Origin of the sequence: Dorea sp. AF24-7LB (assembly GCF_003478575.1) — a bacterium.
GTDB lineage: Bacteria > Bacillota > Clostridia > Lachnospirales > Lachnospiraceae > Dorea_D > Dorea_D hominis.
Window position 1 is genome coordinate 184,006 of sequence record NZ_QUFR01000002.1, and the last position, 115,343, is coordinate 299,348.

108 protein-coding genes, 7 tRNA genes, 4 pseudogenes, 1 riboswitch and 1 other annotated feature (1 of these 121 running past the window's edge) are annotated in these 115,343 nt (G+C 42.3%); of the genes and pseudogenes, 26 read left to right on the forward strand and 93 right to left on the reverse strand.

What is annotated here, in order from left to right:
• From DWY31_RS03315 to DWY31_RS03350, 8 genes and pseudogenes are all read right to left on the reverse strand, one after another.
• A protein-coding gene (locus DWY31_RS03315) for a glycosyltransferase family 4 protein (protein WP_118519527.1) crosses the window boundary here: on the reverse strand, positions 1 to 4 show its 5' end (the start). The gene continues 1,142 nt to the left of window position 1, outside the view; the window shows 4 of its 1,146 coding nt (coding positions 1-4); it begins with the start codon at positions 2 to 4; its stop codon lies beyond the left edge, outside the window.
• 79 nt (positions 5 to 83) lie between these two features.
• The gene (locus DWY31_RS03320) at positions 84 to 1,535 is read right to left on the reverse strand and encodes a sugar transferase (RefSeq protein WP_118519528.1); all 1,452 of its coding nucleotides are present in this window, start codon (positions 1,533 to 1,535) and stop codon (positions 84 to 86) included.
• A 422-nt stretch (positions 1,536 to 1,957) separates the two neighbouring features.
• Positions 1,958 to 3,115: an FprA family A-type flavoprotein gene (locus DWY31_RS03325; protein ID WP_118519529.1), complete on the reverse strand. Its 1,158-nt coding sequence runs from the start codon at positions 3,113 to 3,115 to the stop codon at positions 1,958 to 1,960.
• A 113-nt stretch (positions 3,116 to 3,228) separates the two neighbouring features.
• Positions 3,229 to 3,402 (reverse strand): annotated as a pseudogene (locus tag DWY31_RS14430) (TRAP transporter substrate-binding protein); the annotation flags it as partial.
• Positions 3,396 to 3,545: pseudogene (locus DWY31_RS14435) on the reverse strand (TRAP transporter large permease subunit); the annotation flags it as partial. The pseudogenes DWY31_RS14435 and DWY31_RS14430, both read right to left, overlap by 7 nt.
• Positions 3,542 to 3,673, reverse strand: a pseudogene (locus DWY31_RS14440) (TRAP transporter small permease); the annotation flags it as partial. The pseudogenes DWY31_RS14435 and DWY31_RS14440, both read right to left, overlap by 4 nt.
• A gap of 69 nt (positions 3,674 to 3,742) precedes the next feature.
• Positions 3,743 to 4,504: a type I 3-dehydroquinate dehydratase gene (aroD, locus tag DWY31_RS03345; protein WP_117536855.1), complete on the reverse strand. Its 762-nt coding sequence runs from the start codon at positions 4,502 to 4,504 to the stop codon at positions 3,743 to 3,745.
• Positions 4,505 to 4,564: 60 nt separating this feature from the next.
• Positions 4,565 to 4,849 (reverse strand): hypothetical protein, encoded by a 285-nt coding sequence (locus tag DWY31_RS03350; protein WP_330422599.1) that lies wholly within the window; start codon positions 4,847 to 4,849, stop codon positions 4,565 to 4,567.
• A gap of 64 nt (positions 4,850 to 4,913) precedes the next feature.
• Here DWY31_RS03350 and DWY31_RS03355 point away from each other — a divergent pair, with 64 nt between their 5' ends.
• From DWY31_RS03355 to DWY31_RS03370, 4 genes are all read left to right on the forward strand, one after another.
• Entirely contained in the window at positions 4,914 to 5,366 is a 453-nt protein-coding gene (locus tag DWY31_RS03355; protein ID WP_118519531.1) for a MarR family winged helix-turn-helix transcriptional regulator, read from the forward strand.
• A 78-nt stretch (positions 5,367 to 5,444) separates the two neighbouring features.
• Positions 5,445 to 6,653, forward strand: coding sequence for an iron-containing alcohol dehydrogenase (locus DWY31_RS03360; protein ID WP_021860362.1), 1,209 nt, complete (start codon positions 5,445 to 5,447; stop codon positions 6,651 to 6,653).
• A 4-nt stretch (positions 6,654 to 6,657) separates the two neighbouring features.
• Complete coding sequence (locus tag DWY31_RS03365; RefSeq protein WP_118519532.1) at positions 6,658 to 8,037, forward strand: aldehyde dehydrogenase; 1,380 nt, start codon at positions 6,658 to 6,660, stop codon at positions 8,035 to 8,037.
• 102 nt (positions 8,038 to 8,139) lie between these two features.
• Positions 8,140 to 9,237: a polysaccharide deacetylase family protein gene (locus DWY31_RS03370; RefSeq protein WP_118519533.1), complete on the forward strand. Its 1,098-nt coding sequence runs from the start codon at positions 8,140 to 8,142 to the stop codon at positions 9,235 to 9,237.
• On the opposite strand, the gene DWY31_RS03375 is transcribed toward DWY31_RS03370, so the two are convergent.
• The 11 genes from DWY31_RS03375 to DWY31_RS03420 form a co-directional block, all read right to left on the reverse strand.
• On the reverse strand, positions 9,201 to 11,033 hold the full coding sequence (locus DWY31_RS03375) for a hypothetical protein (RefSeq protein WP_158575481.1): 1,833 nt from the start codon (positions 11,031 to 11,033) through the stop codon (positions 9,201 to 9,203). The genes DWY31_RS03370 and DWY31_RS03375 overlap by 37 nt on opposite strands.
• A complete protein-coding gene (locus tag DWY31_RS03380; RefSeq protein ID WP_118519535.1) occupies positions 11,018 to 12,580 on the reverse strand; it encodes a hypothetical protein in 1,563 nt (520 codons plus the stop codon). Before DWY31_RS03380 ends, DWY31_RS03375 begins: the two co-directional genes overlap by 16 nt.
• 400 nt (positions 12,581 to 12,980) lie before the next feature.
• On the reverse strand, positions 12,981 to 14,228 hold the full coding sequence (locus DWY31_RS03385) for a 6-phosphofructokinase (protein WP_021860357.1): 1,248 nt from the start codon (positions 14,226 to 14,228) through the stop codon (positions 12,981 to 12,983).
• Positions 14,229 to 14,231: 3 nt separating this feature from the next.
• Positions 14,232 to 14,399 (reverse strand): hypothetical protein, encoded by a 168-nt coding sequence (locus DWY31_RS13880; RefSeq protein WP_021860356.1) that lies wholly within the window; start codon positions 14,397 to 14,399, stop codon positions 14,232 to 14,234.
• Between the two features lie 11 nt (positions 14,400 to 14,410).
• Complete coding sequence (gene glpK, locus DWY31_RS03390) at positions 14,411 to 15,919, reverse strand: glycerol kinase GlpK (RefSeq protein WP_118287933.1); 1,509 nt, start codon at positions 15,917 to 15,919, stop codon at positions 14,411 to 14,413.
• Positions 15,920 to 16,386: 467 nt separating this feature from the next.
• A tRNA-Arg gene (locus DWY31_RS03395) sits at positions 16,387 to 16,460 on the reverse strand.
• 176 nt (positions 16,461 to 16,636) lie between these two features.
• Positions 16,637 to 17,452 carry a protein-ADP-ribose hydrolase gene (locus DWY31_RS03400; RefSeq protein ID WP_118287934.1) on the reverse strand — a complete coding sequence of 272 codons (816 nt, stop codon included), beginning with the start codon at positions 17,450 to 17,452 and terminating at the stop codon, positions 16,637 to 16,639.
• Positions 17,403 to 17,969, reverse strand: a complete 567-nt coding sequence (locus DWY31_RS03405) for a DNA-deoxyinosine glycosylase (protein ID WP_118287935.1) — start codon at positions 17,967 to 17,969, stop codon at positions 17,403 to 17,405. Before DWY31_RS03405 ends, DWY31_RS03400 begins: the two co-directional genes overlap by 50 nt.
• Positions 17,970 to 18,034: 65 nt before the next feature.
• Positions 18,035 to 18,562: a hypothetical protein gene (locus tag DWY31_RS03410; RefSeq protein WP_118287936.1), complete on the reverse strand. Its 528-nt coding sequence runs from the start codon at positions 18,560 to 18,562 to the stop codon at positions 18,035 to 18,037.
• Positions 18,553 to 19,218 carry a J domain-containing protein gene (locus DWY31_RS03415; RefSeq protein ID WP_118287937.1) on the reverse strand — a complete coding sequence of 222 codons (666 nt, stop codon included), beginning with the start codon at positions 19,216 to 19,218 and terminating at the stop codon, positions 18,553 to 18,555. Before DWY31_RS03415 ends, DWY31_RS03410 begins: the two co-directional genes overlap by 10 nt.
• Positions 19,219 to 19,229: 11 nt before the next feature.
• Complete coding sequence (locus DWY31_RS03420) at positions 19,230 to 20,087, reverse strand: DUF5685 family protein (RefSeq protein WP_118287938.1); 858 nt, start codon at positions 20,085 to 20,087, stop codon at positions 19,230 to 19,232.
• Between the two features lie 254 nt (positions 20,088 to 20,341).
• Between DWY31_RS03420 and hydE the strand changes: the two genes are divergently transcribed.
• The 3 genes from hydE (at position 20,342) to hydF (ending at position 24,223) form a co-directional block, all read left to right on the forward strand.
• Positions 20,342 to 21,391 (forward strand): [FeFe] hydrogenase H-cluster radical SAM maturase HydE, encoded by a 1,050-nt coding sequence (gene hydE, locus DWY31_RS03425; RefSeq protein WP_118287939.1) that lies wholly within the window; start codon positions 20,342 to 20,344, stop codon positions 21,389 to 21,391.
• Positions 21,392 to 21,417: 26 nt separating this feature from the next.
• Entirely contained in the window at positions 21,418 to 22,839 is a 1,422-nt protein-coding gene (gene hydG, locus DWY31_RS03430; RefSeq protein WP_118287940.1) for a [FeFe] hydrogenase H-cluster radical SAM maturase HydG, read from the forward strand.
• A 103-nt stretch (positions 22,840 to 22,942) separates the two neighbouring features.
• Positions 22,943 to 24,223, forward strand: a complete 1,281-nt coding sequence (gene hydF, locus DWY31_RS03435; RefSeq protein ID WP_118287941.1) for a [FeFe] hydrogenase H-cluster maturation GTPase HydF — start codon at positions 22,943 to 22,945, stop codon at positions 24,221 to 24,223.
• 349 nt (positions 24,224 to 24,572) lie between these two features.
• Here the strand turns inward: hydF and DWY31_RS03440 are convergent, their stop codons facing one another.
• The 7 genes and pseudogenes from DWY31_RS03440 to DWY31_RS03470 form a co-directional block, all read right to left on the reverse strand.
• On the reverse strand, positions 24,573 to 26,462 hold the full coding sequence (locus tag DWY31_RS03440) for an extracellular solute-binding protein (RefSeq protein WP_118287942.1): 1,890 nt from the start codon (positions 26,460 to 26,462) through the stop codon (positions 24,573 to 24,575).
• Between the two features lie 3 nt (positions 26,463 to 26,465).
• Positions 26,466 to 27,302: an ABC transporter permease gene (locus tag DWY31_RS03445; protein ID WP_118287943.1), complete on the reverse strand. Its 837-nt coding sequence runs from the start codon at positions 27,300 to 27,302 to the stop codon at positions 26,466 to 26,468.
• Between the two features lie 498 nt (positions 27,303 to 27,800).
• A pseudogene (locus DWY31_RS14310) lies at positions 27,801 to 28,880 on the reverse strand (ABC transporter ATP-binding protein); the annotation flags it as partial.
• A 63-nt stretch (positions 28,881 to 28,943) separates the two neighbouring features.
• Positions 28,944 to 29,477: a helix-turn-helix domain-containing protein gene (locus tag DWY31_RS03455; protein WP_021860344.1), complete on the reverse strand. Its 534-nt coding sequence runs from the start codon at positions 29,475 to 29,477 to the stop codon at positions 28,944 to 28,946.
• A gap of 290 nt (positions 29,478 to 29,767) precedes the next feature.
• Complete coding sequence (locus DWY31_RS03460) at positions 29,768 to 30,403, reverse strand: ECF transporter S component (RefSeq protein ID WP_021860774.1); 636 nt, start codon at positions 30,401 to 30,403, stop codon at positions 29,768 to 29,770.
• Between the two features lie 165 nt (positions 30,404 to 30,568).
• Positions 30,569 to 30,693, reverse strand: a riboswitch (FMN riboswitch).
• Between the two features lie 103 nt (positions 30,694 to 30,796).
• Positions 30,797 to 31,705 (reverse strand): YitT family protein, encoded by a 909-nt coding sequence (locus DWY31_RS03465; RefSeq protein WP_118519536.1) that lies wholly within the window; start codon positions 31,703 to 31,705, stop codon positions 30,797 to 30,799.
• 56 nt (positions 31,706 to 31,761) lie between these two features.
• Positions 31,762 to 33,918, reverse strand: a complete 2,157-nt coding sequence (locus DWY31_RS03470; protein WP_118519537.1) for a Tex family protein — start codon at positions 33,916 to 33,918, stop codon at positions 31,762 to 31,764.
• A gap of 181 nt (positions 33,919 to 34,099) precedes the next feature.
• Between DWY31_RS03470 and DWY31_RS03475 the strand changes: the two genes are divergently transcribed.
• The 4 genes from DWY31_RS03475 to DWY31_RS03490 all read left to right on the forward strand — a co-directional run bounded on the left by DWY31_RS03475 (position 34,100) and on the right by DWY31_RS03490 (position 37,265).
• Positions 34,100 to 34,708 (forward strand): TetR/AcrR family transcriptional regulator, encoded by a 609-nt coding sequence (locus DWY31_RS03475; protein WP_021860771.1) that lies wholly within the window; start codon positions 34,100 to 34,102, stop codon positions 34,706 to 34,708.
• Positions 34,709 to 34,711: 3 nt separating this feature from the next.
• Positions 34,712 to 35,656, forward strand: coding sequence for a diacylglycerol/lipid kinase family protein (locus DWY31_RS03480; protein WP_118519538.1), 945 nt, complete (start codon positions 34,712 to 34,714; stop codon positions 35,654 to 35,656).
• A 13-nt stretch (positions 35,657 to 35,669) separates the two neighbouring features.
• Positions 35,670 to 36,494, forward strand: a complete 825-nt coding sequence (locus DWY31_RS03485) for a glycerophosphodiester phosphodiesterase (protein ID WP_021860769.1) — start codon at positions 35,670 to 35,672, stop codon at positions 36,492 to 36,494.
• Between the two features lie 102 nt (positions 36,495 to 36,596).
• A complete protein-coding gene (locus tag DWY31_RS03490) occupies positions 36,597 to 37,265 on the forward strand; it encodes a phosphatase PAP2 family protein (protein WP_021860768.1) in 669 nt (222 codons plus the stop codon).
• A 168-nt stretch (positions 37,266 to 37,433) separates the two neighbouring features.
• Here DWY31_RS03490 and mutY read toward each other — a convergent pair whose 3' ends face one another.
• From mutY to DWY31_RS03510, 4 genes are all read right to left on the reverse strand, one after another.
• On the reverse strand, positions 37,434 to 39,164 hold the full coding sequence (gene mutY / locus DWY31_RS03495) for an A/G-specific adenine glycosylase (RefSeq protein WP_118519539.1): 1,731 nt from the start codon (positions 39,162 to 39,164) through the stop codon (positions 37,434 to 37,436).
• A complete protein-coding gene (locus DWY31_RS03500; RefSeq protein WP_021860766.1) occupies positions 39,151 to 39,825 on the reverse strand; it encodes a GTP pyrophosphokinase in 675 nt (224 codons plus the stop codon). The genes mutY and DWY31_RS03500 overlap by 14 nt, the downstream gene beginning before the upstream one ends.
• Before the next feature lie 100 nt (positions 39,826 to 39,925).
• Positions 39,926 to 40,459: a cob(I)yrinic acid a,c-diamide adenosyltransferase gene (locus DWY31_RS03505; protein ID WP_226976675.1), complete on the reverse strand. Its 534-nt coding sequence runs from the start codon at positions 40,457 to 40,459 to the stop codon at positions 39,926 to 39,928.
• Between the two features lie 68 nt (positions 40,460 to 40,527).
• A complete protein-coding gene (locus DWY31_RS03510; protein ID WP_118519540.1) occupies positions 40,528 to 41,592 on the reverse strand; it encodes a PTS transporter subunit IIC in 1,065 nt (354 codons plus the stop codon).
• Between the two features lie 185 nt (positions 41,593 to 41,777).
• Here DWY31_RS03510 and DWY31_RS03515 point away from each other — a divergent pair, with 185 nt between their 5' ends.
• Both DWY31_RS03515 and DWY31_RS03520 read left to right on the forward strand, forming a co-directional pair.
• Complete coding sequence (locus tag DWY31_RS03515) at positions 41,778 to 42,041, forward strand: hypothetical protein (protein ID WP_021860763.1); 264 nt, start codon at positions 41,778 to 41,780, stop codon at positions 42,039 to 42,041.
• 14 nt (positions 42,042 to 42,055) lie between these two features.
• The gene (locus DWY31_RS03520; protein ID WP_118519541.1) at positions 42,056 to 42,307 is read left to right on the forward strand and encodes a GNAT family acetyltransferase; all 252 of its coding nucleotides are present in this window, start codon (positions 42,056 to 42,058) and stop codon (positions 42,305 to 42,307) included.
• A 154-nt stretch (positions 42,308 to 42,461) separates the two neighbouring features.
• Here DWY31_RS03520 and DWY31_RS03525 read toward each other — a convergent pair whose 3' ends face one another.
• From DWY31_RS03525 to DWY31_RS03620, 21 genes are all read right to left on the reverse strand, one after another.
• Positions 42,462 to 44,096, reverse strand: a complete 1,635-nt coding sequence (locus DWY31_RS03525; RefSeq protein WP_118519542.1) for a Na/Pi cotransporter family protein — start codon at positions 44,094 to 44,096, stop codon at positions 42,462 to 42,464.
• Positions 44,097 to 44,262: 166 nt separating this feature from the next.
• Positions 44,263 to 44,619: a stage V sporulation protein AE gene (gene spoVAE / locus DWY31_RS03530; protein WP_118519593.1), complete on the reverse strand. Its 357-nt coding sequence runs from the start codon at positions 44,617 to 44,619 to the stop codon at positions 44,263 to 44,265.
• A 78-nt stretch (positions 44,620 to 44,697) separates the two neighbouring features.
• Entirely contained in the window at positions 44,698 to 45,714 is a 1,017-nt protein-coding gene (locus tag DWY31_RS03535) for a stage V sporulation protein AD (protein ID WP_186856003.1), read from the reverse strand.
• Positions 45,715 to 45,716: 2 nt separating this feature from the next.
• Complete coding sequence (locus DWY31_RS03540) at positions 45,717 to 46,196, reverse strand: SpoVA/SpoVAEb family sporulation membrane protein (protein WP_118519543.1); 480 nt, start codon at positions 46,194 to 46,196, stop codon at positions 45,717 to 45,719.
• A gap of 4 nt (positions 46,197 to 46,200) precedes the next feature.
• Positions 46,201 to 46,620, reverse strand: a complete 420-nt coding sequence (locus DWY31_RS03545; RefSeq protein ID WP_118519544.1) for a stage V sporulation protein AB — start codon at positions 46,618 to 46,620, stop codon at positions 46,201 to 46,203.
• Positions 46,580 to 47,236 carry a stage V sporulation protein AA gene (locus DWY31_RS03550; protein ID WP_118519545.1) on the reverse strand — a complete coding sequence of 219 codons (657 nt, stop codon included), beginning with the start codon at positions 47,234 to 47,236 and terminating at the stop codon, positions 46,580 to 46,582. Before DWY31_RS03550 ends, DWY31_RS03545 begins: the two co-directional genes overlap by 41 nt.
• The gene (locus tag DWY31_RS13995; RefSeq protein WP_021860756.1) at positions 47,220 to 47,387 is read right to left on the reverse strand and encodes a hypothetical protein; all 168 of its coding nucleotides are present in this window, start codon (positions 47,385 to 47,387) and stop codon (positions 47,220 to 47,222) included. Before DWY31_RS13995 ends, DWY31_RS03550 begins: the two co-directional genes overlap by 17 nt.
• A gap of 64 nt (positions 47,388 to 47,451) precedes the next feature.
• Positions 47,452 to 48,165 (reverse strand): SigF/SigG family RNA polymerase sporulation sigma factor, encoded by a 714-nt coding sequence (locus DWY31_RS03555; protein WP_118519546.1) that lies wholly within the window; start codon positions 48,163 to 48,165, stop codon positions 47,452 to 47,454.
• Entirely contained in the window at positions 48,144 to 48,599 is a 456-nt protein-coding gene (gene spoIIAB, locus DWY31_RS03560) for an anti-sigma F factor (RefSeq protein ID WP_118519547.1), read from the reverse strand. Before spoIIAB ends, DWY31_RS03555 begins: the two co-directional genes overlap by 22 nt.
• Positions 48,600 to 48,911 (reverse strand): anti-sigma F factor antagonist, encoded by a 312-nt coding sequence (gene spoIIAA, locus DWY31_RS03565; protein WP_021860753.1) that lies wholly within the window; start codon positions 48,909 to 48,911, stop codon positions 48,600 to 48,602. It lies immediately after the preceding gene.
• A gap of 84 nt (positions 48,912 to 48,995) precedes the next feature.
• A complete protein-coding gene (locus DWY31_RS03570) occupies positions 48,996 to 50,321 on the reverse strand; it encodes a tetratricopeptide repeat protein (protein ID WP_117536901.1) in 1,326 nt (441 codons plus the stop codon).
• Between the two features lie 10 nt (positions 50,322 to 50,331).
• Positions 50,332 to 50,466, reverse strand: coding sequence for a hypothetical protein (locus DWY31_RS14240; protein ID WP_021860751.1), 135 nt, complete (start codon positions 50,464 to 50,466; stop codon positions 50,332 to 50,334).
• A complete protein-coding gene (locus tag DWY31_RS03575; protein WP_118519548.1) occupies positions 50,450 to 51,793 on the reverse strand; it encodes a bifunctional folylpolyglutamate synthase/dihydrofolate synthase in 1,344 nt (447 codons plus the stop codon). The genes DWY31_RS14240 and DWY31_RS03575 overlap by 17 nt, the downstream gene beginning before the upstream one ends.
• Entirely contained in the window at positions 51,793 to 54,003 is a 2,211-nt protein-coding gene (locus tag DWY31_RS03580) for an LTA synthase family protein (RefSeq protein WP_118519549.1), read from the reverse strand. The genes DWY31_RS03575 and DWY31_RS03580 overlap by 1 nt, the downstream gene beginning before the upstream one ends.
• 25 nt (positions 54,004 to 54,028) lie before the next feature.
• Complete coding sequence (locus tag DWY31_RS03585; protein ID WP_118519550.1) at positions 54,029 to 56,692, reverse strand: valine--tRNA ligase; 2,664 nt, start codon at positions 56,690 to 56,692, stop codon at positions 54,029 to 54,031.
• A gap of 81 nt (positions 56,693 to 56,773) precedes the next feature.
• Positions 56,774 to 57,044 (reverse strand) — a binding site (T-box leader).
• A 265-nt stretch (positions 57,045 to 57,309) separates the two neighbouring features.
• Complete coding sequence (locus DWY31_RS03595; RefSeq protein ID WP_118519552.1) at positions 57,310 to 58,254, reverse strand: AEC family transporter; 945 nt, start codon at positions 58,252 to 58,254, stop codon at positions 57,310 to 57,312.
• A 186-nt stretch (positions 58,255 to 58,440) separates the two neighbouring features.
• Complete coding sequence (locus DWY31_RS03600) at positions 58,441 to 59,979, reverse strand: L-serine ammonia-lyase, iron-sulfur-dependent, subunit alpha (RefSeq protein ID WP_158575482.1); 1,539 nt, start codon at positions 59,977 to 59,979, stop codon at positions 58,441 to 58,443.
• An 18-nt stretch (positions 59,980 to 59,997) separates the two neighbouring features.
• Positions 59,998 to 61,308, reverse strand: coding sequence for a TRAP transporter large permease (locus tag DWY31_RS03605; RefSeq protein WP_118287955.1), 1,311 nt, complete (start codon positions 61,306 to 61,308; stop codon positions 59,998 to 60,000).
• On the reverse strand, positions 61,305 to 61,829 hold the full coding sequence (locus DWY31_RS03610) for a TRAP transporter small permease (protein ID WP_118287956.1): 525 nt from the start codon (positions 61,827 to 61,829) through the stop codon (positions 61,305 to 61,307). Before DWY31_RS03610 ends, DWY31_RS03605 begins: the two co-directional genes overlap by 4 nt.
• A 12-nt stretch (positions 61,830 to 61,841) precedes the next feature.
• The gene (gene dctP, locus DWY31_RS03615; protein ID WP_117536908.1) at positions 61,842 to 62,876 is read right to left on the reverse strand and encodes a TRAP transporter substrate-binding protein DctP; all 1,035 of its coding nucleotides are present in this window, start codon (positions 62,874 to 62,876) and stop codon (positions 61,842 to 61,844) included.
• 153 nt (positions 62,877 to 63,029) lie between these two features.
• On the reverse strand, positions 63,030 to 63,719 hold the full coding sequence (locus DWY31_RS03620; protein ID WP_158549875.1) for a FadR/GntR family transcriptional regulator: 690 nt from the start codon (positions 63,717 to 63,719) through the stop codon (positions 63,030 to 63,032).
• A gap of 195 nt (positions 63,720 to 63,914) precedes the next feature.
• Here DWY31_RS03620 and DWY31_RS03625 point away from each other — a divergent pair, with 195 nt between their 5' ends.
• The 3 genes from DWY31_RS03625 to DWY31_RS03635 all read left to right on the forward strand — a co-directional run bounded on the left by DWY31_RS03625 (position 63,915) and on the right by DWY31_RS03635 (position 65,984).
• Complete coding sequence (locus DWY31_RS03625; RefSeq protein ID WP_118287958.1) at positions 63,915 to 64,784, forward strand: pyridoxamine kinase; 870 nt, start codon at positions 63,915 to 63,917, stop codon at positions 64,782 to 64,784.
• 2 nt (positions 64,785 to 64,786) lie between these two features.
• Entirely contained in the window at positions 64,787 to 65,314 is a 528-nt protein-coding gene (locus DWY31_RS03630) for a TIGR04002 family protein (protein WP_021860743.1), read from the forward strand.
• A gap of 73 nt (positions 65,315 to 65,387) precedes the next feature.
• Positions 65,388 to 65,984 (forward strand): TIGR04100 family radical SAM protein, encoded by a 597-nt coding sequence (locus DWY31_RS03635; RefSeq protein ID WP_021860742.1) that lies wholly within the window; start codon positions 65,388 to 65,390, stop codon positions 65,982 to 65,984.
• A 9-nt stretch (positions 65,985 to 65,993) separates the two neighbouring features.
• Here the strand turns inward: DWY31_RS03635 and DWY31_RS03640 are convergent, their stop codons facing one another.
• Positions 65,994 to 66,866: a helix-turn-helix transcriptional regulator gene (locus tag DWY31_RS03640; RefSeq protein ID WP_118287959.1), complete on the reverse strand. Its 873-nt coding sequence runs from the start codon at positions 66,864 to 66,866 to the stop codon at positions 65,994 to 65,996.
• Between the two features lie 134 nt (positions 66,867 to 67,000).
• On the opposite strand from DWY31_RS03640, the gene DWY31_RS03645 reads away from it, so the two are divergent.
• Together DWY31_RS03645 and galT are read left to right on the forward strand one after the other, a co-directional pair.
• On the forward strand, positions 67,001 to 68,170 hold the full coding sequence (locus tag DWY31_RS03645; protein WP_021860740.1) for a galactokinase: 1,170 nt from the start codon (positions 67,001 to 67,003) through the stop codon (positions 68,168 to 68,170).
• Positions 68,171 to 68,181: 11 nt separating this feature from the next.
• On the forward strand, positions 68,182 to 69,675 hold the full coding sequence (gene galT / locus DWY31_RS03650; RefSeq protein WP_117536913.1) for a UDP-glucose--hexose-1-phosphate uridylyltransferase: 1,494 nt from the start codon (positions 68,182 to 68,184) through the stop codon (positions 69,673 to 69,675).
• A gap of 277 nt (positions 69,676 to 69,952) precedes the next feature.
• Here galT and DWY31_RS03655 read toward each other — a convergent pair whose 3' ends face one another.
• From DWY31_RS03655 to DWY31_RS03725, 15 genes are all read right to left on the reverse strand, one after another.
• Positions 69,953 to 70,534 carry a xanthine phosphoribosyltransferase gene (locus DWY31_RS03655; protein WP_021860738.1) on the reverse strand — a complete coding sequence of 194 codons (582 nt, stop codon included), beginning with the start codon at positions 70,532 to 70,534 and terminating at the stop codon, positions 69,953 to 69,955.
• A gap of 118 nt (positions 70,535 to 70,652) precedes the next feature.
• Entirely contained in the window at positions 70,653 to 71,777 is a 1,125-nt protein-coding gene (locus DWY31_RS03660; RefSeq protein WP_118519554.1) for a MerR family transcriptional regulator, read from the reverse strand.
• 80 nt (positions 71,778 to 71,857) lie between these two features.
• Positions 71,858 to 73,216, reverse strand: a complete 1,359-nt coding sequence (locus DWY31_RS03665; RefSeq protein WP_118519555.1) for an MATE family efflux transporter — start codon at positions 73,214 to 73,216, stop codon at positions 71,858 to 71,860.
• A gap of 264 nt (positions 73,217 to 73,480) precedes the next feature.
• On the reverse strand, positions 73,481 to 74,308 hold the full coding sequence (locus tag DWY31_RS03670) for a permease prefix domain 1-containing protein (RefSeq protein WP_118519556.1): 828 nt from the start codon (positions 74,306 to 74,308) through the stop codon (positions 73,481 to 73,483).
• A gap of 38 nt (positions 74,309 to 74,346) precedes the next feature.
• Positions 74,347 to 74,676 (reverse strand): PadR family transcriptional regulator, encoded by a 330-nt coding sequence (locus tag DWY31_RS03675; protein ID WP_021860734.1) that lies wholly within the window; start codon positions 74,674 to 74,676, stop codon positions 74,347 to 74,349.
• Between the two features lie 255 nt (positions 74,677 to 74,931).
• Positions 74,932 to 75,462 (reverse strand): nitroreductase family protein, encoded by a 531-nt coding sequence (locus tag DWY31_RS03680; RefSeq protein ID WP_021860733.1) that lies wholly within the window; start codon positions 75,460 to 75,462, stop codon positions 74,932 to 74,934.
• Between the two features lie 125 nt (positions 75,463 to 75,587).
• Positions 75,588 to 75,674: transfer RNA gene (locus DWY31_RS03685), tRNA-Leu, on the reverse strand.
• A gap of 112 nt (positions 75,675 to 75,786) precedes the next feature.
• A tRNA-Val gene (locus DWY31_RS03690) sits at positions 75,787 to 75,859 on the reverse strand.
• 42 nt (positions 75,860 to 75,901) lie between these two features.
• A tRNA-Asp gene (locus DWY31_RS03695) sits at positions 75,902 to 75,975 on the reverse strand.
• A gap of 3 nt (positions 75,976 to 75,978) precedes the next feature.
• Positions 75,979 to 76,052 (reverse strand) — tRNA-Ile (locus DWY31_RS03700).
• A gap of 27 nt (positions 76,053 to 76,079) precedes the next feature.
• Positions 76,080 to 76,152 (reverse strand) — tRNA-Thr (locus DWY31_RS03705).
• 22 nt (positions 76,153 to 76,174) lie between these two features.
• A tRNA-Glu gene (locus tag DWY31_RS03710) sits at positions 76,175 to 76,246 on the reverse strand.
• A gap of 166 nt (positions 76,247 to 76,412) precedes the next feature.
• Complete coding sequence (locus tag DWY31_RS03715; RefSeq protein WP_118287960.1) at positions 76,413 to 76,997, reverse strand: TetR/AcrR family transcriptional regulator; 585 nt, start codon at positions 76,995 to 76,997, stop codon at positions 76,413 to 76,415.
• A 57-nt stretch (positions 76,998 to 77,054) separates the two neighbouring features.
• Complete coding sequence (locus tag DWY31_RS03720; protein WP_021861187.1) at positions 77,055 to 77,324, reverse strand: acylphosphatase; 270 nt, start codon at positions 77,322 to 77,324, stop codon at positions 77,055 to 77,057.
• A gap of 164 nt (positions 77,325 to 77,488) precedes the next feature.
• Positions 77,489 to 78,025: an HD domain-containing protein gene (locus DWY31_RS03725; protein ID WP_118519557.1), complete on the reverse strand. Its 537-nt coding sequence runs from the start codon at positions 78,023 to 78,025 to the stop codon at positions 77,489 to 77,491.
• 102 nt (positions 78,026 to 78,127) lie between these two features.
• Here DWY31_RS03725 and ymfI point away from each other — a divergent pair, with 102 nt between their 5' ends.
• Entirely contained in the window at positions 78,128 to 78,859 is a 732-nt protein-coding gene (gene ymfI / locus DWY31_RS03730) for an elongation factor P 5-aminopentanone reductase (RefSeq protein WP_118287962.1), read from the forward strand.
• Between the two features lie 142 nt (positions 78,860 to 79,001).
• On the opposite strand, the gene DWY31_RS03735 is transcribed toward ymfI, so the two are convergent.
• From DWY31_RS03735 to DWY31_RS03805, 15 genes are all read right to left on the reverse strand, one after another.
• Positions 79,002 to 80,234, reverse strand: coding sequence for an MFS transporter (locus tag DWY31_RS03735; protein WP_118519594.1), 1,233 nt, complete (start codon positions 80,232 to 80,234; stop codon positions 79,002 to 79,004).
• Positions 80,235 to 80,296: 62 nt separating this feature from the next.
• A complete protein-coding gene (locus tag DWY31_RS03740) occupies positions 80,297 to 81,088 on the reverse strand; it encodes a zinc dependent phospholipase C family protein (RefSeq protein ID WP_118519558.1) in 792 nt (263 codons plus the stop codon).
• A gap of 86 nt (positions 81,089 to 81,174) precedes the next feature.
• A complete protein-coding gene (locus DWY31_RS03745; RefSeq protein ID WP_118519559.1) occupies positions 81,175 to 81,912 on the reverse strand; it encodes a peptidylprolyl isomerase in 738 nt (245 codons plus the stop codon).
• A gap of 44 nt (positions 81,913 to 81,956) precedes the next feature.
• Positions 81,957 to 84,701 (reverse strand): YfhO family protein, encoded by a 2,745-nt coding sequence (locus tag DWY31_RS03750; RefSeq protein ID WP_118519560.1) that lies wholly within the window; start codon positions 84,699 to 84,701, stop codon positions 81,957 to 81,959.
• Positions 84,688 to 85,647: a glycosyltransferase family 2 protein gene (locus tag DWY31_RS03755; RefSeq protein WP_118519561.1), complete on the reverse strand. Its 960-nt coding sequence runs from the start codon at positions 85,645 to 85,647 to the stop codon at positions 84,688 to 84,690. Before DWY31_RS03755 ends, DWY31_RS03750 begins: the two co-directional genes overlap by 14 nt.
• Positions 85,648 to 85,773: 126 nt before the next feature.
• On the reverse strand, positions 85,774 to 87,114 hold the full coding sequence (locus DWY31_RS03760) for an ATP-binding protein (RefSeq protein ID WP_118519562.1): 1,341 nt from the start codon (positions 87,112 to 87,114) through the stop codon (positions 85,774 to 85,776).
• A 14-nt stretch (positions 87,115 to 87,128) separates the two neighbouring features.
• Positions 87,129 to 87,803 carry a response regulator transcription factor gene (locus DWY31_RS03765; protein ID WP_118519563.1) on the reverse strand — a complete coding sequence of 225 codons (675 nt, stop codon included), beginning with the start codon at positions 87,801 to 87,803 and terminating at the stop codon, positions 87,129 to 87,131.
• A gap of 25 nt (positions 87,804 to 87,828) precedes the next feature.
• Complete coding sequence (gene phoU, locus DWY31_RS03770) at positions 87,829 to 88,482, reverse strand: phosphate signaling complex protein PhoU (protein ID WP_118519564.1); 654 nt, start codon at positions 88,480 to 88,482, stop codon at positions 87,829 to 87,831.
• A 3-nt stretch (positions 88,483 to 88,485) separates the two neighbouring features.
• Positions 88,486 to 89,235 (reverse strand): phosphate ABC transporter ATP-binding protein PstB, encoded by a 750-nt coding sequence (gene pstB / locus DWY31_RS03775; protein WP_117536925.1) that lies wholly within the window; start codon positions 89,233 to 89,235, stop codon positions 88,486 to 88,488.
• Between the two features lie 37 nt (positions 89,236 to 89,272).
• Positions 89,273 to 90,136, reverse strand: a complete 864-nt coding sequence (pstA, locus tag DWY31_RS03780; protein WP_118519565.1) for a phosphate ABC transporter permease PstA — start codon at positions 90,134 to 90,136, stop codon at positions 89,273 to 89,275.
• Complete coding sequence (gene pstC / locus DWY31_RS03785) at positions 90,129 to 91,004, reverse strand: phosphate ABC transporter permease subunit PstC (protein ID WP_118519566.1); 876 nt, start codon at positions 91,002 to 91,004, stop codon at positions 90,129 to 90,131. Before pstC ends, pstA begins: the two co-directional genes overlap by 8 nt.
• 1 nt (position 91,005) lies before the next feature.
• Positions 91,006 to 91,914, reverse strand: a complete 909-nt coding sequence (locus DWY31_RS03790; protein WP_118519567.1) for a substrate-binding domain-containing protein — start codon at positions 91,912 to 91,914, stop codon at positions 91,006 to 91,008.
• A gap of 192 nt (positions 91,915 to 92,106) precedes the next feature.
• A complete protein-coding gene (locus DWY31_RS03795) occupies positions 92,107 to 93,210 on the reverse strand; it encodes a YARHG domain-containing protein (protein WP_118519568.1) in 1,104 nt (367 codons plus the stop codon).
• A gap of 39 nt (positions 93,211 to 93,249) precedes the next feature.
• Positions 93,250 to 93,939 (reverse strand): double zinc ribbon domain-containing protein, encoded by a 690-nt coding sequence (locus tag DWY31_RS03800; RefSeq protein ID WP_118519569.1) that lies wholly within the window; start codon positions 93,937 to 93,939, stop codon positions 93,250 to 93,252.
• A gap of 73 nt (positions 93,940 to 94,012) precedes the next feature.
• The gene (locus DWY31_RS03805; protein ID WP_118519570.1) at positions 94,013 to 94,612 is read right to left on the reverse strand and encodes a DUF4234 domain-containing protein; all 600 of its coding nucleotides are present in this window, start codon (positions 94,610 to 94,612) and stop codon (positions 94,013 to 94,015) included.
• Positions 94,613 to 94,851: 239 nt separating this feature from the next.
• Here DWY31_RS03805 and DWY31_RS03810 point away from each other — a divergent pair, with 239 nt between their 5' ends.
• Positions 94,852 to 95,571 carry a zinc-ribbon domain-containing protein gene (locus tag DWY31_RS03810; protein ID WP_118519571.1) on the forward strand — a complete coding sequence of 240 codons (720 nt, stop codon included), beginning with the start codon at positions 94,852 to 94,854 and terminating at the stop codon, positions 95,569 to 95,571.
• Between the two features lie 256 nt (positions 95,572 to 95,827).
• Here the strand turns inward: DWY31_RS03810 and DWY31_RS03815 are convergent, their stop codons facing one another.
• The 6 genes from DWY31_RS03815 to DWY31_RS03840 all read right to left on the reverse strand — a co-directional run bounded on the left by DWY31_RS03815 (position 95,828) and on the right by DWY31_RS03840 (position 100,327).
• Complete coding sequence (locus DWY31_RS03815) at positions 95,828 to 96,766, reverse strand: sulfurtransferase (protein ID WP_021861206.1); 939 nt, start codon at positions 96,764 to 96,766, stop codon at positions 95,828 to 95,830.
• A gap of 13 nt (positions 96,767 to 96,779) precedes the next feature.
• The gene (locus DWY31_RS03820) at positions 96,780 to 97,226 is read right to left on the reverse strand and encodes a C-GCAxxG-C-C family protein (protein ID WP_243060378.1); all 447 of its coding nucleotides are present in this window, start codon (positions 97,224 to 97,226) and stop codon (positions 96,780 to 96,782) included.
• Between the two features lie 60 nt (positions 97,227 to 97,286).
• Positions 97,287 to 97,481 carry a DUF3641 domain-containing protein gene (locus DWY31_RS03825; protein WP_118519572.1) on the reverse strand — a complete coding sequence of 65 codons (195 nt, stop codon included), beginning with the start codon at positions 97,479 to 97,481 and terminating at the stop codon, positions 97,287 to 97,289.
• Complete coding sequence (locus DWY31_RS03830; protein ID WP_118519573.1) at positions 97,453 to 98,160, reverse strand: TVP38/TMEM64 family protein; 708 nt, start codon at positions 98,158 to 98,160, stop codon at positions 97,453 to 97,455. The genes DWY31_RS03825 and DWY31_RS03830 overlap by 29 nt, the downstream gene beginning before the upstream one ends.
• Positions 98,161 to 98,205: 45 nt before the next feature.
• Entirely contained in the window at positions 98,206 to 99,186 is a 981-nt protein-coding gene (locus DWY31_RS03835) for a (Fe-S)-binding protein (protein ID WP_118519574.1), read from the reverse strand.
• A gap of 208 nt (positions 99,187 to 99,394) precedes the next feature.
• Positions 99,395 to 100,327, reverse strand: a complete 933-nt coding sequence (locus DWY31_RS03840; RefSeq protein ID WP_118519575.1) for an AEC family transporter — start codon at positions 100,325 to 100,327, stop codon at positions 99,395 to 99,397.
• A 547-nt stretch (positions 100,328 to 100,874) separates the two neighbouring features.
• Here DWY31_RS03840 and DWY31_RS03845 point away from each other — a divergent pair.
• The 3 genes from DWY31_RS03845 (at position 100,875) to DWY31_RS03855 (ending at position 106,131) form a co-directional block, all read left to right on the forward strand.
• Complete coding sequence (locus tag DWY31_RS03845; protein ID WP_118519576.1) at positions 100,875 to 101,744, forward strand: YitT family protein; 870 nt, start codon at positions 100,875 to 100,877, stop codon at positions 101,742 to 101,744.
• 186 nt (positions 101,745 to 101,930) lie between these two features.
• A complete protein-coding gene (carB, locus tag DWY31_RS03850; protein ID WP_118519577.1) occupies positions 101,931 to 105,158 on the forward strand; it encodes a carbamoyl-phosphate synthase large subunit in 3,228 nt (1,075 codons plus the stop codon).
• 64 nt (positions 105,159 to 105,222) lie between these two features.
• Positions 105,223 to 106,131 (forward strand): DUF4234 domain-containing protein, encoded by a 909-nt coding sequence (locus DWY31_RS03855; protein ID WP_243060380.1) that lies wholly within the window; start codon positions 105,223 to 105,225, stop codon positions 106,129 to 106,131.
• Here the strand turns inward: DWY31_RS03855 and DWY31_RS03860 are convergent.
• The 3 genes from DWY31_RS03860 to DWY31_RS03870 form a co-directional block, all read right to left on the reverse strand.
• Positions 106,083 to 106,367, reverse strand: coding sequence for an Ig-like domain-containing protein (locus tag DWY31_RS03860; protein ID WP_243060381.1), 285 nt, complete (start codon positions 106,365 to 106,367; stop codon positions 106,083 to 106,085). The genes DWY31_RS03855 and DWY31_RS03860 overlap by 49 nt on opposite strands.
• A 161-nt stretch (positions 106,368 to 106,528) precedes the next feature.
• Positions 106,529 to 109,288: a translation factor GTPase family protein gene (locus tag DWY31_RS03865; protein ID WP_118519579.1), complete on the reverse strand. Its 2,760-nt coding sequence runs from the start codon at positions 109,286 to 109,288 to the stop codon at positions 106,529 to 106,531.
• Positions 109,289 to 109,319: 31 nt separating this feature from the next.
• Positions 109,320 to 109,994, reverse strand: coding sequence for a YkgJ family cysteine cluster protein (locus tag DWY31_RS03870; RefSeq protein ID WP_118519580.1), 675 nt, complete (start codon positions 109,992 to 109,994; stop codon positions 109,320 to 109,322).
• Between the two features lie 384 nt (positions 109,995 to 110,378).
• Here DWY31_RS03870 and DWY31_RS03875 point away from each other — a divergent pair, with 384 nt between their 5' ends.
• The 3 genes from DWY31_RS03875 (at position 110,379) to DWY31_RS03885 (ending at position 114,257) form a co-directional block, all read left to right on the forward strand.
• The gene (locus DWY31_RS03875; RefSeq protein WP_021861216.1) at positions 110,379 to 110,804 is read left to right on the forward strand and encodes an Hsp20/alpha crystallin family protein; all 426 of its coding nucleotides are present in this window, start codon (positions 110,379 to 110,381) and stop codon (positions 110,802 to 110,804) included.
• 97 nt (positions 110,805 to 110,901) lie between these two features.
• Entirely contained in the window at positions 110,902 to 111,363 is a 462-nt protein-coding gene (locus DWY31_RS03880; protein WP_199671914.1) for an Hsp20/alpha crystallin family protein, read from the forward strand.
• A gap of 230 nt (positions 111,364 to 111,593) precedes the next feature.
• Positions 111,594 to 114,257: a rhodanese-like domain-containing protein gene (locus tag DWY31_RS03885; protein ID WP_118519581.1), complete on the forward strand. Its 2,664-nt coding sequence runs from the start codon at positions 111,594 to 111,596 to the stop codon at positions 114,255 to 114,257.
• A 99-nt stretch (positions 114,258 to 114,356) separates the two neighbouring features.
• Here DWY31_RS03885 and DWY31_RS03890 read toward each other — a convergent pair whose 3' ends face one another.
• Positions 114,357 to 114,767: a peptide deformylase gene (locus DWY31_RS03890; protein ID WP_118519582.1), complete on the reverse strand. Its 411-nt coding sequence runs from the start codon at positions 114,765 to 114,767 to the stop codon at positions 114,357 to 114,359.
• 93 nt (positions 114,768 to 114,860) lie between these two features.
• Positions 114,861 to 115,193 (reverse strand): divalent cation tolerance protein CutA, encoded by a 333-nt coding sequence (cutA, locus tag DWY31_RS03895; protein WP_021861221.1) that lies wholly within the window; start codon positions 115,191 to 115,193, stop codon positions 114,861 to 114,863.
• Between the last annotated feature and the right edge of the window lie 150 nt (positions 115,194 to 115,343).

Consider the following 115,343-nt stretch of genomic DNA (forward strand, 5'->3'; position numbering starts at 1 on the left):
TCATAACTTCCTCTTTTAAATGCAATCTTTATATTTATCCTTTCGCAGCCTATTCCCTCTATAAAATAAGCTACTTGTAGGATTTACATTGAGCCATCTTTCTTAAAGACTACCAATATCGTTTTAAACAATATTTTTATATCGAGCCCAATGTTCCAGTTTGTGATATACTCTTTGTCAAGACGAACCACTTCTTCAAAATCAGTAATGTCGCTACGTCCGCTGACCTGCCACATACCGGTTATTCCCGGCTTAATTGCCAATCTTGCACGATGGTGCAGCTCATACAAATTTGTTTCAGAAATAAGGGGTGGGCGAGTACCTATAATCGACATATCGCCTCTCAGCACATTGTAGAATTGCGGAAATTCATCCAGACTTGTCCTGCGGATAAAATCACCTACACCTGTCTTATGGCTTCCATCAGGCAATACTTTATTTCCAATAACGCGAGGATCAAAGTCCAGTTTAAACATCTTTCCATCGCCCAGTTTATTATCTTTCATCAGCTCTGCTTTCCGCTCTTCTGCATCCATATACATACTACGGAATTTGTACATCTTAAACTTCTTACCATTTTTCCCTACTCGTTCCTGTGAGAAGAAAATTGGTCCCGGTGACTGCATATAAATTATCGGGGCTACAAACAAGAAAATAACACCTGTCAGTATACACCCTGCTAATCCCCCCGCAATATCCATACAGCGTTTTGCGCAAAGCTGTTTTGCAGATGAATAATTTAAGCTTGTCGTAAGTACTGTATAATCTCCAATTTTCTCGATAAATTGTCTTTTACCAGGTTCATTGGTGATTTTAGCAAGGTTCAGATGAATTGTTACTCCTGTCTCTCCCAGTTCTTCCATCAGCTCTTTAGGGTAACCATAATTTGGCGACAGAACAACGAATACTTCGTCAATCCATTCTTTACATACATATTCTGGTGCTGTACTCCTATTTGCTACCACAGTAACACCACCAAAAGAGTTCCCAACCATATTCTCATCTATAATCGCTAATCCTGCAATGTGAAATCTTGCATAATTATGTTCTTCCATGTTCGAAACAACTTTTTCCGCAGCTTCTTTTGTTGTAATAATCAGCAGTGAACGATTATCGCTGTCTTTCATTTTTTTATACAATGCATATTTACGGATTTCTCTGACTATGTATGTCAGGAAAAAATAAAGGATCATATTAAGAATCAGTGCAAGTCGTGAATACTTCTGCCCTTGTTGCAATAAAAATAGATACGATATCGCTACTGCACCTAACATAATTGTATTCTGGAACGTTGCCAGAAACTCTCTGTAATGTCCTCTTTTCAATACACTTTTTAGAGTTCCGCACGCAAAAAGCACAACTATATCTGCAAACTCAATAAATATTGCCATGTTTCGATAAATCAAAAGATTATATGGGAAGAATCCATACCCACTTATTCCATACGCCAACACAAATGCAACTTGCAGGCAAAGCATGTCCAACACTAAAAAGTCAAAATGCTTCAGCCAACCCTCACTATCTTTCCTGTACATAACTCATTCCTCTTACTTATTTCTTTATTTCTTTTTCCTTAATTATAAATAACTCTATTTCCCTAAAGAGTCCATCCGCGTATATGTAGTTTTGGTCTTGCCTATATCATTTCTTTGATGTATGGAGTAAACTAGTATTTCTTACGATGTAGCTTAAGACTTGTGTTAATATAACTCATACCGACATTGTCGTTTAGATTGTACTCTGTTTTCTTCAAAAGAGCAACTAATACATAAAGGTCCCTCCCCGCATTTTTCTGGCACCTTAGCGAGGAGGGCTTATATTTCAGTCTACTTTTCGATACCTTCGTTATGCATTAGCCTTACAGTTTATGTATGATAGCACTTTACTGTATGATAGTCAACTGTCGTATTCTTTTTCATTCATTGATTTAATCTATATATCATATAGATTTTATATATTATTTGCACAGTTCTTCTGCCATTGCTTCAATCTGTGCTTCGTTCTCTTCGCTCATGGAAGACATGATGCTGACAGTTGTGTCAACCCATGTTAAGTCCTTGCTCTTCTCGAAAAGTCCGCGGATTACTTTACCTGCTGTAATCGCCCAGGAACCATTTTCAATAATACCCATCGTACGGTTCTGGTAACCGCGCTCAGTCAGGGCTTCGATAAATGTTCTCATGAACGGGAAGATATCTCCATTGTATGTTGTAGTTGCAAGCACTAATTTACCATGACGGAATGCGTCTTCGACTGCCTCTGCCATGTCTTCTCTTGCCAGATCGCAGAGTACGACTTTCGGGCAGCCTTTGGCTTCCAGTGCAGACGCGAGTGTCTCGGCTGCTTTCTTTGTGTTTCCATATACGGATGTGTATGCGATCATGACACCTTCGGTCTCTACACCGTAAGAAGACCATGTCTTGTACTGTCCGATGTAATGCTCCAGATTCTCTTTAAGGATCGGACCGTGCAGTGCACAGATTGTCTGAATATCCAGACCTTCGGCTGCTTTTAAGAGATTCTCTGCCTGCTTGCCGTATTTACCAACGATTCCGAAATAATAGCGGCGAGCTTCACAGTCCCAATCTTCTTCTACGTCCAGGGCGCCGAATTTACCAAATGCGTCTGCGGAAAAGAGGACTTTATCTGTACTGTCATATGTGACCATAACTTCCGGCCAGTGTACCATCGGTGCGAAGACAAATGTCAGCTCATGTTTACCGAGTGACAGTGTCTCCTGATTCTTGACTTCAACTTTCTTGTCTCCAAGGTCCATTCCGCGGAAGAAGTTGCTCATCATCTGGAATGCTTTAGCATTTGCTACGACTTTGGCTTCTGGATATTTCTCAGTGAATTTTGCGATATTCGCGGAGTGATCCGGCTCCATGTGCTGCACGATCAGGTAATCCGGTGCCGCGCCGCCCAGTGCTGTGTCGATGTTGCCAAGCCATTCTTCTGCAAAGTTAGCGTCTACGGTGTCCATGACAGCTGTTTTCTCGTCTTTGATCACGTATGAGTTGTATGCCATGCCGTTTGGCACGATGTATTGACCCTCGAACAGGTCGATGTCGTGGTCGTTCACTCCCACGTAGATAATGTCGTCTGTGATTTTCATTGCTAAGATCTCCCTTCTGGTGATTTGCTTTGTTTGCTCTTTTTTACTCTGTTGGTAGTATAACGCATTCGGAGTGGAGTGGCAATAGGGAAGTGAGATGTATAAAGAGCAGATTTCTCACTGACGATCAACGAGATCAGATGCGGCAGATGGTTTGTTTCTATTACGTAGTCCTGTTGCTCATACAGCCGGTTGGATACGATGACTTCGCATGGATTTTCCTGTGCATCGATTGTTTTCTGCTGTAATCCAATATACACTTCGCTAAAATTCATCGGTGTCGGATTCCTTCTACCAGAATCCCCCAAAGGTCTTTGATCTGAATACTTTTATATAGGAAGAGACTGATAAATAATGCATAAAATACGGAGATGACTGCTGACTCTGTAGGGGATGCCACACCGGTATAAATACATCCGCGGATAACAAGATAAGTTCCACGGTATGATTGACAACTTTAAACATTGCTTTTTCTCTTCGCGGGAATGCTGCAACGAATTGTTCGATTTTTATCGAAATACATCGTTTTGTACAGTAACTGACGCTCAAGAAACCTGCTAATTACTCTAATCATTTACTTTTTTCAGCTGACACCCTGCTGTAATTACATACCTTCTGTCAGTTCTATTACAGACTCTTGTGCAGTAACTCCAGTACAGTCTTCAGGTCTTCTACTCCCATCTGTCCCGGTGCAGATGCTTTTCCTGCTGCACCGAATGTCAGTGCTGAACCGAACACTTCACCGCAGAGACGGCTGATTACGCCAGTTCCTGCCATAGACATGGTGATGATCGGACGATCTGCATGCTCTTCTGACATTTCTCTTGTTGCTGATAACAGTGTCAGTACATCTTTTTTATTCTGCGGCATCACTGCAATCTTCGGAATATCTGCCCCCAGTTCCTGCATTTTGCAGAGACGGGATACAATCTCTTCCTGCGCCGGTGTCTTGTGGAAGTCATGATTGGATGCAACTACTTTCACACCTGTGGCATGCGCAGTTTCGATGATCTGTTTTACAGCCGTCTCTCCGGTAAATGCTTCTACATCTACAAGATCTACCTGTCCGCTCTTTGCTGCTCTTTCATTTAACGCCACGTAAACATCTGTCTCAATTGCTTTTTCTCCACCTTCTTTTGCGGTACGGAAGGTAAATAACAGTGCAGTCTCTCCGATTACATTTCTCAATTCTTTTGCAGTCTCTTCTACCTGGTCGAAATCGAAGACATTTTCATACCAGTCTACACGCCACTCGATGACGTCTGCTCCGATTGTGCAAATATTTTTTCCTGCTTCCAGGATCTCTTCTTTTGTTACTCCGACGATCGGAACACAGATCTTCGGTGTTCCTTCGCCAATGGTTATATTTCTTACTTTTACTGGATTCATGTATTTTGTTCCTCCTGTTCTCCGATAACTGCTGCTTCTTTTGTGTACACATTACCTGTTTTATTTTTCAGTACGTGCTAATAGTTTACCATATCTCAGATTGACAAACAAAGCCAAAACCACACCGATCACAGTGATTACAACATTCATTAAAATAACGGCTGTCGCGCTCATTTTCGCAGCGGCACTTAAGATCGTGTAGTTACAGAGGCTGGATGCGATCATGACAAGGCTGGTGATCGTTCCTTTAATAGGAAGGAAGCCGTCTGCACAATCTCTCGAGACTGCAGGCAGCTTTCCTGCTTTTGCATTTTGTTCTGATTGATTGGTCTTTTTTTCACACATCTCTTTACCTTCCTTTCTATTCGTGTTATATTCAATGTTGATTAATCAACATTGAGGTGTTTTTATGGATGATCGTTTTGAAAAATTAACAACAAATGTTGCGCAGATTCATAAGAGTATTCAGAAAATCAAGAAGATCTATATGCAGTCACAGGGACTTAAGAGTACTCATGTCATGTGTCTTTACTATCTGTCTGATCATCCGGACGGCTTAACTGCTGCCGGATTATGTGAACTATGCAAAGAGGATAAAGCCGGTATTTCCCGCATCTTAAGTGATCTGGAGAACCGGAACTTCATTGCTTATGAAGCGACCGGAGCAACGCACCGATACCGTTCCCGTGCCCATCTGACAGATGCCGGAATGGCATGTGCCAGAGAAATGCGCTCCTTTATTTCCCATGCGTTAGAAGAAGCAAGCAAAGATATTGCCGAACCGCAGCGGAAGATTTTTTATAAGACATTATTTACCATAGCTGATAACCTGGAGCATTTAAGCAAGGAACTCTGTAAATAAGAATCATTTTTATTAAGCAAAAGCTTTCCAGAAAGCAAACTGCAGCTGGAATACTATTTTTTAAGAAAGGATACACTCATGCATACTTTAAGAAAAATTTACTGCCGTACATTTCAGACGGTATTTAAGATTGCACTTCCCTTTCTCCCGTACCGCACGCCGGAGATTGTCCCAAGTGTGAAGAAACTCCCGGAGATCATCCGGGCAAATGGCTCTTCCCGCGTCCTCATTATTACGGATGCCGGGATCCGCTCTCTCGGATTGACGAAAAGATTGGAAAATGCCTTAACAGCGGCAGATATTCCATACACAATCTACGACAAAACAGTTGCCAATCCAACAACAACCAACGTACAGGAAGCACTGGCTCTCTACAAAAAGAATAACTGTGATGCCCTGATCGGATTTGGCGGTGGCTCCAGTATGGACTGCGCCAAAGCTGTCGGTGCCCGCATTGCAAAGCCGAAGCAGTCACTTGCGAAGATGAAAGGAATCCTGAAAGTACATAAGAAACTTCCACTCTTGATTGCTGTTCCAACAACAGCCGGAACCGGAAGTGAGACAACGCTTGCCGCTGTCATTGTAGATGCACAGACTCGTTACAAATATGCGATCAACGATTTTCCTCTGATTCCTCGCTATGCGGTTCTTGATCCGAAAGTCACCTTGAGTCTTCCGCCATTTATCACTGCAACAACCGGTATGGATGCGCTGACACACGCGGTTGAAGCATTTATCGGGAACTCAACTACTTACGCAACACGGAAAGATGCGCTTATGGCTGTACAGCTTATTTTTGAAAATCTGGATACAGCTTACCACGATGGTAAGAATGTAAATGCAAGAAGAAATATGCTTCACGCCTCTTACTATGCCGGCTGTGCATTTACCAAATCCTACGTCGGTTACGTTCATGCAGTCGCTCACTCGCTGGGAGGTCAGTATAATGTGCCGCATGGACTTGCCAATGCGATCCTGCTTCCTCATGTTCTGGAAGAATACGGAGAATCCATTCACAAAAAACTGAAAAAACTTGCCATTGCAGCCGGTATTGCAACAAAAGAGACTCCTGCCCCACAGGCTGCCGCTGCATTTATTGATGCGATCAAAGAAATGAAACGGACTTTTGGAATCGGCAATACAGTTGCCGAAATTCAGGAAACAGATATTCCAAAACTTGCCCACTATGCGGACAAAGAGGCGAATCCGCTCTATCCCGTTCCGGTCCTGATGAATGCAAAAGAACTGGAAAAATTCTATTATATGCTCATGCCAGAGGAGGACTGAAATTATGACTGAAACACAGATTCATGAAATTGTTACTGCGCAGCGGGAGTATTTTTACACCGGCGCAACTTTAGATATTGATTTTCGCATCAACGCACTGAAGAAATTAAAAGCTTATGTGCAGTCTCACGAATCTGAGATTGCAAAAGCGATCGCACTTGATCTTGGGAAAAGTTCTTTTGAAAGTTATATGTGCGAAACCGGTATGGTTTTAAGCGAGCTTACACACATGTTGAAACACACACGCTCTTACGCGAAAGAAAAGCGTGTTCTGACTCCACTCGCACAGTTCCATTCCAGAAGCTACAAGAAGCCATCCCCTTACGGTGTGACTCTCATCATGAGCCCATGGAACTACCCATTCATGCTCACGATCGAGCCTCTGATAGACGCTATTGCAGCTGGTAATACTGCCGTTTTAAAACCAAGTGCTTACTCACCGCATACGAGCGAACTCATTAAAAAAATGGTTGCTGACTGCTTTGATCCGCAGTTTGTGACTGTCGTAACCGGTGGCCGTGCGGAAAACACCTGTCTTCTTGGCGAACATTTTGACTATATTTTCTTCACCGGAAGTCAGGCTGTCGGCAAAGAAGTTATGCGCCAGGCATCTGCAAACCTGACTCCGGTCACACTGGAGCTCGGCGGCAAAAGTCCATGTATTGTTGAAAAAAGTGCAAACCTGAAACTTGCTGCAAAGCGAATTGTCTTCGGAAAGTTCTTAAATTGCGGACAGACCTGTGTTGCTCCGGATTATATTTACTGTGACCGCTCCATCAAGATCGACTTGATCCACGAGATCAAAAAACAAATGCAAAAACAATACAAATCAGATCCGCTTTCCAATAAAAATTATGGAAAGATTATTAATGAGAAACATTTTGACCGTATTCTTGGGCTGATTGAACAGAATAAAGTCGTATATGGCGGACAGAGCGACCGCAGTCGTTTAAAGATTGCACCAACACTTATGGATAATGTTACTTTCGATGATGCAGTCATGTCAGAAGAAATCTTCGGACCGGTACTGCCGATCCTGACTTACGACAACCTTGATATGGTTATCGAAAAAATAAATTCCATGCCTCACCCGCTGGCTCTTTATCTGTTTACATCTGATAAAGCCATCGCAAAAAAAGTGACTTCCCACTGCGGTTTCGGCGGCGGCTGTATCAACGACACGATCATCCACCTTGCCACAAGCAATATGGGATTTGGCGGCTTCGGTGAGAGCGGCATGGGTTCCTATCATGGATTAGATGGATTCCGCACTTTCTCGCATTACAAGAGTATTGTTGATAAGAAAACCTGGTTGGATCTTCCAATGCGCTACCAGCCTTACCGCAAGATTCACGACAAGCTGATCCATATGTTCCTGCGGTAAGTGTTTCCTCCATTTGCAAAACTGATATCTGCATTGTATAATGTGGACACACTCCCAGGCTGAGTTTTTCCGGTTAAACAGGGAGACAGAGGGGACAAATTTATGAAACACAAACACCAGAGAAATAAAATTCAAAGCAATAAAACGCAAAGCACCCACAAACAACACAATCAAAATTATTCACTCAGCAGCTCAGGGCACAGGCGCCATAATAACAGATCAGCTGTCTCTACACAGGTGCGTCGCCAGAAGCGTCTGCGTTGTGTGCTGACTGTCATTCTTCTGATCCTGCTTGCAGTTCTTGGTGCTGTTATCTTCTATAAACAGAAAGTACAGAAACAGGAACGTGCTCAAATTACAGCCACAAAGCAAGCCAAAGAAAAAAAAGCAGAGGAAGAAAAGGCTAAGGCTGCAGAACAAAAAGCGAAAGCGCAGGAAGCTGCTAAAAAGAAAGCAGAAGAAGCGAAAAACTCACGTCTTAATAAGGATGTGCAGACTGCTGAAAATACAGCGACCGAACAGGATCATAAGACAAACGGTCTGTCGATCTGCATGTATCACTACGTTTATGATAAGAATAATCCACCGAAAGAGCAGTTGAACAACAACTTCATCGAAGTTCATGATCTCGAAGCGGAACTGAAATACCTGACAGAAAATAACTACTACTTTCCTACCTGGGAAGAAGTCCGAAAATATGTCAAAGGCGAACTGCTTCTTCCAAAGAAGAGCGTTGTACTCACTTTTGATGATGGTGCGTACAGTTTCTTAAATCTGGGTGTACCGCTCTTCAACAAATATAAGGTTCCGGTAACTTCTTTCCTGATCGGTAATCTGGAAGGCAAGAAGAAGGTGAAGAAATATGCCAGCGAATATATGACATTCCAGTCCCATTCTTACAACATGCACCGGGGTGGCGGTAATATCGGACACGGCGGAATCTTCCCTGTCATGAACCACAATGATGCCGTTGCTGATCTTCAGAAATCGATCCGCATCGGTGGCAATTCCGATGCTTTTGCCTATCCGTACGGTGATTACAATGACAGTTGTATCCAGGCTGTAAAAGATGCCGGTTTCAAATGTGCGGTTACAACCGAATACGGTCGTGCCAAAGTCGGAGATGATCCACTTGTACTTCCTCGTATACGTATGTTAAGAGGTCAGTCTTTAGACAGCTTCAAAAAACTGGTTGAGTAGATTACTCCACCAATAAGCAGAATACCAAGCACTGTTCCTGCGACTTTTCGAAGGAGCAGTGTTTTTGCTTGCTCTCTTTCTTTTTTCTTCTGCTCTTTCTTTATCTGCCTGGAACTGATATCGTCATTATCATCTTTTATAAATGGACGGATCAATGGCTCAACCAGCTTCTCCAGCACAGATTTTTTCTTTTGTACTGTAAAATGAATCGTTTTCACTGCCACATTTCCGGTCTGATCTTTTGCCTCTGCGATCACCTCATAATCACCTGCTTTCTTAATCGAAAATCTGGTCCTTGCTTTCCCTTGAACATGCTGTTGTTCTTTTCCATTAATCTGCACCTTTCGGAGTATATCTTCTGCATCTTTAACTCCAATTTTAAATGTAAGATGTCCTTCATACTTTTCTCCTTCCTTTACGCCTTCAAACACAATCTCCGGTGCTGTATGATCAATTGTAAATACTGCTTTTGCGTGTGAGGTATTCCCGGCACGGTCTGTCGCATGTACTTCCAGTATGTGCTGTCCTTCTCTTGTCACTCGTTCTCCCATCGAATATAATCTTCCATCCAACCTTACTTCATAATCGTAACCGGTAAAATCCTGTATGAGTTCTTCTTTTCTGTAATTCCATTCAAAGCTTTTTAGTTTTGCCTGATCCAGCGTATCCACATACCGGATCACCGGATTCTCCTGATCTACAATCACCTGAGCTGTCTGCTTTACTTCGTATCCTGCAGCGTCTTTTGCATAGATATGCAGCCGGTAAATTCCATCTTCACGCAGTCTGTGAACACTTCTCTTCATCTCTCCATGATCTTCCCACACCAGTAATTCCTGTGACTGCTTCCTGCCCTTTGTATTTTCATATTTTACTTCTGCATGAAATTCATCCAACACATTCTCTTCCTGTACCCTGTACACAGCAGTCAACGGTCTGCTTGTGATCATATATGGCGTCACACCTCTGATTTCAGCTTTTGGGGACTGATTATCAATATAAAGATTTCTTTCCTGTCTGTTCTGATTACCAGCATGATCTCGCGTCTCAAAAAGAACCCGCACCGGTTTGCCATTTCTTGAAGACTGCCGGATCACAAAATTTCCACCTGCCTTTCCTATCTCTGCCTGCTTCTCTCCATTTACATAGCATGATATGTTTTTTATGCCGCTGTATTCGTCTTTTGCATTTACATGTACTGTCGTTTCATTCCTGTTCCAGCTTTCAAATCCTCCATCTGCCGATACTTGAAATTCCGGAGCAGACAGATCGATTCTGAATGTTTTCTCCCACTGGAAATCCTCTTGTTTTTCACCGTTTTCATCTTCCATCCACACGTCCAGTTCCTGTTCTCCCTGCCGGAACCAGTCTTTCGGAATGGTATATTTCTTATTTTCTTCCGTGAGTTTTCCTTTTCCCAGTACTTTATCCCCCTGTGTCAGCCGGAAGACTGTCTCCCCCCGTTTACTGACATGATGAAGAGTCACTTTCGGAATAGTCACATAATAACCATTTTCACCATCCGGCTCTGAACATTCTTTTTCAAATTTGATAATCGGCTCCGGTGGTGTCGGCTCTGGTTCCGGCGTTGGTTCTGGCGACGGCTCTGGCGACGGCTCTGGTTCCGGCGTTGGTTCTGGCGACGGCTCCGATTCTGAACCTATTGCCTCTCCTTCTCTTCTGATCGTGATTTTTCCTACAGCCTTGTCTCCTGCATAAGACAGCATTGCCTGTTGTGCATAGATCATCGTGAGTACAAGTATCAGACATCCGATTGTTTTTATTCTTTTTCGCATACTTTTTCTCCTTTCATCTGAAATCCCTGTTCCTGTAAAAGTTTCCGGAAATCTTCATTTTTCTGTATATCCGTTCGATTTTTCACAGCTCTTTCTAATGCCTTCCTGCATGCTCTGCGGTTTTTTTCTTTCTCTTTGCATGTCACGCGCAATTTTAATACCTGTAATTCCAAGGAATCCGGATACTCTGTCACTCCTTCCCGGATTCTGCGCATAGCATCATCATTTTTCTTATCTGCCAGAAAAAGCTCTGTCACTTTGCGGTACAATTCTTCTCTCTCTGCTCTTTTCCCTTCCACTGCAAGCAGTTCTTCATACATTTTTGCAGCGTCACTCTTTTTTCCATTCTGTTCATATGCCATTGCCATCCACTGCGTGACCTCTTCCTGCCCTTCTTTCTCTCCAAGTGCCCGATATTGTATCCCAAGCCTCAATAATTCTTCCCGCTGTTCTTTCGCATCCAGACAGGTATATCCTTTGAGTACACACCGGTAGTAAATGGCATCTTCTTTCTCTTCCAGCAGAAGTGCCGTCTGTTCAAGAGCCTGTTTTAGTTCTTCCTCCGGAAGAGTCTTCTCTGCAAGGCAGGCAGACACAGCTGCCATCCCTGCGGCGATCCCACTCTCTTTATCTGTCTTCTTTGTTCCGGCACACGCCGCCTCGAAATGCTGTCTGCTCTTCTCATAATCTTCCAGTTTCAGAAAATACAGGCTGCCAAGCTCCATTTCTGTAGTCTGCATCTGTTCTGCGGTTTCTTTTTTACCGGCTGTGTATGCTGCAGCCTCTTTTTCATCTAACCCTGTTTTGGTTTCTGCTGCTTTTACATCGTTCCCGGAATTTATAGCATGGGATTTTTCCGAATATGAATTTGTAGAATGGGAATTTCCGGCAAAGATACTTCGCCCAAGTAAAATTACAACTACTGCTGCAGCTATATAGAGCCATTTACGAAAATATTTTCCTTTTGATCGTTCTTTTTCTTCTTCGTTTTTGTATGATGGAATCATGCGCTTAATTTCCTGCGCAGACTGACAGGCTTTCTTTGACTGCCGGTTCAGACATCTGGAAATAATCTTTTCCAGTTTCAGAATTTCCTTTTTGTTAAGATCTGGCAAAACTTCTGTCTCTGCCAGTAAATATTGATACGTGCGTGCCAGTCCGTACAAGTCTAATGTAACACTCGCACGCTGATAGTAGGCTTCTTCCTCCGGCAGGAAATGCTCTCTTATAGTCCGCTTCTGCATACGGATCAGCATCTCCTGGTTGGATGCCGCCTTCAGATCAAGGAAATACAATTCCTCATCTTCTGCTATGATCATGCTGTATGGATTCACATACTGATAACAAGGTGCACCCCTGCACTTGTGCACACACGCAAGCGTTCCTGCCATCTTACGCATCCATGCAAATAACTGTTCTTTCTCTATCTCTTTTTCTTCCCGTATATAACGGATGAGCGTTCTTCCTCTTACATACTCCGAACTGACATAACAACTCTCGCTGTGTTCGATCAGACGGAGTACATCGTATCCTTGTTCATATGCCATGTTGTTCTCCTTTTTATGAAATTTTATGTTGAGTTTTGTATTGGATTTTAATCTGATTGATTCTTTTAATCTGATTGATTCTTTTAATCTGATTGATTCTTTTGATCTGACTAAATTATTATTTAGAATTTCCTTTGACTCTCTAAGACTTATTGAGTGATTCTTATCATACTGGATTTATTTCTAAAATGCAAGCATTTTTTCTTCCGCAACCATAAATCTACCGACAGCTTCCTCCGGATGCTATAGTAACGAAAAGCGCCTTCTCACAAATGCCGGGGAAGACATCTGGAGAAGGTGCTATTGTCAATCACATTATAGTTATATTATAGCATTTTCATACAATTTAATAAAATAAGTTATTTTTATATATTCAATTACTTATAGAATACATCTATGCCTAGCGTTGACTCAGTTCTTTTGGCGTATACAAATGACGTGGAATACCATCTACCATGACCGGTGACACATCTCCCTGGATCAACGGTCTTACATAAGAAATAAATTCGCCGGTGACATATGTTCCGTCTTCAGTAACCCACTCTCTCGGAACTAATTTCTCGTCATTGGCAATCTTGTGAACATCTTTGACTTCGGTTCCACACTGATAAGGATCATCGGAAAGTCGCTGTAGAACAACCATTTTACCGGAATCTCCTTCATCTGCTGCTTTCACTGCTGCACCGCCTACCTGATAAGCTTCCAGAATATCTACTCTGGATGAACAGTGGGACGCAGATCTCTGCAAAGTGCTTAACTCAATGGCACGTGTCTTGCATCCGATCTCGCCCGCAATATAGCTTGCAAGATAAGAAGCTGTACCGGATAACTGTTTGTGACCGAATGCATCAACAAAATCAACGCTGTTTCCAAGTTCACATACATATTTGCCATCTGCTGTTCGTATTCCTTCCGATACAGCAACAACTACGGATGGCTTCTTCTCGAGCAGTTCACGCACACGTCTGCCAAATTCAGCAATGTCAAATGGCAGCTCCGGCAGATAGATCATATCCGGTCCTTCGCAGTCTTCGCCTGCCGCAAGTGCACAAGCACCGGTAAGCCAGCCTGCGTTTCTTCCCATGATCTCTACAATGGATACCAGCCCTTTGCTGTATTCCAGGCAGAAACTGTCACGGATGATCTCTTTCATAGACGTTCCGATATATTTTGCCGCACTTCCAAATCCCGGTGTATGATCCGTCAGCGCCAAGTCATTATCGATAGTTTTCGGGCAGCCTACGAAACGTGTCGGATGTCCGGTAATGATCGCATAATCAGATAATTTTTTGATCGTATCCATGGAATCATTTCCACCGATATAGATAAATGCTTCTATGTCAAGCTTATCCAGGATTGCAAAAATCTTCTCATAGACGCTCTGATCTTCGTGTATTGCAGGCAGTTTATAACGGCAGGATCCTAAAAACGCTGCCGGTGTACGTTTTAACAGCTCCGCATCAAGCTCTGTCTTGATATGATCCGACAGATCAATGTATTTTTCCTGCATTAATCCCTGAATTCCGTGCAGCATTCCATACACTTTCTTTGCTCCACGATCTTTTGCCGTGCGGTAAACACCCGCCAGACTTGAGTTGATTGCCGCTGTCGGTCCTCCCGACTGTCCTACAATTACATTTCCTTTCATAATTTATCTCTCCTTTCCTTCAGGCAGATGAGACTGTGCATAGGCTAATCCGCGCAGACAACCGTTCCCCGTTACATTAAATACCTGTCCGCCCTCGGCCTCTACAGTCAGACTGCAATGATTTTTACAAACCTCACAATTAAAATGAAATACTTCTACTTTTTTCTCCATATCTTTTCGTTCTACTCCTCATCTCTCGCCCAGTCAAAAGCGTAGCGGACTGCTTTATTCCAGCCTTTTAATCTCTTCTTCCGTTCTTCTTCTGTAATCGCCGGTGTAAATGTATGATCCACTGCCCGATTTTTCCGGACATCTTCTTTGTCTTTCCAGTATCCGACCGCAATTCCTGCCAGATATGCTGCTCCCATTGCAGTTGTCTCCACACATTCCGGCCGTTCTACCGGTGCTCCTGTCAGATCTGCCTCTGCCTGCATAAGGAAATTATTAGCACTTGCGCCTCCGTCTACTTTTAATTTGCTTAGATGAATACCAGAATCTGCCTCCATCGCTTTTAATACGTCATTGACCTGATATGCTATAGATTCCAGTGTGGCACGGATCACATGATATTTGTTCACACCACGTGTCAGTCCTACGATCGTTCCTCTTGCATATTGATCCCAGTGCGGCGCTCCAAGTCCGGTAAATGCCGGTACAACATAGCATCCGCCTGTGTCCGGAACTTTCTGTGCCATATATTCGGAATCTTCGGACGCATCGATAAGACGCATCTCATCGCGTAACCACTGGATTGCCGCACCACCGATAAAAATAGAACCTTCCAATGCGTAATTCACTTTGCCATCCAGTCCCCATGCAATTGTTGTAACAAGCCCATTCTGGGAAAATACGGGTTTCTCTCCTGTATTCATCAGAAGGAAACATCCAGTTCCATATGTATTCTTCGCTTCTCCCGGCTGATAGCAAGTCTGTCCAAAAAGTGCTGACTGCTGGTCACCTGCCGCTCCTGCGATCGGAATCTTCCCACCAAGGAACTGTGAATCCGCATAACCGTAAACACAGCTTGAAGGCTTCACTTCCGGAAGCATAGATGCCGGGATATCAAGTATTTGTAATATTTCCTCATCCCACGACAATGTATTGATGTTAAATAACATCGTCCGGGATGCGTTGGAATAATCGGTTACATGGACTTTTCCTTTTGTCAGTTTCCAGATCAGCCATGTCTCGATCGTACCGAACAGCAATTCCCCATTCTCCGCTTTTTCTCTTGCTCCTTCTACATTTTCTAAGATCCAGCGAATCTTCGTTCCGGAAAAATAGGCATCAATGATCAGTCCTGTCTTCTCTCTGATCTTATCTGTCAGCCCCTGTTCTTTCAATCCGTCACAATATTCGGCAGTTCTTCGGCACTGCCATACGATTGCCGGACAGATCGGTTCTCCGGTTGTCCGGTCCCATACGACAACCGTCTCTCTCTGATTCGTAATTCCAATTGCTGCAATATCTTCCGCTTCGGCACTGATCTTGCTCATTGCCTCTACCGCAACTCCAAGCTGTGTGGACCATATCTCGTTCGCATCGTGCTCCACCCAGCCCGGTTTTGGAAAATACTGTGTAAATTCCTTCTGTGCAAGACTCTTGATCTCGCCCTTTTCATTAAATAAAATGCACCGGTTACTTGTTGTCCCCGCATCCAGTGCCATGACATATTTCTTTCCGTTACTCATCTTCTCTGCCTCTCGTTATTTTCCGCTCCTGCTGTTAACAGAATTCTCCAATATTAATACAACTACAATACCAGTTCTAATTCCATAAAGACTTTGTACCTTAGATGTATGTACTTTAAATATATGCTATGGTGATATTATACCATAGCACAAAGCCTTTATACAATTATCAATGTGCGTTTCCATTGTATCTGTTCATTTATTACTCTTATGAAATACCGGCGAAGAATCCACCTGTGATGTTTCTGATGAAATAGAACAAAGAATGTGCCTTGGCACATTCTAGCGCCTGCGGCGTTGCTGAGCGCCTGTGACGCTCGTTTAGCAACGACCGAAGTGGAACGTAGACCGCTTGCGACATCATCATTGTACGCCGCAGTGCGCATCCTGCCAGAGGCTTTTTATATAATAGGAAATTGCATTTCCTATTATATAAAAAAAGCACTTCTCTCTGAAGTGCTTTTAAACGTGGGCGAGAGGATTCGAACCCCCGACCTTTTGGTCCGTAGCCAAACGCTCTATCCAACTGAGCTACGCCCACATTTGCTGTTTTGTAACTGTGTTACTGTCTCACAGCAAAATTTATTATATTGCATATGCTTTCATATGTCAATACTTTTTTGATATTTTTTCAAATTTTCTTTTTGATTTTTTCAAAGCTTCTCATTCTGGCTTTTTATAAACTATTATAAGCCCTTTTAAGACAGCTTTTATATGCTATAATAATGCCTTCTTGAACAGTTTTTTGTAAATATTGTAATCTTCTTCTTTGAATACATTAAATACAACCCGCTCCAGCTTCGAACCGGTCAGGAAACGGTCTGCTGTATCGACTGCGATCTCTGCTGCCAGTTTATTCGGAAAATGGAATTCTCCGGTTGATATACAGCAAAATACAATATTTTTCAGTCCTTCTTTTTCTGCCAGTTTCAGACAGCTTACATAGCAGGATTTTAATTCTTCTTTTTGTTTTTCTGTTACCTTGAGTCCGACGATCGGTCCTACTGTATGGATGACATGCGCCGCCGGGAGATTATAGCCCGGTGTGATCTTTGCTTTGCCGGTCGGCTCTTCGTGTCCCTGTTCTTCCATCAGCTCTGCACAGGCATTACGGAGCTGGATTCCTGCTGCCGAATGGATCGCATTATCTATGCAACCATGACATGGAACAAAACATCCGAGAAGCTGACTGTTTGCTGCATTAACGATTGCATCTGCCTGAAGTCTCGTAATATCACCGCGCCACAGGCTCATCCGATCTGCATTACGCACCTGCCCGATTCCGAATTCTTCTGCCGCCGTCGGCAGTTCTTCGACCTTTACAAGGCCTTTTTCCTGTGCTTCTTCTGTAAGCAGTTCATCCTGTAATTCCATATAACCATTTAAAGCCGGTCCTGGGAAACGGACATTCATCAGACTTCTTAAGAGTCTGCGTTTTCCCACAGAATCCACCGGTTCTGCAAGGGTATCGTAGCTTCTGTTTTCATTTTTTAAATATTGAATTAAACGGCTGACTTTTTCTTCTTTTGTCATGAATATCACTCCGTAAATATAGTCGTATCCCGGCGTATGCTTCATACAGCTGTTCATAGCTCGTCCTACAGTTTGCCGGGCTGGTGGACGGAAGCTGTATGATTTCCATTCCTGTCTGCGCTTCACAGTAGCGTCTGTATAACTGCGCTGCCTTTGTTCCGGTTGCATAAATCTGTTCGATTGGTGCATAATCCAGTATCCGGTGCATATCGTTTGGTGTCGGATTTTTTATAGAGGCATCATCCGCGCCGTGGATCTCGCATCCTGCCAGCACATCCCATATGGCAATTCCGTGCTTCAACGCAAGTGCTTTCTTCTCTTCGATCGTCTCCGGTATCGGCTCTTTACATACATCCGCAATGACTTTCCAGAATCGATTGCGCGGATGTCCGTAATAAAATCCATTTTCCCGCGATTTTGGAGACGGCATCGTCCCAAGCATTAATATTTTTGAATGGCTGTCAAATACCGGTTCAAACGCATGTGTAATGTATTCCGTTTCTTTTTTTGCTGCCATGATTGCTTCCCCTTTCGTACATTTACCACGGGGTCTTATCTTTTTTCTGCTAAAGCCCGGCTCTATTACCACCGATTTCTTATCTTATTCCACAAGCTGCCCTGTACATATTCATAAGCTCTGTCATACAGGAAAAACGTAATCTGTCCTGCTGCCACAACACCCGCAAACATCCATACCGGAAGCGTTCTTGCAAATAATAATTTCTGAAAAAACCAGATACCCGGAAGATACATAACATTAAATACCAGATACTTGACAATCCAGAAAGCCACTGACTGTCTGCGTATATTTTCTTTTTTGCGGATTTTGAAATATGCCCACTCGTTAAATAAAATATACAATCCCATTGCCGCGTAAGTAAGGATGTAAAATTTATTCGGTGTCACAAAAAAGCCAAGAATGAGTGCGCCCACATAAAATGCCAAACTCATCTTCGCTCCTGCCTCCCGATATACAATTCCAACAAAATACGATGCCCCGGCAAGAAGGAACAGCGTATTGCTTTCTATGATATTGCCCAGATACAGGCACACAATGGTCACTGCAAGCATCAGGCCTGCAAATGCCAGTTTTCGCGTTCTTACATGCATGTGCAAAGATCGCCTCCCATACATTCACACATAGTATCCGCAAGCCAGAGATCACAGCAAAAATTTCCGGTACTGCAAGTTCCCGCAGAGCCATAACCGCCACCGTACGGATTTGACTGATACTGTCTGCCGGCATAGCTTAACTGGTTCATAAGCTGACGATACTGTAAATTATTTGGTTCCATATTTACTGCTTTTGCTGCATGCTCCTGCGCAAGGACATTGTTTCCCATACCCGCATTCGCTGCCGCACTCAAATAATACCATTCTGCATTTCGATCTTCCATACGGTTCAGCAGGTTCAGTGCCTCCTGATAACGACGATTATTGATAAAATTATAAACTGCCTGACGCTCTACACTAGTCGTACCGCCCGCACCGCCATAGCCACTATTTCCATAGCTACCGCTTCCTGTAGTATAACTTCCGGCATTCCCATATCCGTAATGATAACCGCCACCATTTTCACGTTCTTTTACAATCGTGTCATACGCTTCCTGCACTTCTTTGAATTTCTCTTCTGCAAGATCCTTGAGCGGATTGTCTACATTCGCATCTGGATGGTACTTTCTTGAAAGTTCTCTGTATGCTTTTTTTATTTCGTCATCCGTGGCTTCCGGTGATACACCGAGTACGTCATATGGATTTTTGTTCATTTTCTAACCTCTTATTCTTTCCTGTCTTGTTGGTCTTCTGTTGTCTTCTTTTCTTTTTGCTTCTGAAGCTTTCTGTAACGCTTCCACACTCCATCATATAATATATTTCGTAAAATGTCTATGTCTACGAGCAGCGGGAGCTGTTCAAATGCCGCACTTGCTTCACCGAGCATCATGCAAAGCATATTCCGGCAGCGTTCTTCATAATCCGGCTCCCTACAGATATTTTTCAGTGGATTATAGCTGCCTTCTTTCAAATCATTATCCAAATCGTCATAAGCATCCATAATATAAATATATTTACCAAGGTAAAATCCCATGCATCTTAATTTTTCTGCCCAGTGATCTTCTCTATAGATAAAGATTTCTGCCATAAGCCTGCCAAAACATCCGGCCGGCTCATCAATCATCGTCGATCCGTTCTTCTCATAAATGCTTAAGTTCTGCAGTTCTTCTCTGATCACCCGGCACTGCCTTGGATATTTTTGAATTGCCTTTTGCACACGGCGTTTTAATGCCTTGCTCCCGATCAACGCAGAAGCTTTGTGCTCGTCCTCCCAGTCATCAACCAGGTGATAATATGCCAGGATCAGATTCATATCTGCTGCATATTCAGTAAATTCATTATTTAAAAATAATTGCTTTTTAAATGGATGAACCTTGCATCTGCCTCTGGTTACATCCGGCTCTTTCTCATACAAAGAAGTCAGTATAATGATCAAAAATGTCATATCGTAGGTCAGCGTAAGCTGTCCGAGATGCCCATAATCTCTCTTCAATTGCTGACAGAGTCCGCAGTAATACCCTTTATATTTATGAAATTCTTTTACTTTCAGCTCTGGTTCGTAAGCCGTTACATATCCAAACATTTCTTTTCTCCTGCTTATGCTGACTGGTATTATAACAGATTTTGTGGAAAGTGACTATATTTTCATTGTGAAAGTTTTATGTTCATGGTATAATCACAATACATTCGTACTAATTGCAAAGGAGTAACCCTGCGCAAAAAGGCGTTCAGAACGTAAGTGCATTTTCAATGCCGTTTAAAGAAAGGAGTCTTGTAACCCCTTTTTAAGCTAACTCTGCCTGACGCCATGTGCGTCAGGTTTTTTAGTGTAAAATTATGGAACATTTGAAAATGCTGATCGACAAACTGAAAAAAGAACAGGCGCTTACGAAAGAGGAATGGGTAGAGCTGATTGAGGGGCGAAATGCCGAACTTGCCGAATATCTCTTCGCACTTGCCCGCGAAGAACGGCACCACTATTACGATCACGACGTATACGTCCGGGGACTGATCGAATTTACCAATTATTGCAAAAACGACTGCCTTTACTGCGGTATACGAAAGAGTAATTCTAACGCAAAACGGTACCGTTTAAGCGAAGAGGACATTCTCTCCTGCTGCGGGACCGGTTATGAGCTTGGTTTCCGCACCTTTGTCCTGCAGGGCGGTGAGGATGGATTTTACACAGATGAGAAGCTGGTACACATCATTTCCCGGATCAAGGAATTATACCCTGACTGCGCACTGACGCTTTCCATCGGTGAAAAATCCCGTGAAAGCTATCAGGCTTATTATGACGCAGGTGCTGACCGCTACCTGCTCCGTCACGAGACTGCAAATGCTGCTCATTATGCAAAGTTGCATCCTGCTTCGCTAAGTGCCGCGAACCGTCAGCAATGTCTGTGGGATTTAAAAGACATTGGTTATCAGGTGGGAACCGGTTTTATGGTCGGTTCACCGTATCAGACAGCGGAACATCTGGCTGAGGATCTTCTATTTATTAAGAAGCTGAATCCACATATGATCGGCATCGGACCATTTATTCCACACCACGATACGCCATTTGCCGATGAAAAAGCCGGAACGCTGGAACTGACACTTTTTATGCTGGGACTTTTGAGACTGATGCTCCCGAAAGTGCTGCTTCCTGCCACAACAGCGCTTGGCACGATCCATCCGAAGGGACGGGAACTGGGGATCCAGGCAGGCGCCAATGTCGTAATGCCAAATCTGTCGCCGGTGAGTGTCCGCAAGGATTATTCACTGTACGATAACAAAATCTGTACCGGAGATGAAGCTGCAGAATGTCGTTTCTGTCTGGAACGTCGCATGAAATCTATCGGTTACAATATTGTCACTTCGAGAGGTGACTCGTTGAACATTTAACAACTTATTTTATGGAGGAACATATCATGTATGATGTAAATTCAAAATGCGCGGATGATTTTATCAACCACGAGGAAATCTTAGAAACACTTGCTTATGCAGATGAAAACAAAAACAACAAAGAACTGATCGAATCATTGATCAAAAAAGCTTCTTTAAGAAAGGGCTTATCTCACAAAGAAGCTTCTGTTCTGTTAGCCTGTCAGGATGACGAGCTGAATGAGAAAATCTTCCGGCTCGCCGAACAGATCAAAAAAGATTTTTACGGAAACCGTATTGTACTTTTTGCACCGTTATATTTATCCAACTACTGTATCAACGGCTGTACTTACTGTCCGTACCATATGAAAAACAAACACATTGCCAGAAAGCAGTTAACACAAGAAGAGATCCGCAGAGAAGTTATCGCACTGCAGGATATGGGGCACAAACGTTTGGCACTGGAAGCGGGTGAAGATCCTGTGCACAATACAATGGATTATTATCTGGAATCCATCAAAACGATTTACGATATCAAGCATAAAAACGGTGCAATCCGCCGTGTCAATATTAATATTGCCGCAACGACAGTCGATAACTACCGTCTGTTAAAAGAAGCCGGAATCGGTACTTACATTCTTTTCCAGGAGACTTATCACAAAGAAAGTTATCTGCAGTTACACCCGACAGGACCGAAACACGATTACAACTATCATACAGAAGCTATGGATCGTGCCATGGAAGGCGGTGTAGATGATGTTGGTATCGGTGTGCTCTTCGGACTGGATAAATACCGCTATGAATTTGCCGGACTTCTGATGCATGCAGAACATCTGGAAGCTGCATTCGGCGTTGGTCCGCACACGATCAGTGTGCCGCGACTGCGTGATGCAGATGATATTGATTCCAGCTCATTTACAAATGGAATCGATGATGATACATTTGCAAAAATTGTTGCATGTATCCGCATCTCGGTTCCGTACACAGGCATGATCATTTCCACACGTGAAGGAATGAACACCCGTGAACGTGTTCTTCACCTTGGTATTTCTCAGATCAGTGGTGGTTCCAAAACCAGCGTTGGTGGATATTGTGAACCGGAACCGGAAGATGCAAAATCCGAACAGTTTGATGTCGTTGACAACCGTACGCTGGACGAAGTCGTACAGTGGCTGATGCAGATGGATTATATCCCAAGTTTCTGCACTGCCTGTTACCGTGCCGGAAGAACCGGCGACCGCTTCATGTCTCTGTGCAAGAGTGGACAGATCCAGAACTGCTGCCACCCGAATGCACTTATGACACTGGAAGAGTACTTAATGGACTACGCTTCACCGGTAACGAAAGCAATCGGTGACAAGCTGATCGATAAGGAAGTGCTGAATGTTCCGAATGAGCAGGTACGCAAGACGGTACTGGAGAATTTAAAACTTATCCGCGAAGATAACCGCCGCGATTTTAGATTCTAAAAAAGGGGACGGGGCTTTTCTAGAAAATCCCCGTCCCCTTTTTTTACCTTTTGTTTATCCACAACTCATCCACACAATTTATCCACAGAAGGAGGATTTCTTTATGAGTATGAACAATACACCTTCCGCTGAGCGTGTACACATCGGGATATTCGGACGCAGGAATGCCGGGAAATCCAGTGTGATCAATGCCATGACCGGGCAGGATCTGGCGATTGTATCAGATGTAAAGGGAACGACCACTGATCCGGTTTTAAAGGCGATGGAGCTTCTTCCGCTTGGTCCGGTTGTCATGATTGACACACCGGGGCTTGATGACGAGGGCGAACTTGGAGCGCTCCGTGTGCAGAAGGCTTATCAGATATTGAATAAAACAGATATTGCTGTTCTTGTTATGGATGCCACTCTTGGTATGACACCGGAAGATGAGGCTATCTTAAAACGAATCCAGGCGAAAGAGATTCCATTTCTGCTTGTGTTTAATAAGACGGATCTGCTTACCAGTGATACGCAAATCCAAAATACAGACGGTTACAGAGTCACTTCCGCACCAAATACTTCCATAACAGCACTTCGAAGACAAACTGCTGAAAAATACGGTATCCAGGAAGATCTGATTTTTTTTGTCAGTGCCTCTGATATGGATCACATTTATGAATTGAAAGAAAAGATTGCTTCCCTTGCCCCGTCCGATGACAATGACCACCGGATCGTAGCAGATCTGATCCACCCCGGAGATTTTGTTGTGCTTGTCGTTCCGATCGATAAGGCCGCGCCAAAAGGCAGACTGATTCTCCCACAGCAGCAGACAATCCGGGATATTTTAGACTGTGGTGCTACGGCGATTGTTACAAGGGATTCCGAACTGGAAGAAACCCTAAAAAAACTCGGGACAAGGCCTTCGCTTGTCATCACTGACAGCCAGGCATTTGCAAAAGTCTCCAAGCTGACACCTGCCGATATACCGCTTACTTCTTTTTCAATCTTATTTGCAAGATATAAAGGAAATCTGGATACGGTTGTACGCGGTGCCAGTGCACTTGATAAACTTTCAGACGGTGACCGTATCCTCATCTGTGAGGGTTGTACACACCACCGTCAGTGCGAAGATATCGGGACGGTAAAGCTTCCGAACTGGATTCGTGAATACACGGGGGAAAATGTGGAATTTGATTTCAAGAGCGGAACAGAATTTCCACCGGATGTGGATAAGTATCAATTAATTATCCACTGTGGTGGATGCACACTGAATGAGCGTGAAATGAAATATCGTCTGAAATGTGCAGAAGATGCCGGTGTACCGATCACAAACTACGGAACTGCAATTGCATATATGAAAGGAATTCTGAAGCGGAGTACGGCGATATTTTCCGAGGATCTGTAATTTCCTTGATACCGGGAGCTTTTCGCTCTTCATTATCATAGAAGAATCTTATTTACAGACTTTTCTTCACAGTCGAGGGATTAATATGACAGAAACTGTTTGAACTGTGTTAAAATATAATTTTCAAATTCTTCAGCACATTAACGACCGGTTATATTAATAATGCATACTATAAGAGCCTGAACTTTCTTAAGCTATTTCCATTATTTTATGGATTATCACTTTGAAGTCAGGCTCTTATTCCTTTTCTCAGTCCATTCCTTAATCCGAGAATCTCTATTCACTTATTACCTGCAGCAATCTTTCCCCTTGCCAATACTTACATATATTGGATGTGCCAAAAACCTATCTACTTATTACTTGCTGCAATCTTCACTTTGCTCCACAGATTGCTGATGATCTTCTTCGTCTTCTCATTGTATTCAAAGACTTCATCTTTTTTATTATCCGTTCTCGGAATATATGCGTCGATTCCTTCGAACTCGCCACCTTTGCCGTGTAAATCCTCCATAACCTTTTTGTTGGCAGATGTATAGCCAACATAGCTAGAGTTATCATATGCGCCGTCGTAATCACTTGCATAATTGATAAATGCATGCGCAAGTTCAACGTTTTTGGCATTTTTCGGAATAACCATCGCATCGGACCACTGATTTGTTCCGCTGTCTGGAAGATAGTATCCCATTTTCGGATTTTCCGCCATGACATAAGTTGCATCTCCGGAATAGATAAGTCCCAGCGCTTTTCTCGCCTGTGCCATATTATCGATGATCTCATCCGTCACGATCTCCGGCTTCATCGTTCCCACGCATTTCAGGAGCCACTGGTAAGCCTTATCAATCTCTCCCTGATCACTGGTATTCATCGAATATCCAAGTGACTTTAACGCCATCATGAAAGAATCTCTCTCTGAATCATACAGGTAAATATCTCCTTTGTATTTCTGATCCAGGAAAATGTTATAACCTTCTTTTTTCAAATCTTCTTCGGATACCTTTGTCTTGTCATAGACAATCCCGACAGTTCCCCAGAAATACGGAACCGAATATTCATTTTTCGGATCATATGGCAGTCCTTTGACCGCTTTATTCAGCTTATCCATACAGGTCAGCTTTGATTTATCCAGTTTTTGTAAATATCCTTCGGAAATCAGACGCTCAATCATATAATCACTCGGAACGAGAATATCATACGCTTCTTTATTTGCGACTTTGATGTACATCTGTTCATTGGAATCAAAGTTCTCCAGCATAACTTTCGCACCGGTTTCTTTTTCAAAGTCCTGAATGATATGTTCACCGACATATTCTCCCCAGTTATAAATCCTGAGTGTCTGTCCTTCAAACGGACGTTTGTTCTGTGCTCCACCGAACTGCGCAACACATATGACCGCAACCAGCGCCGCACAGACGGCTGTGACCGGTATCCACATTCTCCTTCTTCTGACTACATCTGTCTTCTTTCTTTTGCTTGCCAGCATTGGCATAATATTGATCACCAGAAGTACGATCGTAATAATCATAACAACAAGCGTAGAAATGGCGTTAATGCTCGGATTCACACGTTTGCTCATTGTATACACCATAATACTTAAGTTCTTTACACCTTGTCCGGTTACGAAATAAGAAATGATAAAATCATCTACGGACATGGTAAATGCAATCAGCGCTCCGGACACGATTCCCGGTGTGATCTGTGGCACAATAACTTTCGTCAGAGCCTGCCACGGTGTCGCCCCAAGGTCCATTGCCGCATCTGCCAGGTTCGGATCCAGTGAGCGGATCTTCGGCATCACGGAAAGCATGACATATGGGATACAGAATGCAATGTGCGCAAGCAGCATCGTCACATAGCCTTTTTCCACACGGAATGTGATAAATAACAGCATAAAGCCAATCGCTGTTACAATTTCCGGGTTCATAAGCGGCAGATTATTGACCTGATCCATCAGATCACGCACAACTTTTTTTGACTTACTTATTCCAATTGCAGAAATTGTTCCTACAATTGTGGAAATAATTGTAGCCAGCACCGCCACACTGAATGTTGTAGAGAGCGCCTCCATCATATCGCTGGAATCCAGCATATGCCGGTACCAGCGCAGTGAAAATCCGGTAAAGCTTGTCAGTGATTTTCCATCGTTAAATGAAAAAATAATCATATATAATATCGGAAGGTAGAAAAAGATGACTGAAAGTACCATCAAGATCTTCCCGATCCGTCGTTTCTTTTGTTTCATCTTTTATACCCCCTTTCCGCCCTGATTATGCTGCTCCACTTTCCGTACAGCCATCATCAGAAGCATCATAATAATCGCCATGATCATAGACACCGCACTTCCAAAATTCCACTCTCCGACTGTGATAAACTGGTTTTCGATCATATTTCCGATGAGGAAATACTGACCGCCTCCAAGCAGCTTCGGAATAAAGAACGAGCTGACTGCCGGAAGGAATACGAGCGTAATTCCATTAATTACTCCCGGCATGGAAAGTGGCAAAGTAATTCTGCGGAAAGTCTGTGCGGGACTGGCCCCGAGATCCGCACTCGCTTCGATCAGCGAATAATCCATCTTGCTTAAGGACGTCTGGATCTGCAGGATCATAAACGGAAGGAAGTTATATACCATACCGAGCAGTACGGCGCCCTCTGTATAGAGAAGCTCTACATTTCCAAGTCCGAAAAATCCAAGTATTTTCTGAAAAATACCACCGTTGCTCAGAAGTCCGATCCATGCGTATGTTCGCACAAGCATGTTGATCCACATCGGCAGTGTAATGCATAAAATCAATATATTCTGTACTTTTTCTGTGCTTCTTGCTATATAATATGCGATCGGATAGCCGAGAAGCAGACATAAAACGGTTGTCTTCACCGCAATCAGTATGGAACGCCAGAGGATTAATAAGAAATCCGGATCGGTAAAAAATTTGGCATAATGTTCCAGTGTGAACGAGAAAGAAATGATGCTGTTGCCTTGATTCATTACAGAATACAGTGCGATCAGTGCCATCGGAAGAACAAGCATCATCACTGCCCACACGATATACGGCCATGCAAGCTGCTGAAAACGTTTCATCTAGTACACCACCTTTGACATGACATGAATATCTTCCGGGAAGAATGTCAGGCCGACCTCCTGTCCTTCCTCCGAATAATCAGTCGTATGGATCTTAAATTCGCGACCGGTTGTTGAAAATGTGATCTGATATACACCTTCTGTCACTTCTTCCGGTTCAAAGTCATAATCTACACTGATGTCCACACTTTGATCTTCATCGCTTAACTTCCAGCCCTGTGCATTTGCCCATGTTTTCAGATCTGTATCCAATGCCTGTGAATCATTGATCTCATCTACTGTTTTGAAGAAGTTGAACGCCATAACCGCTTCATTTGCCTTTTCATTCTTAACGAACGGCTGGTTGACTACAAAGATTGTTCTCTCGATGCTTGTTCCATCTGCGGTTGTAAATGTAACCGGATACTGTCCTTCTTCTTTCTCCAGTTCGTATTCTACTTTTGCAATGGATATATAATCATCTGTCTCTACTTCCCATGCCTGCGCATTGGAGAACGCGATAATCTCTTTATCATCCATTTCTTCCACATCGTCAACATCAACATAGAAGTTGTTTGCACTGATTTTTTCTTTTCCGTCTTCACTTGTCACTTCGTGGTTGCGGATGACACGCATATTTACCGTAACGCTGGTCCCCGGAACTGTCTCCACCATGATTTCATAATGAACACCTTTGAACAGCACACTCAAAACTTCTCCGGTCATCTTACCGTCTTTTACATCTACAATATCAATATCTTCCGGACGGATGACAACGTCTACTTTTTCATTCTTCTTAAATCCATAATCCACGCAGTCAAATACAATATCATCAAACATGACTTTATAATCATCTATCATCGTTCCTGATAAAATGTTGCTTTCACCGATAAAGTTCGCTACGAAACGGTTTGCCGGTTCATTGTAAATATCCTGCGGCGAACCGATCTGCTGGATCTCACCATTTTTCATAACAACGATCTTATCCGACATCGTAAGTGCCTCTTCCTGATCATGTGTTACGAAAATAAAGGTGATACCGACCTCCTGCTGGATCCGTTTCAACTCATACTGCATCTCTTTTCTGAGTTTCAGGTCAAGCGCAGCAAGCGGCTCATCAAGAAGCAGCACTTTCGGCTCATTGACAAGCGCTCTTGCAATTGCAACACGCTGCTGCTGGCCTCCTGAAAGCAGTGTTGTATTCTTGTCTTCAAATCCTTCCAGTCCGATAAGCTTTAACATCTTCATGACTTTCTGGTCAATGATGTCTTTTCCGACTTTTTTTATCTTAAGCCCAAATGCAATATTTTCATAAACACTCAGATGTGGAAAGAGTGCGTATTTCTGAAACACCGTGTTCAGTTCCCGCTCATACGGCGGCTTATTACTGATCTCCTCGCCATCAAAAATCACACTTCCTTCGTCTGCTTCCAGGAATCCTCCCAGAATCCGAAGAAGTGTTGTCTTACCGCAGCCACTTGGCCCGAGCAGTGTTACAAATTCATTTTCATAAATGTCAAGATTGATTCCTTTTAACACAACCTGGCTGTCAAAACTTTTGACAATGTTGCGGAATTCAATGATCTTATTCTCTTCCATCTCACGTCTCCCTTCTATAATCTGTCAGCTATAATATCTCAGCCTTTTATCGTTCTCGTCTGTTTAAAACATCGGCGGGTTGGTGATCCACAATACTTTTGCTTCCCCGCTCCCATGATTATATAAATAATGGCTTCTGGAACCATCCATATAAAACGTTTCCTTCGCCTTTACTTTATATTTCTTCTTGCCACGCACAATTGTTATGCTGCCTTTTAATACATAGCCAAATTCTTCTCCCTGAAACGCCGACACTTCCCGGCTTTTCTGATGTGGCGCCAATGTTAAAATAATAGGCTCCATCTGGTTCTTTTGTGCATTAGGCACAATCCACTCAATCTGAAAACCTTCCTGTTCATCCACAAAAAAATCCTGCTGTCCGAATACAATCTGATGCTCTTCTTCCTCATGGAAAAAGTCTGACAGATTACTTCCAAGCGCTTCCAGAATATCTTCCAGCGTTGCGATACTCGGCGTTGTCAGATTTCTCTCCACCTGGGACAGAAAGCCTTTTGACAGCTCGCTTCTGGATGCCAGATCATTCAGCGTCAGGTCATTTTGCAAACGCAGTTCTTTCAATTTCTTTCCGATATCCACCCTATCACCTCCGAGATATATTTTCGTTCTGGAGTTTTCTATTACTATACTTTATGTTCAAAATTACCGAACAAAGTTTATTATACACGGTTACGGGAATATTTCAAGAGATTCACAGATTTTTTGAAGCCTGGTTCTAGTTTTTTTGGATATTTTTTCAAAAAAATTAAAACCTGTATTTCCCACCAGATGGCAACTTGCTGAAAACTGCATTATAATACAAGCAAGGACAGAACCCTAAAAATCAAGGCTCTGTCCTTCTTTTTTTCATCATTATCTAATATTTTCTTCTATCTTCCCATATGGAATATCGGGCTGATCTTCTTATAGATCAAAAATACGATCAACGATACCAGCACACCTTTTAACAGGTTAAATGGCACGATTGCAAAGATTACAAGCGTTGTAACGCTTGTAATGTGGCTGTTCACTGCTGTTCCCATGCCAACCAGTGCATCCATCGGCATCTGGAACGCTTTTGCATAAGCCGGTAATAATACGTATGCATTAAGGAAACATCCAAGGATTGTCATAAATAATGTTCCGCTAATCATACCAACGATAGCGCCTGTGCGGTTATGCTTTTTCTTGTAGATCAGACCTGCCGGTACCACAAATGCGCATCCGATCAGGAAGTTAGCAATCTCACCTACCCCTGCTGTCATGGTTCCATTTACCGCAAAGTTCAGAATGATCTTGATGAATTCAATCGTTGCTCCTGCCAATGGTCCCATTGCAAAACATCCGACTAATACCGGAACTTCACTGAAATCGATCTCGTAAAAAGATGGTGCAAACGGAAGCGGAATCTCGAAAAGCATTAATACTAATGCAATTGCAGATAACATTCCAACCTGTGCCATTACACGGATCTTTGTCCTGTTCTTTGTCTGTGCTGCTGCCATTGTTTTTGTACTTGTACTCATATGTTGGTCTCCTTTAAAATACTTATATTTAGAAAGAAAACTTCCGGAACTATGCATTACATCTTGCTGAAGTTTTTATATAGTAAGAAAATCAATTTCCTATTGCAACAATAAAACCCCGGTATCAAACAAAATACCGGGGTAATAATATTGCTTTTTCTATGCATAACTCTTCTCTCATCCAGACTTTACTGTCGGTATCGGAATTACACCGATTCAGCCGGTACGTATCATACCGGGTCGCGGACTATACCGCCGGTTGGGACTTTCACCCGACCCCGAAGAATCTTTCTCTTTGTTTTTTATTATAGTGCTGTACTTCTTAAATTGCAAGTGAAACTTTTCCGAAGTATTATCTCACACAAACATCCATTATGTCTGACTTTCAAAAATCTAAGACTGTCTGTCACCTGCCGACTTCCGGTCTTCCGGAAGTTCCTGATAACGGATACGTTCGAAAGTAAATCCCTGACCTCGCACTTCATTGATCTGTGTGATCGTAATAAATGCGTACGGATCGATGCTGTGGATCATTTCTTTTGTGGAATACAGTTTCCGGTTCGGAATGATGCACATAACACCTTTCTGTTTTTCATGACGATAACCGTTTTCAATATAGATCATCGTTGTTCCAAGATCGAGCTTGGATAATAAATCTTCCCGGATCTCTTCGTATTTCTCAGATATGATAAACAACTGTATCTGTGAAGTTCCAAGCAGCATCACCTTATTTAGTAGTACCGTTGTCAGCACCAGATTCAAAATACCGTACATCACCTGTTCTGAATTAGAAAAGAGGATCTGTGAAGAAAGCACAATAAAATCAACCACATACATAAGCGGTGCCAGTGGAATATGTGCCACTTTGTTCAGGATCAGTGCTATGATATCGGTTCCGCCTGTAGAAGCACCAACTCTTACAATGATACCAATTCCAATTCCCATAAGCACTCCCGCATAAATTGCGGACAGCAGCTGATTATCTGTCAGCGTTGTAATTCCCGGTATCTTCTGGACAACTGACAGGCAAAGCGGATATAAAAATGTACTTACAATCGTTGTAACTGCAAATTTTTTTCCGAGTATAAAAGCTCCTGACAGGAACAATATGACGTTTACACCTAATAATACAACCGATAGGGACATCGGCACATAATGTGTGATCGTAAGTGCAATACCGGTTGCGCCTCCCATGACAATACCTGTTGGTACGATAAATGCTGCAACTGCAAATGCCAGAATGATATTCCCCAATAATACTCCGGCAAGTGTGAACAATGTTTTTCCCCAATTTTTCTGCATACTAAACACCTCTCGCTTTTTTGTATTTTTTATTAAATTACTTTTGTAAAATTATTTTATTGAATACCTTTCATTGTCAGCTGGATTCTCTTTTTCTTAAGATCCACACTTAAAACTTTGACATCCACGATATCACCAACGCTTACTACTTCCAGTGGATGTTTTACAAATTTCTTATCGCTTAATTCTGAAATGTGTACCAGTCCGTCCTGATGGACACCGATGTCAACAAAGGCTCCAAAATCAATGACATTTCTCACTGTTCCTTTTAATACCATGCCTTCTGTCAGGTCTTTCATTTCCAGAACATCCGTGCGGAGGATCGGTTTTGGCATCTCATCTCGCGGATCTCTTCCCGGTTTCTCCAATTCTTTTACAATATCTTCCAGTGTGATCTCACCGATTCCAAGCTCTTCTGCCAGACGTTTTTTATCACGGATCGTAAGTGATAATCCTGTCAGTTTTCCTCCTTTGATATCATCTACGGAAAATCCCTGCTTCTTCAACAGTTCTTCTGCTGCCGCATAGGACTCCGGATGCACGCTGGTAGCATCTAACGGATTATCTCCGTCCTGGATACGCATAAAACCTGCACACTGTTCAAATGCTTTCGGTCCCAGCTTTGCTACTTTTAATAATTGTTTCCGGTTTGTAAATTTGCCATTTTCTTCACGATATACAACGATATTTTTGGCAATCGCAGAAGAAATACCGGAGATATAGGAAAGCAACGGTGCGGATGCTGTATTCAGATCGACACCGACTTTATTTACGCAATCTTCTACAACACCGGAAAGTGCTTCGCTTAATTTCTTCTGGTTCATGTCATGCTGATACTGTCCGACTCCGATCGATTTCGGATCGATCTTCACAAGCTCAGCAAGCGGATCCTGCAGTCGTCTTGCAATGGACGCTGCACTTCTCTGCCCGACATCAAAATTCGGGAACTCTTCTGAAGCAAGTTTACTTGCCGAATATACAGAAGCTCCTGCTTCATTTACAATGATATACTCTACTTTTTCCGGAATCTCTTTTAATAACTCTACGATAAACTGCTCAGATTCTCTGGATGCAGTTCCATTTCCTACTGAGATCAGTGATACGTGATACTTCGGAATGATCTTCTTTAATAAATCTTTGGACGCCTGGATCTTCTTCGGTGTTGTCGGTGCAGTAGGATAGATGACTGTTGTACCGATAACTTTTCCGGTCGGATCTACAACTGCAAGTTTACATCCGGTTCGGAATGCCGGATCCCAGCCAAGCACGGTTCTTCCTGTGATTGGAGGCTGCATGAGAAGCTGCTCTAAGTTCTTTCCGAACACTTCGATTGCTCCATCCTCTGCTTTTTCCGTCAGTTCACTCCGGATCTCCCGCTCGATTGCCGGTGCGATCAGACGTTTATAACTGTCCTCTGCTACTTCTTGAAGTACCGGAGTCGTATACGGATTATCTGTGCGGATGATCTGTTTTTCCAGATATCGTAAGATATCATCCTGCGGTGCTTCTACTTTTACAGTCAGGAACTTCTCTTTCTCTCCACGGTTCAGCGCAAGGATGCGGTGTCCCGCCAGCTTGCTGAGTGCTTCTTCAAATTCGTAATACATCTCATAAACCGACTCCTGTTTTTCGTCCTTTGCAGTGGAAATAAGAGTTCCTTTCTGCATGGTTCTCTTACGGATCCAGCTTCTGTATGCCGCTTCATCAGACACTGCTTCTGCGAGAATATCCTTCGCGCCGTCCAGCGCATCTTTGACTGTCTCTACACCTTTTTCTTTATTAACATAGTCTTCTGCCAGCTTCTCCAGCGGCTCTTTTGCTTTCTGTAAAGTAATCAGTGCTGCCAGTGGCTCCAGTCCCTTTTCCTTCGCAATCGTCGCACGGGTTCTTCGTTTCGGGCGATACGGACGGTAGAGATCTTCTACCACGACCAGTGTCTGTGCCGCAACGATCTTTGCTTTCAGCTCTTCTGTCAATTTTCCCTGTTCTTCTATACTTGCCAGTACCTGTTCTTTCTTCTCCTCTAGATTCCGTAAATAGGTCAGTCTTTCATATAATTTACGAAGCTGTTCGTCGTCCAGTGTACCAGTTGCTTCTTTTCTGTATCTGGCGATAAATGGAATTGTATTACCTTCATCGATCAATTTTACAGCCGCTTCTACCTGCCACTTTTTTACGCCTAATTCTTCTGTAATCTTCTGATTGATATCCATAATTATATCCTTTCTGAATGTTACTTTCTGTGGCTTTCCACAATCTTTCTTATTATAGCGAAAATGTCTCTTTCTTGCAATGGAACAGTAAATACAGAGTTCACTCTGTTTTATTGAAAACAGCTATTTATTATGTTATACTTAAGGTTATCATAAAAGAAAAAGGAGATTCTTGATCATCATGAATCAAACAGTACAAACAAAACCATTGTCCAAGCAGCAGCAGAAGTCTATGGAAACGAAAGCTCGGATTTTCGCCGCTGCCAAAAATATTTTACAAAAAGACGGATATGAAGCATTGTCGATTAAAAATATCTGTGACGAAGCTGGGGTTTCCAACGGAAGTTTTTATCATCATTTCAAAACAAAAGACGATCTTCTTTCTTATTATATAGAAGAGCAGCCGAGCATCAATCCGGATTTTCTTGATCTTCCGGCTTCTCCGGCTGAAGCTAAAGAAGCGATCATCTACGTCTATCTGAATTATGTACATTACTGCCAGGATCTGGGCGTAGAATTTATGTCGAATTACTATACACCAAAGAACCAGTCTCTGAACCCGCTCATCCGTACGGAGCGTCCTTATCCGATCGTTACGGTCCACAATTATCTGCAGAAATGCATGGATGCCGGAATTTTACAGATATCCGGAGATCTGGAAGCTCTTACAACCGATATCCGTATGATCGTGATCGGTAACGTTTTTGAATGGTGTCTGAAAGAAGGACATGCGGATTTTGAAGGAAATATGAAGCGAAGTCTGGAGACTTATCTGAACGGAGCATTTTAAATCATGTACACTTTTCTTGTAAATCCCGGTTCTAGAAGCGGCCTCGGTCAGACTGTCTGGAACACACTGGAACAATATCTGAAAGAGAACGAGATCTCTTATCAGGTCTTTTTCACTAAATATCAGCGGCATGCCTCGAAGCTTGCCGCTCATTTGTGTGCCGATCCATCTTTGGAAACACTGATTGTTCTTGGCGGTGACGGCACTTTAAATGAAGTCATTGACGGCATCAGCGATCTGTCCGGCATCACACTTGGATACATTCCGATTGGGTCCAGCAATGATTTTGCAAGGAGCATGGGACTTTCCCGGGATCCACTCACAGCACTTAAACATATCCTTAAGCCTTCCCGTTTTGCATACTTAAATATCGGAGTGACAGAATATGAAACAGACAGCAAGCCTTATTGCCGGCGCCGTTTTGCTGTCAGTTCCGGTCTTGGATTTGATGCCGCTGTCTGCCATCAGGTAATCGTCTCTCCGCTGAAACGATTTCTTAATAAGCTGCATCTTGGAAAACTATCCTACGTTGGCGTTGCACTTTCCCAGATTTTCACCATGACACCCTGTGATATGCACATTCGGCTTACGGAGCTGTCCGGTGATACAGAAGAAATACTTTTTCACAAAGTTTATTTCGCTGCGGCTATGAATCAGCGCACAGAGGGCGGTGGATTCCGTTTCTGTCCAAAAGCAGATCCTTCTGATGATATTCTGGATGTTATTGTAGTAGAAGGATTCCCGAAAGCTGTCATTCTTATGCTTTTGCCAACCGCTTTTAAAGGATGGCATGTATTTTTCAAAGGAATCCATACATATCAATGTAAAAAAGCAACTTTTACCAGCCCGAAACCACTTGCGGTCCATACAGACGGAGAACCGGTATATTTAAAACGAGAAATTACCTGTTCTCTGGAACCTGAGAAAATTCGTCTGATTTTAAGTTAAGGAGATGTATTTTATGTATCACGGAATACTCATTTTTATTGTTTGTCTGTGTTTATTTGTTCTCTTTTTACTTTTCCCCCGGACAGGCAAACGGCAGGAACTTTTAAAATTGTATCGTGGAACCTGTTTTGCTCATCGTGGATATCACAGTATTGAAAATGGAATTCCAGAAAATTCTATGCCCGCGTTCCGGCAGGCGCTTTCCCACGGTTATGGCATTGAGCTGGATGTTCATCTCACCAAAGATGGCAGACTGGTTGTTTTCCACGATGATACTCTGAACCGTGTCTGTAAAAAATCCGGCACGATCGAAGATTTGACAGTTCCGGAGCTGAAAACATGCCGTCTCCAGGATACGGAAGAACAGATTCCTCTGTTTGAAGATGTTCTGTCACTGGTAAACGGACAGGTACCTCTTCTGATCGAATTGAAAATTCCCGGTCGTTCCACCGCTATCTGTCAGCATGTTCATAAGGCCCTTTCCTGTTATCATGGAAATTATATGATTCAGTCTTTTAATACGATGGGACTTTTCTGGTATCGCAGGCATGCTCCGGAAGTTCTGCGTGGACAGCTTTCTTCCAGACTTACGAAGGATCCTCTGAAAGAACTCTGGTTTTTACGTTTTCTTGCCGAAAACCTGCTTCTTAATTTTCTTGGCAGACCGGATTTTATTTCTTATAAACTGAAAAACCTTCCTAAATTTACTGTTTCTTTCTTACGGAAATTCTTTGGAACACCTACAGCTGTCTGGACACTTCGTACACCTGAGGCATTGCTGGAAGGCAAACGCTGTTATGATATGCAGATTTTCGAAAAACATGGTGAAAATTATTAAGAATAGATGAACATTGTTGTTGATTCTATCTTTTCATGTTATAATCCGTTGAGAAACTTAGCTAATCTTTAGATAAGACTTGTTATATAAAGGGGCGTAATTATGCAATCCATTACGAAAATCAAACAATTTATCCTGCGGTATCGTCATGCATGGGTTTTATTATATAGCTTTATCTACATGCCTTGGTTCTGTTATCTGGAGAAGCACAGATTCAGCCATTACTATCTGATCCACTCACCACTTGACGATTATATCCCGTTTGTAGAATATTTTATTGTTCCGTATCTGTTATGGTTTTTATTTATTGCTGTAACGATCGCATATTTCTTCTTTACGGATAAGAAAGGATATTACCAGCTTACAGCATTTTTATTCACTGGAATGACGATCTTCCTGATCATCTGCACAGTATTTCCAAATGAATTAAACCTGCGTCCGCACACATTTGCGAACGATACTGTTTTTACAAGACTGGTACAACAGCTTTACAGCACCGATACACCGACGAATGTACTGCCAAGTATTCATGTATATAATTCACTTGGCGCTGCTATCGCCATCGGACACAGCCAGGCACTGAAAAAACACCGCGGTATCCAGTTTGTTTCTTACGGACTTGCCGGACTGATTGTTCTGTCTACCATGTTCTTAAAGCAGCACTCTGTAACGGATGTGATCGCAGCAGTGGCACTTACCTTTATGATTTATCCGCTGATCTATGTAACACAGACAAAGCGGGCACCGAAGCTGTCACAGCAGCCGATCTAGGATAAAATATAATATTAAAATAAAAAGAATCGCAGTTGACTGATCTCTATAAACCAATCTGTCAATTGCGATTCTTTTTTATTTTCGTGGAGTGTAATCTTCTAATCACACTCCTCTTCTTTTTCTGATACCCGCGTATTGTTCCGTGCCGAACTTGGTATTCTGGTATCATATAATGTCCTTCGTATATGCTGCAAATGCAGATGGGATGGAATATTTCTCCCGGATCTCTCCCGGATGTATGAACAAAAATCCTTTCTCGTTTGTCTTCTCCAACTCATCCACCTGAATCTGATAACCTTTCATCTGCCACTCCACATGGCTGAAAATGTGCTTTGCATCCGGTAATTTTTTAATTCTTACCGGCATAAGTCCAATAGAACGGCAATAGTTTTCTGCCTCTTTTCTTGTCAGATGCCCTTCTACATTCGGCAGTTCATAGAGTCCGGCAAGCAATCCTTTTGCCGGCCTTTTGCGGATAGCAATCTCCTGCAGATCTTCAAACAGAAAAACGGTCTTTTTCTCAATCCGCCTTGCTTTTGCTTTTTTCTTCACCGGTAACTTATCTGTCAGCCCCTCTTTTTCTGCACGGCATATATTCTTAAGTGGACATTCTCCGCATTTTGGTTCGCCATTTGGCACACAGACAATCGCTCCCAGCTCGATCAGTCCCTGATTAAAATCACTGGCCGCATCTGCCGGGATGACTTCTTCGAGCGCTTTCTCCAACCTCTTCTTCGTGCTCTGCTTCATAATATCTGCATCATCTGCCAGAACTCTTGTTACTACACGCAACACATTGCCGTCTACTGCCGGTTTCGGAATTCCAAACGCAAATGAACTGATTGCTCCTGCCGTATAGCTTCCGATCCCTTTCAGTTCAAGGATTTTCTCATAATCTGCCGGAAATTCACCGCCATACTCTTCCATGATCTGGATTGCTGCTTTCTGCATGTTGCGTACCCGGTTGTAATACCCTAAACCTTCCCACAATTTGAGTAGCTTGTCTTCCGGCGCCTCTGCCAGATCCTTCACTGTCGGCAACGCTTGTAAAAAGCGATCATAATATCCCTTCACCGCTTCTACCCTTGTCTGCTGCAGCATAATCTCTGATATCCATATTCTGTACGGATCCGGGTGATGTCTCCACGGAAGGTCACGGTGGTATTTCCTGTACCATCCGGTTAATGGTTCTGCCATCTCATGAAGCTCAGGCTGTCCAAGCACAACCGGAACTTCATCCGCAAGCGTCATGCTGTCTGTCGTCACTACACAGTCTCTTGCCAGGATCTTTACTCCTGCATCCGCGGCTTCCTGTAAGGCTTCCGCAAATTCCGGATGTGTCTGCCTGTTTGGCGTAAAATAGCGTACACCTTTCATCTGTATCACAAACAAGACGTACGCTTCGTACCCCGCTTTTCTTGCTTTCTTTAATTCCTGTACATGCTTTACGGCACGTTCACTCGGCGCATCCGGAAACCGGACTACACCGTCTTCTTCCAATGTAACTCCTTTAACTTCCACCAGAATCTTCTGATTCTTCGTCTCCACATAGAAATCAAATCTGGAATTCTCGTATGTGTACTCCGGCTTTACAAGTACCGGATCCGGCACCAGTCCACCGGCGCAGAGCCATTCCTGCGCTACCTTATTCGGCGCCTGGGAATCCATATTGATAAGTCTGTCGCCTTTCTCTACTGCGATAAGATCCCATCCTGTCTTACGCTCAGGGTTATCGCTTTTCTGTATATACACCGGTACCTCCGGCTGCAAAAGTTCCGCACAGCGTCCTGTATTTTTCACATGGACAGTCTCTGTACGACCGGCACATTCCACATAAGCAATAAACCGGTTCGGTCTGTCTATAAAACTGCCCGGATAAATATTAGGATACTTCACTTTTCTTCCGTCCTTTTAATTCTTCCTGTTCTTCTACATACGCCTGGATCGCCTCATTTAACGACAGCATCTTCTCATCCAGTGTTGACACCATATCTGCACACTCTCTGAGATCCCGGCTGATATATTCCGGCGCATTTCCCTCAAATTTGTAATAAATCTTATGCTCCAGACTTGCCCAGAAATCCATCGCGATCGTCCGGATCTGGATCTCTACCTTTGTATCTACAACACTGTCTGACAGGAAAATCGGAACCGATACAAGCATGTGATAGCTCTTGTAGCCGCTTGCTTTCGGATTCTTAATATAATCTTTGATCGATAATACCTTTAAATCACTCTGGTTTCCAATCATCTCTGCCAATCTGTATATATCAGAAGTAAATGAACAGATCAATCTTACTCCTGCAATATCGTTGATGTATTTTACCATATTCTCTATGGATGTCTCATACCCGTATCTTTTTAACTTCTTCACAATACTCTCCGGTGTCTTCACACGTGTCTTAATGTGCTCGATCGGATTGTACTGATGTACATGCTGGAATTCGTCATTTAGAATCTCCAGTTTCGTTCCTACTTCCTTTAACGCGGAATTATAAAGAAACATAATGGTCTTCCAGCTGTCCACATCTTCGTAATTCTTAATTGCATTCTCCACGATTGCCTCTCTCCTTCCGTCCTTCGAAGCTTCTTGCGGCACCCGAAGAGTATAACATAAGCGGCCAGAAATTGTTCCTGTTTTAATAGATTTTTAAGGATTAATATTCGATTCCTTCTCTTGCTGACTGTCCCTTGTCATATGGATGTTTTACTTTTTTCATCTCCGTCACATAATCGGAAGCACGGATGATCCGGTCTGACACTTCATGTCCGGTCATAATGATCTCCAGTCCTCTCGGCTTATGCTCCAGAAAACTCATCAGTTTATCTTCATTCAGAAGATTCAGAGAAACTGCGCACAGTATCTCATCTAAAAATAATACGTCAAACGGACTACAGAATTTGATTATCTCATCTAATGCTTTCGTGTTATAATGCTTTAATTCTGCCCGTTCATCAGAATTCATCTGATTGTAAAATTTGATCTTATCCCTGCCCGGAAGGCACGTTACATTCGGAATCTGCTCCAGGATTGCACGCTCACTGGAAGAATTGTTCTTCATGAATTGAAACATCAGAACCTTAAGTCCGCTCCCCGCTGCCCGGATCACCTGTCCTACTGCCGCTGTTGTCTTGCCTTTTCCTGTTCCGTAATATACATGAATTCTTCCGGTTCCTATCATTGCTAACATCCCCGCTTTCTGTTTTCTCTTCTTTCGTTACCTCTTAACAGTATACCATGAATTCATGTCCTGTGCATTTAGAAATCCAATTTCATGTCTCCGAATTGAATCCATCCTTTTTTTCGCATCCATTCACTGATTCCCAGTGTTACGACTGCCGGAAGCACAATCTGTATCAGCAGAATCTTTAACAATACAACCGCTCCTGTCTCACTTGCGATCATCGTCTGCCAGGTCATGATCTGCCCTACCAATCCTGCCGTTCCCATTCCTGATCCGGTTGCATTACCTGTCATATGCAGAAGAACTGTGCCTGTCGGTCCTAAAACCGCGCTGGACAGGATCACCGGAAACCAGATTATCGGTTTTCTTACAATATTCGGGACTTGCAGCATAGAAGTTCCAATTCCCTGTGCAAGCAGTCCTCCAATCTTATTCTCTCTGTAGCTTGCCACGGCAAATCCAACCATATTACAACAGCAGCCTATCGTCGCCGCTCCTGCTGCCAGACCGGATAAATTCAAAATAATTCCCAGTGCCGCCGAACTGATCGGCAATGTCAGTATCATTCCCATCAGTACAGAAACAATGATTCCCATCAAAAATGGCTGCTGTTCTGTTCCCCAGTTAATAACCGAACCAAGCCACACCATAAATCCGGAAATCGGCGGTCCAAGGATCAGCCCTACAGCAGAACCTGTTCCGATGCTTATAATTGGTGTTACAAGAATATCCACTTTCGTTTTTCCGGAAACAAGATGTCCGAAATAAATCCCTACATACGCTGCAAGGAATGCACCTAATGGTTCTCCCGGACCTGAATAAACCATTGCTCCGTCAACCAGAACTGTTCCTGCCAGCAATTTACTTGCAAATGCGCCTGTCATACCTGCTGTTGCCGCAGATACAACAACCAGCGGGCTTTCATTAAATTTGTAAGCAACTGCAACACCAATTCCTGCTCCTGTCAGAGACGCAGCTACTTTGCCAATTACAAACAGTATCGTTCCTGCCTGCCCGGGAATAAAACTTCCGATCTGCTGAATGATCGTGCCGATGATCAGCGTTGCAAACAAGCCCTGCGCCATCGCACTTAGCCCTTCAATAAAAATCCGATCCAACACTTTCTTTACTTTTTCCATTTTCCCACCTCATAATTACACCCAATACATCATCTGTATTGTTATGTGTCTTGTCATTTAGGAAAATCCTATCATAGCTTCTGCCAAAAAGCAACTTCCATAAAAAGTTTACTCTCTAAAAGTGTTTACTTTTTCTCAGAAAACGACTATACTCATTTCATTATCAGGAAAGCGAGGGAACACTTATGTTTCGTTTATGGGGCAAAGAATTTAAAGACAATCATATGCTTCGGGACACTGTGATCTGTGATGATTCAGATGATACAAGAACCCATAAGATCTTTCACGCACTGGAAGAGATCTGCTATGAATTTGATCTCAGCAAACCAATCTGGCTGGAATCTACGATAGATGAATTTAAACGCCACGATAAGACAAGATTTTATCAGGATAATTTTGTAGATTCTATTGATTTTGATTATCTGGAAATCCATATTATAGAAGAATAAAAAGGAGTTTTATCATGCTGGAACCAATCGGATTATCTTTACAATTTTTAAAGAAAGAAGTCTATACCGGTTCTCATCACGGTATGCGCTATTTATTGCAAAAAGATGAGGATACATTAAAAGCATGTACCTATCCGGAACCATATTGTTTTGAGAAGACTGCTGATGAGAAGAAAGAATGGAAGAAATTTGAATTTTCCGCAGATGGACTTACGCAGGCCTTGGAATGGCTGTCGGAAGTTCACGAAAAGTCTTATAATGATTAAAATTCGATATTCATGTAAAATGTAAACAAAGGCACAAAAAATGTCATGTACCGGTTCTTGCTGATACATGACATTTTTTACCCAATTTTTTTATTCGAGTCCAGATGTCTTACTCACAACGGATAAAATACACTTTGCGAGTTTTATCCGCTGATTACTCTTCAAGTACTTCTTCTGCGATATTTCTTGCATGGTCAGAAATACGTTCCATACAAACCAGCGTATCTAAGAATACAATACCCGCTTCTGTATTACATTCATTATTAGACAGTCTCTTAATATGACGGCTCCGCAGTTTCACCTCAAGGTCATCCACTTTTGTCTCTTTTTCAATAACGCGCAGTGCCTTCTCATGGCTCTGCTCTTTAAATGCATCCAGTGCATAGAAATAGCTTTTCGCAGTCTCCTCAATCATTTCTTTTAACTGCTTCTTTGCTGTCTCAGAGAAGGATGCTTTCTTATCTCGGAGTGTCTCTGCAAACTCAGAGATATTTTCACAGTAATCACTGACACGTTCCATATCGGAAAGCACCTGTAACAGATGTGCTGCCTCCTGATGCTCTTTCTCACTGATCTGTAAGGAAGATAATTTGATTGTATAATTGGTAATTCCCGCACAGAGTCTGTCAACATCACTCTCATCATTTTTCAAAATATCAATTGCTTCCTGATCCTGTGTATACAATACATCTTTTGCAACTTCAATGGATCTCCTTACGATCTCGCCCATACGAACGGTTTCTTTTATCACAGACTGCAGAGCAATACTCGGTGTCTGTAACATACGTTCATCGAGAAGTACTGTTCCCGGATCATTGGCGTCTTCATCCACACGGCCGATCTTCTTGGCAATTTTCACGATCAGGTTAGATGCCGGGAATAACATAACTGTCGTTGCAATGTTGAAGAATGTATGCACCATACTGATCTCTGTCTGTGTAATATTTCCTGTTCCTGCCTGTGGATTCAGCACGGTAAAGTAAACGATTGCAATGATACTGAAAATAATCGTTCCGATGATATTAAAGATCAGGTGCATAAGTGCTGCTGCCTTCGCATTCTTTTTCGCACCTACACTGGATAAAATTGCTGTAATACAAGTACCGATATTCTGTCCCATGATAATATAAATAGCTGCACTGAATGGTACCAATCCCGCTGCCGCAAGACTCTGCAGAATACCAACCGATGCGGAAGAACTCTGAATCACTGCCGTTACAAGCGCTCCAGCCAGAATACCGAGGATTGGATTCTTTCCTAATGTAACAAACATCTGTACAAATCCGTCAAATTCTTTCAGCGGCTCTACTGCTGATGACATCGTAGAAATACCGATAAAAAGTAAACCAAAGCCAACAATAATATTGGCGATTTCTTTGGATGTACGTCTCTTGCCTGTCAACATGATAACCACACCGATAATCACTGCGATCGGTGCTAGCTTCTCCGGGCTTAAAAATTCTGCCCACTCTACGGAAGATACGAGCCATCCGGTAACGGTTGTACCAACGTTGGCACCCATGATCACTCCCATTGCCTGGGTCAGGTTCATGATTCCGGCATTAACAAAACCAACGACCATGACGGTTGTCGCTGAAGAGCTCTGAATGACTGCTGTGATAGCAGCTCCTAGTAACACTCCCATCACTTTGTTCTTCGTCAGCACTTCCAGCAGTGATTTCATCTTGCTTCCCGCTGCATTCTCCAGTCCCTGTGCCATGATCTGCATACCATAAATAAACATTCCAAGACCACCGACAAAAGGTATCAGTATATCTACATAATTCATTGTCTTCCTCCTACAAATATATCCCTTATGCTGTTTTTTAAGCTTATTTTTTTACAATTTCTTAATTTATTCTTAATAAGCTCACTGTTTTTACAATACCATTTGTTATAGAAGAACACAATCTTTTTTTCGATTTTTTTATATCTTTTTGGTATCTCTTTTTCAATTACTCCTTCATTTTCGGCTCAAATATAAGCGAAGCCAGATATCCAAATATTAAAGCACCGGCAATTCCCGCCGCACTTGCCTGGAAACCTCCCAGAAAAATTCCGATCACGCCTTCTTCGTCAACCGCCTTTCTGACACCTTGCCATAGGAGATTTCCGAATCCTGTAAGGGGAACGCTCGCACCGGCGCCCGCATATTCCTGAATTGGTTCATAGATTCCAAGTATGCCAAGTACTGCCCCGGTACACACCAGAAGAACCATGATCCGCCCGGGCATCAGTTTCGTCCGGTCTAACAGAATCTGCACCAACGCACAGATTAAACCGCCCACCCAGAATGCATTGATATATTCCATCTTATTTCCTGCCTTTCTTTTTTGTAAAATTGAAGGAGAAATACTCTCTCCTGCCAAAGCGTTCATTTATATCACATGCTATGCATGTTCCAGTACGATCGCATGTGCGATCCCCGGCACACTCGCTCCCTCGTTGTAACTAACCGTAGACATAAGAGCCCCGGTCGGCACAAACAATACACGCTTCCATTCACCGCTTTCTATTTTCGGCAGAATATAAGCACTGAGCGTTGTCGCAGCACAGCCACATCCACTGCCCCCGGCATGTGTATCCTGCGTACTCTGATCAAAAATCTGCATTCCACAGTCCATATGCATCTTTTTAATATCTATATCTTTTTTTCTCATCAAGTCAAATAGAATACTCTGTCCGACATAGCCAAGATCTCCGGTTATGATCCGGTCATAATCTTCGGGCTGTCTTCCAAAATCTTTAAGATGCTGCCAGATCGTATCACATGCCGCCGGCGCCATACAAGCCCCCATATTCTGGGAATCTTTTAAGCCGTAATCAATGATCTTTCCTGTTGTAATTCCAGTGATCTTCACACGACTTTTCTTCTGTGCTCCATCCGCACCGATGATGAATGCACCACTTCCGGTCACAGTCCACTGCGCGCTCAAGGGGCGCTGGCTGGCATAACCGAGCGGAAAGCGGAATTCTTTTTCCGCACAGGCAAAATGACTGGATGTTACAGCAAGCATATACTCGCCATAGCCTGCCCCCACGCACATAGCTCCCAGTGCAAGCGCTTCACCAGAAGTAGAACAGGCGCCATACAGACCGAACAGTGGGATTTCAAATTGTCTTGCTCCCATAGATGTGACGATTCCCTGCCGTAGCAGATCACCTCCAAATGTCAGCCGGATGTCCTCCGGTTTAAGACCTGCTTTTCCGAGCGCAATCTGGCATGCTTCCTTCTGCATTGTACTCTCTGCCTCTTCCCAGCTGTCTTCTCCGAAAAGATCAGTTTCTTCTATAATATCAAATAACTCCCCAAGCGGACCTTCTCCTTCTTTTTTCCCAACAACAGATGCACTGCTTATAAGATATGGTCCTTCTTTAAAAATAATACTCTGTTTTCCTCTTTGCATCTTCAGACTCCTTTCCCGAAAATACAGTAAACAATACCCAGTACCCAACTGGTGAAGATTCCATATAAGATCACCGGTCCTGCGATTGTAAAGATCTTGCAGCCAATTCCCATGACCTGTCCTTCTTTTTTATATTCAATTGCCGGTGCTGCTACCGAATTGGCAAATCCGGTAATCGGAACAAGTGCCCCTGCACCTCCCCATTTTGCAATCTTCGGGTAAATATTGAATCCTGTCAGCAGAACACTTAAAAATACCAGTATCAATGAACACCAGCTTCCACCGATTTCTTTGGTCATTCCCATATTTTCACACCAGTTCAGTAAAAATTCCCCGATCGTACAGATGATTCCGCCGGTCAGGAATGCGCGGAACATATTTGTTCCAAGTGCATGCACCGGTGTTTTCTGTTTTACATATTTTTTGTAGTTTTCTTTTTTCATTTCCTGCGCTTTTTTGTCATTTACCTCATTATTTAACATTCTGTCATTTCGCCTCCTGTAAAAGAATCCATATACATCCGAGTGTTTTCCCGGCTGCGATTCCTAAAATAATACCTGCAAGGCAGTTCACCAGATTAAAACGCCGCATAAATACCGGGAACAGATTCAGGATCTCTGCCAGCGCCATTGCCCAGCAGCCGACAAACATCCCTGAAAATATCCCCACTGCCGCCAGCAGTATCACACCGCCATGAAGCGGTATCTGATAGAGCCAGAACAGATTGCCCAAAATACCGCCAAGCATTACGCATGTTTCGTACCACTGGATCTTATCTCCTGTGTGTGTCCGGTCTGCGAAATCCGAGATTACGCCAAGTTCTGCGATAAATGCAAACAGACCACCTGCTGCCACCGCACCTGCACTACTTCCTATGACCGCAAGAAGAATCTGTCTGATCCACATGAAGCTCCCTCTCCTTTCTCGAATATGTTTCAATCAGGGTTGTCTGAATATCATTTTCATACAGCCGCATCTCTACTTCCATCGGTGTCGGATCAACGGTAAATTTCTTCTTTCCAAAATGATTGAAGAAGATCAATATTCCAACTGCAAGTCCAAGACTGTATGTCAGTTCCAGTATGGTAAAGCCATCCGGTTTATTCCCCATGATCTGTGTGTATATCTGGTCGAAAAGTTTGGGTGCATCCACATCGTTATTAAATGCCATGATGGAAAATGCCGCACCAAAAAAACTCAGCACGGACACAAACACGACTTTTATGCTCTGCATGAATCTGCTGCCTTTCCCCGGCTCTTCATAGGTTACAATAAAATCAGGCTCTCCGATACTCTGCACGTCTGCGTTCGGATACACTTCCTGTATCATAGAAACAACTTTCAGCACCGATACCACTACACGACCGTTGATTCCTTTTAACAGGCGAAGAGACCGGACTTTTGCTTCCATTGATGGATTCACGCATGTAATCTCCAGCACTTCTCCCAATGTTATGTCCGGTTTCTTTACTTCTGTATTACGACCTGCCTTAATATAGATTGTTTCACTGTTCGATGCCACTTTCTGCCTCCCACCTTCTATCTACCAGCGTTCCTTCCGTCTCTCTTTCCGCCGCATTACACTCTGCAAAATAATAGATCATACCGGTCAGAACCGCTGCCGCCACAACGCAGATCAGGCATATCCGGAACTTCTTTCTGGTTTCATCCATACTTTCACCTTCTTTCTGTGATTAGTATGGATGGTTCCAGAAAAATTATTCATGGATATGCCTGTCAGATCTGTTCCCGCATACTTTTTAATATTTTTTTCTCCATCCGGGATACCTGTACCTGCGAAATGCCAAGTTCTTCTCCCACCTGAGACTGTGTGCGTTCTGCAAAATATCTCAGATAGATCAGTCTTCGTTCTTCTTTATTAAGACTTGCCAGCAATTCTTTCAAAAACATGTGATTCAGCACTTTTTCCGTCTCTTCTGCCGGACTTGCCAGTTTGTCTGCCAGTGTCAGCTCCTGTCCGTCTTTTCTGTAGATTGGTTTATGCAGAGATTCCAATTCTCCGGTCGCTTCAAACGCCTGTACCAGTTCTTCCGGTTCTACCTGCATCTCTGCAGCAACTTCTGTAATACATGGCTCGCGTCCCAGTTTTTTACCAAGTGCTTCCTGACAGAGATACCCGCGGTATGCCAATTCTTTCAGCGATCTGCTCACTTTGATCATTCCATCGTCCCGTAGAAAGCGTTTGATCTCACCGACGATCATCGGGACTGCATAAGTTGAAAATTTCACTTCATATTTCAGATCGAATTTGTCAATCGCTTTCAAAAGCCCTATCGTTCCGATCTGGAACAAATCTTCTGCTTCCACACCCCGGTTAAAATACCGTTTCGCAATACACCAGACAAGTCCTGTATTTTCTTCCACAAGCTGCGCTCTTGCCGTACGGTTGCCCGCATGTGATTTTCTGATCAAAGCGATTGTGTGATCCATAATTTACGTCCTTTACCAATAGTTTTTGCCATCTTTACCGTCGTTCCTTTCCCGACTTCCGACTCCACTTCCAAAAGATCCATAAATGCTTCCATAAAGGAAAATCCCATTCCCGACCGATCCAGTTCCGGTCTTGTTGTAAAGAGCGGTTCCATTGCCTGCTTTACATCTTCAATTCCTTTTCCCTGATCAGAGATTTCTACATATAAAGTCTGCCCTTTTGTTTTACAGTGGATGCGGATGTTATGTACTTCATTTTCATATCCATGTATAATGGCATTTGTCACAGCTTCTGAAACTGCCGTTTTCACATCCGACACTTCTTCCAGTGTCGGATTCAGTGACGTCATAAAGGATGCAACAGTTACTCTGGCAAAAGATTCATTTGCCGAGCGGCTGTCAAAAATAAGTTCCATTTCATTCGTATTTTCCATCTACCTGTCCTCCTCATAAATCTGCATGATCCTGGTTACTCCTGACATTGTCAGTATTTTTTTCATTCTTTCACTTGTATGCACGGCACACACCTCTCCTCCCAGCATATAAATTCGTTTATATCTCCCCATAATGACACCGATTCCGGAGCTGTCCATAAATGTCGTATCCGTAAAATCAAAGATCACATACCGAATATGATTCTGGTCGATCAGATAATCGGAACGTTTCCGGATTTCTTCTGCATTGTGATGATCCAGTTCTCCGGGGAGAAAAATAGTAAGACAGTTCTCCTGCACTTCATATTTCATTGTGTGTCCTCCTTTTTTGAGTAAAGAAAAAGGACATGCTTCTTCGCATATCCTTTTCTTTCGTAATTACATTCATATATTTATTTAGTTTTGTTTATTCTGTTTATTCAATGCCTCTTGTGCTGTTGTAGCCGCTTCTTTTCCGCTGTACTTATCGACAATCTTCTGATAGTATGTATTAGCCTTGTCTGTCTTATTCTGTTTTTCATAGCATTGTGCAAGAAGGAGCATTGCTTTTCCATCATTGTAACCCTGGTCCATCTGCATGATCTGATCCAGATTACTGATCGCGGTATCATAATTTGCTACATCATAATTTGCTGTCGCAGTAGCAAACAATTTCTGGCACATTGTCGGATAAAGTGATGATGTAATCTGCTCAAATTGTTTCTTTCCCTGTGTGCCAAGTGTGCTCTTATTCACTTTCAGAAGCTCTGCCAACATATCCGCATTACTCATATCACCGGCTTTGTAATGATCAGCAATGTTCATCACCGCCTCATAGCTTTCCTGTGTTGTAGCTGCGGTTGCTTTTGATTTCTTATTCTTCTTATCGGAAGAGCGGTAAGTTTCCAGTTCTTTCTTAAGTGCACTAATCTGCGCATCCTGCGTTGCGATCTGGTCACTGAACGAAGCCGTCTGTTTGTTGACAGTCTTCTGTCTTGAATTAGATACCGCCGGAAGGATCAGAAACCACATAACCGCAACACCGACTGCAAGTCCGATCAAAATATTCAGAACTGTATGCAGCCCCAGATTTTCTTTAAAATTACCGGATGCCGGCTGAATGATCGTCTCATTTCCCAGATTGTAAGAAACAAAATCTTCTTTTTTCTTATCTTTTATTCTGACAGTTCTGCTCTTTCGGATCTGATTCAGTTCATGCATATATCGAAGTGTCACCGGATCTGTCGTATCTAGCCTGTGCGCTGCACGGATCTCCTGTCTCGCCATAGAATACTGTTCATTCTTCAGATACAGAAGTGCCAGAAGCTGACGTGCTTTTACATAACCCGGATGCGCGGCAACTGCTTTCTTAAGCTGCATGATCGCAATATCATCGCCACCCTGTCTGGCATATTCAATACTCTGGTTATATTTTTTGACTGCTTGGTTCACCTGCTCCAGCTCTCCCGGAACTTCCTGTACCTTTTTAATAAAATAATTGGCAATATTATCTTTGGATTGGAAATTCTTACTGAGAATCCATTCTACAAGTGCTTCTACCACTTCTCCTCTGCCATAATAAACAAGACCGAGAAGGTTTCTGGCTGCTACATTCGCATTATTATATTGTAAACTACGTCTGAGCGATAGAATTGCTCCGGACAGATCCCGGATATTCGCACGCTTCAGACCATCATTATACCAGTAGTTGGACTGGTACACGAGTTTCGTTGAATAATCCATATAATCCCCTTTATTTCGTCTGTTCCATCATCTCTCGTATAATGTCTGTCATATCACTTAAGTCTTCCTGATACACCGCGCCCTCGATATCTTCTACTTCCAGACTCGGCTGAAACTTCTTCACTTCTTCATCGTAATTCAGCATGATTGTTACCTCCTGCTATTCGTTCTTTTATAGCTCCCACAAGATACAAAGATCCGAGACAGTAAATCTCACTCTCTCCCCGTCTGTCATAAGCTTCCTTAAGGGCATCCCCTATATCGCTTTTAGCCACAACTTCACAGTCCGTATATCTTTCAAATACTTTCTTAAGTTCTTCGGCTGACACTCTCCGTTTGTCAGGGATCTCTGTTACAATATATAACTTTGCCGGCAGATACCTGCACAGATATGCAATCATCCACTCGTAGTCTTTGTCCGCCACAGCAGAAAATACTACTATCGGCAATGGTTCCGGTTCCGGATACAAAAGGTGTATACTCTCCACAAACGCTTCGATCGCACCCGGATTATGCGCTCCGTCTACAAGCACATGCTCCGCTGCTTCTTCCATACGCCCTTCCCAGTGAATGGATGCGACGGCATCAACCCACTTCTTCCTCCTGTCCGGTTCGCTCTCACAGTTTCCTAACAGACATTCCAGTGCTTCCAGCGCAATCTGCGCATTCATTACCTGATAACATCCGCAGATTGGAACCTGCCAGATAACATCTTTATCATAAGCATTTCGCCTTGAAAATGCAATATGGTTTCTCGTAACTTCACGGATTTCGAACGCATTTTTCGAGATTTCTCTGCAAGGTGCGTGCATTTTCTCCGCCTGGCGCCGTATCACTTCCGTCGCCTCTGCCCGGCTTCCGTCAAAAATAACCGGAACTCCTTCCTTGATAATCCCTGCTTTTTCAAAAGCAATTTTCTCAATTGTATCACCCAGAATCGCTGTATGATCCAGACTGATGGATGTGATGACTGTAAGAACCGGACTTTCCACAGCATTGGTCGCATCCAGCCTGCCACCGAGTCCTGTTTCCAAAATGATATATTCTACGCCTGCCTTTTCAAAGGCTTTCATTCCCATGCCAAACAGGAATTCAAAATAAGAAGGATGTCCTTCACCTTCCTGCTCCATTTCCTGTGCTACATGATACGCTTCACAGAATACATCATAAAATGTATCATCGGAAATCTCTTCTCTGTCAATCTGTATTCGTTCATTGATCTTGATCAGATGTGGCGATGTGAAAAAACCTGTTTTTTTTCCTTCTGCCTGTAAAACAGCCTGCAGATAAGCACATACGGAACCTTTTCCATTCGTACCTGCCACATGGATGACTTTGCAGTTCTCTGCCGGATTCTGTAATTTTTCCAAATATTTTTTTGTATGCTTTAACGGATGTTTTTCCGTAAACTTGGGAAGCTCTTCGATATAATCGACAGCTTCCCTATAATTAGCCGGTATTTGATGTTTCATTATTTATCTCCGTCGGCCTGTGGTACCCAGGACTTGGTTGTATCGGTTCCTGTTCCTTTTTGTACTGTCAGTTTTCCATCCTTATAAATATATTCATCTGACTTTCTGAATACCGTATCGCTAGATCCCATCTGTACAACAGAAATCTTATCTCCATTCTTAAGCTCGGTATCATCCAGATCAATCCTTGTATTATTTAAGAAAGTGGAATTCTGTTTTTCATCATTTACATACACTTTGCTGGATTTAGTAAAGTTTTCGCCATACAGACTGTAACCTTCATCGAGATGCGGTACAACATTTTTCACTGTTACATTGCGGATTCCCATCTTCATATGTCCTTCTGTGATCGGTTTCTTGCCATTGTAAACATACTGTTTGCCATAAAGGATATCGTACTGTAAAAGCTCCAGGTCGGACAGATAATTCTTCGTCTTTCTTCTTGTCTGATGATAGTTGAACAATGTTCCGGAATGGATTCCCAGACGTTCAAATACTTCTGACATGATCTGGTAAGACGGAATATTTCTGTCCTGTTTCTTAAGTCCGATATTATCCCAGATGACATAGTTTGTGTTGTAGAGATACCGGCTCTTTAAGTCTTCTGCTTTTAAGCCCATTGTCGGAAGATGATCGCCGTAGAAAACTACAACGGTCGGTTCTTTTCTCTTCTCTACTGCCTTAATCAGGTTGCCGGCAAACTGATCCATCTCATAAACCTGATTTACATAGTATTCCCATTTATTCTTCAATGCCTCATCATCGATCCCCGATACTGTAATTCTCGGATTCTGGATTACTTTCTCTGTCGGGTAATCACCATGCCCCTGCAGGCTGACTGTAAATACAAAATCATTTTCTTTTGTTGAATCCATCGCATCCATAATATGCTGTACAAGCACGGCATCTTTCGCCCAGCCATTCTCTGTAAGCTGCAAAATGTTCATAAATTCCTTACTCGTAAAACTGTCAAATCCAATATTATTAAATACTCTCGCACGGCTGTAGAAATTACCGCCATTATTATGCAGCGCATGTGTTCCGTATCCTAATTTTCCTAATGCAGTAGCCGCACTCTCGCACGTATGATCCTTCAGCATTGTCTTATATGGATATTCTCCCGGTCCGAAATAACGTAAATTCATTCCGGTCAGCACCTCAAACTCTGTGTTCGCTGTTCCGGCTCCTACCGATGGTACCTTGAAATATCCGGTCGAATATTTCTTAAACATCTTATGAAGATTCGGGCACACATCCTGAGATGTCTTGAAAAATTCTGCATTATCTACATCGAAATAAGATTCCAGCTGAACAAATAAAATATTCGGTTTTGTCTTCTTCGTCTTTGCATTTGTGATCTTAGATTCCGTAAGTTTTCCATTCTGTCCGATCTCTTCCATCGTTTTCTTACTGTAGCCGCTCGGCTCATCAATTCCGGTGTTGAACACACTTGCCATGAAGCAGTACGGAAGTCCATAGTCTTCATATGCAAATGCGATATTTCCGAAATATGTGGATACGACTCTTTTGTCTACTGCCTGATTGGAAACAAATACATATAACACTGCACATACAACAATTCCAATCAATGCACGAACGTGGTGAATCTTTCCATCATACTGTCCGCCACGTCTCCACATAGAAATCATCCATACAACAACCGCCGCGATTCCTACGATAAATAAAATAATCTCAAATCCGTCCAGATACTTATTGATCAGTGATAATCCGTCTGATGCAATCTTCAGATCCTGTGCATTAAATGGAGTAACACGCTTTAGCAGCATATAGCCGTTTGCTATACCAAGAATCATCCAGAATATACTGACAATAATCCGGACAAACACTCTCCGCTTGAACAAATATACAATGGAAAATGTGACAAATATCATAAATGCATTATACAAAAATACCAAAGGGGATCCCGTCATATAAATCCACGCTTCTACGAGTGAATGACGGGAAATCGCCTCAATTGCGAAGTTGATGATACATGCAAGCAGCGCATGGAACACCAGCGAAAAACGATTCATAAATTTATAAACAGGCTGCATTTTCCTTGCAAATGCACTGTTGCGGCGCGCTTCAATAATTCTCGCACGTCGCTCCTTTCGTGCCTTAAAGTGGCGAATAACGTCTTCTTTTTTCAGGTTCTTTAATTTTTCAATTCCGCCTTTAATATCCGGTTTTTTAATATGAATTTTTTTCATAATATCCCCTTACATATCTTCTAGTTTATTTGGACTGTTTTGCTTTTAGTCCTTCCAATCTTTCAGATACCTGTGCTTTCATCTGTTTGTAAGTTTCCAGTTTCTCACGTTCTTCCTGAACTTTTGCTTCCGGTGCTTTGCTTACAAATTTTTCATTATTTAACATTCCCTGTGCACGGGCAATCTCTTTATTTAAACGAGTTTCTTCTTTGGTCAGACGTTCGATTTCCTGATCGAAGTCAATCAGTTCTTCTAACGGAACATATACAGTTGCATCCGGAACAACTACGGATACTGCGTCATCTGCAATTCCTGCTTTATCTTTCTGAATAACAAGATCCAGCACAGAAGCCATCTGTTTTGCAGAATTTGTCATAAATGCAAGTCCATCGCATAATGTCTGATCTTCGCAAACTACATATGCAGTTGCTTTTCTTGAATTCGGAACGTTCATCTCTGCACGTACGTTACGGATACCACGTACAATCTCTTTGTAGTGATCTACAATGCGCTCAGCTTCCGGAAAGTTCAGAGCTTCGTCATATTCCGGCCATGCAGACATCATCAGTGACTCCTCTTCCGGAATCAGTTTGCCGTAAATCTCTTCTGTTACGAATGGCATATACGGATGCAGTAATTTCAGAGAGTCTTTCAGAACTTTTCTTAATGTCCAGAGTGCGTCATTTGCTCCCGTTGGATCTTCTTCTGCATGGTAAATACGATATTTTGCAAGCTCGATATACCAGTCACAGAACTCATCCCAGATGAAGTCATACAGCTTAGACAATGCAATTCCGAGTTCGAATTTATCCATGTTTTCTGTCACATCTTTAATCAATGTGTTGCATTTTGATAAGATCCACTGATCTGACGGATGCAAGCTGTCTTTTGCAGGTTCTTCTAATTTCTTCTCATCCAGGTTCATCATAATGAAACGTGACGCATTCCATACTTTATTTGCAAAGTTTCGGCTTGCCTCAACTCTTTCATTATAGAAACGCATATCGTTACCAGGTGCATTACCGGTAATCAGTGTCATACGCAGCGCATCTGCTCCGTACTGGTCGATGATTTCCAGTGGATCGATACCATTTCCAAGAGACTTACTCATCTTACGTCCCTGTGAATCTCTTACCAGTCCATGAATAAATACGGTATGGAACGGCGCTTTTCCAGTATGTGCATATCCTGAGAATACCATTCGGATTACCCAGAAGAAGATAATATCATATCCTGTTACAAGCACATCTGTCGGATAGAAGTAATCCAGATCTTCGCTCTGATCCGGCCATCCAAGTGTTGAGAACGGCCACAGCGCTGAACTAAACCATGTATCCAGTGTATCTTCGTCCTGTGTCAGATGTGTACATCCGCATTTCGGGCATTTTTCCGGCATACCGCGAGATACAACAACTTCTCCGCAGTCATCACAGTAGTAAGCCGGGATTCTGTGTCCCCACCAGATCTGGCGAGAAATACACCAGTCACGGATATTTTCCAGCCAGTGCAGGTAAATCTTGTTAAAACGCTCCGGAACGAATTTTAATTCGCCAGTCTTGATCGCATTGATCGCCGGTTTTGCGAGTTCGTCCATCTTCACAAACCACTGCTGCTTTACCATCGGTTCAACCGTTGTGTGGCAACGGTCATGTGTTCCAACATTATGAGAGTGCGGAACAACCTTTACAAGATATCCCTGCTCTTCCAAATCAGCAACCATTGCTTTTCTTGCTTCGTAACGATCCATACCTGCATATTTACCACCATACTGTTCGTTGATCGTCGCATCATCGTTCATGACATTGATCTCCGGCAGATTATGACGTTTTCCGACTTCAAAGTCGTTCGGGTCGTGAGCCGGTGTAATCTTAACAGCGCCTGTTCCGAATTCTTTGTCTACATAATAATCTGCAACGATCGGAATCTCTCTGTCTGTCAACGGCAGAAGACATTTTTTTCCTACGATATCTTTGTATCTCTCATCATCCGGATGTACTGCGATTGCCGTATCTCCAAGCATTGTCTCCGGACGTGTTGTCGCAATCTCAAGGAAATCATCTGTTCCAACGATCGGATATTTGATATGCCAGAAGAATCCATCCTGCTCTTCATGCTCTACTTCCGCATCAGAAAGGGATGTCTTACATACCGGACACCAGTTAATGATACGGGATCCTTTGTAAATAAATCCTTTCTCATGCAGGTTGATAAATACCTGCTCTACAGCCTTGGAGCAGCCTTCATCCATTGTGAAACGCTCTCTGTCCCAGTCACAGGAAACACCAAGTTTCTTTAACTGTCCTTCGATTGTTCCGGCATACTCTTCTTTCCACTGCCATGTTCTCTCTAAGAATTTCTCTCTTCCAAGTTCTTTTTTATCAATTCCTTCTTCTTTTAACTGATTGGTAACTTTTACTTCTGTAGAGATTGCTGCATGATCTGTTCCCGGAATCCACAGAGCATTATACCCCTGCATTCTCTTATAACGGATCAGAATGTCCTGCAGTGTATTGTCTAAAGCATGTCCCATATGCAGCTTACCGGTAATATTCGGTGGTGGCATTACTGTTGTAAATGGTTTCTTACTTCTGTCTACTTCTGCATGAAAATACTGGTTTTCACACCATTTTTCATATAATTTTGATTCAATCTCTTTTGGATTGTATGTGGTCTCTAAGTTCTGACTCATTGTTTCCTCCTCATAATTCCTCATAAGTTCTTATTTCACACTTTGGTCACATTTGGACAATTAAAAACGCCCTTTACACACGTAAAGGGCGACTGTAACCGCGGTACCACCTTTATTATATAGAAGAAACTCTTCCATATCTCTCATCTTATTCTTTAACGGGAACGACTCCGGGATATCCTACTTGTTCCTCTGATCTTTAAATCTACTGACCAGTTCGTAACCTGTCGTTTCAGATATCCGGCATCCAAAGCTACCTTCTGTATCTTCTGATTCTGAAACTGCCTTCCAGCCTGCGGACAGTTCTCTCTGGCAGGGAACGATACATACTCCTCTTCTTCAACGCCTTTACGTATAAACTCACTGAATATCATATCTATCGATTCTGCATTTGTCAAGGATTTTACACAGATTTCAGAAATCCTTAAGGTTTGATTTGCACAAAAAGATGCCATACGAATTGTTCCGTACTGCGTACTCTCACAATTCTACCCAATATTCGCATATCGTGAAGCCTGCGCTCCACTTTTATGCTCATATCGGGGCGGGTCACTAAGCCATAAAACCACTCATGTGCGAGCACATCGTGGTTTCAGGCTTTTGACCCTGGCATCACATTATATAAAGTTCATGCTTTTTAATATGTACAGCCAGCCTGTCAGTGTGAATGCGCTGAACAATGTAGTAAGCATTACAACACTGGAACTAAGAACGCCTTCATGTCCCATATTTTTGGCCATAACAAAACAGCTTACGGTTGTCGCTGATCCCAGCATTACCAGTATCGCCACCAGTTCTTCTCTCCGGAATCCAAGCATAATCGCAATCGGAAGAAAGATTGCCGCAAGACCGATTAATTTCATAAATGTTGCAACTGCTGCCGGTTTCACTTTTGCAAATGCCTTCTTTATATCGAAAGTAGCTCCCATTGCCATAAGCCCCATCGGCGTTGCAACACCGCCAATATTTGTTACCATCTTCTGCATAATATGTGGCATCTTAAGTCCAAGTGCAGACCATAGTAGTCCTGCCACAATTCCTAAAATAATCGGATTCGTCACAATACCTTTTGCTGTTCTTTTTAAAACAGCCTTATCAAGTCCACTCTGTCCCGGCTTAAAAAGAGATAACACCAATACTGCCATAATATTATAAAGCGGCACACTTCCAATGATCATAACCGGTGCCATTCCTGCATTTCCGTATATATTCTGTATAAATGCAATTCCAAGAAGTGCAGCACTGCTTCTGTAGGATGCCTGAATAAATTCTCCTCTCAAAGCTCTTTCTTTTAACCCCAGTGACATAAATGATACCAGTGTAATACTGAGAAATGTTGCCAGAAAACAAAACAATACAAATTTCATATTCCATACTTCGTGAAAATCGACTGTGGCCAGATCACTAAACACTAAAACCGGAAGCGGAACCACAAATACGAATTTGTTCATTTTCTGTGCAAATACATCATCGATCCATCCGATTTTGTGGAATAATAGTCCCAGGATCATAAGTAAAAAAATCGGTACGGTTGCATTTAAACTAAATATCAGATTTTCCATTTTCTCTTCTGTTCCTTCTTATACAATATTATCAGGTTAAAATTCTCACATATTTTATCATATTTTTTGTCTATAAACAATGAAAAAGAGACTGCACTCTGTTTGTACACTCCATAGAAGGGGAGCATCTCATTCATGCGTAAGTCTCTTTTTCATTTTCATATTATGGGGTTCTATGTTAAAAATCTACTGTGTCAATTTTTTTCGTGTACACACAGCTGTTTTGGTACATGCCAGTCCACCTATTGTTGCACACTTTAATTCTGATGGCAGGCGCTTCTCTACATCAATCAGTGCATCGATCACCTCGTCCGGCGGAATAAAGCTTCTTACTCCTGCCAAAGCCATATCGGAAGAAATATAAGCATTTGCCACACCAACTGCATTTCGCTTTATACATGGAACTTCAATCGGTGCTGCTATCGGATCACACACAAGTCCCAGCAAATTCTTCATACAAATAGCCATTGCATGCATAATTGCTTCCTTATCTTCAGTGAAAATACTGGCCATACCTGCTGATGTAATTGCACTGGATACTCCTACTTCTCCCTGGCAGCCTCCGACAGATCCTGAAAAAGACACATCACAAGCAGCCATTATAACGCCAATCAATGCACTTACAAACAGCCCGTCTTCAATCTGTTTATCTGAAAGTTGATGTACCTGTTGCAATGCAGTCATGCATCCAGGTGCAATTCCTGAGGAACCTGCAGTTGGAGCTGCGACAATACATCCCATGGAGCCATTATATTCCATAACTCCAAGAGCCATTGCTGTCGCAAGTGGAATCGTACCTCCTGAAATCGTTTCTTCTTTCTCCACTGCCTGCATCAGCATTTTTCCATCTTTTCCACTGGTAAGTCCATAGAGCAGCTGATGCTCTTCCTGTCCTTTTTTCACAGATTCTTTCATCAAAAGCCACTGTTCATGCATCCGGTCACGAATTACTTTTTCCGAAAATCCGGATCGTAAGGATTCATATCTGACAGCAGTCTCTGCCAGTGTTAAATTCTCCTTTTCAGCATATTCACAAACGCTGTCGCAAGAACTGATCCATTCTACATGTCTTTTAGAGGATCCATAGGCAAGAACCGGTGACGCAAGACTTATTTTTTTCACCATGTTCTGCCCGCGAAGCAGCTCAAGCATACTCTCATCCGGTTTTTCAAGAAACGTACCACACGTTACATATTCTTGTTTTTCTGAAATGCCCTGCTGTACTTCTTTTGCTCCTGCAAATGTCTCTTTTGCCAGCTCTGTTTCACTCCATACTATCACATGCCAGGTATCCGCTGTCAGGCGCATAGGAACCCGGTCAATTTCACTGATAAGAATGCTTCCGCCACCTATTGAAGTTCCAAATACGGAATATTCTTCACCATCTTTTGTATATACTGTAACTCTGGCTGAATTTTCCGGATATTTTCCTTCTTCCAGAAAATCTACCTTTGTCTCCACTCCGTTCGCATGTGCGATTGCAATTGCATCACGAATCTCCGGATCATCTTCCGACATTCCAAGCGTTCCGCCAAAAAGTGCTGCATCAGAACGATGTCCATAATAAGTAGTTCTCATTTTCGGACTCAACGTCAATCTGACAGAAGCTGCGTCCACCTGTAAAATACGATTTGCCATCATTCCTATTCTGGCCATACCAGCTGTGTGAGAGCTGGACGGACCGATCATAACCGGTCCTATTATTTCAAAAATACTTGTTTCCATTTTCCTCTCCTCTTCCATTTACACAAGGCCAAACAATCTCGGTAATGCCATAGAAATTGGTTCAATATAAGTAGTAAGTAACACAATCGGCAGATATCCGATCAGTAAAAATACGGCTGTATTTTTCATCATTTCTCCAAATTCCGCATGGCCGATTTTCATTCCGAAATACAACACACTTGCATATGGAGGTGTCAGGCATCCTGCCGATAAATTTACAACCATAATTGCTGCAAAATGCACCGGTGAGATTCCATATGCATTAATTAATGGAAGTAACAGCGGAGCACAAAGCATAATTGCTGTTGTATCATTAACAATCATTCCTACAAAAAGGAGAAATACATTTACCATCAGCAGAACAACATATTTATTATCTGTAAACCCAAGGAATACATTTACGAGCATCTGTGGAATCTGAAGCTGTGTCATTGCCTGACTCAGTAATAGGCAGAAAAAGATCATCATAAAAATAGATCCTATAGAAGATGCTGTAGATCGTAACATATTCAGTGTATTTTTTGCTTTCAATCTGCGATACACAAAGATTCCTAATAAAATTGCAAGCACCGCACATACCGACGCAGCTTCCGTTGCAGTAAAGATACCTCCGTAAATTCCTCCAAGAATAATTACAGGCATCATAAGTGCAGGAATGGATTCAATGATTACTTTTTTCTTTGATTTTGGCTTTTCTTCTGCTACTGTTTCTTCTACTACCGGAGCATTCGCATATTTTCTTGCATATACAATATTTAAAACAGAAAAGGTTATAATTGTTAAAATTCCAGGTACTACAGTTGAAAGAAAGCCTGCCAGAATACTGGTTCCTGTTGCCCAACCATAAATAATAAGAGGAACACTTGGTGGAATTAAGCTTCCCAAAATAGAGGAACAAGTCACCAAAGAAGTCGCAAATCCTCTGGAATATCCTTCTCTTCGAAGTTCTGGAATCATAATTCCTCCAAGAGCTGCTATTCCGGTGAATGCACTTCCTGAAATAGCTCCCATAATACCACAAATGACAACAACGATAACTCCGAGTGCGCCTTTAATTTTTCCTACAAATACTCTGGCAAGTCCTACCAGTTTCTCTGCCATGCCGCTTTCTGCGATTAAATTTCCTGCTATTACAAACATCGGTACTGCAAGAAGTGAGGTACTGATCATCTGTGAATATCCCCACACAAACAAAGATCTCACAGGCACATTACAAGTTGCTACCAGGAAAATCAAAGCTCCGGCAAAACAATACGGTAATGGAATACCTATCAATAACAGGATCAATAACAAGCACATACAAATTGCAAATGCAACCATTACATTCATGATCTATTTCCTCCTTCTTCCCATTTTTCTTTGAATTTAACGATATTTTTTACAGTTCCGACTAATGTATATACACACATCAGTGTCAATCCTGTAAGAATTGCCAGTTCTCCGATTGGCATAGGGATTCCAAGCACTGCACTTTTCTTTCCGATTTCCAGACTATGTATCGAATATTGTATCGCCCAGTCAAACACATATATTGCTAATGCACTGGCAACGATATTACAAACGATTTCTGTAATCTGAACTGCATGTTTATTTTTTGAAACCGCCTTCACAATTCCACATTCAATATGGGAATTCGTATATGCTGCACACGCTCCGCCAAGGAAATATACCCAAATAGTAGGAAATGTCAGTAATTCTTCAATTCCAAATAAAGGCATATTAAAAAATCGTAAAATAACCTGTAACGTCACGAGGAATACCATAAATAAAGCCAATATAGAACAAACGACTTCACAGACATTTCCAACTATGTCAAGAAAGCGTTCTATTTTTTCTCCAAGTACTTTCATCTCTTTTTCCTCCTATTGATTTTGAATCTTCTTACTCAACTTGCCCCATACGGAACCATATTCAGAACCAATTTTTGGCCATACTTTTTTCCGCACATAATCTCGATAATCATCGATTACTTTATTTCCCGGTTCGTATACTTCTACACCTTTTTCTTTGAATAACTTAATGTACTTTTTCTCATTACTCTTAGCAAGTTTAAATGCTTCATCCTCAATTTCTTTTGCACTCTTCTGCACAATCTGCTTTTCCTCTGCCGACAATGTTTTCCAGGTATCCATACTCATATAGATCCAGTGACATTCCATATGCGTCTTTGTACAATACAAATATTTACACAATTCACCGTAATCGTTCCAGTACTGTTCTGCACCACCACCAGACACACCATCTACAACTCCTGTCTGTAACGCAGTAAATGTATCAGATGTCGGCAACGGTGTTGTGGAAAAGCCAATTGCAGTTCCGAACTCTTCAAACGCTTTTTGCTGAGGAACACGAATTTTCAGTCCTTTTTTTGCACCTGGGGTTTCAATATTTTTCGCTGGCTTTGTTGTCATAATTGCACCGAAATATTTAGGAATTACGGCTAAAAGTTTGATATTTTCTTTTTTCAACTGGCCGCTTACATACTGATATACCATTCCGTCATTCGAATTATACAATGCCATTGCTTCATCCCAGCTTGTTGCCAGATATGGAGCAATTTGTACAGATAACGTAGAGTTAACAGATGGCGACATCGATCCTAACATTAACTGGATTTCTCCCATACCTGCGCATTCTTGAACAACCGTATAATCACCCAGTTGGTTGTTTGGATAAATATTAATCTGTAAATTATCCATCTGACTCGTCAATTTATCCGCAAATTCATTGGCAAGTTTATCGTTATCCGTGCCTTCCGCTCTTGTGTGTGCAAATTTCCAAATTCTTTTTCCACTTTTCGTCTCGCCGGATGCATTTTGACCACTATTCGCACATCCTGCAAGAAGTCCAACCGCAAAGACGCATGCAAAAATCGCACTCAAGACTCTTTTTCTCATTCCTTGTATCCTCCTTGTTATTTTGTATTGTCTGGTTGTCTGACAGCCTTACATTTAATATACATTAAATCCATCAAAAGTCAAGTAGTTATTTGAAATTGTTTCAAAAAAACATGAGTTGTCGCAACAATTTAGACAACTCATGTTTTTATTCTATTTATTTCTCATTTTTCTAGTTAAATGATATTCCACAATCTTTCGAGCTCGCTCGGCATCATGATCTTTTAATGCCTGAATCACCTCACCATGTTCACGATGGTATGATAACACCTCTTCAAGCTCCGAGTCCTTTTCAAACTCTTCTCTTTCCTCCAAAACCATCTGCACCAATGAATTATATAGCGCCATCAGCACATCATTATGAAGCATCTTCACAATGTAAGCATGAAATTCATGTCCTTTTTTTTCAGACTCTTCATCCCGGCCCTGTAACGTATCTTCTACCATCTCTTCATAATTTTTCTGTAAATATGCAATATCTTCTTCCGTACACTGCTTTGCTGCAAGGTAAGCCGCCTGAGATTCCAATATTAATCTGCACTGTAAGATCTCATCATAATAATGTTCATTGCTCATCATTTCCATCAGACGATTATCATTGATCCTCTGTAACGCATTCGGTGCAATATAAGTTCCCTGTCCGGTCCGCGCCTCCAGGATTCCTAACACCTGCAAAGATTTTATTGCCTCTCTTATGGAACTTCTGCCAACCTGGAATTCTTTTGCCAGTTCTATTTCCCCTTGAATACGTTCTCCCTCTTTCCAGGTCCCGTCTTCAATCTGTTTTTTTATCTGTGTTGATATATCTTCGTATACTTTATTCTTCTGAATTGGCGTAATCATAAATTCATTCCCCATCTTTCTCTAATATTAAGATATACTTTTTCAATTTGTATTTATCTTATCACATTTTATACTTGAAACCCACCTATTTTTATCTCCTTTAACTGGCTTGCTTAGTTTTGTTATATCTGGCTTTTTCAAACACACCACTTTAGTGCTAAGATAAGTGTAGTTTTGATGAAGGGAAGTTACACTATGACAAAAAAAATTGCCGTAATCAATGATTTATCCGGATTCGGCAGGTGTTCTCTTACTGCAGCAATCTCTGTCATTGCCGCTATGGGAGTGCAGCCCTGTCCGCTGCCGACAGCAGTGTTATCCGCTCAGACCGGATATCCGAGTTATTATTGTGATGATTATACAGAGAAGATGGAGTATTTTCGAAGCGAATGGAAAAAGATGGGGCAGACTTTTGACGGTATTTACACCGGATTCGTAGCAAGCGAGCAGCAAATTGACCAGATTTTTCATTTCGTAGAAACATTTGACACACCGGACACATTCTTATTAGTCGATCCGGTTATGGGGGACGATGGGCACACCTACGCAATGTTCACTCCCGAACTGTTGCGCAAAATGAAAAAACTTGCCATGACCGCTGACATTATCACACCAAATCTGACAGAGCTGACATTACTCACGGATGCTTCTTATCATGAACTGGTTGCCATTTCCGATGCAGAATCTATGATGAAAGAAATCGTGAAGCTGGCACAGAGTCTTTGTGAAGCCGGACCTTCTAAAGTTATTGTAACCGGAATCCGTTTTTCTGATAATGACGGAACTCGCAAAATGGGAAACCTCTATGTTACAAAAGAAGTGCAGACACTTGTCGCTTTTCCATATATCGGTGGCAGTTATTCCGGAACCGGAGATCTTTTTGCCTCCTGCTTAAGCGCAGGGATTGCAAGGGGATATGATGTACCAGCCACCATTAAACTCGCCGGTACATTTCTGGAAGCCGCACTTGCTGACTCTGTCAGGGAACATATTCCGGCTAATGATGGTGTAAATTATGAGCAATATCTGGCAATGCTTACTGCCGGATTAGAAAAGGGGATTTAATAATGAATGAGAAACAGCAAAAACCAGTTACTTTATTGACTGTCACCGGATTATTCGCAGCAATCATCACCTTGATGACTGCATATATCTGTCATATACCTTACGGTGCAAACGGTGGATATATCCACTTCGGTGATGCCCTGATCTATGTTGCAGCTGTGATCCTGCCAAGACCATATGCGATGGCTGCCGCTGCAATCGGCGGAGGACTTGCAGACCTTCTGACTGCACCAATGTGGGCGCCGGCAACGATTATAATCAAGATGCTGATCACATTACCATTTACAAGTAAAAACGGTCGCATGCTGAACGGGCGTAATATCATTGCACCTTTCCTCGCCGCTCTTATTTCCGCAACCGGTTATTATCTTGCCCAGGGAATCCTCTTTGGCTCCTGGATATCTGTCATCGTTTCTTTTGCAGGAAGCGCTGTACAGTCCGGTGGAAGTGCTGTGATTTTTCTTGTACTTGCAGGTGCAATGGATAAGGCACATATCAAAAATAAAGCAGAATTGATTTTATATCAGTAAATCTAAAATATTATCTGCTTGAGCTGCCGCAGACAGCTTTCTAATGAAATACTTTAAGATAGGAGAACAAAAAATGGCTGACATTTTATACACATACAAAAATCAGGTATACGCAAACATTACAAATCAATGCAACTGCAGATGCACCTTCTGCATCCGAAGTCACGAAGACGGTGTCGGTGATGCCGAGACACTCTGGCACAAAAAAGATCCGACACTGGAAGAGATTAAAGCTGCCATGGATGCTTTTGATTTTACCGGTTATGATGAGCTTGTTTACTGCGGTTATGGAGAACCGACCTGTGCGCTCGACATCCTTCTGGCATCCGCAAAGTATGCCAAAGAAAAATACGGTGTAAAAATCCGCATTAATACAAACGGACTTGGCAATCTTCAGCACGGACGAGATATTGTTCCGGAACTTGCCCCGGTTGTCGATGCACTTTCCATCAGTCTGAATGCACCGGATGCCGAAAAATACAATGCTGTCACAAGACCTCGTTTCGAAGGAGCTTTTGAAGCTATGCTTTCCTTTGCACAGGAAGCCCATAAAGTGATCCCGTCGGTAAGATTATCCATTGTAGATGTTCTCCCGGAAGATCAGATTGAAGCCTGTAAGAAGCTGACCGCTGACCTTGGTGTGCCGCTGAAAATCCGTAAATTTGCTTAAATCTTGTTATTACTTCTGTATAGACTTCGGCGTACAGTGCATGTACCGCTTGAAAATCTGGCCAAAATACGCCGGGCTGGCAAATCCAACCAGTCCGGCTGTCTCTGCAACGCTCTTTCCTTTTTTCAGAAGTGGAATACTTTTCTGTATCCGAAGAGACATCAGATATTCCAGAATGGTCATATCCATATGTTTCTTAAAAAATCTACAACATTCACTTTTACAAATATTCACATGTGCTGCTATATCATCCAGATTGATGTCACGGCTGTAATTCTGTTCCATGTAAGAAAGCATTTCCCTGAGACGTTCCAGATGCACTGCGCTCTCCGCTTTTGCATGCGGTCTTTTTCTATATTCCCGGTACAGATAATCCCAGATTCTAAGGACTTCCTGCTGGATCTGCATCTCATAATCTTCCGGCTGTTCATCCATAAGTTTCTGGATCTTAACCATCCGCCGCAAAATGTCCTGATGCCACTCTATATCTTTTTCCAGCTTAAGCGCTGCAAAACTGCTGTCATCAACCAACGGCTCCACATATTTACTGTGAAAAACACTCCCTTCATATCCGTAAACCAGACGCGGATGAAAAGTAATGGATAAATATGTACAGTCCTTCCGGTCACGCCGGTATCCGGCATGCAGCGTCCGGCTGTTTCCAAACATGCCTTCGCCCTCTTCCAGATTATATGTCTTTTCATTAATGTGGTATTCCATCTCTCCGGATACGATCTTCGTAATCTCGATCTCCGGGTGCCAGTGCCACAAAAATGCACCCTGCTCATAGGACTCAATATGCTCCACAGCTACATTTAACGGGAAACTGTAACTGCCATGTTCCTTGATTTCTTTCTGATTCTCTTCAATATTAATCTGCATTTTCCACTTCCTCAATATTCTTATAGTATTGTCTATTATTCTTATTGCGAGTGTTTATTTATCTCATTATTATTATCATAGTTCAACAAAGCATTTATCGCAACTATAAAATAAAAAAGAATGGAGAATAAAAAATGACAGAGAAATTAATGGAAACTTTTCAGAATCTTTTCGGTGCCGACGGAGATATCCGCACGTATTTCGCGCCTGGACGCGTAAACTTGATCGGAGAGCATACAGATTATAATGGCGGACACGTATTTCCATGTGCATTAACACTTGGAACTTATGCGGTAGCAAGAAAAAGAGACGACCGTGTTCTCCGCTTCTATTCTGAAAACTTCGCTTCCCTTGGTGTGATTGAGACAAGTCTTGATGACCTTGTACCAGATGAAAAAGCAGACTGGACAAACTATCCAAAGGGAGTGATGTGGACATTCGAGAAACGCGGCTACAAACTTCCGCAGGGAATGGACATTGCTATTTACGGTGATATTCCAAACGGTTCCGGACTGTCCTCTTCTGCTTCCCTGGAAGTACTGACAGGTATTGTGTTAAAAGATATGTTTGGATTTGATGAGATTACGATGCCGGAGATTGCACAGATCGGACAGTATTCTGAAAATAACTTCAATGGTTGCAACTGTGGAATCATGGATCAGTTTGCAAGTGCCATGGGTAAAAAAGACAATGCGATTTTCCTTGACACAAATACTCTGGAATACGAATATGCACCGGTTGTACTCCCAGATGCAAAAATCGTTATCACAAACAGTAAAGTAAAACACAGTCTTGTAGATTCTGCATACAATGACCGCAGAAGTGAATGTGAAACTGCTCTGGAAGAACTGAAATCCGAAATGCCGATTGTTACTCTCGGCGATCTTACGGAAGCAGAGTTCGAAGCACACAAAGATACAATCAAAGATCCTGTAAGACAGCTCCGTGCAAAACATGCTGTATACGAAAACCAGCGAACCATCCGTGCAGTCGCTGCATTGAAAGCAAACAATATTGAAGAATTTGGTAAATTGATGAACGAATCCCACATTTCTCTAAAAAATGATTACGAAGTATCCTGCGAAGAAATCGATATTCTCGTAGACCTTGCATGGGAAATCCCGGGCGTTATCGGTTCCCGTATCACAGGAGGCGGATTCGGCGGATGTACTGTCAGCATTGTAAAAAATGATGCGGTTGATACATTTATCGAAAAAGTTGGTAACGGATATAAAGAGCAGACCGGAAACACTGCTGAGTTCTATGTTGTAGAAGTTGGCGATGGCGCACACCGTCTGAGCTAGGAGGGATTCAGATGTTATATGAAAATATCAGACATTTAGTAGACTATGGAATCAGAACCGGACTGACACCGGAATGTGAACGGATCTATACAACAAATCTTCTGTTAGATCTTTTTCACGAAGATAACTACGAAGAGCCGGAAGCTGTGGCTTATGGCTCTCCGGATCTTGAAACAATCCTTGCAAACCTTTTAAATATTGCCGTAGAGCGTGGAATCATTGAAGACAACGTTGTTTACCGCGATCTCTTCGACACAAAGCTTATGAACTGTCTGCTTCCAAGACCCGCACAGGTACAGGCAGCTTTCTGGGAAAAATATGCTATTTCCCCAGAAAAAGCAACGGACTATTATTATAAATTCAGTCAGGACAGTGATTACATCCGCCGCTACCGCGTAGCAAAAGACCTGAAGTGGAAAGTCGATTCTCCATACGGTGAAATTGATATTACAATCAATTTATCCAAACCGGAGAAAGATCCAAAAGCAATCGCTGCCGCAAGAAATGCTGCCGCAAGCAGCTACCCGAAATGTCAGCTTTGCATGGAAAATGAAGGTTACGCCGGAAGAGTCAATCATCCGGCGAGAGAAAACCACCGTATTATTCCGATCACGATCAACCAGAGTAACTGGGGATTCCAGTATTCCCCATATGTATACTATAATGAGCACTGCATCGTCTTTAATGGTGAACATGTGCCAATGAAGATCGACCGTGCTGCATTTACCAAATTATTTGATTTTATCAAATTATTTCCACATTATTTCCTTGGTTCCAATGCCGATCTTCCGATTGTCGGTGGCTCTATCTTAAGCCACGATCATTTTCAGGGCGGACACTATACATTCGCCATGGCGAAAGCAAAAATCGAACTTCCGGTAACGATTCCGGGATATGAAGATGTGGAAGCCGGTATTGTAAAATGGCCATTATCCGTACTTCGCATCCGCAGCAAAGACACATCACGCCTGATCGATCTTGCGGAACATGTATTAAACTGCTGGAGATCTTATACGGATGAAGATGCATTTATTTATGCTGAAACAAACGGTGAACCGCACAACACAATTACACCGATTGCCAGAAAAAACGGTGATACTTATGAGCTGGATCTGACACTTCGCAACAACATTACGACCGACGAACATCCGTTAGGTGTTTATCACCCGCATGCACAGTATCATCATATTAAGAAGGAAAATATCGGACTGATCGAAGTTATGGGACTTGCCGTACTTCCATCCCGTCTGAAAGAAGAACTGGAACTTCTTGCCGATTACATTGTAAATGGCAAAGATATCCGTTCAAACAAAAAAATCGAAAAGCATGCAGACTGGGTAGAAGAATTTCTTCCGACTTACGACAATATTACAAAAGAAAATGTTATGGAAATCCTTCAGAAAGAGGTTGGCAACGTCTTCACACACGTACTGGAAGATGCCGGTGTATATAAATGCACCGAACAGGGACGTGCTGATTTCCTGAAATTTATTCACACGCTGTAAGAAAAAATGCCTTCCCTGACCATTATAAAATCCTTTAGGTTAGGATAAGATTTTCTTAAGAAATTTTATAAACATTTCCAGTTTTTGTCATATTGCCGTCACAATTTGCTTATATACTAACAGTATCAACTAAAGAGGACGTCGGATGTATAGCCTGGGGAGTAGCTCTTATGTCTGCCGGACCTCGCCTAGACAATTACTGAATAACAGTTTATATAGATTTTTCATTTTACCCTCTCAAAAAGACCGGTGCACCACCTGATGCACCGGTCTTTCTTTACTGCTCTCTGAAATAAACTTCTCCTGTCTCAGTGTTCATATTGTCAACGATCGCCAGCGACTCTAACTGGAATCCCAGATTACGAATGACTCTTCCACCTGCCTGGAATCCCTTCTCAATTACAATTCCGATGCCTTCTACGGTTGCACCGGCAGACTGCACAATCTGGATCAATCCCTGAAGTGCACATCCGTTTGCAAGGAAATCATCAATTAATAACACATGGTCATCTTCGCTTAAAAATTTCTTCGCAACAATAACCTGGTTCTTGCATTTGTGCGTAAAAGATTCTACTTCTGCTACATACATCTCACCTTCCAGATTGATGCTCTTCGTCTTCTTCGCAAATACAACCGGTGCGTTAAAATACTGTGCTACAATACAGGCAATTCCGATACCGGAAGCTTCTATTGTAAGAATCTTATTAATATTCTTGCCTTCAAAACGTCTCTTAAATTCCTTACCGATCTCATTAAACAGTTCAATATCCATCTGATGATTTAGGAAACTGTCTACTTTCAGTACATTTCCATCTTTTACAATCCCATCTTTTACAATCCGTTCTTCCAAAAAGTTCATCGTAAAATCTCCTTTGTTTTTGATACTATTTATTTATAGTATCACACACAGATTCTGATTACAATTCCCTGGAATAACCAAAACTCTGTTTTTTTCGAAAATCAATGTTGTTCTCACTCTATCTTCTCCAGTTACGCCAGCTGTTGTATCCAGCTGCACTCATAATCGTAGCAAATACATTAACCATCTGCCCCGCTGTATACACGCCATGATAACGGTTGTATGCTTTCCAGTCACTGTTGGCATGCTGCCATACACCAAGAACTGTTACTACATACACCAGCGCTCCGGCTGCAAGTATAAGCGAACCCTGCATTCCCAGAAGTCCTCTGTAAGAAACATAAAATCCACCTGTCAGCACACCCACACCGATGATTCCAATAAGCAGTGTAACGGCAAGTGACTGTAATACCATTTTCCAGACTTTAGAGCCAAGCCAGAGTAAGATACCTAAAAGCAATGTCAGAACATAAAGCCCGATAATATAATGGTATTCCATCTTCATATACGCAGTATGTGATTTCTGCGAATCATGTATCAGTTCCATTACAAATCCCATCACCGCAGTAAGTGCGACTGGCTGTGCAATCGCCCCAGCAAACAGTATACCCATATGTACTTTTATATCGGAGGACATCGCAGATATGATCAGAAACGCAACTTCCACTCCAATTGCTGCAACTCCAATATACATATACTCCTTTATCCAGGTAACATTCATAAAATACACGGTCAGCATACTGATCAGCATACCTGCACTGAACAACAAGCCAATTGTATTATTGAGCTCATTTCTCGTAAGTTTTGTCTGCACAAGGTCTTCTGTCATTAATTTTCTGAGCCGCTCCTGCCACTCTTCTTTTGACTCCTTGATTTCTAACTGGTCAATCTCATTCAGATTCCAGTTCGCGCGAATCGCTTTCTGACAGATTGCCCTTGTCTCCTGAAGTAATCGCTCCTCTTCCCTAATCTCTTTCAAACGTCTTTCCATTGCTTTTTGCAATGATAATTCTTCCGCATAGATCTTCTGGATCTCCGGAATGGAAATTCCAAGCAGTCTTAATTTTTTTACTTCCTGTAAACGTTTTATCTCTACCTCTGTATAGATACGATAATTATTCTGTTCATTTCGTTTTGGGCACACCAGCCCTTCTTCTTCATAAAACCGGATATTTGCTTTCGTAAGTCCGGTAACTTTCTCAACTTCTTTGATATTCATATTATAACCTCTTTTCTCTCGCATCCTACTTCCTTCTTTCCTGATAATATATGATGATCATCTCTTTTGATGGCTCAACAATACACTATCAAGTCACTTGAAGGTCAAGCAATCTGCGACATTTTCTTCTTTTTTCTCCAAAAATAGTATGGTATCAGGCAAATAATCGTTGTCCCCCACGCAAGCGGGTAACTGATCAGTAAAGTCTCCACATTATGATGGAGCTGCGTCATGATCATCGTCCAAGGCAATCTCACAAAGAATAATCCTGCAAACGTAAAGATCGTCGGCCACAACACATCACCTAAGCCCCTCAGTCCGCCGGTCAGATTCTCAAGCAGTACGCTTAGCAAGTAGCTTGGCACAAGGAATCTGAGCATATAAACTCCGATATCTATGACTGCCTGATCGGTCGTAAACAGGTGATACAGCGGTTCGCAGAAAACATACAGTACAACCAGCACAACTCCGTTAAATAAATAGGAAATTCCAAGATTGACACGAATGCTCTTGTATACACGATCCATCTTACCGGCTCCGTAATTCTGACCAACGAAAGTTGTAACCGCAACACCAAGCGCACTGTTGACCGTCCAGAAGATCATATCCAGCTTTCCATAAGCCGCCCAGCCCGCTGCTGTGTCTGTCCCAAATCCATTTACCACTGCCTGGATGATGACATTTGTCACACCGTAAGCACATGCCTGCAGTGCTCCCGGAATCCCGATTTTTAATTCTTTTGCAAGTACAGACATGTTCATACGAATTTCACGGAGCTTCAGTTTCATCACATCATACGCATGCATCAGCGAGTAGGTAACCAACGCCGCACTGATGCACTGCGAAATCACCGTCGCCAGCGCAGCTCCTGCAATGCCCATATGTAAGAATACAACCATCACAATATCCAGAATGATATTCATCACACTGCATACGATCAGATACAGAAGAGGTCTTCTGGAATCCCCCGCTGCACGCATGATCGCTGCTCCCATATTATACACAAGGGTAAAAATAATTCCCAAAAAATATACCCGCAGATAAATGGTCGAATCTGCCATCATATCTTCCGGTGTGTTCATCCATTTCAAAAAATACGGTGTTCCGATCACTCCAACTACTGTAACCGCAATACTGGTCATAATGGAAAATGCATATGCAGTATGTAATCCCACGTGCAGTCTTTTCTCATCCCTTGATCCATAATACTGAGCAATAATGACCGCTGCACCATTGGCAAGGCCGTTAAAAAAGGTAATAACGATATTCGCAATAACTGCTGCCGGTCCACCCACACTGGCAAGCGCTGCCTTGCCGACAAATCTTCCGACTATGATCGTATCCACAGTTGTGTAAAACTGCTGTACCAGTGTGCCGAGCATGATCGGGAAGAAAAAGATCAATAACTGTTTCCAAATCACACCCTCTGTAATTTCATTTTTCTTAAAAGTTCTCTCTGACATTCCAAACAATCCCCTTTTTGTTCGTCACTTACCATTCTTTTGTTTATTATAATTATTTCATTGATGAATCTGCCACTGGCAGCTTCATCCAAATTCTATAGCGGCAAAAAGACCAATATGCAAATGCATACTGATCTTTTCGCTTTTCACTTGATTCTATTTTATCATGTAACACTAAGAAAACAAACTCATTTTACAAATTGCATCTTGGTTTTTATTCTTTTCGCCATTCATCACAATCTGTATCATTCGCACTTGTACGCTTTATATTGCTATCACTACCGGCTTGAATCCTTCCATACTTACGACCATGATCGGTGCACCTGACGGGATTACAGCCCCTTCTTCAGATGCTCTCGCGCGGACTTTCATATTGCTACCGCAGATCGTACCTTTGCCGTTCCAGGTAATTTCTGTATCAGCAAATCCAATCTCCCACAGATATTTTTGCTCTCTGCGGTTACGAATCAGATTCATCACTGTCCGGATAATGATATTCAACACTGTTGCTGCAAACACGCCGATCATTCCTTTTACAAATCCTCTGACCGGAATTGCTGCTGAACAGATCAGACCTGCCAATGCCATTACGGTTCCGCTGTTCGTCAGATAACTTCCTTTCCAGTTCCTTCCATACGCATAGAACAGTTCCTTTCCGGAATATTTCTCCCAGATACTTAAAATAATTCCGTAACACAGGATTGCTGTTCCGACTACCAGGTGTACCTGCAACGGGATCTTATCCATCTGCTGATACTCATTCAAAAATCCCACGATTCCATACTTCCCTGCTGTTACAAGTCTGCTGATAACTTCAAATACCGGTACTAAAAATGCAAAGAACATCATCCACCAGAACATACTGAAATCAAGCACTCTCGCATGGATCTGATTGAGTTCATTGCCGGCTTCTTCCGGATTGCCCATCTGTCTTACTGCTTCCTCCTCGGCTTCTGCTTTACTCATGCCATTTTTCATAAGCGCCTCCCGACAGTCTTCCAGATGTGCCTTATATTCATCCAAAATCTCTCCTCTTACAGAACCGTTAGAAATACATTTTCCAAGACGTTTTAAATATTCATATTCTTTCATAATCTCGCACCCCCTGTTCGTATCTTCATACACATCTTCTACACTTCTGCCTGCAGCAGATTCTGTACTGCGGATGCGTAGCGGTTCCACTCTTCTGTCATCTTTGCAAGATATTTCTTCCCGCTCGGTGTGATCTGATAATACTTTCGAAGCTTTCCATTCGCTTCCTGGGAGTAGCACTTGAGATACCCTGACTGCACCATTCCGTGAAGCAGCGGGTAAAGTGTACCAACCTTCAGTTCAAATACATTGTCTGAACGCTTCGCCAGTGTGTCGATCATCTCATAGCCGTACATATCTTTCTCTGAAATCAATTTCAAGATCAGCATTGCTGTATTACCGGATACCTGATTCTTACTAAGTGTCATACAAATCTCTCCTCTCTTAACTTTTTCTTCACCCTTTATATCGTCCAATATATTATATCGATTATCGATAGTGAAGAGTAAAAAAATATTCAGGAACTTTCCTTTTATTTGCTTTAATTATATATCGACTATCAATATATGTCAAGTTCCCAAATATATTTTTCTCAAATAATTTTTTCGCTCTCAATAATCGTTTCCAATATCTCCACGTCACCTGTTATTTTGAATATCACATTATTACCTTTTGTCTGTATATTAATTTTCATATTTTTCATAATGCACTTTATTTTCCGGAATCTCATCCAGCGAATGTCCTTCCGGATGAACAGCCGGGATTCCCAATGATAAAACAGCTTCCAGATGCATTTTCTCCGGATATCCTAATATATCCCGCAGATACTCTTCCGTAGACTGTCCGTCCGATGTTTCCCGTAAACGTCCCTGGATCCAGCAGCTTCCAAGCCCGAGGCTGTCTGCCATCAGGTGCATATTAGACATCACAATTGAACAGTCCTCCGTCCATACATCCGATTTTTCCGCATTGGCTATCACTACAACTGCGGCAGACGCATTTGCCAGCATTTTTGCCGAACCAACACGACATTCGGACATTTTCTGCAATGTGTCTTTATTTTGCACTACGATCAGTTCCCATGGCCTGATCGAACGGCTGGATGGCGATAATAATCCTGCATTTATTACCAGTTGCAGTTGCTCTCCTGTAACCGCTTCTTTTGTATACTGTCTGATGCTCCGTCTTTTTTTCAACATATCTATAAATTCCATTCGCATTTCCTCCTGAATTTCAAATCTCTATGCCTATTATACTCTCCTGGCACTATATATTAAATAATAAAAAAAAATTCAGAGAACCACTCTAAAAAAGTGATTCTCTGAACTTGTTCCACTAATGCCGCAGACCGGAATCGAACCGGTACGGGAGTATAAGTCCCGCAGGATTTTAAGTCCTGTGCGTCTGCCAGTTCCGCCACTGCGGCATACAAGGTGAATCGCGCCGATTCCGAAGGAATCGTGTGCATCGATGCGAAGCATCGCGTCACATTTCGTGATTCTAATACTTGCGAATCGTGACAAACTATTATCACGAAATGGGACCAATAGGGCTCGAACCTATGACCCTCTGCTTGTAAGGCAGATGCTCTCCCAGCTGAGCTATGATCCCATATCAAATTGTTATCGCTTACTCACATATGTGATAAGCAAGCGACCCAGAAGAGACTCGAACTCTCGACCTCCGCCGTGACAGGGCGGCGCTCTAACCAACTGAGCCACTGGGCCATATGGACCTTCGGGGACTCGAACCCAGGACCGATCGGTTATGAGCCGATTGCTCTAACCAACTGAGCTAAAGGTCCAAATCATTAAGTCCCTGTTAGGAACTAAGCCGATGATCGGACTCGAACCGATAACCTGCTGATTACAAATCAGCTGCTCTGCCAATTGAGCCACATCGGCATCTTCCCAATTACTTGGGTAATGACTCCAACGGGAATCGAACCCGTGTTACCGCCGTGAAAGGGCGATGTCTTAACCGCTTGACCATGGAGCCAAAAGATACATTATCGTGTCGATCGCTTAACATGTTACTCACGCGACCGAGTTATATATTAACATATCATTTTTATTTTGACAAGGGTTTTTTGAAATTTTTTTATTTTATTTTTCCAGAATAATTTCTTCTCCCTTTTGCTGTATAGCTATCTGCCAAAATCTGCTTATGCCTTAAAGTGTTCCAGCATAATCGGCATACATTCTTTGCTGTATTCACCCAGCGAGTATACTCCTTTGTTCAGACACCAGTCGGATACAAGTGCACGCTCACACATCGCATAATACTGGGTAATCTCACTTATCGGCATGTCACTGCGGATCTGTCCTTTCTTCTGCCCTTCATCCACAATCTTCGTTACCAGTTTATAATAACTTCGGTTCTGATCCAGCAAATGTCTTTCTCCCTGAGCCACAAGCTGTGTCGAATACAAAGATGCCAGCAGATCAATGCTGATCTTCTCTTCAATCATAGAATGTGCTTCATAATTTATATATAACAATTTATAAAAACTGTTCATATTGGCATCCATCTTTACTTCCAGTTCTTCATAGAAATCATCCAGGATCATAGACAATGTGTTCAACAGCTCATCCTTTGTATTAAAATAATAGTAAAAAGAACCTTTTGATGTTCCAGATAATTCAATAATATCGTCTACTGTCGTTCCATTGTATCCCTTTTCGTAAAACAACTGCCACGCAGCCGTTACAATTCTGTTTTTTATGCTCTCTTTTTTTATCTTTTCCATCTTAAACACTCCAACTTATATCTTTTAATGTTCTTTTTCTATTCCGAACTGCATCCATCACCGTACATAAAAACAACTCTCCGGTTCCACCGGTATATTTTCCGTGTCGATCCATTCAATCTCTATGAAGCTATTGCGGTTCAGTCCTTCCTGGAGCTTATGGATCATCGGCTCTCTGCCCTGAATCTCCATTACAACCGTACCATCAAATTCATTTTCTACCCAGCCGGTCAGTCCAAGTGACTGTGCCAGATATTTGGCGGTATAACGGAAACCTACTCCTTGTACTCTTCCATGAAATACAATCCTTTGGCGAATCTCAGCCATATTATCTGCCTTTCTTTTAAAATGCCATACGAATTATTCCGTACTTCCACAATTCTGTCCGACGTTGGCATATTATGGTTTCATGCTTTTACCCCTGACATCATATACTATATTACTTTATCACGTTACAAAATTCAATTAAAAAACTATTCATTTTCTAAGATTTATTCAAAATTCTTTGCCACAAGGCGGCAGTACTCTTCATACGCCTCTACACCGGCAAATGCTTTTCTCAGAGAATCTCTTACTCCTTTATAATACCAGCCGATGATCTCTTTGTCTTTCATGCGGAAGCGTTCCCAAAGCTTCTCTCCGGCAATCGGATAATCACGGTCAATATCCCGCATATTGGACAGCTTGTCTGCCAGTGCGATCATCTGCACTTCTTGCGGCGCTGTACGCAGGTGCTCGATCGTAGCGCTTTTGCGCTCCATCCATGTTCTGGACTTGTCTTCGCTCTCCTGTGCAACCATTCCTGCCACTCTCTCTGAAAAAAGCTCGGCCAGCATCCTTTCTGTCACGCCCTCACAGTCTTCTATCGTGTCATGCAGAATAGCCGCGCTTATAACTTCTTCATCCATTGTCATCGTCGAAACAATATCCCCGACTTCTATCGGGTGAACGATATACGGTCTTTTCGTTCCTTTTCGAAATTGTCCGTCATGCGCCTTCGTTGCAAATTCTCTCGCTTTGTCTATCATGCTGGTTTCCTCCGTATGAATTTCTTCTTTCATGATACCATTTACAACTTTAAATATCAATCACGAGACAGTATAATAATATCCGTAAGGAGGATTCCGATTATGAACAAAACAATTCTTGTCACAGGCGCTTCCCGTGGGATTGGGCGGGCAATCGCACATGCATTTGCAGACTGTGGCTACCATGTATTTTTAAATTGTAACTCATCTGTAAAACAACTCCGGGAAGTACAGCAGGAGATAGAAGCACAATATCCAGGTGCCGCAACCTGCGTACCTGGAAATATTGGCAATCCAGATGATGTCCGCAACATCTTCAAAAGCATTTACAACGAATGTAATGCCCTTGATGTGCTTGTCAACAATGCAGGTGTTTCCCATCTTGGTTTGTTAAGTGACATGACCGATGACGAATGGAACCGTGTGATACAGACCGATCTGTCTTCTGTTTTCTATTGCTGCCGGGAAGCCATCCCGAAAATGGTATCCAGAAAATCCGGACATATCATTAACATTTCTTCCATGTGGGGCGTATCCGGTGCATCCTGTGAAGTTGCTTATTCTGCTGCCAAATCAGGTGTCAACGGACTGACGCGCGCACTTGCAAAAGAACTTGCGCCAAGCCAGATCCCGGTAAATGCCATTGCATGCGGTGTTATAGATACCGTTATGAATCAATGGCTTAATAAGGAAGAGCGCAGAGAATTAGAAGAAGAAATTCCAGCCGGCAGATTTGCCACACCGGAAGAAGTTGCCCAGACAACGGTAAATCTTGTCAATTCACCGATTTATCTGACCGGACAGATCATCGGCCTGGACGGCGGATATTTGTAAACCCTGTTAAAATGTACGTTGCAAGACACAGCAAAGGCAGCTGCCATTGGCAGCTTTCTCCAGATACTATGACAATACAGAAGAAAAGCCGGTATGCGAACACAAACCTCGCATACCGGCTTTTCTTCTGCCCTTTCATCTCTTATGCTCTTACCGCTTTTTTAAATAAAATGTATCCAATAACGAACAAAACTGCTATCACCGCCACGCCTGCGTTTGCCACGCCGGTCACCTGCGCCACTATTCCGACAAGCGTTGTGCCCATAAAGGATGCTCCTTTTCCGCATATGTCATAAATTCCAAAATATTCCCCGGATTTTTCTGCCGGAATGATCTTCGCAAAATACGACCGCGCCAGTGCCTGAATCGCTCCCTGGAACATACCGACCAGTACAGCAAGTGTCCAGAATTCCCACTGTTTATCCAGCTGGATCGCAAATAATGCGATTCCGATATATGCCACAATACATACTCCGATCAGCCGCTCTGTCGGATATTTTCCGGATAATTTTGCACAGATCAGCGCACACGGGAACGCTACAATCTGCGTCACAAGAAGTGCCAGCAGAAGTCCTGTAGAGTCCAGTCCAAGCGCACTTCCGTAAGCTGTTGCCATCTCAATGATTGTATATACACCGTCAATAAAGAAGAAAAATGCCAGAAGATACCAGAAAATCTTCTTCTCTTTGTGCACATCCATAAATGTTTGTCCGAGGCGTTTAAAGCTGTTTTTTACCGAATGAGACGGCACGGCCACATAATTTTTCTGTCTGTAATTTCGAAGTAGCGGAATCGTTACGACTGCCCACCAGACTGCATTTAAAATAAATGCGCCTGTCATCGCCATATGCATCGTGATTCCAATCTTCTCATACATTAACACGAGAACAAGCGACAGGATAAACGGAATACAGCTTCCGATATATCCCCACGCATACCCCTGGGAAGACACTTCGTCCATCCGGTCTGTGCTTGTTATATCTACCAGCATGGAATCATAGAAAATCAGGCTGGCATTGTAACCAACTTTTGCGATCACAAATACAGCAAGAAACACCACCCATGATGTTGGAAATGACATTGCCGCACAGCCGATCACTCCGACCATCATGCTGATGGTAAATAATGGCTTTTTGTAATTCTGCATATCTGCAATGGATCCAAGGACCGGTCCGATCACCGCCACAATCACAGTAGATACGGATGCCGCATATCCCCAGTATGCCAGATAATTGACTTCCGATATTCCGGCAGATTTTGCCAGATAGTTAAAATAGATCGGTATGATCGTCGCGATCAGCATTACAAATGCCGAGTTTCCCACATCATACATAATCCAGTATTTTTCCAGTTTTGTCAGTTTTTTATTCTCCATGTCTGTCCTCTTTTCCACTGTCTTCGTCTTTTTGTCCCTGTTTATCCACATTTTTTATTTTCTTACTCAAATGTGCGGTTAAAACGCTGTTCCAGATCCTGTCCGTATTTCAGGCTTTCATCAAAACTTTCCATCAGCCGTACTGCGACATCTTCTGCTCTCCGGAACCGTTTGTAAAGTCCGTAATTGCTCTCTGTGCAGTTTGGATTATCCTGTTTCTGGTGCATCAGATCTTTGCAGAATCCAAATCCCGGCACAACTGTAAATAACAGATTCAGAAATCCTCTTTTCAACGCTCCGGGCGCGCGCAGGAAACGTTTGACAAGTTTCAGCCACTGCAAAGACTCTTTCACTGTCTTTGGCGAAATATTTTCATAAAATGGTGCGATCGCCAGCGCAGTTTCTCTGTCTGCAGTGATCAGTCGGTCCAGGCGGTAAGCCAGTGGATGCTGTTTGTCTTTTTTTAGTAAATATTTCTCAAATTCGGATTCTATCGCAAGATGGGAAACGTGTTCCTTTTCCATCATCTCGCTGACATAAGGGTGACATTCACTGTCCAGTGTATAATGACAGATGAATCCCAGAAGATAAGCATACTGCGCGCTGTCTCTTCCATAATGGTTTACAACTTTCGCTGCATGCTCAAAGAATGGTAAAGCAGAAACGGCATGCAGGTGGCTTCCGTATTTTGCTACATCATTCCCGTGATATGGGCGGTAGAAAAATAAGATATCCGGTCCCTGCAGGCCGACTTCATACTGATTATAATATTTGAATATGATATTTTTTAATTCTCCGTCTGATTTTTCCGATACTTTCTCTCCGAAACGGTCGTGTGCATATAATGCTGGCATACCTTTGATCCTCCTGTTTCACTTTCTCCTCTAACTATATAAGGATAACAGGGAAAAGTAAACGGTTCTTTTTCAAAACGTAAAAACTATTTTAAATATTTATCTTTTAATTCTTTTACTTTCGCTTCATAAGCATCGTTCTGTTTTTTGCCTAATAACTGCTGATAAATCTGACCTTTTACTTCTTCGAATTCTGCTGTCTTTGGCTCATTTTTCTTCTCAACTTTGATCAGGTGATATCCGAACTGTGTCTTTACCGGTCCGACCACCTTGCCGATCTCTGCATCAAATGCTGCATCTTCAAATTCTTTTACCATCTGACCTTTGCCAAATTCGCCAAGGTCTCCGCCTTTTGCTCCGGACGGACAGGTAGAAAATTCTCTTGCTGCATCCTCAAATGTCTTTTCACCTGCTTCGATATTCTTTAAGATTGTCTGGCATTTCTCTTCAGAATCTGTCAGGATATGTTTTGCGCTTACTGTTGCACCTTTGCCAAACTGTGCTTTATTTTCCTCATAGAAAGCCTTCTGCTCTTCTTCTGTTACTGTAATATCTTTTAACATATCTCTCATGGAAAGCTGTGCCAGAATGTCTCTTCTTGCTCCTTCCATGATCTCTTTGAACTCGTCAGTTTCATCCATCTTCTCATCTTTTCCAAGCTGTGCAAACAGATACAGATCGATAAACTGTTCTTTGTACTGTTCTCTGTACTGTGGATTCTGTGCATACATCTGCTGCTCTCTCGGAACGCTCTTTAAATACGCTTCAAACTGTGCTTCTGTAAGTTCTTTTCCTGCCACTACGGCTAATACGTTTTCACTCATGATTTATTCTCCTTTTTTCCAGGTCTTCTGACCACGTAAGGGTATTATACCGATATCCTTTTTATTTGTAAAGAAATTAAAGCCATCCACCCGGCAAAAAGGAAAATTCCGACAAACGAAACAAGCATGCCTGCCCGTTTTCCGGGTGAGTGATACGTTATTTTTACACGATGCGTTCCTGCTCCAATGCGAAATCCTAAAAACGCTTTGTTTACCTTCTCTGTCTTCACAGTATGACCGTCTACTTTAACAGTAAAGCCTTTATCATATGGAATAGACGTAACAAAATATCCATCCGCCATTCCTTTTACTGTTCCTTCGATCCGGTTACCCTTTGTACGTTTCCAGTCCGTCTGGAATGTATGATAAGAAAATGTCTGCTCTGTCTGTCCCATATATGCTTCTACATTTTTCACATCATAATCCCCGCTGTCCAGAAGAAGTTTCGCTTTTTCTTCTCCTTTATTCAGCGCAACGGCATATGTGAACATCGTATTTCCATTATAATAAATATGCGTCTTTGCCGTCAGTTTATTGCGCACACCGTTAAGCCACACAGCGACATCTTTACCGCAGCGGTGATTCTTCACCTGGAAGCGGATATAAAGAACTTCTCCCTCTTTTGCTTTCCGTCCAAAAGTTATCTCCTTCTGCGTCTGCTTTCTAGTGCGGATCTTCCAGAAGCTGCCAGATATATTAAGCTTCTCTATATCGTCTTTTTTCTTATCTCCAGTTGTCACATTCTGAACTTCTTTCGTTCCTGCTTTTACACTCTGTGCAGTCACATTGTGTATTTGTCTGTCTTTACTGCCTTCTGATTTTATACTTTGTACTGCCTGTGCTTCCTCACCCTGCACAACGACAGCTTTCTCAAATACCGTCTGATTATATGGATACTTAAGGCTGTCATATTCACTGTCTGAAATCGTCTGATCTGTTACATATGCCATCGGGAGTACCTCTTTATTTTCATAAACTGCCACTTTCCCATCCTGCATGATCATCCGGTATCCCGGTACATTTTTCTCTGAAAGGATATAACGCACACCCATCAGGAAACGGAACTCAGGATTCTCCGACACTGACTGCATCATCAGATTTCGGAATGGCTGTTCCACTCCGAAAGTATCTTTTCTGAAATTCTGATACTCTGTACTGTACGCTGAAGAATACATGGATGACAGATACTGCTTTCTCCCACGGATACGGTTTAAATCTGCCGCCTTGAATCTGGAATTTCCGACCTCTTCAATGCGATACATTCCAGAATCGCCATTTGCTTTTTTCACTGCTTTTGTCATCTTCTTTTCTATTTTCTGTTCTAATCGGCTGTATGAACGGTTCGTTACTGTTTTATAAAATTCCGGTTCCAGAACGCGGGTTTTATTTGGCATACAGACAGTTAAAAATACAGCCAGAAAACAGACGGACGGAACGAGCAACCACAGCTCCTGCCCTTTCTTTTTCCGGCAGACAGCCAAATAACAGAATGCAAGATAAAACACTAGCAATGCAATATCTTCTGCCAGCAATATAAAACTATATTTCGTATCTGTATGCCAGACAAAAAGCAATGTCACCAGATATGCTGCGGCACTTATCTTTACATTTACCTGTTTCTCTGTCTGTTTCTTTATGTATGTGGCAATCATATAGCAGAATAATGGCAGAAATGGAATCCATACTTTTCCGCGGATATATAAGCCGCCATTCAAAATCCATGCAAATGCCGGAATCACCAGAAGAACCAGACTGATCTGGCTTAACAGCCGTTCCTGCCATTTCCGGTAAAACAGCCCGGTAAGCAATACCGTAAAAAGGAGTGTAGTAAGTCCGACACCATATGGCTGATAGAACAGCTCTTCTACCGGCATTTTGGGAAATAGCAAATCTTTCCATGTATAGCCTGATTGGATATGATTTCCCTGTATGAGCGAATAAGCAGTCGGCACAAGCAGTATTCCGCTTAACAAAACGGAGATTCCCATCGAAAAGACATACCCTGCTGTCGCTTTTATGAAATCTCTCCAGACTGTCACTTTTGCCACGCCTTCTGCTTTTTCTTCCATCTTTATATATCGGCACAGTCCGTATACTGCGAGCGCCAGCATCCCCCCGATACTGAAATAAAAGCTGGTAAGGATCATCCCCCAGACACCAATGATTAAAATAGTATGTGCTCTGACACCTTCCCGCACCGGATGCAGCTTTGCCTTTTCCCGGATGATTTTTACAAAGTCCAGATAGCGATCTGCGCCAAGAAAGGACAGTAACAGCCACGGCATGTAATTTACAAACATGATCTGGCTGTAAGACTGCACGATCATCGGACCTGCTAACAGAAAAAGCAGGCTGATTCCAAAACAGATTTTCCGGTTAAACCCTCTGCGGCTCAGCCAGTAATGTAAAAGCATTACAGAAAGTGCGAGACTTCCCACACTGACTGCCATAATGTAATCACTCATGCTTACAAACGGAAACAGATACGACAGAAGGGTTGCCGGACTGTACAGACCATAGTAAGCAAAATTATAAATATTCTGCCCGCCGCCTGCCTGCAGTGTAAAATCCGGAAAGAAATTCCCCGTATCATAAAACTGCTGGCGGAATAGTTCCGGTATGACACTGTGCTGGCTGATCCAGTCTACTTTTGCGCCAAAGATTCCATATCTTCCGGCGAAAAACCAGCATGCTCCCACACTTAATAATGCCAGTAAAATATACGGCAGCAGTTGTTTCCACTGCTGCCTGTTTTTCCATATTTTTAAATATTCTTTAGCCCATATCATGCGTTAACTCCTTATCCGGTTCACTTGAATCTTTAAGGATAAAAATCGGTCTGCGCTTTGTCTCCAGATAAGTCTTGGACAGATATTCTCCAACAATTCCGGTACACAGAAGCTGCACACCACTGACAAGGAAGATAATACATGCCAGCGATGGCCAGCCAGAAACCGGATCTCCCCAGATGCATGTCCGCACAACGATCAGAATGATCATCAAAAAGGATACCACGCAGAAGATTACACCGATCACGGAAGCAAGTGACAATGGAGCTACGGAAAATCCTGTAATTCCTTCCAGGGAATAGAAAAATAATTTCTTCATGGACCACTTCGTCTCTCCTGCGGAGCGCTCAATATTTTTATATTCCAGCCATTTTGTACGAAAACCTACCCAACCGAAAATCCCCTTGGAAAACCGGTTATATTCGCTCATTTTCAGCACGGCATCTACCATATTTCTTTTCATCAGACGGTAGTCTCTGGCACCGTTTACAATCTCTGTTTTGGAAATACGGTTAATAAATTTATAAAAGCTTTCAGATAGAAAGGAACGGATCTTCGGCTCTCCGCTTCTTGTAGAACGCCTCGTTGCCACACTGTCATAATCTTCTGTCTGTAAAATCTCATACATCTTTGGCAGCAGTGACGGCGGATCCTGCAGATCCACATCCATAATTGCCGCATAATCTCCCGTGGCATTTTTAAGTCCTGCATAGATTGCCGCTTCTTTTCCGAAATTTCTTGAAAAAGAAAAATACTGACACCGTTCATCCTTCTCATGCAGTGTTTTCATCTCTGCCAGCGTATGATCTGTAGATCCGTCATCTACAAAGATCAGTTCAAATTCCTCTTCTTTCATCTGAGCCATAATCTTGCACATTTCTTTATAATAAATCGGAAGAGCCGCATCTTCGTTATAACACGGTACAATAATCGATATTTTATTCATAGGTGCAACCTCCTGTATATTTTAATTTCCAGCTCTTTGATACTTAAGCTATCTCCATTTCATACAGAAGCATACACATTAAATCTTAAGAACTTATTTATCATTCTCTTAAGATTTCCTAAATAATTACTGAGCACTTCCTTTTTTTTCTGCAAATGTAAGTTCCATGCGTGTTCCTTTTCCAACTTCACTGTCCACATGGATCTTAATATCATGCATGAGCGCACCATGTTTTACAATAGAAAGTCCGAGTCCGGTTCCGCCGGTTTCTTTGGAATGACTCTTATCTACACGGTAAAAGCGCTCAAAGATCCGCTCCACTTCATCCTTCGGAATCCCAATACCCGTATCCTGCACAATGACTTTCTTGCCCTGTAACGTCGTTCCTACCCAGACGCTGACAGAACCATTTTCTTTATTATATTTGATCGCATTTTCTATAATGTTATAAAGCATCTCATCCAGCACCTGATGCACGCCTCTGAACATAACCGGTTCTCCGGTCATCTCTATATGTACATGTCTTGCAGAAGCATTGGATGCAAGGCGGCTGCAAATCTCTCTTGTAAGATCATAGAGATCTACTTCTTCTTTCTCTACTTCGACTACACCTTCATCCAGTCTGGAAAGTTTGATGATATCTTCTACCAGCGTGATAAGCCTTTTTGCCTCGTAGTAAATTCTTTCTGAAAATCCTTTCATGTCTTCCGGGCGCACCAGTCCGTCCTTCATGATCTCCGCATAACCGGAAATCGAGGTCAGAGGAGTCTTTAACTCATGAGAAACATTCGCCGAAAATTCTTTTCTCATCTGTGCAACCAGGTCTTTCTGTTTGTTCTGCTGATCAATCCTCTGTAAAAGAGGTGTCAGTTCTTCGTATATCTCATTATCCAGCGGAGTCTCCAGATCCAGCGTGTTAATTGGATGGATCAGTCTTCCTACCTGCCAGCGCGACAGAAAATAGGCAAATACAATCATACAGAAAGCAATCAGTCCCATGAGCGGCAGAATATTCATTGCTGTACGGAATACACTGTCCATGGATTTAGATACACGTAAGACACTGCCGTCGGACAGGCGCACTGCATAATAAAACATTTCTTTCTGCATGGTTTTGGATTCTCTGATATCCTGACCGATACCGCTTTTTTCTGCCGCTTTTATCTCCGGCCGGTTCTTGTGATTCTCCCGTTCAATCGCATTTTCACCGGAATCATATAATACGATCCCATCTCTTGCGATCAACGTTACTCTTGTCGTCCGGCGCACATCATCCATTTCTTTTAAGTAGGATTCTCCTGTCTCCTCGATTGCCGTTTTAATATAATCCGCTTCCTGATGGATCTCATTTTCCATCAGATCTAATGTCTGTCTGTAAACAACAAAAGTAGTTATGACATACGCAATTAACAGCGTTGTCATAACTACCAGTGTCATACTATTTTGTATCTTGTTCTTTAACTTCATAGTATCTCTGACTCCTATTCACTAATACGGTATCCAACTCCGCGAACGGTCTCTACACGTTCGCCGCACTTTCCCAGTTTCTGCCTTAATGTCCGGATATGTACATCTACCGTTCTCGTCTCACCGTCAAAATCATATCCCCAGATCTCTTCCAGCAAAAAATCTCTTGTCATAACAATATTCGGGTTCTCCATCAGTCTCTTCAGGAGCTCGTATTCTTTCAGCGTCAGGCCGATCACTTCACCGTCCGCTTTCACTTCGTGCTTCTTCGTATTGATCTCCAGATTACCGGACACAATGATATCTTCTGCTTTCTTCTTTGCCGCACCACTTCTTCTCAGCACTGCCTTGATACGGGATACCAGCTCCATCATGCCAAATGGTTTCGTCACATAATCATCTGCTCCAAGATCCAGCCCTTTTACTTTGTCATACTCCGCACCTTTCGCAGTGACCATAATTACCGGTATATCTCTTGTTTTGGAAGAGTTTTTCAAGCGTTTTAACAGCGAAATACCGTCCTCTCCCGGAAGCATAATGTCCATTAATATCAGATCCGGTGTCTCCAGCGCAAGCGCTTCAAGAAAGCTTTTCCCCTCTTCAAAACCTCTTGCCTGAAATCCTGTCGTCTCCAGCGTATATACTACTAATTCCCGAATGTTGCTGTCATCTTCCACACAAAATATCATCGTCTTCTCCTCGTTTTCCGTGGGGTTATACCTGGCTGTCCTTATGGATTCCGGTAATTGAAAATTCTACCCACTCTGCAATATTTGTCGCATGATCGCCGATTCGTTCCAGATATTTAGCAACCATGATAAGATCGATTGCCTTCTTGCCTTGCACACCTTTATTATCAGAAATAAAATTGATCAGCTCCTGCTTATTTTCCTCAAACAGACGATCCACTGCATCATCCGCTTCCATTACCTGTCTGGAAAGCTCCAGATCTTTTTCTACATAGGCATTCACACTGTCACGCACCATCTTTGCAACGGATTCTGACATCTGACCGATCGTCTGGATATCTGTTGCTTCTGACTTATTCTCAGAAATAATGATTTCCGCAATATCTGATGCCTGGTCACCGATTCGTTCCATGTCGGTGATCATCTTAAGAGCCGCAGAAATCTGCCTTAAATCTCTTGCCACCGGCTGTTGCTGCAAAAGAAGTTTCAGGCACAGTCTCTCAACATCTTTTTCCATCTGATCAATCTCTTCATCCGCACGAATGACTTCTGCTGCCTGTTTTAAATCTCCTTTTTTCAGTGCTTCTGTTCCTCTGTTGATTGCAACTTCGCATAATTCACCCATATGTGTGAGCTGCTCATTTAATAAATCCAACTGCATATCAAACTTATTACGCATATCTTAACCAAACCTCCCTGTAATATAATCTTCTGTTCTCTTATCTGATGGAATCGAGAACAATTTTTCTGTTTCATTGTATTCAATCACTTCTCCTAACAGGAAAAAGGCAGTATTATCTGATACACGCACAGCCTGTTGCATATTGTGTGTTACCATGACAATAGTATAATCTTTTTTCAATTCCATCGCAAGGTCTTCGATCTTCGATGTTGAAATCGGATCCAGTGCGGATGTCGGCTCATCCATCAGAAGTACTTCCGGCTGTACTGCCAGCGCGCGGGCAATACAGAGTCTCTGCTGCTGTCCACCGGACATTCCAAGCGCACTCTTTTTCAGACGGTCTTTACATTCATCCCAAATGGCCGCACTGCGGAGCGATTTTTCCACAATATCATCCAGTTTTGTTTTGGAATGGATTCCATGTGTTCGCGGTCCGAATGCGATGTTGTCATAGATACTCATCGGAAACGGATTCGGTTTCTGGAATACCATACCAACACGTTTACGAAGCAGGTTTACATCAATATCTTTATAAATATCTTTACCGTCCAGTCTTAAATCACCTTCGATCCGGCAGCCTTCAACCAGATCATTCATCCGGTTGATAGATTTTAAAAGTGTTGATTTACCACAGCCGGACGGTCCGATAAATGCTGTGATTTTATTTGGCTCAATTTCCAGATTCACATCTTTTAACGCATGGAAATCGCCATAATAAAGATTCATATTACTAATACTAATTTTACTCATGACTGTTCCTCTTTTATTTTCCTAAATCTGTCTGTTCTTACGATTTTGTAAGTTTCTTCGCTGCAATTCCTGACAGTGTGTTAATGACAACTACAAGGACAAGCAGAATAACAGCGGTTGCATATGCCTGATCCATATAAAGTCCTTCACTTGCCAGATTATACATATGAACTGCCAGTGTTCGTCCGGAACTCATTACATTCTTTGGCATCTTTGCCAGTGTTCCTGCAGTATAGATAAGTGCCGCTGTTTCTCCGACAATACGTCCGACTGCAAGAATCACTCCTGCAAGGATTCCAGGCACTGCCGACGGAAGAACAATCCGAAATACCGTCCTAAGTTTTCCGGCTCCCAATCCAAAGCTTCCTTCTCTGTAAGAATCCGGCACAGATTTCAGTGCTTCCTCTGTACTACGCATGATCAGCGGCAATACCATAATTGACAATGTAAATGCTCCTGCGAGAATGGAGAATCCCCAGTGGCAGAATGTTACAAAGAACAACATACCAAACAGGCCATATACGATAGACGGAATTCCCTGTAACGTCTCCGTCGTCAGTCTGATGATCTCTACGAATTTATTTCCACGTTTTGCATATTCCACAAGGTAGATTGCTGAAAATATACCAAGCGGAACTGCGATCAGAAGTGATAACGCTGTCATGATCAATGTGTTGATAAGCGCTGGCATAAGTGATGCATTGTCAGAAGTATAGGTAAATGAAAACAGTGACGGTTTCAGATACGGTACTCCATTGACCAGAATATAGGCAATCAGAAAAAGTAACGCTGCAAATGTAATAATTGCTGCAATCAAAACTAAAAGCATTACGATGAAAGAGCCCGGTGTCCGTTTGTAGCTTTTCAGTTTTTCTTTTACAGAACCTCCCTGTCTACTCATGTTCACTCCTCCTCTTTAAAAGTGCTACGCTGAAATTCAATATCAGAATAAATACGAACAACACAACGCCTGTAGCGATCAGCGCTTCTCTGTGCAGTCCTGCTGCATATCCCATCTCAATTACGATATTGGCTGTCAGTGTACGCGCACCGCGGAAAATGCCTTCCGGCATTCTTGCCTGGTTTCCTGCAACCATGATAACTGCCATCGTTTCTCCGATTGCACGGCCGATCCCAAGAACCAGTGCTGCGATCACTCCGGATTTTGCTGCCGGAATGACAACTCTGAAAATAGAACGTTCGTGAGTAGCTCCAAGTGCCACTGCCCCTTCATAATACTGTTCCGGGACTGCTCTAAGCGAAGACTCTGTAAGTCCGATAATAGTTGGCAAGATCATCATTCCAAGTAAAATAGACGCAGTCAGAATACTGTTTCCATTTCCATGAAAGCCCATATTCCGGCCAAACTCTCTGACTAACGGTACAATTACAACCAGTCCGAAGAATCCGTAAATAACAGAAGGAATTCCGGCAAGAAGTTCCGTTGCTGCTTTTAAAGGTTTATAGATTCTTTCCGGGCAGTAGTACGCCATAAATACTGCTGTTAATATTCCAATCGGGACACCGATAATGATCGCTCCTGCTGTAACATATAAGCTTCCTACGATCATCGGGAAAATACCAAAGATCTCGTTCTTCGGGCGCCAGAGCGTTCCCGTCAGGAATTTTACAAATCCGATTTCCTTCATTGCAGGTATACCATTTGCAAATAGAAAGATACAAATGAGTGCTACCGCCAGCACCGAAGCACAGGCGGCAACAAAAAAGATTACCTGCATGACTCTTTCAGTCAATGCTTTTCTTTTCATATTATTTTACTACCTCATCCCATGTGGTTGCATCGCCGGTGTAGATGGTCTTTACCTGATCTGCTGACAGTTCATCTGTTGTGTTGTTCTTGTTTACGATGACTGCAATACCATCTGTTGCGATGACTGTGTTCTGTAATTTAGCGGCTTCATCATCTTTCAGGTCACGGGATGCCATTCCGATATCATAGCTTCCATCGATTGTTGAAGTCATACCTGTTGTAGAATCTGTTGTCTGAAGTTCTACATTTGCTTTGCTGTTTACTGCTTTGTAACCTTCGATCAGTTTTTCCATAACCGGTGATACAGAAGAAGATCCACCGACAACTACTTTACCGGAAACTTCTTTTCCTGAGTAAGGTTTTGCTCCATCTACCGGAATATATCCGTTATCAGATACGATTTTCTGTCCTTCTTCACTCATCACATAGTTGATGAAATCTTTTGCAACTTCATTTTTCATATCTTTCTTTACTGCGATGTTGAATGGTCTGGATACTTTGTATTTTCCTGCTTTGATATTCTCTGCTGTTGCCTCAGCTCCGTCAATCTTCAGTGCTTTTACGCTGTCATCCAGAGATCCGAGTGATACATAACCGATAGAATAATCATCGCCTGCCACTGTTGTCATCATAACAGATGTGCTGTTTGTGATCTGTGCTTCATCTGTTGTCATATCCACTTTCTCACCGTTTTTCTCTTCTTCAATGCCGAACAGTTCAATGAATGCTCCTCTCGTTCCTGAGCCATCTTCTCTGGATAAGATTGTGATATCGTTTGATGAATCCCAACTTGACTCGCTCTTCTTATCACTGCCGTTATCTTTACTGTCGGATTTTCCACATCCTACTGCAAGTGTTCCGACCATTGCCGTCATTGCTACTACTGTAATAAACTTTTTCAATTTCATTTTCTTTGTCTCCTTTGATTTGGATATTTTGCAATATGTTCTTTACAGTTATGTATCATACAGGTCGATTGTAAAATCCAAAATCGCGGGATTGTAAAAACTATGTAAAATAAGAAACGCGACAGATTTTCGCCTGCCGCGTTTCTTGTTTGTTCTTTTTATTTGTATTCCTTAATAAATACTATGCTCTTCTTATTCATATTTCTTGATAAAATCTACATTCTTCTTTTCTATCGGACTTAAATAAGAATCTTTAAAATCTTTCGGAGCAATGTATCCGTTATACCATGCCTGTGAATCAAAATATACCTGTAATGACTGATCATCAAACAGACGGCCTTCTCTTGCATAGATTTCATTTCTTGCAAGTCTGAGTTCCGCACTGGAAAGCCCGCTGATATCTGAATAATCAAGCAGATAATCCGAACTGTACGGAATTACATAACCGCTGGAACTGATATAGTGTCTCTGATTATCATATGGATTGATAACAATGATCTTACTTGTATTGCCACGGTTATTTGCATTGTTATTCGTCTTTTTCTTTGCTGTCTGTTTTACTTTGATACTCTCAGCCGTAATATAATACGGTGTTTCTGTCACTACGTCTTCGATTTTCTTAGAAGCTTCGGTATCACCGGTAACAAAAATATAGTTATCACCTTTCTGAAGTTCAAACTTCAATGTTTTCGTTCCTTCTCCAAGCATGCACAGTTCTGTCTTAGTTGTTCCTTTATCCGGATAATTTACTTTCCAGCCAAGTCCACCCTGGTCATTGGATGGTGTATAACTGAACTTCACTTCCGCAGTACCTTCTTTTTGTGTCGAAATCACAAAGTAGTCCACATCATCTTTGGAATCGATATAGCCGGTCACTGGTTTTCCTTCTTCCAGTGTAATCGCCTGATTTATAGAATCATTTGGCTCATTGGAATCTTTTACTTCCTTTTTTTCCGGCTCTTTCTGCTCTGTTGTTTCCGTTTTTGTCTCTGGTTTTGTCTTTTTTGGGGACCTTCCAAGTCCAAATACAACGAGTGCGATAATCACCACCGCCATAACAGCACATACAATGCCAAGTATAATAACCAGATTTTTTGATCCTTTCGGCTCATTCTTCTGTACTCTTTCTTCCTGCTCGTCCGGCCACTCGGTTGCAAATTCCTCATTTGCATCTGGTGTTTCATGTACAGCCGGTGCCTCTTCGGTTTCTGTTTTGTGTCCACAATGTGCACAGAACATTGCACCCGGCTCTATCGGCCGGCCGCAGTTAGGACAAAATCTTGCTCTCTCTCCCATCTTACTTCTTCCTCCGTACTTTTTCTTTCCTTATTATTCTTAATTTTCTTCTTTTATTTTTTCTTCTTTCAGTTCTTCTTCCGTAATCTCCTGCGCTGTCTCTTCCAGAGCTTCTTCAATATCTGCCAGTACTTCCGGCTCAGATTCAGACTCTGCTTTTAATTCCGGCACATTCTCCGATATTGCTTCTGCCAGCATTTCTGACTCCGGCTCCGGCATCCTTATATTTTCCGGCTCTGGCTCCGGCATTGTCTGTCGGCTCTCTTCTTCCAGTTTATTTCCACAGTTAATGCAGAACAGAGCGTCACCATCATTTTTGAAACCGCAGTTTGTACAATATTTTTCTTTCATATTTGAGGCATCCAGATTCTCTTTTACCGTCAATGAAGAGCCACATTTTACACAGAATTTGGAATTTATCTTATTGCCATATCCACACTGTGGACATGGTTTTACTTCTGTAGCCAGACGCAGTTCTTCTTTTTCTTTCTCAATCTGCGCACGCAGTCTACGGATCTCAGCAAATAATTCTTCATATTCGGTTCCCGTTTCCTCTGCGTGCCGTTTCACACACTGCACACCAACCTGATATATGAGTTTCTCTATCATCTTCTCGTCATCTCTGATTTTCGCAGAAATCCGCTCACTCTCCAGTCCATCTTTTATCTTTGTTGATATTCCCTGACCGGCGGCATTGATTGAGTCTTTCATTTTATCCAGCATCGCCATATATCGTCCTCCCTATATCTTTTCAAGATCTGCTTTCGCAAAACATATAACAGCCCCAAATGTCTCTCATCTGTTATAAATTGTTCTGTCTGTTATATGCATTGCAAATCCGGTTACTGTTCTTGATCAGGATGTGCATTGCAACAAACGGTCCCAAACCACATAATAAAATTCCGATCAGATCCCACACTAATACAGTTGTTCCGTTCTCTGGAAATGTCATTCCGTAGCGCGGTGCATTGGTGCAAAGCCTGTTTCCTATTTTATAAGACCAGTAGAATGAATAAATTCCACAGGTCAGGAATGACAATATAATAAATGCAGCCAGACCGGACGTCATCTCTCCATCGCCTTCACATGCAATGTTCACATCATGCGCCATCTTATATATGAAATAATAACTGTAGATTCCACAGGTAACGATCGACAGCAGTATGTATATGGCAAGACTTCTGTCATCCTGCAGTCTCTCTTTTCTTCCTGCCGGCATCTGATCATTACTGCTAAAGCTCTGTTTTACATTGTGTATCTCACTTTCCATTTTCCGTTCGGTTGACCGGAAAGTCTGATTCACCTGCTCAGAAAACTGCTTTTTTATTGTGCATGGATTGCCACACTTCGGGCAAAACTTTGCGTTATCGGGCAGTTTCGCCCCACATTTCGTACAAAACACTATTTTTCTTCCTCCTCATTCCTGTATAGTTCCTGCGGATATGCAGGCTCTATCGATAACTATGATACCCTCGGATTGTTCCGTGCTGCTCTGGTATCATGTAAATTTTATCATAGTAAAATATCATTGTAAATATTAGCATTATGAAGAATCTCCGTAAATTTTAAAAGGGAAATTGCATTTTTATGCTATCAATGCTAAACTAAGCTAAAACTTAACGAACACAAAGGAGAATTATTATGTTTTGTAAACATTGTGGAAAGCAGCTAACAGATGGTGCAAAATTCTGCCCTGACTGCGGAACCCCTGTTTCTGCTAAAGCTCAGCATACACAGCAGCATTTCGAAGCTACAGCGTCACACAAGCAGACACCACACAATGAGGCTGCGCATCCTACACCACATAACCACGAACATCGAACTCAGCAGACTGCAAAAACAGCATCGCATAACCGCACACATCCGACACAGACAATAAACCACACAAAATCTTCTGTAGCAGGTTCAATGAATTATACCGCCTCTGATATGACAACAGATCCTGCACCAAAAGTACGCAGAAATTTTACAATTGGAAATATTGTCACCTGGATTGGATGCTTCCTTGCATTTATATCCATGTTTATGACTTTTGCCACGGTATCTATTCTTGGTTTTTCCCAGACAGTCACTCTTTTTGATACTAATGACGGAAAATTATTTCTTGCAGTGATCCTGGCAGTGGCGATTATTAACTTCTTCCGTATTGATATTATCAGCCTGATCGGATCATGTGTCGGTGTTTTCTTCCTTCTTATGGAATACAAAGATGCCGCCGATAAATTACAGCAGTTTTCTTCTATGGTTCATTATGGAATCGGACGAATGCTTCTGACTGTCGGAATTATTCTGATGGTACTAGGTGCAGTCGCAAGTATCTTCCTTCGCAAGAAGAATGTGAAACTGAATGTTTTACAGTAAATCGACGGACGGATATAAATGTAAATATTATCTGACCCAATGTAAGGTAATACACTATATTACATGCTATATATTTTATCAAAGCCAGCTGATTTGCTGGCTTTTTATTTACGCCATATACTTTTGCACAAAATACGTAATAAGATAAAAAGAGCAACCACACCCAATTTTTATTCAGTCGCATAACCGACTCTCTTAAAACGGATGTGATTGCTCTTGAATTATCATCTTTCAATCGCTGATAATTTGTTAATTCCTATTTTTCAACATCTCCGACTACAGCCCATCTCCAGAATGACTGGTCATAGTTCCATGTATTCTTGCATCCTGCCATTTCAAGTACAAGCTGCATATATGCGGAACGAATACCGCCTGTACAATAAGTTACGATCTTGTCGTCTTTGGAAATGCCCGCATCTTTTAACATCTTATCAATGTCAGCCTGTGATCTTAATGTTCCGTCTTCACGGAAAAGATCTGTATAACGAATGTGGATTGCTCCCGGAAGATGTCCACCTTTTGCTTCGTTATATTTCTTAGCACCTTCATACTCTTCATCTGTACGAACATCCACAATCTTGTAATCTTTGTAGTTCTTCTGAAGTTCTTCTGTTTCCATGTCATGTGTCATGTCAAGTTTGTCGATCTTCACATCTACTTTGTCTAACTTGGAAGGTCCTTTCTGTGTCTCAGCTCCGGCATTTACCAGCGCTTCGTATCCACCGTCAACCATCTTAAGGTTTGTGTAACCTGCTACGCGCAGCTCCCAGAGAACACGGGCATCTTCTCCCCATCCTCCAAGTGTCTCACCTAAGAGAACGATTTCTTTGTTCGGATCAAGGCCGAGGTTGCTGAGTTTTTTAGATAACTCTGCAGGCTGTGGAACTTTTCCCCAGTTCTCATCGCCCTGCTTGCCATATTTGTCTTCGCATGTTCCAAGTGCCTGCCAGCTTGTAGCTGCTGCACCCTTGATCGTCTCTTTATTAGAATATTTCTCGCCACGGCAGTCAAGAAAAATTACATTGTCATCGCCCATCAGTTTCTTCGCTTCTTTTGCAGTTATCAGGTATTCTCCTTTAAAAGAATCCTTGGAAACCAAATCGTCGTCCGATACTCCTTTTGCTTTGCTTCCGCATCCGACTACAAGCATCATAGCCAGCAGTCCGACACCCATACATCTGATAAACTTCTTCATACCATTTCTCCTCTTAATCTTCGTTTAATATTTCTTCTGTGATCTGGATCACCTTTTCTGCAAGACACGGACAGAACTCTGTCATCTTTCCGCTGTCTAATGCCTCCTGAAGTCCTTCCGGTGTAGACACATCATAACCGATAATCTCTTTGCAGTTTACAGAACCATATTCCTGTTCAAAACGATTCTTAAACTCCATGTATTTTCCGATCATGACATTCTTCTGGTCCATCAGTCCTTCTTCTTTTGTGTGTCCATACTTCATACCAATCGCCATCAGCGCTCCGGTATAAGCACCACAGACAGATCCTAACATCATGCCACCTCCAAAACAGGCAGCAATACGGTTTGCTTCGTCTTCACTTAAGTCAAACCGTTCTGCAAAATGACGGAACACTACCTGTGAACAGTCATATCCTTTTATAAAGTTGTCTTTAATTTCATTTGCCATCCGGTTCATATTCTTGTCTCCTTTATTTCTATTTTCCTGCATAACAACCTGTTATGTCGTACTGCCGCCTCAACTGGAACCCTGTCCCGCCACACAGGCATAACAATGTTTGTCAAACAGAATCTTACGCTTTTTATACGGAGTCCCTACAAGGTCCATAATCGTTACTTTCGATCCAATCGGCAGATTGATCGCCTGATTAAAATCACAGTCATAAACCTTTGATATTATAAAATTATTTTGTTTTCTTTTTCTGTTTTTCATTATATAACTGTTTGAACAGAACGATAAGACCTGATAAAGCAAATAAGATCAGAAGTCCTGTTACGAGCAGTTTTGCTCCTCCGGTCAGCATACCACCTACATACGAGTAAACGATGGTTGCCGGAAGCTGTCCGATTCCTGTAGCTACGAAAAATCCCCAGAAAGACATAGATGTAAGACCTGCTGCATAACTTACATAATCAAATGAAATAAACGGCAGAAGTCTTGCGATCAGGATACTTAAATTTCCATGTCTCTCAAAGAAGACATCGATCTGCTGAAGTCCTGCTTTGCTTGTAAGCTTCTCAGCTACATCTCTTCCCAGAATTCTTGCGATATAGAAGCAAAGCACTGATCCTGCCATCGCACTTGACCAGGAAAGAATCGCTCCCTGCCACCATCCGAATAAGTTTGCGTTCGCAAATGTGATCAGGAATGCCGGAAGCGGGGCTGCTACAGACTGTAAGATCATCAATGCAAAAGACACAGCTGCTGCATATGCACCGTAAGATGCAACGAATTCTTTGACAACGGTAAAGTCGCCGCTTGCAAATGCTGCAAAAATACGATTCATCAGCTTATTTACACTCGGTACGCAGAAATAAACTGCCACACATCCTACAATCAACACGATTACTATAATCTTACTGAGCCATTTGTTTTGTTTTTTTGTTTCCACCTCTTGTTCTCCTTTTTCTTTGTTTCCTTTTGTTCTCTCTTGTTTCTATAGATACTTTGTCCGCATACGATTGATCAGGGATTTGATCGTATCCGGTTTTTCTTTTGTTCCCAGAATCTCCGGCAGGACGTGACGTACCTGCTTACAGCCGTTTCTGGTCAGATTGCCTGCACAGGATCCGCAATATGTATAAATCGTCTGCGGATACTTCTTCACTGTCTCAGCAAAGCTTTTTGCTATCTCCGGTTCTTTGGCGCAGCCTTGTCCGCCAAGACCACAGCACTGGATATCCTCCAATGTCTGAAATTCTGCGTCTGAAAACGCCTCAATGTCTGTGAGCCATTCTCCCTTTTCTCTGTCCGGGCATGGACGAAACATCGTACCGCCGGTCAGACACTTCTCACCCAGATGCAGTTCTTTTAATTTCTGATAAATGTTCACTACACGGATCGTAAGTCTTGGCTTCAGAAATGCATAACAGTTCGGACACATCGTAATGACCTCTGTCACCCCCGCATCATCCATGCGCTTCTGAATTCCCTGCATAATACGTTCCTCTTCGACTTCCATTCCTATATCTGCGATTGGTTTTCCACAGCAGTCATAGACCACACCGATCCCGGCTTCTTTTTCAAACAGTTCCACCAGAACTTTTGTTGTCTTCGGATATACAGACGGGAAATTGCATCCCGGAAACAACACACTCTTCTCTGTCACATGCCTATAATTGCGATATGAATATTCCTTTTTTTCAGAAATGGTCCGCTTGTACTCTTTGTTCACCCGCGCCCCTTCGTCAGATGCAACGCTGGCTCTGCGCATATCCATAATGATTCCCTGTCCGTCAATCCCCACCGGACAGACTTCTGAACATTTGCCACATAAAAAACAGTGATACGCAAGCTTATTAAGCTTTTCAGTATCACCTATATCAAGACCATACTTTTTCAAAAAGGAACAATTCTCCTGACAGACATGACAGTGGATGCATTTGTCTGCATCTTTTACTCTCTCATTCTGACACATGTTATTATCCTCTCTTTTCTAGTTACTCACGTTCATTGTATCATCAAATCTGTATTTCGTATAATTGATATTGCGAATATATCATTGTAAATATAGACTGTGTCTATATATGTTAAACCCACCGAAACGCTCTGTTTTACTTGGTTTCCCACTTATTAATACAAATTTATCATATAGACAAATAGATATGTCTTTTACAAACCGTATTTTACATTAAAACTTCAAATGCATATACCATTAGCGGCATTGTCAGAATGGATAACAATGTTGTCATCACATTAATTGCACTTGCATAATTTGAATCATTTCCATACACCTGACACATCTGCGTTACCGTTGATGCAGAAGGTGTGATCACCGCCAGAAAGACAACAAGCAATATCTTCTTTCCATCCGGATGCCAGCTGATCAGATGACTGAATTTTAATAGGAGTAATGATATCATCGGTACAACCACAAGTCTTAATGCTGTCACAAAATAAATCCGTCTATTCGCAAACACTTGTCGCAGGCTCATCTGGGCAAGTAACATTCCTGTAACGATCATGCTCGCCGGTCCGATCATAACACCAACCGCACTCATTGTTCCATCCACGATTTCCGGAAGTTTAATCTGTAAAAAGAATAAAACAATTCCCAGGACAACTGCGATCATATTGATATTAAATACGATCTTTCTCCAATCCGTTCCCTCTTCTCTGCTGATGATCTTTTTCCCGTGTGTCCACATAAACACCAGCTGCACGCTCATAAAAACACAGCCGCAGAGCACCCATTTTTCACCCAGGATAAATGTTACCAAAGGTACGATCAGATTTCCTGAATTTGAATAATATACCGATGCCAATTCTACTTCATCCATTTTCAAAGCTTTTGCAATTGCCCATACTGCGATCAGCAAAATGATCTGCAATAAGACCGATGCCGCAAATGCAAGTTCTAATTCCTTTACCGTATTTTTCGTATAAGTTACCTGGAACGCATGAATGATCACACACGGAATTACCAGATACAATACAATTTTAGATAGCACTTTACTATCCTCAGCCGTTACAATACCGGCTTTCACTACCAGGTAACCCATCAGGATCATCAGAAATAGTTCTGCAATCTGTTTCATTAATAAAATACTGATTTCCATATTGTCTCTCCTTTTGCTGTCGAACATAGCTATATAATGTTTTGTTTTTATATCTTAATTAAAAAAAGCGTCTGGCACTAATATAATATTTTCTGGCGCAGAAAGCAAGTTTTGTGATATGATAGAAATGTTGGGCATTTTGTCCGTTATGAACCTCAATAGAATATTTATATAATAAGAAGAAAGAAAATCTGAAGCTCCGGCTTCTTCTGGATCTTTTACAATTTCCGTTAAGCCTGTTTTTCACCCGCTTTCTGAACCTATTTTCAGCACTGATCCCGGATCTTAGGGATGCATATGGTGATCAGTTTGCCGGAAGCTTTGCGGGAAGAGTTTCTTTTCTCATTATTGCAATCATTTCTGCTTTAAACCTATGAATCTGCTTGCCGGTCTTGAAACAGCTGCACAGGAAACGATACCTGTCGATCTTGAAGCAGCTGAATAGGGATATATATATGCTGATTTTGAAGCAACTGACCAGGGAAATATGTATGTCGGTTCAGAGGTTGCCGACAACATAAAATAAAACAAAAGAGGAGAATTATCTATGCATAAGAAAGAAACTGTTTTTCAGAAAATTATGTCTGTACTTGTGGTCATTTTGGGGAATATGATCTATGCTCTGGCATTAAAACTGTTCCTTCTCCCTTCTGACCTGATGACCGGTGGTACAACCGGTATCGCACTTGCCGTAAAACATTATACCGGGTTTAATATTTCCGGCGTTATTTTAATTTTTAATATCGCAATGCTGATCGTAGGTTTCATCGTTCTTGGTAAAAAATTTGCCCTGACAACGATCATCAGTACATTCGCTTATCCGATCTCACTGGAATTTTTCAACCGACTCTTCGGTGATTTGGTGCTGACTGACAATGTGCTGTTGTGTACCATCTTTTCCGGACTCGGTATCGGCATTGGACTTGCCATTGTCATCCGGAGCGGTGCTTCCACCGGTGGTATGGATATCCCACCGCTGGTGCTGAATCATTTTTTCCGCATCCCGGTATCTGTAAGTCTGTATGTATTTGACTTTACAATTCTAATCTTCCAGGCAGCTTATAACCCGGTTGACAATGTACTCTACGGAATCATCCTTGTCATGATCTACACGATTGTACTCGACAAATTACTCGTCTTTGGCACAACACGTATCGAAGTGAAAGTCATGAGCAACGAACACGAAAAGATCCGTCAGGCAATCATTACAGAAATGGACCGCGGCGTGACAGCCCTGTCTGCCCGGAGCGGTTATATGGATGAGCCAACCCAGATGATCTTCAGCGTAATCTCCAACCGCGAGCTTCCACGGATTGAAAAGATCATCCGCGAGATTGATCCGGAAAGTTTCGTTGTTGTAAGCCATGTCAGTGAAGTGCGTGGACACGGCTTTTCATTAGAGAAAAAATATAAATAAAACTATTTCCGGTAATTGTGGAACTTCCTTAGCTGTTATCACTTATGCATCGCTTATGCATTATTTATTCATTATTTTGTATAAATATTAAAAAGTTTATAAGATGTGTTCTTGCCAATCTCTTGTTCTATCTATATAATAGAACAAGAGATTTTTACATTACATGTCACAGGAGGGAATCACGATATGCCAAAGAGAACAGATATTCACAAGGTACTAATCATCGGCTCCGGCCCGATCATCATCGGACAGGCGTGCGAGTTTGACTATTCCGGAACACAGGCGTGCAAAGCACTGCGTAAGCTGGGGTATGAAATCGTACTGGTAAACTCAAACCCGGCTACGATTATGACAGATCCGGAAACAGCCGATGTCACCTATATTGAACCTCTGAACGTAGACCGTTTGGAACAGATCATTGCCAAAGAGCGCCCGGATGCACTGCTTCCGAACCTTGGAGGACAGTCCGGACTGAACCTCTGCGCCGAACTTGCCAAAGAAGGGGTTTTGGACAAATATAATGTACAGGTTATCGGTGTACAGGTAGATGCCATTGAACGTGGTGAAGACCGTATCGAATTTAAGAAATCCATGGATGCACTGGGCATCGAAATGGCCAAAAGCCAGGTTGCTTACAGCGTAGAAGAAGGTCTTGCCATTGCAGACGAACTTGGTTATCCGGTTGTTCTTCGTCCGGCTTACACTATGGGAGGCGCCGGCGGCGGACTTGTTTATAACAAAGAAGAATTAAAAACCGTTATGGCACGAGGATTACAGGCAAGTCTTGTCGGACAGGTACTTGTAGAAGAATCCATACTCGGCTGGGAAGAGCTGGAATTAGAGATCGTCCGTGATGCAGAAGGCAATATGATCACCGTCTGCTTTATTGAGAATATCGATCCTCTTGGCGTACATACAGGAGATTCCTTCTGTTCAGCTCCGATGCTGACGATTTCCGAAGAGTGTCAGAAACGTCTGCAGGAGCAGGCTTATAAAATTGTTGACTCCGTAGAAGTTATCGGTGGAACGAACGTACAGTTTGCACATGATCCGGTTTCCGACCGAATTGTCGTTATCGAGATCAACCCGCGTACTTCCCGTTCTTCAGCTCTTGCTTCCAAAGCTACCGGTTTCCCGATTGCACTTGTGTCTGCAATGCTGGCTTCCGGATTAACTTTAAAAGATATTCCATGCGGTAAATACGGAACTCTGGATAAATATGTTCCGGACGGCGATTATGTTGTTATCAAATTTGCACGCTGGGCATTTGAAAAATTCAAAGGTGTAGAAGACAAACTCGGAACACAGATGCGTGCAGTCGGCGAAGTTATGAGTATCGGAAAGACTTACAAAGAAGCTTTCCAGAAAGCAATCCGCAGTCTCGAGACCGGACGCTACGGTCTTGGTTATGCCAAAGACTACAACAACATGAGCAAAGATCAGCTTCTGAAAATGCTCATTACACCATCCAGCGACCGTCATTTCATTATGTATGAAGCGCTCCGCAAAGGTGCTACAATTGAAGAGATCTATGATCTTACAAAAGTTAAAACATATTTCATTGAGCAGATGAAAGAACTGGTAGACGAAGAAGAAGCACTTGCTGCGAAGAAAGGAGCTCTTCCGGCAGATGATGCACTCGTTGCCGCAAAGAAACACGGTTTCTCAGATAAATATTTAAGCCAGATCCTGGAAGTTCCAGAAGACGATATCCGTAACCGCAGAATTGAACTTGGATGCGAAGAAGCATGGGAAGGTGTACACGTAAGTGGCACCGCAGACAGCGCTTACTACTACTCTACTTACAACGCTGAAGATAAGAATCCGGTAAATACAGATAAACCGAAGATTATGATCCTTGGCGGCGGTCCAAACCGTATCGGACAGGGTATCGAATTTGACTACTGCTGTGTACACGCAGCTTTAGCACTCAAGAAACTCGGCTTTGAGACAATTATTGTAAACTGTAACCCGGAAACAGTTTCTACAGATTATGATACTTCTGATAAATTATACTTTGAGCCACTGACACTGGAAGATGTATTAAGCATTTACAAAAAGGAAAAACCGGTTGGTGTTATTGCACAGTTCGGCGGACAGACACCGCTTAACCTGGCTGCTGATCTGGAAAGAAACGGTGTGAAGATCCTCGGAACTTCTCCATCTGTTATCGACCTTGCAGAAGACCGTGATCTTTTCCGCGAAATGATGGATAAACTTGAGATTCCTATGCCAGAATCCGGAATGGCTACTACTGTAGAAGAGGCACTTGCCATTGCAAAAGAAATCGGTTATCCGGTTATGGTTCGTCCTTCTTACGTTCTCGGTGGTCGCGGAATGGAAGTTGTATACGATGACGAAAGTCTGGAAGGATACATGAAAGCCGCTGTCGGCGTAACTCCGGATCGTCCGATCCTGATTGACCGTTTCCTGAACCACGCACTGGAATGTGAGGCAGATGCGATCAGCGACGGTAATCATGCATTTGTACCGGCTGTTATGGAGCACATTGAGCTTGCCGGTGTACACTCCGGAGACTCTGCATGTATTATCCCGTCCGTGCACATTTCCGAAGAAAATGTACAGACGATCAAAGAATACACACGCAAGATCGCAGAAGAGATGCATGTCAAAGGTCTTATGAACATGCAGTATGCAATTGAAAACGGAAAAGTTTATGTTCTGGAAGCGAACCCGCGTGCATCCCGTACTGTACCGCTTGTTTCAAAGGTTTGCAACATCCGTATGGTACCGCTTGCAACAGACATCATCACTTCCGAACTGACCGGACGCAAATCGCCGGTTGCTGACTTAAAAGAACAAAATATCCCGTATTTCGGAGTAAAAGAAGCAGTCTTCCCATTCAACATGTTCCAGGAAGTTGATCCGATCTTAGGACCTGAGATGCGTTCTACCGGTGAAGTTCTCGGACTTGCCGAAACTTACGGAGAAGCTTTCTACAAAGCACAGGAAGCAACACAGTCCAAGCTTCCGCTTTCCGGAACGGCACTGATTTCTGTAAACCGCAAAGACAAAGCTGAAGTTGTAGAGATTGCTCAGTCATTCGCTGATGATGGATTCAAACTGGTTGCTACCGGAAATACTTATGAGCTGATCAAGGAAGCCGGCATTGATGTTACACGCATCAATAAGCTTTCCGAAGGCGGTCGTCCGAACACGCTGGATGCGATCACCAATGGTCAGATCGACCTGATCGTCAACTCACCGGTCGGAAAAGACAGTGTAAATGATGACAGTTACCTGCGTAAAGCTGCGATCAAGGCAAAGATTCCTTACATGACAACCATTGCTGCTGCGAGAGCAACTGCAAAAGGAATCCGCTATGTGAAAGAACATGGAAATGGCGAAGTAAAATCCTTGCAGCAGCTACACAGCGAAATTACAGACAAATAAATTTTAAAGGAATCCGGTTTTAACCGGATTCCCTTTCATTCACAGAACATAAGGAGGAATTTCCATGAAATTTTGTGGAAAATGCGGCGCCCCTTGCGACGACGCATACAAACACTGCCCAGAGTGTGGGGCACCACTCTCTGATAGCGAGACAAATGCAGATCTTAACGATCACACAACAGATTCTACCAATAATGCTGAGCAGACTGACACTGGCAATAGCAATCATATGCATGAAAATCCGTTTATGACAGCTTACACTGCGCCGGAGGATACTTCTGCTGACTCCCCATCTGACACCAATACAAGCGAGAATTCTGAGGAAACTTCTTCAAATGCAGCTACTGAAAACGTAACTTCTCATTCTGACGAACATGCAAGCGAGAATACCTACACATACAGTTACTCAGATACTTCCAGTCAGACTGATAATACAACCGAAAATGAGAATGCGTACAGCTACACTCATTCTGCCAACGAAAAAGAGACAACTTTTGATAATAACGGCTATACCAATAATTACAATACCGATAATAATTACAATACCAACAATAATTATACGGGAAATAATGCATATAATGCCAACAATACTTATGGAAATACCGGTTATAATAACAATTTTCAGCAAAATTCTGTTATCACGCCACGAAACATTCCGCTTTGTGTAATCTTATCGATCGTAACGTGTGGAATTTACGGTATTTACTGGATGATCAAACTAAATGACGAGATCAATGCTCTTGCCGGTGAACCATATGCGACATCCGGCGGCATGGTATTTCTCTTATCCATTGTCACTTGTAACATTTATAACTTATACTGGATGTATAAAATGGGTGAGCGCACGGATCGTATTAACAGGATTCAGGGAAATTCCAACATTTTGTATCTGGTCATCGGGATTTTGGGATTTGGCATTGTCAACTACTGCCTGATGCAGGATGCGATCAATAAACAAGTCAGAGGTATGTAATTTGGTGATATTTTATCGCGGTGATATGGTAATGTCTTAAAAAGGGGACGGGGATTTTCTAGAAAATCCCCGTCCCCTTTTTTTATCGTCACACTTGCTTTCTTACTGGTTCCATCCAGTGCCTGCGCAGTGATCTTCACTTTCTTACCTTTACCGGCTCTCTTTGCTACAACTTTTCCTTTGCTGTTCACAGTTGCGTATTTTGTATTACAGCTGCTCCATTTCAAAGTTCTCATACCCTGATCTTCCTCCTTTTTCATGTAGCTTTTGCCTGTAACATAATTTGATATTATCTTCAAAAGATGCTATCCGAATTGTTCCGTTCTTCGTACTCACATAATTTTCCCATCATATTTTCAGTATAGCATAGGAAAATCCTCTTCATCTACTGATTTCTCTACCACTTCTCAATTTCTTCGTCACTCAGTCTTAATTTCTCCATTCGTTTGACAAGTTCCTCATCCATGTGGTCAAAAAGATAATTTTTCCCACCATGATGACGCTCGATATATTCTTCCCGCAGCTCTTTTTTCATAATCTCGACTTCTTCATAAAACTCTCTGGAAGAAATCAGATTTGCACCCTGACCAACAGTGACAACCTGCTCGATTCCATCGGAAGTCACTACCGTTACACGGTATTTTTTCGCCACTTCATGAACAACTTTTTCGATATACTGATCTGCGGTCTCCGCTTCCTTCGTAAATACAACATGAATGTTGTGGTATTTCTGGATTTCCAGATACGGACCTTCCACTCTGTATGCATCAAACACAAGGATCACTGTGCATTTTTTATATCCCTGATAATTGCATAGAATATCCATCAATCGGTCTCTCGCCGCTTCAATGCTGTCTTTAGCCAGCTCTTTCAGCTCGTCCCACGCAAAAATGACATTATAACCATCTACAAGCAAATATTCCGGTAAATGCTCCTGCGATTTTTTCTTTTTCACCGGTGTAGCAACCGTTCTTGTAGTATCCGATAATTTCCGCTCAATTTTTCCATACGTGCGAATGAAAATCTCTTCCAGTTCTTTCTCTTCTTCCCAGCTTCCATAACCGGCGCCCGGAGCCGTCTTCCCGACAAAATTGCTTCTTCTGCATGTATTGGAATATTTCTCACCTGCCCTTGGATTCTGATTCCCGGCAGTTTTCAATTCTTTCTCTGCCCTCTTTGCTTCTTCTGCCTGTCTCTCGGCAGCCTCTATCCGTGCAAGCTGGCTTTCTATATGCATATGCTCCGGCACTTCATCCCACGGCACATAATAGCCTGCTCCGTGCGAACAGAATACGGAACCTGTCGGATTTTCCATATCACGCTCCGCATCATAGCCAATTGCCTCTATAACTTCTTCTGCATTGTGACAAGGATGGTATCCGGAAAATACGCAAGCAAACCTTCCTTCTCCATGAGAATAAGCTGCAACTTCTCTCTGATAATCGCGCATGGTTGCCACCGGTGCCAGCCCTTTGATCCGTGTCCGATCGCCTTCCTGCTGCGGCGCCTCTGCCTCTGCTGCCAGCCTCTGCATATCATTCAGCGCTCTTCCTGTTACTGAAGCCGGAATCTCAAGTTCAAATGCATAATAAGGTTCCAACAGCACACTGTCCGCCTGCATCAGTCCCTGCCGGATCGCGCGATAAGTAGACTGACGGAAATCACCGCCTTCCGTGTGCTTTAAATGTGCTTTTCCTGCCGCCAGCGTGATTTTCATATCTGTGATTGGCGCTCCAGTAAGGACGCCTCTGTGCTCTCTTTCTTCCAGATGTGTGAAAATAAGTCTCTGCCAGTTTCTGTCCAGATCATCCTCACTGCAGATCGTATCAAATGTAAGACCACTTCCTGACTCGCCCGGTTCCATGATCAGATGCACTTCTGCATAATGGCGCAGTGGCTCATAATGTCCGACGCCTTCTACGCGGTTCGTAATTGTCTCTTTATATACAATATTGCCTTCCCCAAATGTTACATCCACGCCAAAGCGTTCTAAGATCAGCTCATGCAGAATCTGGATCTGCACTTCTCCCATCAGACATACGTGAATCTCCGACAGTTCTTCTTTCCATACAACACGAAGCAGGGGATCTTCCTCTTCTAACTGGCGCAGATTCCGGAGCATTTCCGATACATCGCATCCTTCCGGCAATAACACCTGATAAGTCAGTACCGGTTCCAGCACCGGCTCTACATTCTCCGCTTCCACTCCGAGACCTTCTCCCGGCTTTGTCATACTAAGGCCTGTCACTGCACAAATTGTTCCAGCCGAAACTTCCGGAACTGCCTCAAACTTATCCCCTGAATAAATGCGGATCTGGTTCACCTTCTCTTCCCAGTGTTCACCATCTTCCGGATGATTTTCCAGAATTTCTTTGACTTTCAGTTTCCCGGATGTCACTTTCATATGTGTCAGACGATTTCCTTTATCATCTCTTGAAATCTTGTACACACGCGCGCCAAAATCTGCCGGTTCATCTGCATTCGTTTCCATATACTCTGCCAGCCCGTCCAGCAATTGCTGTACACCTTCGACTTTAAGCGCAGATCCAAAATAACACGGAAATACCTTTCTTTCCATGATCAGTCCAGCAATTGTCTCTTCCGTAAGTTTCTCTGCCTCCAGGTATTCTTCCAGCGCCCGGTCATCTCCCATTGCTGCATTTTCATAGAAAGAAGTATCTTTCTCTACATCAAATGCCATAATCTGGTCGTCCAGTCCATTTTTCAGTTCTTCCAGCAGGTGTTTCCTGTCTGTTCCTTCCTGATCCATCTTATTTACAAATAAAAATACCGGTACATTGTAGCGTTTCAGGAGGCTCCAGAGTGTCCTTGTATGTCCCTGGATTCCGTCTGCTCCGTTGATCACAAGAATCGCATAATCGAGGACCTGCAAAGTACGCTCCATCTCCGCTGAAAAATCCACATGTCCCGGTGTATCCAGCAAAGTTACCTGCCACGGATCAAGCGGAAATACCGCCTGTTTGGAAAATATCGTAATTCCTCTGCTCCGCTCCAGTTCATGCGTATCCAGAAATGCATCTTTATGATCCACTCTTCCCAACGTTCTTAATTTGCCACTCAAATACAAAATACTTTCCGAAAGTGTTGTCTTTCCCGCATCAACATGCGCCAGTATTCCGATTGTAATATTTCTCATATTTCCTACACCTGTTTCTTCACTTTCTGTATTATAAATCCAGCTTCATCCGCACTAGTTCTCTACGTTTTTCATATTCACTGTAAAATGCATCCCCAGCGGCAAGTTCTGCCTGATATGGTGTCTGATAGAATGTCCGCAAAATGAAAATCTGCAAAATCTTTGCTTCTTCAGCACTCAAATCTGCAAGCGCCGTCTCACAGTTTTTCAAAAATGCATGCCAGGAAGTAATATAGTTCTCATATGCTTTGAGATTTGCAATGCCAAGCCATTTTTTCACCTTAATCTTCGTTCGGTCCTGCTTCTGACATTCATGGATCTGCAGAAAATACTTAAATCCATCTTCTTCATAAAATCGTCCAAGCGGAAATAACCGGCAGATTCCCGGACGGAATGCATGAATCTTGCATCTGCCAGCTTCATTTAAGAATGGACAGCCTAACGTCCCGTCATCCATGTCAAGATGCGGCAGGATCATGCCATCCACAACTCCGAGCGCGATCTTTCCTTTCATTAATTCTTCAAATGTCTCACCCAGCCCGGCACTCATCTGCCAGACATCATAAGGATCCAGCACAATAGAATCACCCATACCACGGCAGCACGCAGAACAGCCTTTGCAGTCCTGACAATCTGCTTTTACCATGTCATTTGCCGTATATAAATTACCATCCGAGATTTCTTTCATATCTATGTTTCTTATCATTTTCTTATCCCCTATATGTTTTCGCTTTCTTTTGTCTGTCTGGAATCTTACGTTTTACATTATATCTGTGTAATAGAACATGAAAGCATTGTACTTCTTATAGGATAAACGATTGTAAGACTAAATGCCACCCCTTGTTTTACTTTGCAGAAAAATATGCCACATAATAGAAGTTTGTTTTTCAGTTAATAAAAAAATTCCAGAAATTAGCACTCACCCCTTGACAGTGCTAATAATAGATGTTATAGTACAGTTAGAACAAAGGAAGAGAGATAAAAAGAAAGGGTCTTGATTCCAGATGTTCCTATGAGACAACAACACATCGGATTCTCCGACAGTGCTTAATTATATTTTATGAATGTCTTTTGAAAGGAGATATGACTTATGATGTTACCTAGTATTTTTGGAGAGAACTTATTGGACGATTTCTTTGATGATGATTGGAATGCATGGGGTTATAGTGACACAAGCCTTATGAACACAGATGTTAAGGAAAACGAAAAGGATTACGAACTGACGATGAGTATGCCGGGCGTACAGAAAGATAATGTAAAGGCTGAACTGAATGATGGTTATCTGACAATCAGCGCAAGCACAGATACAAACAACGATGAGAAAGATAAAGATGGACATTATATCCGTCGTGAACGTTACAGCGGTTCTTGCCAGAGAAGTTTCTATGTTGGCAAAGATGTCACAGAAGATGATATTAAGGCAAGTTTCGAAGATGGCACTTTGAAGATGACCATTCCGAAAAAAGAAGCTAAACCTGCTGTGGAAAGCAAAAAACAGATTGCCATCGAAGGATAATCTTATAATTAAACTTATAGTCGACAAGTTGCTCATAGCCGGAGTGAAAAGCTCCGGTAGCACATAATATAGATAGAGATTCAAGGAGGAATGACTTATGATGATGCCTAGTATTTTTAATGATAATTTATTTGATGATTTTTTCAGATTCCCATTTTATAATGACAAAGATGAACATCGTATGGAGAAGAAACTTTACGGACACAGAGCTCACAACTTAATGAAGACCGATATCCGCGAGAGAAAAGGCAGTTATGTTCTCGATATTGACCTTCCTGGATTTAAGAAAGATGAGCTTACCATTGAGTTAAACGATGGTTATTTGACGATTAGTGCCGCAAAAGGACTGGAGAAGGATAAGAAAGAAAAAGAAACCGGACATTATATCCGTCGTGAACGTTATGCCGGTTCCTGCCAGAGAAGTTTCTATGTTGGCAAGGATGTAACTGAAGAAGATATTAAAGCAAGCTTCAAACATGGCATTTTGAAACTGACCATTCTGAAAAAAGAAGCCAAACCTGCCGTAGAAAATAAGAAACAGATTGCTATTGAAGGATAATGTCAAATTCTTGCTTTTTCTTCTATTTAAGCTAATAAATAATTTATTTAGCAAATGGCCTAAATCCCACGATTTTACTGGAATTTAGGCTATTTTTCATCTTATAGATATTATCTATTATTTAGTAGTTTTATTGATATTATCAATTTGCTTATATTAATATAAGAAACTATACTTAAGTAGATACAAAGTGTCCGTTTTTAACGGTAAGACAAGGAGGGGTTGTTATTATGAAAACAACAATCAAAAAAATCTCCCTGTTTATGCTCTCACTTGCTGTAGTTCTTACTATGGCAGCTTCTACAGGCATGAACAGTGAGGCGGCTTCGAAAAAGCCAACAAAGATTACCCTCAAAGCTACTTCTAAAACAGTAGATATCAAGGGTAAAGTGAAGGTTTCTGTTAAATCTGTAAAACCTTCTAAAGCAAGCAAATCTGTAACCTACAAATCTAGCAACAAGAAAATTGCTACTGTATCTTCTAAAGGCACTGTTACCGGTAAGAAAAAAGGTACTGTAAAGATCACTGCTACTTCCAAGAAGAACAAGAAAGTAAAATCTACAATCAAGATCAAAGTAAAAGATCTGAAAGCTTCTTCTGTTAAACTGAACACTACTTCCAAAACAGTAGCTTCCGGAAAAACAACAACTTTAAAAGCTACTGTAAAAGGAGCTACAGGATTCTACAACCAGGGTGTTACATGGAAATCAAGCAACACAAAAGTTGCTACTGTATCTTCCAAAGGTGTTGTAAAAGGTATCGCAGCAGGACAGGCTACTATTACAGCTACTGAAAAGGGTGGAAGCAAGAAAGCTACATGCCTTATTACTGTAACTGAGCCGGTGAAAGTTGACAAAGACGCCAGAACTGTTACTTTAAAAGGTATCTTAAATGCTTCTGCATTTAAAAAACCAACTATGCATTATCTCGTGACTGCTAATCTTGGAGCTTCTGGGGGAAATCCTATTTTTACAGGTCTGAATGACCGCATCGACCTCGCTAACGCACTGGATTCACTTGGTGCAACAGCATGGAATACAAATTCAAAAACTGTATTAGATAACGGTGAGTCTATCGCTTCTGTAAAAGATAAGAAAGGCACTAACACTAATTACTCAAAATTAAACGTATCTGTATCCTGGGCAGGACATGATGCTGTAGCAATGCAGGATACTATTAAAAATGCTGACAAGTCAGCGTATACCGGAACAATTGTATACGCGAACAGCGGTGCTGTTCAGAAAGCTATCCCATCCGGATGTGAAATCTGTACATCAAGCTGTTATGCAGGTATCTGTGCAAGTGAAGATGTTGCAATGGGTGGAACTACGATTGGAAACTCCGCTAACCTTCCGAAAGCAGGTACTGTTGTAACAATTACAATCGCTGTTGATGGAAACAAAGCTCCATACAACTATGTTTCAAAAGAAGACTTAAAAGCTGATATCGACGGAAAACAGGAATACAAAATCTTAGATGTACGTCAGGCTGCTAAATATGCTGAATCTCATATCGCCGGTGCTGTTTCTGCTGACGTTGACGGTGCTGTATCAGGTACTGATGTGGCATCTGCTACAAAAAATATTGAAGCTGCAATCAAAAATGATCCTGCAGGCACAAAATATGCAGTTGTATGCAATTCCGGAAGCCGCTATGCACAGGCAGCTACTGAGATTATGATCAAAGCTGGTATTAGCAACAAAAATATTTTCACATTAACAGGTGGAATGAAAAAAGATGCCGGTGGATGGGATTATGACAATTACTGTGTTAAATCTTACAAGTCCACAGGTGGATTTGATTTTGTAAATGGCATGAAATCTGCTCAGTTAGAAGCAAATTTAAATGCAGGCAATACTCCTTTCGTAGTATTTGACCTCCGCGATGTAAATGCTTATGCTGCAGGACATATTTTACAGGCTGTTTCTACACCGCTTCGTGATACAACCGGTGCTGACCTGTCTAACGAGCAGTCTAAAGCAAACCTTCAGGCTGCTGTAACAGCTAACCCGAATAAATTCTATGTTGTAGAATGCTATTCTGGTAACAAATATGCAAACAAAGCTGTCAATTACTTAAAAGAAATCGGTGTAAGTGAGAACAGAATCATTGTTCTCGAAGGTGGAGCTGCCGGATGGACAGGATTCCAGACATCCAGCGTGAAGATTTCTGCTGCCGACTTAAAAGCTGACATCGACAGTACACAGTCTTACAAATTGATCGATGCACGTAAAGCTGCTGATTACGCAAAAAGCCACATCGTTGGTGCTGTTTCCGCTGATATGGACTGTGTTGTAAACGGAACTGACGAAGCTACAGCACTTGCAAATGCAAAAGCTGCAATCACAGGTGATTCTGCTGATCAGAAATATGCAATCATCTGCTACTCTGGTAACAGATATGCGCAGAAAGCTACAGAGATGCTGATCAAGAATGGTGTTGACCGTGCAAATATCGTTACTCTGTCAGGTGGAATGAAAGGCTGGACAGAAGCAAACTACCTTGTTAAATCTTATACTTCTACAAAAGGTAAATTCTTCAAACATGGTATGACTGTTGCACAGTTAAAAGCAAACCTTGATGCCGGTAATACTCCATTCGTAGTATTTGACCTTCGTGATGCTGTTGCTTATAATACAAGCCACATCGATGGTGCAATCTCTACACCACTTCGTGAGAGTATTGACGGAAAAGTAACAGATCTGTCAGATGATACATGCAAGGCAAACCTTGACGCAGCTGTTAAAGCTAACCCGAACAAATTCTATGTTGTTGAATGCTACTCAGGTAATAATTATGCTGAAAAAGCAGTAAACTATCTGAAAGAACTCGGTGTAAGCGAAGATAAAGTAATCGTCCTTGAAGGCGGCGCTGCTGCATGGAATGCACAGTAATAAGCAGTATCATTAAATAATTGAATTATTTTTATCAGATAATTGAATCCGGTAAATTCACGAAACGATCCTGTCTCCGGGCAGGATCGTTTTTCTCGACTAAATCAATATCCCGTCACAGTGGTCTATTTCATGCTGAATGATCTGTGCGATCCAGCCAGAATATTTCTGCTTTTGTTTCTTCATATTTATATCCTGATATTCCACTTCTATTTCCTGATATCTTGTGCAGCTTCTCACTCCAGGCAGCGAAAGACATCCCTCCTCTGTGTCATATCTCCCTGATTTTTTTATGATTTTCGGATTGAACATCGCCACATTCATAAATCCCATATTCACTGCAATTATCCGTTTCTTCTCACCGAGCATATTTGCAGCCATGCCAACACAGCCTTCTTCGTGTGCTTTTAAAGTATCCAGCAGATCGACTGCGATCTGTCTGTCCTTTTCTGTTGCCGGCTCTGATTTCTGACTCAAAAACACCGGATCATGCATTATCATTCGTACCATTTTTTATTCCCCGCTTTCTTAAAATTCCTCTGTAACGCTTCCATACATATTCTGATTATAATCGCTTTTATAATGTTGAAAACAAAACATTTTTTATAAAAAGCTCGTCTTCCAGATTGGAATTGCGTTGATGACTGGTTCTTCATACGGATGCACTTCCTTGATTGCCTGAATCGTCCGCTCCGCCGCTTCTGCATAGATTGTCACTTCTACTTTTGCCTCCGGCTCGCTGCTTATTTTCCCATTCTCGCCAATATACGGATCACATCCATCTAACGGTCTCCAATATCCCGTCACCTGACTTACTGACATGCAGGAATCATAATTCCCAATATGTCCGGCGTCCACTTTCTGTAACGCTTTTTGTAGTTCCAATATTTTCGTTTCCGGAATAAAAATCTCTAATTTGCAATATTTAAATTCCATAATTTTTTACCTGCTTTCCTGATTTTATTTATCACTAAATCTAAATAAAACCATAATATAAATTATTTTATGATCTGCCTATATTATTTCAAATTTCAATCCATTTCCCCGTGAATGTATTTTCCATCCTAAACCCCCGGCAAAATTTTT

Coding starts and splice junctions, on each gene's coding strand:
- DWY31_RS03320 (WP_118519528.1), bottom strand. CDS start 1,535: ATGTACAGGAAAGATAGTGAGGGTTGGCTGAAGCATTTTGACTTTTTA.
- DWY31_RS03325 (WP_118519529.1), bottom strand. CDS start 3,115: ATGAAAATCACAGACGACATTATCTACGTGGGAGTGAACGACCACGAC.
- aroD (WP_117536855.1), bottom strand. CDS start 4,504: ATGAATCCAGTAAAAGTAAGAAATATAACCATTGGCGAAGGAACACCG.
- DWY31_RS03350 (WP_330422599.1), bottom strand. CDS start 4,849: ATGTGTGAAAAAAAGACCAATCAATCAGAACAAAATGCAAAAGCAGGA.
- DWY31_RS03355 (WP_118519531.1), top strand. CDS start 4,914: ATGGATGATCGTTTTGAAAAATTAACAACAAATGTTGCGCAGATTCAT.
- DWY31_RS03360 (WP_021860362.1), top strand. CDS start 5,445: ATGCATACTTTAAGAAAAATTTACTGCCGTACATTTCAGACGGTATTT.
- DWY31_RS03365 (WP_118519532.1), top strand. CDS start 6,658: ATGACTGAAACACAGATTCATGAAATTGTTACTGCGCAGCGGGAGTAT.
- DWY31_RS03370 (WP_118519533.1), top strand. CDS start 8,140: ATGAAACACAAACACCAGAGAAATAAAATTCAAAGCAATAAAACGCAA.
- DWY31_RS03375 (WP_158575481.1), bottom strand. CDS start 11,033: ATGCGAAAAAGAATAAAAACAATCGGATGTCTGATACTTGTACTCACG.
- DWY31_RS03380 (WP_118519535.1), bottom strand. CDS start 12,580: ATGGCATATGAACAAGGATACGATGTACTCCGTCTGATCGAACACAGC.
- DWY31_RS03385 (WP_021860357.1), bottom strand. CDS start 14,228: ATGAAAGGAAATGTAATTGTAGGACAGTCGGGAGGACCGACAGCGGCA.
- DWY31_RS13880 (WP_021860356.1), bottom strand. CDS start 14,399: ATGGAGAAAAAAGTAGAAGTATTTCATTTTAATTGTGAGGTTTGTAAA.
- glpK (WP_118287933.1), bottom strand. CDS start 15,919: ATGAGTAACGGAAAGAAATATGTCATGGCACTGGATGCGGGGACAACA.
- DWY31_RS03400 (WP_118287934.1), bottom strand. CDS start 17,452: ATGACAAAAGAAGAAAAAGTCAGCCGTTTAATTCAATATTTAAAAAAT.
- DWY31_RS03405 (WP_118287935.1), bottom strand. CDS start 17,969: ATGGCAGCAAAAAAAGAAACGGAATACATTACACATGCGTTTGAACCG.
- DWY31_RS03410 (WP_118287936.1), bottom strand. CDS start 18,562: ATGCATGTAAGAACGCGAAAACTGGCATTTGCAGGCCTGATGCTTGCA.
- DWY31_RS03415 (WP_118287937.1), bottom strand. CDS start 19,218: ATGAACAAAAATCCATATGACGTACTCGGTGTATCACCGGAAGCCACG.
- DWY31_RS03420 (WP_118287938.1), bottom strand. CDS start 20,087: ATGTTTGGATATGTAACGGCTTACGAACCAGAGCTGAAAGTAAAAGAA.
- hydE (WP_118287939.1), top strand. CDS start 20,342: ATGGAACATTTGAAAATGCTGATCGACAAACTGAAAAAAGAACAGGCG.
- hydG (WP_118287940.1), top strand. CDS start 21,418: ATGTATGATGTAAATTCAAAATGCGCGGATGATTTTATCAACCACGAG.
- hydF (WP_118287941.1), top strand. CDS start 22,943: ATGAGTATGAACAATACACCTTCCGCTGAGCGTGTACACATCGGGATA.
- DWY31_RS03440 (WP_118287942.1), bottom strand. CDS start 26,462: ATGAAACAAAAGAAACGACGGATCGGGAAGATCTTGATGGTACTTTCA.
- DWY31_RS03445 (WP_118287943.1), bottom strand. CDS start 27,302: ATGAAACGTTTTCAGCAGCTTGCATGGCCGTATATCGTGTGGGCAGTG.
- DWY31_RS03460 (WP_021860774.1), bottom strand. CDS start 30,403: ATGAGTACAAGTACAAAAACAATGGCAGCAGCACAGACAAAGAACAGG.
- DWY31_RS03465 (WP_118519536.1), bottom strand. CDS start 31,705: ATGCAGAAAAATTGGGGAAAAACATTGTTCACACTTGCCGGAGTATTA.
- DWY31_RS03470 (WP_118519537.1), bottom strand. CDS start 33,918: ATGGATATCAATCAGAAGATTACAGAAGAATTAGGCGTAAAAAAGTGG.
- DWY31_RS03475 (WP_021860771.1), top strand. CDS start 34,100: ATGAATCAAACAGTACAAACAAAACCATTGTCCAAGCAGCAGCAGAAG.
- DWY31_RS03480 (WP_118519538.1), top strand. CDS start 34,712: ATGTACACTTTTCTTGTAAATCCCGGTTCTAGAAGCGGCCTCGGTCAG.
- DWY31_RS03485 (WP_021860769.1), top strand. CDS start 35,670: ATGTATCACGGAATACTCATTTTTATTGTTTGTCTGTGTTTATTTGTT.
- DWY31_RS03490 (WP_021860768.1), top strand. CDS start 36,597: ATGCAATCCATTACGAAAATCAAACAATTTATCCTGCGGTATCGTCAT.
- DWY31_RS03505 (WP_226976675.1), bottom strand. CDS start 40,459: ATGTTAGCAATGATAGGAACCGGAAGAATTCATGTATATTACGGAACA.
- DWY31_RS03510 (WP_118519540.1), bottom strand. CDS start 41,592: ATGGAAAAAGTAAAGAAAGTGTTGGATCGGATTTTTATTGAAGGGCTA.
- DWY31_RS03515 (WP_021860763.1), top strand. CDS start 41,778: ATGTTTCGTTTATGGGGCAAAGAATTTAAAGACAATCATATGCTTCGG.
- DWY31_RS03520 (WP_118519541.1), top strand. CDS start 42,056: ATGCTGGAACCAATCGGATTATCTTTACAATTTTTAAAGAAAGAAGTC.
- DWY31_RS03525 (WP_118519542.1), bottom strand. CDS start 44,096: ATGAATTATGTAGATATACTGATACCTTTTGTCGGTGGTCTTGGAATG.
- spoVAE (WP_118519593.1), bottom strand. CDS start 44,619: ATGGAATATATCAATGCATTCTGGGTGGGCGGTTTAATCTGTGCGTTG.
- DWY31_RS03535 (WP_186856003.1), bottom strand. CDS start 45,714: ATGCAAAGAGGAAAACAGAGTATTATTTTTAAAGAAGGACCATATCTT.
- DWY31_RS03540 (WP_118519543.1), bottom strand. CDS start 46,196: ATGTTAAATAATGAGGTAAATGACAAAAAAGCGCAGGAAATGAAAAAA.
- DWY31_RS03545 (WP_118519544.1), bottom strand. CDS start 46,620: ATGTGGATCAGACAGATTCTTCTTGCGGTCATAGGAAGTAGTGCAGGT.
- DWY31_RS13995 (WP_021860756.1), bottom strand. CDS start 47,387: ATGGATGAAACCAGAAAGAAGTTCCGGATATGCCTGATCTGCGTTGTG.
- DWY31_RS03555 (WP_118519546.1), bottom strand. CDS start 48,165: ATGGATCACACAATCGCTTTGATCAGAAAATCACATGCGGGCAACCGT.
- spoIIAB (WP_118519547.1), bottom strand. CDS start 48,599: ATGGAAAATACGAATGAAATGGAACTTATTTTTGACAGCCGCTCGGCA.
- spoIIAA (WP_021860753.1), bottom strand. CDS start 48,911: ATGAAATATGAAGTGCAGGAGAACTGTCTTACTATTTTTCTCCCCGGA.
- DWY31_RS03570 (WP_117536901.1), bottom strand. CDS start 50,321: ATGGATTATTCAACGAAACTCGTGTACCAGTCCAACTACTGGTATAAT.
- DWY31_RS14240 (WP_021860751.1), bottom strand. CDS start 50,466: ATGCTGAATTACGATGAAGAAGTGAAGAAGTTTCAGCCGAGTCTGGAA.
- DWY31_RS03575 (WP_118519548.1), bottom strand. CDS start 51,793: ATGAAACATCAAATACCGGCTAATTATAGGGAAGCTGTCGATTATATC.
- DWY31_RS03580 (WP_118519549.1), bottom strand. CDS start 54,003: ATGAAAAAAATTCATATTAAAAAACCGGATATTAAAGGCGGAATTGAA.
- DWY31_RS03585 (WP_118519550.1), bottom strand. CDS start 56,692: ATGAGTCAGAACTTAGAGACCACATACAATCCAAAAGAGATTGAATCA.
- DWY31_RS03595 (WP_118519552.1), bottom strand. CDS start 58,254: ATGGAAAATCTGATATTTAGTTTAAATGCAACCGTACCGATTTTTTTA.
- DWY31_RS03600 (WP_158575482.1), bottom strand. CDS start 59,979: ATGGAAACAAGTATTTTTGAAATAATAGGACCGGTTATGATCGGTCCG.
- DWY31_RS03605 (WP_118287955.1), bottom strand. CDS start 61,308: ATGAATGTAATGGTTGCATTTGCAATTTGTATGTGCTTGTTATTGATC.
- DWY31_RS03610 (WP_118287956.1), bottom strand. CDS start 61,829: ATGAAAGTACTTGGAGAAAAAATAGAACGCTTTCTTGACATAGTTGGA.
- dctP (WP_117536908.1), bottom strand. CDS start 62,876: ATGAGAAAAAGAGTCTTGAGTGCGATTTTTGCATGCGTCTTTGCGGTT.
- DWY31_RS03620 (WP_158549875.1), bottom strand. CDS start 63,719: ATGATTACGCCAATTCAGAAGAATAAAGTATACGAAGATATATCAACA.
- DWY31_RS03625 (WP_118287958.1), top strand. CDS start 63,915: ATGACAAAAAAAATTGCCGTAATCAATGATTTATCCGGATTCGGCAGG.
- DWY31_RS03630 (WP_021860743.1), top strand. CDS start 64,787: ATGAATGAGAAACAGCAAAAACCAGTTACTTTATTGACTGTCACCGGA.
- DWY31_RS03635 (WP_021860742.1), top strand. CDS start 65,388: ATGGCTGACATTTTATACACATACAAAAATCAGGTATACGCAAACATT.
- DWY31_RS03640 (WP_118287959.1), bottom strand. CDS start 66,866: ATGCAGATTAATATTGAAGAGAATCAGAAAGAAATCAAGGAACATGGC.
- DWY31_RS03645 (WP_021860740.1), top strand. CDS start 67,001: ATGACAGAGAAATTAATGGAAACTTTTCAGAATCTTTTCGGTGCCGAC.
- galT (WP_117536913.1), top strand. CDS start 68,182: ATGTTATATGAAAATATCAGACATTTAGTAGACTATGGAATCAGAACC.
- DWY31_RS03655 (WP_021860738.1), bottom strand. CDS start 70,534: ATGAACTTTTTGGAAGAACGGATTGTAAAAGATGGGATTGTAAAAGAT.
- DWY31_RS03660 (WP_118519554.1), bottom strand. CDS start 71,777: ATGCGAGAGAAAAGAGGTTATAATATGAATATCAAAGAAGTTGAGAAA.
- DWY31_RS03665 (WP_118519555.1), bottom strand. CDS start 73,216: ATGTCAGAGAGAACTTTTAAGAAAAATGAAATTACAGAGGGTGTGATT.
- DWY31_RS03670 (WP_118519556.1), bottom strand. CDS start 74,308: ATGAAAGAATATGAATATTTAAAACGTCTTGGAAAATGTATTTCTAAC.
- DWY31_RS03675 (WP_021860734.1), bottom strand. CDS start 74,676: ATGACACTTAGTAAGAATCAGGTATCCGGTAATACAGCAATGCTGATC.
- DWY31_RS03680 (WP_021860733.1), bottom strand. CDS start 75,462: ATGGAATTTATAGATATGTTGAAAAAAAGACGGAGCATCAGACAGTAT.
- DWY31_RS03715 (WP_118287960.1), bottom strand. CDS start 76,997: ATGGAAAAGATAAAAAAAGAGAGCATAAAAAACAGAATTGTAACGGCT.
- DWY31_RS03720 (WP_021861187.1), bottom strand. CDS start 77,324: ATGGCTGAGATTCGCCAAAGGATTGTATTTCATGGAAGAGTACAAGGA.
- DWY31_RS03725 (WP_118519557.1), bottom strand. CDS start 78,025: ATGATAGACAAAGCGAGAGAATTTGCAACGAAGGCGCATGACGGACAA.
- ymfI (WP_118287962.1), top strand. CDS start 78,128: ATGAACAAAACAATTCTTGTCACAGGCGCTTCCCGTGGGATTGGGCGG.
- DWY31_RS03735 (WP_118519594.1), bottom strand. CDS start 80,234: ATGGAGAATAAAAAACTGACAAAACTGGAAAAATACTGGATTATGTAT.
- DWY31_RS03740 (WP_118519558.1), bottom strand. CDS start 81,088: ATGCCAGCATTATATGCACACGACCGTTTCGGAGAGAAAGTATCGGAA.
- DWY31_RS03745 (WP_118519559.1), bottom strand. CDS start 81,912: ATGAGTGAAAACGTATTAGCCGTAGTGGCAGGAAAAGAACTTACAGAA.
- DWY31_RS03750 (WP_118519560.1), bottom strand. CDS start 84,701: ATGATATGGGCTAAAGAATATTTAAAAATATGGAAAAACAGGCAGCAG.
- DWY31_RS03755 (WP_118519561.1), bottom strand. CDS start 85,647: ATGAATAAAATATCGATTATTGTACCGTGTTATAACGAAGATGCGGCT.
- DWY31_RS03760 (WP_118519562.1), bottom strand. CDS start 87,114: ATGAAGTTAAAGAACAAGATACAAAATAGTATGACACTGGTAGTTATG.
- DWY31_RS03765 (WP_118519563.1), bottom strand. CDS start 87,803: ATGATATTTTGTGTGGAAGATGACAGCAACATTCGGGAATTAGTAGTA.
- phoU (WP_118519564.1), bottom strand. CDS start 88,482: ATGCGTAATAAGTTTGATATGCAGTTGGATTTATTAAATGAGCAGCTC.
- pstB (WP_117536925.1), bottom strand. CDS start 89,235: ATGAGTAAAATTAGTATTAGTAATATGAATCTTTATTATGGCGATTTC.
- pstA (WP_118519565.1), bottom strand. CDS start 90,136: ATGAGTAGACAGGGAGGTTCTGTAAAAGAAAAACTGAAAAGCTACAAA.
- pstC (WP_118519566.1), bottom strand. CDS start 91,004: ATGAAAAGAAAAGCATTGACTGAAAGAGTCATGCAGGTAATCTTTTTT.
- DWY31_RS03790 (WP_118519567.1), bottom strand. CDS start 91,914: ATGAAATTGAAAAAGTTTATTACAGTAGTAGCAATGACGGCAATGGTC.
- DWY31_RS03795 (WP_118519568.1), bottom strand. CDS start 93,210: ATGGGAGAGAGAGCAAGATTTTGTCCTAACTGCGGCCGGCCGATAGAG.
- DWY31_RS03800 (WP_118519569.1), bottom strand. CDS start 93,939: ATGGCGATGCTGGATAAAATGAAAGACTCAATCAATGCCGCCGGTCAG.
- DWY31_RS03810 (WP_118519571.1), top strand. CDS start 94,852: ATGTTTTGTAAACATTGTGGAAAGCAGCTAACAGATGGTGCAAAATTC.
- DWY31_RS03815 (WP_021861206.1), bottom strand. CDS start 96,766: ATGAAGAAGTTTATCAGATGTATGGGTGTCGGACTGCTGGCTATGATG.
- DWY31_RS03820 (WP_243060378.1), bottom strand. CDS start 97,226: ATGAACCGGATGGCAAATGAAATTAAAGACAACTTTATAAAAGGATAT.
- DWY31_RS03825 (WP_118519572.1), bottom strand. CDS start 97,481: ATGAAAAACAGAAAAAGAAAACAAAATAATTTTATAATATCAAAGGTT.
- DWY31_RS03835 (WP_118519574.1), bottom strand. CDS start 99,186: ATGTGTCAGAATGAGAGAGTAAAAGATGCAGACAAATGCATCCACTGT.
- DWY31_RS03840 (WP_118519575.1), bottom strand. CDS start 100,327: ATGGAAATCAGTATTTTATTAATGAAACAGATTGCAGAACTATTTCTG.
- DWY31_RS03845 (WP_118519576.1), top strand. CDS start 100,875: ATGCATAAGAAAGAAACTGTTTTTCAGAAAATTATGTCTGTACTTGTG.
- carB (WP_118519577.1), top strand. CDS start 101,931: ATGCCAAAGAGAACAGATATTCACAAGGTACTAATCATCGGCTCCGGC.
- DWY31_RS03855 (WP_243060380.1), top strand. CDS start 105,223: ATGAAATTTTGTGGAAAATGCGGCGCCCCTTGCGACGACGCATACAAA.
- DWY31_RS03860 (WP_243060381.1), bottom strand. CDS start 106,367: ATGAGAACTTTGAAATGGAGCAGCTGTAATACAAAATACGCAACTGTG.
- DWY31_RS03865 (WP_118519579.1), bottom strand. CDS start 109,288: ATGAGAAATATTACAATCGGAATACTGGCGCATGTTGATGCGGGAAAG.
- DWY31_RS03870 (WP_118519580.1), bottom strand. CDS start 109,994: ATGATAAGAAACATAGATATGAAAGAAATCTCGGATGGTAATTTATAT.
- DWY31_RS03875 (WP_021861216.1), top strand. CDS start 110,379: ATGATGTTACCTAGTATTTTTGGAGAGAACTTATTGGACGATTTCTTT.
- DWY31_RS03880 (WP_199671914.1), top strand. CDS start 110,902: ATGATGATGCCTAGTATTTTTAATGATAATTTATTTGATGATTTTTTC.
- DWY31_RS03885 (WP_118519581.1), top strand. CDS start 111,594: ATGAAAACAACAATCAAAAAAATCTCCCTGTTTATGCTCTCACTTGCT.
- DWY31_RS03890 (WP_118519582.1), bottom strand. CDS start 114,767: ATGGTACGAATGATAATGCATGATCCGGTGTTTTTGAGTCAGAAATCA.
- cutA (WP_021861221.1), bottom strand. CDS start 115,193: ATGGAATTTAAATATTGCAAATTAGAGATTTTTATTCCGGAAACGAAA.